The organism is Kitasatospora brasiliensis, from assembly GCF_032654805.1.
In the GTDB taxonomy this organism is placed as follows: Bacteria; Actinomycetota; Actinomycetes; order Streptomycetales; family Streptomycetaceae; genus Kitasatospora; species Kitasatospora brasiliensis.
Window position 1 is genome coordinate 1 of the sequence record NZ_JAUOOW010000005.1, and the last position, 114,688, is coordinate 114,688.

99 protein-coding genes and 5 tRNA genes (1 of these 104 cut by a window edge) are annotated in these 114,688 nt (G+C 72.2%); 22 read left to right on the top strand and 82 right to left on the bottom strand.

The features are described from left to right. Positions 1 to 116 precede the first annotated feature (116 nt). The 9 genes from QWJ13_RS19660 to QWJ13_RS19700 all read right to left on the bottom strand — a co-directional run bounded on the left by QWJ13_RS19660 (position 117) and on the right by QWJ13_RS19700 (position 10,486). A complete protein-coding gene (locus QWJ13_RS19660) occupies positions 117 to 1,640 on the bottom strand; it encodes a CoA-acylating methylmalonate-semialdehyde dehydrogenase (protein ID WP_316526035.1) in 1,524 nt (507 codons plus the stop codon). Between the two features lie 226 nt (positions 1,641 to 1,866). Continuing rightward, positions 1,867 to 2,658 (bottom strand): nucleotidyl transferase AbiEii/AbiGii toxin family protein, encoded by a 792-nt coding sequence (locus QWJ13_RS19665; protein ID WP_316526036.1) that lies wholly within the window; start codon positions 2,656 to 2,658, stop codon positions 1,867 to 1,869. A gap of 70 nt (positions 2,659 to 2,728) precedes the next feature. Continuing rightward, the gene (locus QWJ13_RS19670; protein WP_316526037.1) at positions 2,729 to 3,157 is read right to left on the bottom strand and encodes a bifunctional DNA primase/polymerase; all 429 of its coding nucleotides are present in this window, start codon (positions 3,155 to 3,157) and stop codon (positions 2,729 to 2,731) included. 125 nt (positions 3,158 to 3,282) lie between these two features. Beyond that, positions 3,283 to 4,677, bottom strand: a complete 1,395-nt coding sequence (locus tag QWJ13_RS19675) for an NAD(P)/FAD-dependent oxidoreductase (protein ID WP_316526038.1) — start codon at positions 4,675 to 4,677, stop codon at positions 3,283 to 3,285. Between the two features lie 63 nt (positions 4,678 to 4,740). Beyond that, positions 4,741 to 5,544 (bottom strand): ABC transporter permease, encoded by an 804-nt coding sequence (locus QWJ13_RS19680; RefSeq protein WP_316526040.1) that lies wholly within the window; start codon positions 5,542 to 5,544, stop codon positions 4,741 to 4,743. Further along, on the bottom strand, positions 5,544 to 6,488 hold the full coding sequence (locus QWJ13_RS19685; protein ID WP_316526042.1) for an ABC transporter permease: 945 nt from the start codon (positions 6,486 to 6,488) through the stop codon (positions 5,544 to 5,546). Before QWJ13_RS19685 ends, QWJ13_RS19680 begins: the two co-directional genes overlap by 1 nt. Next, positions 6,485 to 7,627, bottom strand: a complete 1,143-nt coding sequence (locus QWJ13_RS19690; RefSeq protein ID WP_316526043.1) for an ABC transporter ATP-binding protein — start codon at positions 7,625 to 7,627, stop codon at positions 6,485 to 6,487. The genes QWJ13_RS19685 and QWJ13_RS19690 overlap by 4 nt, the downstream gene beginning before the upstream one ends. A 41-nt stretch (positions 7,628 to 7,668) precedes the next feature. Further along, positions 7,669 to 8,919, bottom strand: coding sequence for a polyamine ABC transporter substrate-binding protein (locus QWJ13_RS19695; protein ID WP_316526044.1), 1,251 nt, complete (start codon positions 8,917 to 8,919; stop codon positions 7,669 to 7,671). A 55-nt stretch (positions 8,920 to 8,974) separates the two neighbouring features. Beyond that, the gene (locus tag QWJ13_RS19700; RefSeq protein ID WP_316526045.1) at positions 8,975 to 10,486 is read right to left on the bottom strand and encodes a gamma-aminobutyraldehyde dehydrogenase; all 1,512 of its coding nucleotides are present in this window, start codon (positions 10,484 to 10,486) and stop codon (positions 8,975 to 8,977) included. Positions 10,487 to 10,774: 288 nt separating this feature from the next. Between QWJ13_RS19700 and QWJ13_RS19705 the strand changes: the two genes are divergently transcribed. Then, on the top strand, positions 10,775 to 12,427 hold the full coding sequence (locus tag QWJ13_RS19705; protein WP_316526046.1) for a PucR family transcriptional regulator: 1,653 nt from the start codon (positions 10,775 to 10,777) through the stop codon (positions 12,425 to 12,427). Positions 12,428 to 12,433: 6 nt separating this feature from the next. Here QWJ13_RS19705 and QWJ13_RS19710 read toward each other — a convergent pair whose 3' ends face one another. The 3 genes from QWJ13_RS19710 to QWJ13_RS19720 all read right to left on the bottom strand — a co-directional run bounded on the left by QWJ13_RS19710 (position 12,434) and on the right by QWJ13_RS19720 (position 16,738). Next, on the bottom strand, positions 12,434 to 13,636 hold the full coding sequence (locus QWJ13_RS19710; protein ID WP_316526047.1) for a polyamine ABC transporter substrate-binding protein: 1,203 nt from the start codon (positions 13,634 to 13,636) through the stop codon (positions 12,434 to 12,436). A 66-nt stretch (positions 13,637 to 13,702) separates the two neighbouring features. Beyond that, positions 13,703 to 15,061 carry an aspartate aminotransferase family protein gene (locus QWJ13_RS19715; protein WP_316526048.1) on the bottom strand — a complete coding sequence of 453 codons (1,359 nt, stop codon included), beginning with the start codon at positions 15,059 to 15,061 and terminating at the stop codon, positions 13,703 to 13,705. A 183-nt stretch (positions 15,062 to 15,244) separates the two neighbouring features. Then, on the bottom strand, positions 15,245 to 16,738 hold the full coding sequence (locus QWJ13_RS19720) for a gamma-aminobutyraldehyde dehydrogenase (protein WP_316526049.1): 1,494 nt from the start codon (positions 16,736 to 16,738) through the stop codon (positions 15,245 to 15,247). Positions 16,739 to 16,991: 253 nt separating this feature from the next. Here QWJ13_RS19720 and QWJ13_RS19725 point away from each other — a divergent pair, with 253 nt between their 5' ends. The 4 genes from QWJ13_RS19725 to QWJ13_RS19740 all read left to right on the top strand — a co-directional run bounded on the left by QWJ13_RS19725 (position 16,992) and on the right by QWJ13_RS19740 (position 21,029). Then, entirely contained in the window at positions 16,992 to 17,465 is a 474-nt protein-coding gene (locus QWJ13_RS19725) for an Lrp/AsnC family transcriptional regulator (RefSeq protein WP_030243538.1), read from the top strand. Continuing rightward, positions 17,462 to 18,856, top strand: coding sequence for an aspartate aminotransferase family protein (locus QWJ13_RS19730; RefSeq protein ID WP_316526050.1), 1,395 nt, complete (start codon positions 17,462 to 17,464; stop codon positions 18,854 to 18,856). Before QWJ13_RS19725 ends, QWJ13_RS19730 begins: the two co-directional genes overlap by 4 nt. Positions 18,857 to 19,080: 224 nt before the next feature. After that, complete coding sequence (locus tag QWJ13_RS19735; RefSeq protein ID WP_316526051.1) at positions 19,081 to 19,836, top strand: ABC transporter ATP-binding protein; 756 nt, start codon at positions 19,081 to 19,083, stop codon at positions 19,834 to 19,836. Between the two features lie 44 nt (positions 19,837 to 19,880). After that, a complete protein-coding gene (locus tag QWJ13_RS19740) occupies positions 19,881 to 21,029 on the top strand; it encodes a hypothetical protein (RefSeq protein ID WP_316526053.1) in 1,149 nt (382 codons plus the stop codon). Positions 21,030 to 21,041: 12 nt separating this feature from the next. Here the strand turns inward: QWJ13_RS19740 and rlmN are convergent, their stop codons facing one another. The 8 genes from rlmN to rpsB form a co-directional block, all read right to left on the bottom strand. After that, positions 21,042 to 22,142: a dual-specificity RNA methyltransferase RlmN gene (rlmN, locus tag QWJ13_RS19745; RefSeq protein WP_316526055.1), complete on the bottom strand. Its 1,101-nt coding sequence runs from the start codon at positions 22,140 to 22,142 to the stop codon at positions 21,042 to 21,044. A gap of 96 nt (positions 22,143 to 22,238) precedes the next feature. Further along, positions 22,239 to 24,200, bottom strand: coding sequence for a DUF8189 domain-containing protein (locus tag QWJ13_RS19750; RefSeq protein WP_316526056.1), 1,962 nt, complete (start codon positions 24,198 to 24,200; stop codon positions 22,239 to 22,241). A 317-nt stretch (positions 24,201 to 24,517) separates the two neighbouring features. Continuing rightward, complete coding sequence (locus QWJ13_RS19755) at positions 24,518 to 26,485, bottom strand: stealth family protein (protein ID WP_316526057.1); 1,968 nt, start codon at positions 26,483 to 26,485, stop codon at positions 24,518 to 24,520. 373 nt (positions 26,486 to 26,858) lie between these two features. Further along, positions 26,859 to 28,004 (bottom strand): phosphatidate cytidylyltransferase, encoded by a 1,146-nt coding sequence (locus QWJ13_RS19760; protein WP_316526683.1) that lies wholly within the window; start codon positions 28,002 to 28,004, stop codon positions 26,859 to 26,861. A 281-nt stretch (positions 28,005 to 28,285) separates the two neighbouring features. Beyond that, entirely contained in the window at positions 28,286 to 28,843 is a 558-nt protein-coding gene (frr, locus tag QWJ13_RS19765; RefSeq protein WP_316526058.1) for a ribosome recycling factor, read from the bottom strand. Positions 28,844 to 28,959: 116 nt separating this feature from the next. Beyond that, a complete protein-coding gene (gene pyrH / locus QWJ13_RS19770) occupies positions 28,960 to 29,724 on the bottom strand; it encodes a UMP kinase (protein ID WP_316526060.1) in 765 nt (254 codons plus the stop codon). A 261-nt stretch (positions 29,725 to 29,985) separates the two neighbouring features. Then, the gene (tsf, locus tag QWJ13_RS19775) at positions 29,986 to 30,825 is read right to left on the bottom strand and encodes a translation elongation factor Ts (RefSeq protein ID WP_316526061.1); all 840 of its coding nucleotides are present in this window, start codon (positions 30,823 to 30,825) and stop codon (positions 29,986 to 29,988) included. A gap of 129 nt (positions 30,826 to 30,954) precedes the next feature. Beyond that, the gene (gene rpsB / locus QWJ13_RS19780) at positions 30,955 to 31,848 is read right to left on the bottom strand and encodes a 30S ribosomal protein S2 (RefSeq protein ID WP_316526062.1); all 894 of its coding nucleotides are present in this window, start codon (positions 31,846 to 31,848) and stop codon (positions 30,955 to 30,957) included. Between the two features lie 846 nt (positions 31,849 to 32,694). Here rpsB and QWJ13_RS19785 point away from each other — a divergent pair. Next, positions 32,695 to 33,111: a M23 family metallopeptidase gene (locus QWJ13_RS19785; protein WP_316526063.1), complete on the top strand. Its 417-nt coding sequence runs from the start codon at positions 32,695 to 32,697 to the stop codon at positions 33,109 to 33,111. Between the two features lie 37 nt (positions 33,112 to 33,148). Here QWJ13_RS19785 and QWJ13_RS19790 read toward each other — a convergent pair whose 3' ends face one another. From QWJ13_RS19790 to proS, 18 genes are all read right to left on the bottom strand, one after another. Continuing rightward, positions 33,149 to 33,733: a TetR/AcrR family transcriptional regulator gene (locus QWJ13_RS19790; RefSeq protein ID WP_316526684.1), complete on the bottom strand. Its 585-nt coding sequence runs from the start codon at positions 33,731 to 33,733 to the stop codon at positions 33,149 to 33,151. 191 nt (positions 33,734 to 33,924) lie between these two features. After that, positions 33,925 to 34,761: an RNA polymerase sigma factor WhiG gene (gene whiG, locus QWJ13_RS19795; RefSeq protein WP_316526064.1), complete on the bottom strand. Its 837-nt coding sequence runs from the start codon at positions 34,759 to 34,761 to the stop codon at positions 33,925 to 33,927. Between the two features lie 631 nt (positions 34,762 to 35,392). Further along, positions 35,393 to 36,589 (bottom strand): DNA-processing protein DprA, encoded by a 1,197-nt coding sequence (gene dprA / locus QWJ13_RS19800; RefSeq protein ID WP_316526066.1) that lies wholly within the window; start codon positions 36,587 to 36,589, stop codon positions 35,393 to 35,395. Continuing rightward, positions 36,586 to 38,301: a YifB family Mg chelatase-like AAA ATPase gene (locus QWJ13_RS19805; RefSeq protein WP_316526067.1), complete on the bottom strand. Its 1,716-nt coding sequence runs from the start codon at positions 38,299 to 38,301 to the stop codon at positions 36,586 to 36,588. Before QWJ13_RS19805 ends, dprA begins: the two co-directional genes overlap by 4 nt. A gap of 1 nt (position 38,302) precedes the next feature. Beyond that, positions 38,303 to 38,806, bottom strand: a complete 504-nt coding sequence (locus tag QWJ13_RS19810) for a YraN family protein (protein ID WP_316526068.1) — start codon at positions 38,804 to 38,806, stop codon at positions 38,303 to 38,305. A 168-nt stretch (positions 38,807 to 38,974) separates the two neighbouring features. Next, on the bottom strand, positions 38,975 to 39,301 hold the full coding sequence (locus QWJ13_RS19815; RefSeq protein ID WP_030056781.1) for a DUF2469 domain-containing protein: 327 nt from the start codon (positions 39,299 to 39,301) through the stop codon (positions 38,975 to 38,977). A gap of 55 nt (positions 39,302 to 39,356) precedes the next feature. Continuing rightward, positions 39,357 to 39,830 carry an NUDIX hydrolase gene (locus tag QWJ13_RS19820; RefSeq protein WP_316526070.1) on the bottom strand — a complete coding sequence of 158 codons (474 nt, stop codon included), beginning with the start codon at positions 39,828 to 39,830 and terminating at the stop codon, positions 39,357 to 39,359. A gap of 112 nt (positions 39,831 to 39,942) precedes the next feature. Continuing rightward, positions 39,943 to 40,695 (bottom strand): signal peptidase I, encoded by a 753-nt coding sequence (gene lepB / locus QWJ13_RS19825; RefSeq protein WP_316526071.1) that lies wholly within the window; start codon positions 40,693 to 40,695, stop codon positions 39,943 to 39,945. Between the two features lie 145 nt (positions 40,696 to 40,840). Next, positions 40,841 to 41,848, bottom strand: a complete 1,008-nt coding sequence (gene lepB, locus QWJ13_RS19830) for a signal peptidase I (protein ID WP_316526072.1) — start codon at positions 41,846 to 41,848, stop codon at positions 40,841 to 40,843. Positions 41,849 to 42,090: 242 nt separating this feature from the next. Further along, positions 42,091 to 43,092: a signal peptidase I gene (gene lepB, locus QWJ13_RS19835; RefSeq protein WP_316526073.1), complete on the bottom strand. Its 1,002-nt coding sequence runs from the start codon at positions 43,090 to 43,092 to the stop codon at positions 42,091 to 42,093. Then, positions 43,076 to 44,020, bottom strand: coding sequence for a signal peptidase I (gene lepB, locus QWJ13_RS19840; protein WP_316526075.1), 945 nt, complete (start codon positions 44,018 to 44,020; stop codon positions 43,076 to 43,078). The genes lepB (QWJ13_RS19835) and lepB (QWJ13_RS19840) overlap by 17 nt, the downstream gene beginning before the upstream one ends. A gap of 78 nt (positions 44,021 to 44,098) precedes the next feature. Beyond that, positions 44,099 to 44,449, bottom strand: a complete 351-nt coding sequence (rplS, locus tag QWJ13_RS19845) for a 50S ribosomal protein L19 (RefSeq protein ID WP_030243502.1) — start codon at positions 44,447 to 44,449, stop codon at positions 44,099 to 44,101. Between the two features lie 154 nt (positions 44,450 to 44,603). Further along, the gene (trmD, locus tag QWJ13_RS19850; protein ID WP_316526685.1) at positions 44,604 to 45,422 is read right to left on the bottom strand and encodes a tRNA (guanosine(37)-N1)-methyltransferase TrmD; all 819 of its coding nucleotides are present in this window, start codon (positions 45,420 to 45,422) and stop codon (positions 44,604 to 44,606) included. A 122-nt stretch (positions 45,423 to 45,544) separates the two neighbouring features. Continuing rightward, complete coding sequence (gene rimM, locus QWJ13_RS19855; RefSeq protein ID WP_316526076.1) at positions 45,545 to 46,117, bottom strand: ribosome maturation factor RimM; 573 nt, start codon at positions 46,115 to 46,117, stop codon at positions 45,545 to 45,547. A gap of 228 nt (positions 46,118 to 46,345) precedes the next feature. Then, a complete protein-coding gene (locus QWJ13_RS19860) occupies positions 46,346 to 46,585 on the bottom strand; it encodes an RNA-binding protein (RefSeq protein ID WP_030056773.1) in 240 nt (79 codons plus the stop codon). Between the two features lie 2 nt (positions 46,586 to 46,587). Continuing rightward, positions 46,588 to 47,016, bottom strand: coding sequence for a 30S ribosomal protein S16 (rpsP, locus tag QWJ13_RS19865; protein WP_188307073.1), 429 nt, complete (start codon positions 47,014 to 47,016; stop codon positions 46,588 to 46,590). A 304-nt stretch (positions 47,017 to 47,320) separates the two neighbouring features. After that, complete coding sequence (locus QWJ13_RS19870) at positions 47,321 to 47,899, bottom strand: hypothetical protein (protein WP_316526077.1); 579 nt, start codon at positions 47,897 to 47,899, stop codon at positions 47,321 to 47,323. A gap of 529 nt (positions 47,900 to 48,428) precedes the next feature. Further along, a complete protein-coding gene (proS, locus tag QWJ13_RS19875; protein ID WP_316526078.1) occupies positions 48,429 to 49,841 on the bottom strand; it encodes a proline--tRNA ligase in 1,413 nt (470 codons plus the stop codon). A 354-nt stretch (positions 49,842 to 50,195) separates the two neighbouring features. On the opposite strand from proS, the gene QWJ13_RS19880 reads away from it, so the two are divergent. Further along, positions 50,196 to 50,900 (top strand): class I SAM-dependent methyltransferase, encoded by a 705-nt coding sequence (locus tag QWJ13_RS19880; RefSeq protein WP_316526079.1) that lies wholly within the window; start codon positions 50,196 to 50,198, stop codon positions 50,898 to 50,900. Positions 50,901 to 51,004: 104 nt separating this feature from the next. Here the strand turns inward: QWJ13_RS19880 and ftsH are convergent, their stop codons facing one another. From ftsH to nsdA, 7 genes are all read right to left on the bottom strand, one after another. Beyond that, the gene (ftsH, locus tag QWJ13_RS19885; RefSeq protein ID WP_316526080.1) at positions 51,005 to 53,032 is read right to left on the bottom strand and encodes an ATP-dependent zinc metalloprotease FtsH; all 2,028 of its coding nucleotides are present in this window, start codon (positions 53,030 to 53,032) and stop codon (positions 51,005 to 51,007) included. A gap of 106 nt (positions 53,033 to 53,138) precedes the next feature. Further along, on the bottom strand, positions 53,139 to 53,663 hold the full coding sequence (locus tag QWJ13_RS19890; protein ID WP_316526081.1) for a GNAT family N-acetyltransferase: 525 nt from the start codon (positions 53,661 to 53,663) through the stop codon (positions 53,139 to 53,141). A gap of 122 nt (positions 53,664 to 53,785) precedes the next feature. Continuing rightward, positions 53,786 to 55,351, bottom strand: coding sequence for a signal recognition particle protein (gene ffh, locus QWJ13_RS19895; RefSeq protein ID WP_316526082.1), 1,566 nt, complete (start codon positions 55,349 to 55,351; stop codon positions 53,786 to 53,788). Positions 55,352 to 55,485: 134 nt separating this feature from the next. Next, positions 55,486 to 57,960: a [protein-PII] uridylyltransferase gene (locus tag QWJ13_RS19900; protein WP_316526083.1), complete on the bottom strand. Its 2,475-nt coding sequence runs from the start codon at positions 57,958 to 57,960 to the stop codon at positions 55,486 to 55,488. Positions 57,961 to 58,040: 80 nt separating this feature from the next. Continuing rightward, positions 58,041 to 58,379, bottom strand: coding sequence for a P-II family nitrogen regulator (locus QWJ13_RS19905; protein ID WP_316526085.1), 339 nt, complete (start codon positions 58,377 to 58,379; stop codon positions 58,041 to 58,043). After that, positions 58,376 to 59,809, bottom strand: coding sequence for an ammonium transporter (locus QWJ13_RS19910; RefSeq protein WP_316526086.1), 1,434 nt, complete (start codon positions 59,807 to 59,809; stop codon positions 58,376 to 58,378). The genes QWJ13_RS19905 and QWJ13_RS19910 overlap by 4 nt, the downstream gene beginning before the upstream one ends. Before the next feature lie 263 nt (positions 59,810 to 60,072). Continuing rightward, positions 60,073 to 61,527, bottom strand: coding sequence for a transcriptional repressor NsdA (gene nsdA, locus QWJ13_RS19915; RefSeq protein ID WP_316526087.1), 1,455 nt, complete (start codon positions 61,525 to 61,527; stop codon positions 60,073 to 60,075). Between the two features lie 637 nt (positions 61,528 to 62,164). Between nsdA and QWJ13_RS19920 the strand changes: the two genes are divergently transcribed. Further along, on the top strand, positions 62,165 to 62,860 hold the full coding sequence (locus QWJ13_RS19920) for a bifunctional DNA primase/polymerase (RefSeq protein ID WP_316526088.1): 696 nt from the start codon (positions 62,165 to 62,167) through the stop codon (positions 62,858 to 62,860). A gap of 67 nt (positions 62,861 to 62,927) precedes the next feature. On the opposite strand, the gene ftsY is transcribed toward QWJ13_RS19920, so the two are convergent. The 5 genes from ftsY to QWJ13_RS19945 form a co-directional block, all read right to left on the bottom strand. Beyond that, the gene (ftsY, locus tag QWJ13_RS19925) at positions 62,928 to 64,142 is read right to left on the bottom strand and encodes a signal recognition particle-docking protein FtsY (protein WP_316526090.1); all 1,215 of its coding nucleotides are present in this window, start codon (positions 64,140 to 64,142) and stop codon (positions 62,928 to 62,930) included. Between the two features lie 48 nt (positions 64,143 to 64,190). Then, the gene (smc, locus tag QWJ13_RS19930) at positions 64,191 to 67,781 is read right to left on the bottom strand and encodes a chromosome segregation protein SMC (protein ID WP_316526091.1); all 3,591 of its coding nucleotides are present in this window, start codon (positions 67,779 to 67,781) and stop codon (positions 64,191 to 64,193) included. Between the two features lie 155 nt (positions 67,782 to 67,936). Next, entirely contained in the window at positions 67,937 to 68,140 is a 204-nt protein-coding gene (locus QWJ13_RS19935; protein WP_316526092.1) for a hypothetical protein, read from the bottom strand. A gap of 411 nt (positions 68,141 to 68,551) precedes the next feature. Beyond that, positions 68,552 to 68,851, bottom strand: coding sequence for an acylphosphatase (locus tag QWJ13_RS19940; protein WP_316526093.1), 300 nt, complete (start codon positions 68,849 to 68,851; stop codon positions 68,552 to 68,554). A gap of 86 nt (positions 68,852 to 68,937) precedes the next feature. Continuing rightward, positions 68,938 to 70,284: a DUF4381 domain-containing protein gene (locus QWJ13_RS19945; protein ID WP_316526094.1), complete on the bottom strand. Its 1,347-nt coding sequence runs from the start codon at positions 70,282 to 70,284 to the stop codon at positions 68,938 to 68,940. Positions 70,285 to 70,615: 331 nt separating this feature from the next. Between QWJ13_RS19945 and QWJ13_RS19950 the strand changes: the two genes are divergently transcribed. After that, positions 70,616 to 71,536, top strand: coding sequence for a DMT family protein (locus QWJ13_RS19950; RefSeq protein ID WP_316526095.1), 921 nt, complete (start codon positions 70,616 to 70,618; stop codon positions 71,534 to 71,536). 6 nt (positions 71,537 to 71,542) lie between these two features. Here QWJ13_RS19950 and mutM read toward each other — a convergent pair whose 3' ends face one another. From mutM to QWJ13_RS20000, 10 genes are all read right to left on the bottom strand, one after another. Then, positions 71,543 to 72,421 (bottom strand): bifunctional DNA-formamidopyrimidine glycosylase/DNA-(apurinic or apyrimidinic site) lyase, encoded by an 879-nt coding sequence (gene mutM / locus QWJ13_RS19955; RefSeq protein ID WP_316526097.1) that lies wholly within the window; start codon positions 72,419 to 72,421, stop codon positions 71,543 to 71,545. A gap of 91 nt (positions 72,422 to 72,512) precedes the next feature. After that, entirely contained in the window at positions 72,513 to 73,301 is a 789-nt protein-coding gene (rnc, locus tag QWJ13_RS19960) for a ribonuclease III (protein WP_316526098.1), read from the bottom strand. A 20-nt stretch (positions 73,302 to 73,321) separates the two neighbouring features. Beyond that, a complete protein-coding gene (rpmF, locus tag QWJ13_RS19965) occupies positions 73,322 to 73,495 on the bottom strand; it encodes a 50S ribosomal protein L32 (protein WP_030056747.1) in 174 nt (57 codons plus the stop codon). 2 nt (positions 73,496 to 73,497) lie between these two features. After that, positions 73,498 to 74,142 (bottom strand): YceD family protein, encoded by a 645-nt coding sequence (locus QWJ13_RS19970; protein ID WP_316526100.1) that lies wholly within the window; start codon positions 74,140 to 74,142, stop codon positions 73,498 to 73,500. 163 nt (positions 74,143 to 74,305) lie between these two features. Beyond that, positions 74,306 to 75,532 carry a F0F1 ATP synthase subunit B gene (locus QWJ13_RS19975; RefSeq protein WP_316526101.1) on the bottom strand — a complete coding sequence of 409 codons (1,227 nt, stop codon included), beginning with the start codon at positions 75,530 to 75,532 and terminating at the stop codon, positions 74,306 to 74,308. A gap of 187 nt (positions 75,533 to 75,719) precedes the next feature. Next, the gene (gene coaD, locus QWJ13_RS19980; RefSeq protein WP_316526102.1) at positions 75,720 to 76,211 is read right to left on the bottom strand and encodes a pantetheine-phosphate adenylyltransferase; all 492 of its coding nucleotides are present in this window, start codon (positions 76,209 to 76,211) and stop codon (positions 75,720 to 75,722) included. 49 nt (positions 76,212 to 76,260) lie between these two features. Further along, positions 76,261 to 76,845, bottom strand: a complete 585-nt coding sequence (gene rsmD / locus QWJ13_RS19985; protein ID WP_316526103.1) for a 16S rRNA (guanine(966)-N(2))-methyltransferase RsmD — start codon at positions 76,843 to 76,845, stop codon at positions 76,261 to 76,263. Positions 76,846 to 77,053: 208 nt separating this feature from the next. Further along, positions 77,054 to 77,587, bottom strand: coding sequence for a hypothetical protein (locus tag QWJ13_RS19990; protein ID WP_316526104.1), 534 nt, complete (start codon positions 77,585 to 77,587; stop codon positions 77,054 to 77,056). A 105-nt stretch (positions 77,588 to 77,692) separates the two neighbouring features. Continuing rightward, a complete protein-coding gene (gene recG, locus QWJ13_RS19995) occupies positions 77,693 to 79,924 on the bottom strand; it encodes an ATP-dependent DNA helicase RecG (RefSeq protein ID WP_316526105.1) in 2,232 nt (743 codons plus the stop codon). 67 nt (positions 79,925 to 79,991) lie between these two features. Continuing rightward, the gene (locus tag QWJ13_RS20000; RefSeq protein ID WP_316526106.1) at positions 79,992 to 81,626 is read right to left on the bottom strand and encodes a DAK2 domain-containing protein; all 1,635 of its coding nucleotides are present in this window, start codon (positions 81,624 to 81,626) and stop codon (positions 79,992 to 79,994) included. Positions 81,627 to 81,909: 283 nt separating this feature from the next. On the opposite strand from QWJ13_RS20000, the gene rpmB reads away from it, so the two are divergent. Continuing rightward, entirely contained in the window at positions 81,910 to 82,095 is a 186-nt protein-coding gene (rpmB, locus tag QWJ13_RS20005) for a 50S ribosomal protein L28 (RefSeq protein WP_014138233.1), read from the top strand. Positions 82,096 to 82,250: 155 nt separating this feature from the next. Here rpmB and thiD read toward each other — a convergent pair whose 3' ends face one another. The 3 genes from thiD to QWJ13_RS20020 all read right to left on the bottom strand — a co-directional run bounded on the left by thiD (position 82,251) and on the right by QWJ13_RS20020 (position 85,204). Beyond that, complete coding sequence (gene thiD, locus QWJ13_RS20010; RefSeq protein ID WP_316526111.1) at positions 82,251 to 83,048, bottom strand: bifunctional hydroxymethylpyrimidine kinase/phosphomethylpyrimidine kinase; 798 nt, start codon at positions 83,046 to 83,048, stop codon at positions 82,251 to 82,253. Between the two features lie 23 nt (positions 83,049 to 83,071). Further along, positions 83,072 to 84,097, bottom strand: coding sequence for an ATP-dependent 6-phosphofructokinase (locus QWJ13_RS20015; protein WP_316526114.1), 1,026 nt, complete (start codon positions 84,095 to 84,097; stop codon positions 83,072 to 83,074). A gap of 141 nt (positions 84,098 to 84,238) precedes the next feature. Then, positions 84,239 to 85,204, bottom strand: coding sequence for a thiamine-phosphate kinase (locus QWJ13_RS20020; RefSeq protein ID WP_316526115.1), 966 nt, complete (start codon positions 85,202 to 85,204; stop codon positions 84,239 to 84,241). 211 nt (positions 85,205 to 85,415) lie between these two features. On the opposite strand from QWJ13_RS20020, the gene QWJ13_RS20025 reads away from it, so the two are divergent. Together QWJ13_RS20025 and QWJ13_RS20030 are read left to right on the top strand one after the other, a co-directional pair. Beyond that, the gene (locus tag QWJ13_RS20025) at positions 85,416 to 85,649 is read left to right on the top strand and encodes an Lrp/AsnC family transcriptional regulator (protein WP_316526116.1); all 234 of its coding nucleotides are present in this window, start codon (positions 85,416 to 85,418) and stop codon (positions 85,647 to 85,649) included. Between the two features lie 19 nt (positions 85,650 to 85,668). Next, a complete protein-coding gene (locus QWJ13_RS20030; protein WP_316526117.1) occupies positions 85,669 to 86,187 on the top strand; it encodes a DUF3515 domain-containing protein in 519 nt (172 codons plus the stop codon). 59 nt (positions 86,188 to 86,246) lie between these two features. Here QWJ13_RS20030 and QWJ13_RS20035 read toward each other — a convergent pair whose 3' ends face one another. The 3 genes from QWJ13_RS20035 to QWJ13_RS20045 form a co-directional block, all read right to left on the bottom strand. Next, positions 86,247 to 87,392 (bottom strand): D-alanine--D-alanine ligase family protein, encoded by a 1,146-nt coding sequence (locus QWJ13_RS20035; RefSeq protein WP_316526119.1) that lies wholly within the window; start codon positions 87,390 to 87,392, stop codon positions 86,247 to 86,249. Positions 87,393 to 87,454: 62 nt separating this feature from the next. Next, the gene (locus tag QWJ13_RS20040) at positions 87,455 to 88,456 is read right to left on the bottom strand and encodes an NAD(P)H-dependent glycerol-3-phosphate dehydrogenase (RefSeq protein ID WP_316526120.1); all 1,002 of its coding nucleotides are present in this window, start codon (positions 88,454 to 88,456) and stop codon (positions 87,455 to 87,457) included. Further along, positions 88,453 to 89,283, bottom strand: coding sequence for a lysophospholipid acyltransferase family protein (locus QWJ13_RS20045; protein WP_316526121.1), 831 nt, complete (start codon positions 89,281 to 89,283; stop codon positions 88,453 to 88,455). Before QWJ13_RS20045 ends, QWJ13_RS20040 begins: the two co-directional genes overlap by 4 nt. 228 nt (positions 89,284 to 89,511) lie before the next feature. Between QWJ13_RS20045 and cofC the strand changes: the two genes are divergently transcribed. Both cofC and QWJ13_RS20055 read left to right on the top strand, forming a co-directional pair. Then, complete coding sequence (gene cofC, locus QWJ13_RS20050) at positions 89,512 to 90,195, top strand: 2-phospho-L-lactate guanylyltransferase (RefSeq protein WP_316526122.1); 684 nt, start codon at positions 89,512 to 89,514, stop codon at positions 90,193 to 90,195. 56 nt (positions 90,196 to 90,251) lie between these two features. After that, positions 90,252 to 90,473, top strand: coding sequence for a hypothetical protein (locus tag QWJ13_RS20055; RefSeq protein WP_189923473.1), 222 nt, complete (start codon positions 90,252 to 90,254; stop codon positions 90,471 to 90,473). Positions 90,474 to 90,685: 212 nt separating this feature from the next. Here QWJ13_RS20055 and QWJ13_RS20060 read toward each other — a convergent pair whose 3' ends face one another. The 12 genes from QWJ13_RS20060 to QWJ13_RS20115 all read right to left on the bottom strand — a co-directional run bounded on the left by QWJ13_RS20060 (position 90,686) and on the right by QWJ13_RS20115 (position 98,038). Next, positions 90,686 to 91,447: an HU family DNA-binding protein gene (locus QWJ13_RS20060; protein ID WP_316526123.1), complete on the bottom strand. Its 762-nt coding sequence runs from the start codon at positions 91,445 to 91,447 to the stop codon at positions 90,686 to 90,688. 133 nt (positions 91,448 to 91,580) lie between these two features. Beyond that, a complete protein-coding gene (locus tag QWJ13_RS20065) occupies positions 91,581 to 91,928 on the bottom strand; it encodes an SCO5555 family protein (RefSeq protein ID WP_432277560.1) in 348 nt (115 codons plus the stop codon). A gap of 182 nt (positions 91,929 to 92,110) precedes the next feature. Further along, complete coding sequence (gene leuD, locus QWJ13_RS20070) at positions 92,111 to 92,707, bottom strand: 3-isopropylmalate dehydratase small subunit (RefSeq protein WP_316526124.1); 597 nt, start codon at positions 92,705 to 92,707, stop codon at positions 92,111 to 92,113. 3 nt (positions 92,708 to 92,710) lie between these two features. Then, positions 92,711 to 94,135: a 3-isopropylmalate dehydratase large subunit gene (leuC, locus tag QWJ13_RS20075; RefSeq protein ID WP_316526125.1), complete on the bottom strand. Its 1,425-nt coding sequence runs from the start codon at positions 94,133 to 94,135 to the stop codon at positions 92,711 to 92,713. Positions 94,136 to 94,437: 302 nt separating this feature from the next. After that, a tRNA-Gln gene (locus QWJ13_RS20080) sits at positions 94,438 to 94,512 on the bottom strand. Between the two features lie 49 nt (positions 94,513 to 94,561). Continuing rightward, a tRNA-Glu gene (locus tag QWJ13_RS20085) sits at positions 94,562 to 94,634 on the bottom strand. 46 nt (positions 94,635 to 94,680) lie between these two features. Beyond that, a tRNA-Glu gene (locus tag QWJ13_RS20090) sits at positions 94,681 to 94,753 on the bottom strand. 48 nt (positions 94,754 to 94,801) lie between these two features. Then, positions 94,802 to 94,874 (bottom strand) — tRNA-Glu (locus QWJ13_RS20095). A gap of 37 nt (positions 94,875 to 94,911) precedes the next feature. After that, a tRNA-Gln gene (locus QWJ13_RS20100) sits at positions 94,912 to 94,983 on the bottom strand. Positions 94,984 to 95,221: 238 nt separating this feature from the next. After that, the gene (gene gltX / locus QWJ13_RS20105) at positions 95,222 to 96,652 is read right to left on the bottom strand and encodes a glutamate--tRNA ligase (RefSeq protein ID WP_432277576.1); all 1,431 of its coding nucleotides are present in this window, start codon (positions 96,650 to 96,652) and stop codon (positions 95,222 to 95,224) included. 61 nt (positions 96,653 to 96,713) lie between these two features. Further along, a complete protein-coding gene (locus QWJ13_RS20110) occupies positions 96,714 to 97,514 on the bottom strand; it encodes a fumarylacetoacetate hydrolase family protein (RefSeq protein WP_316526127.1) in 801 nt (266 codons plus the stop codon). Positions 97,515 to 97,771: 257 nt separating this feature from the next. After that, a complete protein-coding gene (locus tag QWJ13_RS20115; RefSeq protein ID WP_316526128.1) occupies positions 97,772 to 98,038 on the bottom strand; it encodes a hypothetical protein in 267 nt (88 codons plus the stop codon). A 591-nt stretch (positions 98,039 to 98,629) separates the two neighbouring features. Between QWJ13_RS20115 and QWJ13_RS20120 the strand changes: the two genes are divergently transcribed. From QWJ13_RS20120 to QWJ13_RS20155, 8 genes are all read left to right on the top strand, one after another. Beyond that, a complete protein-coding gene (locus QWJ13_RS20120) occupies positions 98,630 to 102,433 on the top strand; it encodes a nitrate- and nitrite sensing domain-containing protein (protein ID WP_316526129.1) in 3,804 nt (1,267 codons plus the stop codon). A 10-nt stretch (positions 102,434 to 102,443) separates the two neighbouring features. Next, positions 102,444 to 102,857 (top strand): roadblock/LC7 domain-containing protein, encoded by a 414-nt coding sequence (locus tag QWJ13_RS20125; RefSeq protein WP_316526687.1) that lies wholly within the window; start codon positions 102,444 to 102,446, stop codon positions 102,855 to 102,857. 167 nt (positions 102,858 to 103,024) lie between these two features. Continuing rightward, complete coding sequence (locus QWJ13_RS20130; RefSeq protein ID WP_316526130.1) at positions 103,025 to 103,450, top strand: DUF742 domain-containing protein; 426 nt, start codon at positions 103,025 to 103,027, stop codon at positions 103,448 to 103,450. Further along, entirely contained in the window at positions 103,431 to 104,015 is a 585-nt protein-coding gene (locus tag QWJ13_RS20135) for a GTP-binding protein (protein ID WP_316526131.1), read from the top strand. Before QWJ13_RS20130 ends, QWJ13_RS20135 begins: the two co-directional genes overlap by 20 nt. Positions 104,016 to 104,469: 454 nt before the next feature. Then, the gene (locus QWJ13_RS20140) at positions 104,470 to 107,835 is read left to right on the top strand and encodes a sensor histidine kinase (protein WP_316526132.1); all 3,366 of its coding nucleotides are present in this window, start codon (positions 104,470 to 104,472) and stop codon (positions 107,833 to 107,835) included. A gap of 10 nt (positions 107,836 to 107,845) precedes the next feature. Beyond that, positions 107,846 to 108,259 (top strand): roadblock/LC7 domain-containing protein, encoded by a 414-nt coding sequence (locus tag QWJ13_RS20145; protein ID WP_097236138.1) that lies wholly within the window; start codon positions 107,846 to 107,848, stop codon positions 108,257 to 108,259. A 161-nt stretch (positions 108,260 to 108,420) separates the two neighbouring features. Further along, positions 108,421 to 109,050 (top strand): DUF742 domain-containing protein, encoded by a 630-nt coding sequence (locus QWJ13_RS20150; RefSeq protein ID WP_316526134.1) that lies wholly within the window; start codon positions 108,421 to 108,423, stop codon positions 109,048 to 109,050. Then, a complete protein-coding gene (locus tag QWJ13_RS20155) occupies positions 109,031 to 109,615 on the top strand; it encodes a GTP-binding protein (RefSeq protein ID WP_316526131.1) in 585 nt (194 codons plus the stop codon). The genes QWJ13_RS20150 and QWJ13_RS20155 overlap by 20 nt, the downstream gene beginning before the upstream one ends. An 86-nt stretch (positions 109,616 to 109,701) precedes the next feature. Here the strand turns inward: QWJ13_RS20155 and cimA are convergent, their stop codons facing one another. From cimA to QWJ13_RS20175, 4 genes are all read right to left on the bottom strand, one after another. Next, on the bottom strand, positions 109,702 to 111,306 hold the full coding sequence (gene cimA / locus QWJ13_RS20160) for a citramalate synthase (protein ID WP_316526136.1): 1,605 nt from the start codon (positions 111,304 to 111,306) through the stop codon (positions 109,702 to 109,704). A gap of 351 nt (positions 111,307 to 111,657) precedes the next feature. Then, positions 111,658 to 112,770 (bottom strand): branched-chain amino acid aminotransferase, encoded by a 1,113-nt coding sequence (locus QWJ13_RS20165; protein WP_316526137.1) that lies wholly within the window; start codon positions 112,768 to 112,770, stop codon positions 111,658 to 111,660. Positions 112,771 to 113,056: 286 nt separating this feature from the next. Next, a complete protein-coding gene (locus QWJ13_RS20170) occupies positions 113,057 to 114,094 on the bottom strand; it encodes a 3-isopropylmalate dehydrogenase (protein WP_316526138.1) in 1,038 nt (345 codons plus the stop codon). Between the two features lie 59 nt (positions 114,095 to 114,153). Further along, on the bottom strand, positions 114,154 to 114,688 hold the 3' portion of the coding sequence (locus QWJ13_RS20175; RefSeq protein WP_316526140.1) for a Uma2 family endonuclease. The gene runs 29 nt beyond the window's last position; the window shows 535 of its 564 coding nt (coding positions 30–564); the start codon falls outside the window, past its right edge — the gene reads right to left on this strand; the stop codon is at positions 114,154 to 114,156.

Consider the following 114,688-nt stretch of genomic DNA (forward strand, 5'->3'; position numbering starts at 1 on the left):
TCCCTGTCAGGTAGCTCGAAGAACTGTACGCGCTCAGGCCAGCGGATGCAAACGTCGGGCAAAGACGGCCGGCCGGACCCCTGGAGGAGGGGTCCGGCCGGTGGCGGCGTCGCTGCTCAGCTGTTGGTGGGGAAGCCCAGGTTGATGCCGCCGTGCGACGGGTCCAGCCAGCGCTGGGTCACCGCCTTGCCCCGGGTGAAGAACTGCACGCCGTCCGGGCCGTACGCGTGGGCGTCGCCGAACAGGGAGGCCTTCCAACCGCCGAAGGAGTAGTAGGCGACCGGGACCGGGATCGGCACGTTGATGCCGACCATGCCGACCTCCACCTCGAACTGGAAGCGCCGGGCCGCGCCGCCGTCATTGGTGAAGAGGGCGGTGCCGTTGCCGTACGGGTTGGCGTTGATCAGCGCCAGGCCCTCCTCGTAGGAGGCGACGCGCACGACCGAGAGGACCGGGCCGAAGATCTCGTCGTTGTAGACGGACATGCCGGGCTTCACGTGGTCGAACAGCGTCGGACCGAGCCAGAAGCCGTCGGAGGTCGGCGAGCCGTTCTTGTCCTCGGCGGTGACCGGGTGCTTGCGGCCGTCCACGGCGAGCTCGGCGCCGTCGGCGACACCGGACTCCACGTACGAGGTGACCTTGTCGCGGTGCTGGCCGGTGACCAGCGGGCCCATCTCCGAGTCGCCGTTGCAGCCGGGGCCGACCTTCAGGGTGGCGATCCGCTGCTTGATCTTCTCGACCAGCTCGTCGCCGATCGGGTCGACCGCGACCAGCACGGACACCGCCATGCAGCGCTCGCCGGCCGCGCCGAAGCCGGCGTTGACGGCGGCGTCGGCGGCGAGGTCGAGGTCGGCGTCCGGCAGGACCAGCATGTGGTTCTTGGCGCCGCCCAGGGCCTGCACGCGCTTGCCGTAGCGGGTGCCGGTCTCATAGACGTAGCGGGCGATCGGGGTGGAGCCGACGAAGCTGACGGACTTGATGTCCGGGTGCTCCAGCAGGCGGTCGACGGCCACCTTGTCGCCGTGGACGACGTTGAAGACGCCGTCCGGCAGGCCGGCCTCCTTCCACAGCTCGGCGAGGAAGTTGGCGGCGGACGGGTCCTTCTCCGAGGGCTTCAGCACCACGGTGTTTCCGGCCGCGATGGCGATCGCGAAGAACCACATCGGCACCATGGCCGGGAAGTTGAACGGCGAGATGACCGCGACCGGGCCGAGCGGCTGGCGGATCGAGTAGACGTCGACGCCGGTCGAGGCCTGCTCGGTGAAGCCGCCCTTGATCAGCTGCGGGATGCCGCAGGCGTACTCGACGACCTCCAGGCCGCGGGCGATCTCGCCCAGGGCGTCGGAGTGCACCTTTCCGTGCTCGGCCACGACGATCGAGGCCAGCTCGTCGCGGCGGGCGTTCAGCAGCTCGCGGAAGGCGAAGAGCACCGTCGTGCGCCTGGCGATCGAGGCGGTGCGCCACTCGGTGAAGGCCGAGGCGGCGGCGGCCACCGCCTGGTCGACCTCGGCGATCTCGGCGAAGTCGACCTGACCGGCGACCTGGCCGGTGGCGGGGTCGAAGACATCGCCGCGACGGGGGGCCGCACCGGCGGTGGCGACCGGCTTGCCGCCGATCCAGTGAATGATGTGCTTGCTCAAGGTCCGTCTGCCTCCGAAGTCCCGGGCGGCCCGCTGCCCACCGGTCCGGTCTGGCGCCGCCCTCGGCTGGGGCGGGCGACGGGACATCACGGGGCTACCGCGCTCGCTTCCAGTCTGGTGGCCGCTTCGGTCCTGCTCAACGAACAGGCTGACGGGGATCACGGATTCAGCCTTACAGGTCGTCCGGTCGCTAGTCCGAACGTGGGAACCCCGAAACGGGCCGGCCTCAGGACTCCTCGTCCTCCAAGTACGGGTCGTGCAGCCCGTCCGCCGCCTCCTGGGTCTCCAGCAGGTCCAGCCGCAGGTCCTGCGCCCACGCCAGCGCCCACCGCTTCAGCTCGTCCACCTCTCCCGCCGGAACACCCCGGGCGCGGAACCGCCCGTCCGCCGCTTCGGCCAGCGCCTCCAGCCGGTCGGCCAGCGCCGTGGGCTGGAAGTCCGGGTCCAGCTCCCCCGCCAGTGCGAGCAGTTCGCCCTCCCGGTAGCAGCGGGTGAGGGCGCGCACGTCGACCAGGTCGCGCGGCAGGCCCCGGTCCACCAGCAGCGCGGTGGTCAGCGCGGCCGCGTCCTCCAGGGCGACGGCCGGCAGCACCACCGACGGCTCCTCCGGCTCGGACTCCCCGAACGGCCCGGAAACGTCCGACGGCCCGAGGTCGAGCCGTACCGGCCGGTGGCCCAGCGGCTCCTTGCGCAGTTCGACCGAGTGCGACCGCCCACCCAGCGCCAGCCGCACGGTGAGCTGCTCCAGCCGTGGCGTGCCCGGCCGCTCGACGGCCCCGCCGCCCGCCGTCCGGTACGCCTCGCCCAGTGCGGCGGCCACCTCCGGCAGGTCGGCGCCCCCGGTGACCAGGGTGAGCCCGTCCTGCGGGCAGGCCGCCACCCCGTGGGCGCGCAGCGCGTGCCCGCCGGCCAGGGCGAGGCCGTACCGCTCGCAGACGGGTGCGGCGAGCGCGGCCAGGCGCAGCTGGGCGGGGCCCGGGCGGAGGGACACGTCGACAGCGTGCGGGGCGGTGGTCACGCCTCCAGTCTGACGCGACCGCCGGCTCCGCGCGCCCCTCCGCCCGGGCCCCGCCGAGCCTCCGGAAGGCTCACCGGCCGCCGAGCACCGCCGCCGCGTGCAGGGCGAGCTCCAGCGACGCCAGCTCGTTGAGCCGCCCGGAGCCGTCCGGCGGAACCAGCCAGCGCACGGCCCGGCCGCCGCGCTCGGGGTGTGGAACGACGATCCAGGTGCCCTCCCCCGCGCGGCGCACCCCGGTGCCGATCCAGCGGTCGGCGGCGCCGACGGGCACCAGGAAGCTGACGTACGCGCCCCCTGAGTCGGTGAGGACCGGGCCCCGGCTGCGCGGGTCCAGGGCGGCCAGGGCCGGGCGCCCGAGCCGTCCGGGGACGGCGAGGACGTCCCAGCGTCGGCCGGCGGGCAGCGGCATCAGGCCCAGCCCGGTGCGCTCCCACCGCTCCCGGAGGGCGTCCGGGTCGGGTGCCGCCTGCGTGAGCCAGTGCAGTCCGGTGTTCTCCATGTGGTGTCCCCGCTTCTCGCCGTTCGTCCTGTTCGGTGACGCTGTTCGGTGACGGCGGGAAGAGCGAGACCCGCCGTCACCGGGGAGAGGCGGACGGCGGGTCCCGATTACACGGTTGGGGGCATTCAGCTGTCGAAGCCCAGCCCCATCCGGTCGAGGGTGCGCAGCCAGAGGTTGCGGTGGCCGCCGTTGCGGTCGGCCCGCTCCAGTGACCGGGTGGTGAGTTCGATGCCGGCCCAGCGCACCGGCTCGGGCGGGAACGGCAGCGGCTTGCTGCGCACCATGTCCAGCGAGGTGCGCTCGGTGCGCTCCCCGGCCAGCAGGTCGAGCATCACCTCGGCGCCGAAGCGGGTCGCGCCGACGCCGAGCCCGGTGTAGCCGACGGCGTACGCGACCTTGCCCCGGTAGCCGGTGTCGAAGAAGGCGGAGAACCGGCTGCAGGTGTCGATCGCCCCGCCCCAGGCGTGGGTGAAGCGCAGCCCCTCCAGCTGCGGGAAGCAGCGGAAGAAGTGGCCCGCCAGGGTGCGGAAGGTCTCCGGCCGCTGGTCGTACTCGTGCCGGACGTGTCCGCCGAAGTGGTAGACCGCGTCGTAGCCGCCCCAGAGGATGCGGTTGTCGGCGGAGAGCCGGAAGTAGTGGAACTTGTTGGCGCTGTCGCCGAGGCCCTGCCGCCCGCGCCAGCCGATCGAGGCGAGCTGCTCGTCGCTGAGCGGCTCGGTCATCAGCGCGTAGTCGTACACCGGGACGATGTACGGGCGGACCCGCTTGAGCAGGGACGGGAACACATTGGTGCCGAGCGCGACCTTGCGGGCGAGGACCCGGCCGTACGGGGTGCGGGCGGCCATGCCGCTGCCGTGCTCCCGCAGGTCGGTGGCCCGGGTGTGCTCGTGGATCCGCACGCCCTGGCTCAGGCAGGCGTCCTTGAGGCCCCAGGCGAGCTTGGCGGGGTGGACCATCGCCACGCCCTCCTTGTCCCAGAGGCCGCCGAGGAAGGTCGGCGAGTTCACCTCGGCGCGCAGCTGGTCGGCGTCCAGGACGGTGATGTCGAAGCCGTAGCGGGCGACCGCCTCGGCGATCTCGTGGAGTTCCTCGACCTGGTGGGGCTGGGTGGCGACGTCGATCTCGCCGGTGCGCTCCCATTCGGCGTCGATGCCGTAGCGCTTGAGGGTGGCCTCGATGCCGTCGAGGTTGGCGGCACCGAGGCGTTCCAGCTGGGCGAGTTCGGACGGCCAGCGGTCCAGGCCGTTGCCGAAGCCGTGGGTGAGGCTGGCCGCGCAGAATCCGCCGTTGCGCCCGGACGCGGCCCACCCGACCTCGTTGCCCTCGACCAGCACGACGTCCAGCGAGGGGTCGCGCTCCTTGGCGATGAGGGCGGTCCACAGGCCGGAGTAGCCGCCGCCGACGACCAGCAGGTCGCAGGTGGTGTCGCCGACCAGGGCGGGCAGTGCCGCCGGCCGACCGGGATCCTCCAGCCAGAAGGGGGTGGGCCTGGCGTCACTGAGTGCGCGGGCGGAATCCATGCATTATCAGCCACTTTCCACGAATAGGTGATGGTTGTCCGTGCCACCGCTGCCGACCGTACGTCAGGCGGTGGCCTTCCGGCGGTTGCCCAGCCACTGGCCGGCGACGGTCAGGACGACCGCGGCGAGGAACATCGCGGTGCCGATGACGTTCACCTGCACCGGGATGCCGCGCTGCGAGGCGCCCCAGACGAACATCGGGAAGGTGACCGTGGTCGGGCCCGAGTTGAACTGGGTGATGATGAAGTCGTCGAAGGAGAGCGCGAAGCTGAGCAGCGCGCCCGCCGCGATGCCGGGCGCCGCCAGCGGCAGGGTGACCCTCAGGAAGGTCTGGGTGGGGGTCGCGTAGAGGTCCTGGGCGGCCTGTTCGAGCCGGGGGTCCATGCTCATCACGCGCGCCTTGACCGCCGTCACCACGAAGCTGAGGCAGAACATGATGTGCGCGATGAGGATGGTGGTGAAGCCGAACGGGATGCGCATGTTGAGGAAGAGCGTCCCGAGCGAGGCGGCCATGACCACCTCGGGCATCGCCATCGGCAGGAAGATCATCGCGCTGGTGGCGGAGCGGCCGCGGAAGCGGTGGCGGGCCAGGGCGAAGGCGACCATGGTGCCGAGCACGGTGGCGCCGATGGTGGCGAGCACCGCGATCCGGAGGCTGAGCGAGAGCGACTGGCACATGTCGGCCACGCCGCAGGGGTTGGTCCAGGCGTCGGTGGAGAACTCGTTCCACTCGTAGTTGAACTTGCCCACCGGCTTGTTGAACGAGAAGACGAGCACGACCAGGTTGGGCAGCACCAGGTAGGCGAGGGCCAGCAGGCCGGCCAGCACCACCAGGTGGGCGCGTATCCACGTGGTAATCCGGGACATCAGACCAGATCCTCCGTCCCGGCCTTGCGCATGTAGACCGTCACCATGCCCAGGATCAGGGCCATCAGGATGAAGCTCAGCGCGGCGGCCGTGGGGTAGTCGAGTACGTTCAGGAACTGCTTCTGGATGCCGTTGCCGACCATCTGCTCGCTCGGCGAGCCCAGCAGCTGGGCGTTGATGTAGTCGCCGGAGGCGGGGATGAAGGTCAGCAGGGTGCCCGCGACGACGCCCGGCAGCGAGATCGGGAAGGTGACCTTGCGGAAGGTGGTGAACGGCCGGGCGTAGAGGTCGCCGGCCGCCTCGTGCAGGCGGGGGTCGATCCGCTCCAGCGAGGTGTACAGCGGCAGGATCATGAACGGCAGGAAGTTGTAGGTGAGGCCGCAGACCACCGCGAGCGGCGTGGCCAGCACCCGGTCGCCGTCGGTGAGGCCGAGCAGGTTGGTGACGTCCAGGACGTGCAGCGCGTTCAGCGCGCCGACCACCGGGCCGCCGTCGGACAGGATGGTCTTCCAGGCCAGCGTGCGGATCAGGAAGCTGGTGAAGAACGGCGCGATGACCAGGATCAGGATGACGTTGCGCCAGCGCTTGCTCGCCTTGAAGGCGATCGTGTACGCCAGCGGGTAGCCGACGGCCAGGCAGAGCACGGTGGCGACGGCCGCGTAGGAGAACGAGCGCAGGAAGTGCCACTTGTACTCGACCAGGGCGTCCCAGTAGGTCGAGAAGTGCCAGGTGACCTTGAAGCCCTCTTCGAGCGAGCCGGTCTGGAGCGAGGTCGAGCCCTGGTAGAGCATCGGGACGGCGAAGAAGACGACCAGCCAGGCGATGCCGGGCAGCAGCAGCCAGTACGGGGTGAGCTTGCGCCTGGGCTTGCGCTCGGCCCCTTCCGAGGGGCTGCCGTCAGGGGGTAGGGCCTGGGCCGGCGCGGCCGGGGTGGTGGCGGTCATGCGGCCTCCTCCGCGGTGCCCGCGTCGATCGCCTGCGAGGCGTCCAGGGCGAAGGAGTGCGCCGGGTTCCAGTGCAGCCGGACGGCGGCGCCGGGGACGATCCGGGCGTCGCGCTCCATGTTCTGTTCGAAGACGCTGACTTCCTGGCCGCCGTCGGTGCGCACCACGTACTGGGTGGAGACCCCGATGAAGCTGGAGTCGACCACCGTGCCGGCCAGCTCGTTGCGGCCGTCGGCGACCGGCTCGGAGGCGTGGATGATGGTGATCTTCTCCGGGCGCACGCCCAGGTGGACGCGCTTGGCGTCGGTGGCGCAGCGTGCCTTGGGCACCGCGAGCCGGGCGCCGGCCGCGCTGAGCAGCAGGTCGCCGCCGTCGGTGCCGGTGACCTCGGCGGGCAGCAGGTTGGACTGGCCGAGGAAGTTGGCCACGAAGGTGGTGGCGGGGTTCTCGTACAGATCGGCGGGCGCGCCCAGTTGCTCGACCCGGCCGCCGTTCATCACCGCGATGGTGTCGGCCATGGTCATGGCCTCCTCCTGGTCGTGGGTGACGTGCACGAAGGTGATGCCGACCTCGGTCTGGATCCGCTTGAGCTCCAGCTGCATCTGGCGGCGGAGCTTGAGGTCGAGGGCGCCGAGCGGCTCGTCCAGGAGCAGCACCTGCGGGTGGTTGATCAGCGCGCGGGCGACCGCGACGCGCTGCTGCTGGCCGCCGGAGAGCTGGTGCGGCTTGCGCCGGGCGTACTGGCCGAGTTCGACCAGTTCCAGCATCTCGTCGACCTGCTTGCGGACGTCCTTCTTGCCTCGCCGGCGCAGGCCGAAGGCGACGTTCTCGAAGATGTCCAGGTGCGGGAAGAGCGCGTAGCTCTGGAAGACGGTGTTCACCGGCCGCTTGTACGGGGGCAGGGCGGTGACGTCCTGGCCGCCGATCAGGACGGTGCCGCTGGTGGGCTCCTCCAGGCCGGCGATCATGCGCAGGGTGGTGGTCTTGCCGCAGCCGGAGGCGCCGAGCAGGGCGAAGAACGAGCCCTGCGGGACGGTCAGGTCGAGCGGGTGGACGGCGGTGAAGGAGCCGTAGGTCTTGCCGATGCCGGTGAGCCGGACGTCGCCGCCGACGGCCGCTTCGCGCTGCTGGTCTGTCATGGGGTGGTGTCTTCCTGGGTTTCTCTGCCGGGAGTTGGGGGTCAGGCGCCGATGAGCTTGGAGAACTTCTGCTCGAAGTCGCTCTCCTCGGTCTCGGAGAGCGTGCGGAACACGTGCGCCTTGACCGCCATCTCGGGGGTGGGTACGACCAGCGGGTTGGCCGCGGTGTCCGGGGCGATGCCGACGAGCTCGTCCTTCATCCCGGTGACGGCGGAGACGAAGCCGATGCCCGCGACCAGCTGCGCCGCGATCTTCGGCTGATAGTAGAAGTCGATCAGCTTCTCCGCGTTCGACTTGTGCTGCGCCTTGGCCGGGACCAGCAGGTTGTCGGTCGAGGCGATGTAGCCCCGCTCCGGGATGACGAACTCGATGTCCGGGTTGTCGGCGCGCAGTTGGATCAGGTCACCGCCCCAGGCGACGCAGGCCGCGATGTCACCGGCCGAGAGCTCCTGGCCGTAGTCGTTGCCGGTGAAGCGGCGGATCTGCTTGCTGTCGACGGCCTTCTGGAGGCGGGCCACCGCGCCGTCGTAGTCGTCCGCGGTGAACTTCTCGGTGCTCTTGCCCTGGTCGAGCAGGACCATCCCGACGCTGTCGCGCATCTCGGAGAGGAAGGTCACCCGGCCCTTGAGGTCCGGGTCGTCCAGCAGTTGGGAGACGCTGGTGACCTCCTTCCCCTTGGTGGCCTTGCGGTTGTACGCGATGACGGTCTGGATGCCGGCCCACGGGTAGGTGTACAGCCGGCCCGGGTCCCAGTCGGGGGCCCGGAAGCGCGCCTCGATGTTGGTGATCGCGGTGGTGACGTTCGCCGGGTCGAGCTTCTGCGCCCAGCCGAGCCGGATCAGCCGGCCGGCCATCCAGTCGGTGAGCACCATCAGGTCGCGGCCGGTGTCCTGGCCGGAGGCGAGCTGCGGCTTGACCTTGCCGAAGAACTCGACGTTGTCGTTGACGTCCTCGTTGTACTTGACCTTGATGCCGGTGGCCTCGGTGAAGGCCTCCAGGGTGCCGTGCTTCTCCTTGTCCTTCTCGTCCGTGTCGATGTACAGCGGCCAGTTGGAGAAGTCCACCTCCTTCTGCGACTCCGAGAGGTCCGGGGCGGCGTTCGCGGTCGAGTCGCCGGTCGCCCTGGGGGCCGCCGGGATGCCGCAGGCGGCCAGGGTGCCCGCTCCGGCGGTCAGGGCGGCGGCGCGCAGCAGGGTGCGGCGGCCGAGTGCGGCCCGACCGTTGGTCAGGCTGCGTTCCCAGGCCCTGCGGACCGGTTCGGGCAGACCGTCGGTGAGCTCGTTGAACGCCATGGAACGGGCCTCCTGGAGGAGTCGGGGTGTGGGGGCACCCGCGTGGGCCGAGGGGTTATCTGTCTCCGAAGACGGTGCGGTGCCAGTCCTTGCGGGCCACCGCGGTGGTGTCGAACATGACGTGCTTGACCTGGGTGTACTCGTCCAGCGAGTACTGGGACATGTCCTTGCCGTAGCCGGACGCCTTGGAGCCGCCGTGCGGCATCTCGCTGATGATCGGGATGTGGTCGTTGACCCAGACGCAGCCGGCCGCGATCTCCCGGGTGGCGCGCAGCGAGCGGTGCACATTGCTCGTCCAGGCGGAGGCGGCCAGGCCGTACGGGGTGTCGTTGGCCAGCCGCAGGCCCTCGTCGTCGCCGTCGAAGGGCAGCACGACCAGCACGGGGCCGAAGATCTCGCCCTGCACGACCTCGCTGTCCTGGGCCGCGCCGGTGATCAGGGTGGGCCGGTAGTACGCGCCCCGGGTGAGGTCGGTGCCGTCGTGGCCCTTCTCGGGTGCCCGGCCGCCGGTGACCACGGTGGCGTACGAGCGGGCGCGCTCCACGAAGCCGGCCACCCGGTCCCGGTGGGTGTACGAGACCAGCGGGCCGAGGTCGGTGCGGGGGTCCAGCGGGTCGCCGATCCGGATCGCCGCGTACAGCTCGGCCACCCGGGCCACGAAGGCGTCGTACAGCGGGCGCTGGACGTACGCGCGGGTGGCGGCGGTGCAGTCCTGGCCGCCGTTGATCAGCGAGGCGGCGACCGCGCCGTGCACGGCGGCGTCCAGGTCGGCGTCGTCGAAGACCACGAACGGGGCCTTGCCGCCGAGTTCCAGGTGGGTGCGCTTGACGCTCGCGGTGGCGATCTCGGCGACCCGCTTGCCGACGGCGGTGGAGCCGGTGAAGGAGACCATCGCGACGTCCGGGTGCCCGACCAGGTGCTCGCCCGCGTCGCGTCCGGCGCCGGTGACCACGTTCACCACGCCGTCCGGGATGCCCGCGGCGGTGCAGGCCCGGGCGAACATCAGCGAGGTCAGCGGGGTCAGTTCGGCCGGTTTGAGGACGATGGTGTTGCCGGCGGCGATCGCCGGGAGGATCTTCCAGGCGGCCATCTGCAACGGGTAGTTCCACGGCGAGATCGAGCCGACCACGCCGACCGCCTCGCGCCGTACGTAGGAGGTGTGGTCGCCGGAGTACTCGCCGGCCGCCTTGCCCTCCAGGTTGCGGGCGGCGCCGGCGAAGAAGGCGGCGTTGTCGATGGTGCCGGGGACGTCGAACTCGGTGGCCAGCTTGACGGGCTTGCCGGTCTGCGCGGTCTCCACCCGGGCCAGGTCGCCCGCCGCCTCGCCCAGGACGGCGGCCAGCCGGGTGAGCGCCTCGGAGCGTGCGCCGGGGGTGGCCGAGGACCAGCCGGGCAGGGCGGCCTTCGCGGCGGCGACGGCGGCGTCCACGTCCTCGGCGGTGGCCAGCGCGACCTGCTCGACGACGCTGCCGTCGGCGGGGTTGACGACCTGGAAGGGTTCACCGCTCCCCCGGGTCTGGCGGCCCGCGATGTACTGCGCGCCCGGGCCGAAGTCGGTCAGGTCCATCTGGTTCCTCCAAGTGCCGTGGTTCGACCGCTTTCGACCGTCGCGGGTCAGGCGTCCGCGCCGGGGTCTGCGGTCCCGCTGACCTTGCCCGTTGCGGGGTTGGGGTGACAAGGGTCACTCCGGCAATCTCGACACGAAGGGCCTTACAGGGTGCAAGGGTGCGGGCAGGGCAACAGGTCGTCGCCGCGATGGATGATTTACCTGACACCCTGACTCCTGAACACCCCCTGAACGACCCGACCGTCCGGAGTCCCCTGCTCCGGTTCCCCCGGCCCCCGGAGGCCCGCGATGCTCCCCACCGTCGCCCGAATCCTCGATCTGGACGTGATGCGGCGCGGCCTGCCCCAGGTGGTGGCCGGCGCCGACCACCTGGAGCGGCCGGTCCGCTGGGTGCACGTCAGCGAGCTGCCCGACGTCGCCGGGATGCTCCGCGGCGGCGAACTGGTGCTGACCACGGGCATCGCACTGCCCGAGCACCGCGAGGGCCTGGCCCGCTACGTCCGCGAGCTGGACGAGGTCGGGGTGGCCGGCCTGGTCGTCGAGTTCGGGCGGCGCTACTTCGACTCGCTCCCCCGCGCCCTGGTCAACGCCGCCGAGCAGCGCGGGCTGCCGCTGATCACGCTCCGCCGGGAGCTGCGCTTCGTCGCCGTCACCGAGGCCGTGCACGCGCTGGTGGTCAACACCCAGCTGGAGCAGCTGCGCGCCTCCGAATCCGTCCACCAGGTCTTCAACGAGCTGGTGGTGGAGGGCGCCGAGGCGCCCGAGGTGATCCGCCAAGTGGCCCGGATGGCGGGTGCGCCGGTCGTCCTGGAGAACCTGGCCCACCAGGTACTCGCCCACAACACCGCCGGACGCCCGGAGGCCGAGGTCCTGGAGGACTGGGAGCGCCGCTCGCGCGGGGTCCGGCCGACCGGGCGCACCGGCCACGACCCGCGCAGCGGCTGGCTGGTCACCACCGTCGGCGCCCGCGGCCAGGACTGGGGCCGGCTGGTGCTGGTGCAGGAACCCGGCGCGCTGCCCGCGGGCGAGGCCCACCCCCACACCATGCTGCTGGAACGCGGCGCCTCCGCGCTGGCGCTCAACCGGCTGGTGGTGCGCGACCGGGAGAGCCTGGAGCGGCAGACCCACCGCACCCTGCTCTCCGGCATCCTCACTCACGCGCTGACCGTCTCCGAGGCCTCGCTGCGCGCCCAGGCCCTCGGCGTCCCACTGGAGGGCCGCCGGCTGGTCGGCGTGGTGCTGCGCCAGCGGCGCGGGCCGATCCCGGCCGCCCTGGAGGCGCAGGCCCGGCTGCGCGACTTCACCGAGCTGGCCGCCGGCGCGGTCCGGGCCTGCCGGCTGACCGCCCTGGTCGGCGCGCTGGACGACGAGGCCGTCGGCCTGCTGATCGCGCTCGGCACCCAGCAGGACGAGCACGCCTCGCTGGACGCCCTGTCGGCCGCGCTGCGCCGGATGTCGGCCGAGTCCGGCCGGGAGGGCACCGATCCGGCGGGCCCGGTGGTCGCGGTCGGCTCCTCGGTCGGCTCGGTGCGCGACGCCCGGCGCACCCTGCTGGAGGCCACCCAGGTCGCCGACGCCGCCCTGCACGACGCGCCCGGCGGCCGCAGCTCCTCCTACTACCGGCTGCCGGACGTCCGACTGCGCGGCCTGCTCCACCTGTTGCGCGACGATGCCCGGCTACAGACGTACGTGGAGCGGGAGTTGGGCCCGCTGCTGGCCCACGACGCGGAGCACAACGGCCAGTTGGTGCAGATGCTGCGGATCTACCTGGAACAGGGCCGGAACAAGTCGGCGGCCGCGGACGCCGCGCACCTGTCCCGGCCGTCCTTCTACGACCGGCTGCACAAGGTCGAGCGCATCCTCGGCGTCGACCTCGACCAGGTGGAGTCCTGCCTCTCGCTGCACGTGGCGCTGCTCGCCCTGGACGCGGTGCGCCGCTGACGGGGCTCACACCCCGGTGATGCGGCCCCAGATCTTGTGCAGTTCGGGCCGCTCGGCCGAGGTGACGTCGCGCATGGTGTGCAGCCGGGCGCGCATCTCGTCGGTCGGGAACACCAGCGGGTTCTCGGCGAGTTCGGCCTTCTCCTTCTCGCCGCTGGCCGCCAGCACCTCGCGGGCGGCCGGCACCGGGCAGATGTACTGGACGAACGCGGCGAGTTCGGCGGCCACCTCGGGCCGGTAGTAGTAGTCGATCAGGAGCTCGGCGTTGCGCTTGTGGCCGGCCCGGTTGGGGATCATCAGGCTCTCCGCCCACAGCTCGCCGCCCTCCTCGGGCACCACGAACTCGATGTCCGGGTTCTCGGCGGTGAGTTGGACGGCGTCGCCGGAGTAGGCCTGGCAGGCGAGCGCCGCACCGGAGGCGAGGTCGCTGGTGTAGTCGTTGCCGGTGAAGCGCCGGACGTGGCCGCTGTCCACCGACTTCTGCACCAGGTCCATCGCCTTGCGCGCGTCGTCGTCGGTGAACCCGGTGATGTCCGCGCCCTGGGAGAGCATCAGCAGCCCGAGCGCTTCGTCCAGCCCGGCGAACAGCGTGACCCGGCCCTTGAGGTCGGGCGCCCACAGGTCGGCGGTGGACTTGATCTCCCGGCCGAGCGCCTTGCGGTTGTAGGCGATGCCGGTGATCCCGGACTGCCACGGCACGCTGCGCTTGCGCCCGGGGTCGAAGGCCGGGTCGGCGAGCTGCGGGTCCAGGTTGGCCGTGACGTTGGGCAGGTTGTCCCGGTCCATGGCCTGCACCCAGCCCAGCGACACGTACCGGCCGGCCATCCAGTCGCTGATCACCATCAGGTCCCGGCCGGGGGCGGCGCCCTGGGTGAGCACCGGGCTGATCTTGCCGAAGAACTCGTCGTTGTCGTTGATGTCCTCGGTGTAGGTGACCGCGACCCCGCTCTCCGCGCTGAAGGCGTCCAGGGTCGGGCGCCCGCCGGCGTCATCGGTGTCGATGTACTGCGTCCAGTTGGAGAAGGCGAGCCGCTTGTCGCCCTCCGAGCGGTCCGGCGCCGAGCGGCGGTCCTCCGCCACGTACGCGGACGGGATGCCGCAGCCGGTCAGCGTGCCGGCACCGAGCAGCGCGGCCCCGCCGAGCACGGAACGTCGGCGCAGGGAACGCGAGTCGAGGGGACGGCGGGTCAGGGTGGTGCGGCTGGGCATGAGCGGCCTTCCGGAGCGTGGGACGGCCCCGGACACCGCGTGCCCGGGGCCGTCCTGGTGGGAACGTCAGACAGTGTGCGCGTCGGTGAGCGACAGCACCTCGTCCAGGACGGCGAGGCCGGCCTTGGCCTCCTCCTCGGTGACGGTGCACGGCGGGACGACGTGGAAGCGGTTCATGTTGACGAACGGCCAGAGCCCGCGCTGCTTGCAGGCGGCGGCCAGCTCGGCCATCGGCGCGTTGGCGGCGCCGGCCGCGTTGTAGGGCACCAGCGGCTCGCGGGTCTCCCGGTCCTTCACCAGGTCGAGCGCCCAGAACACGCCGAGGCCGCGGACCTCGCCGATCGACGGGTGCCGCTCGGCCAGCTCGCGCAGGCCGGGGCCGAGGACCGTCTCGCCGATGTGCTTGGCGTGCTCGACGATGCCCTCCTCCGCCATGGTGGCGATGGTCGCCACCGCGGAGGCGCAGGCCAGCGGGTGGCCGGAGTAGGTGAGCCCGCCGGGGAAGGCCCGCTCGGCGAAGGTGGCCGCGATCTCGGCGCTGATCGCCACGCCGCCCAGCGGCACGTAACCGGAGTTGACGCCCTTGGCGAAGGTGAGCAGGTCCGGGGTGACGCCCCAGTGGTCGGCGGCGAACCACTCGCCGGTGCGGCCGAAGCCGGCCATCACCTCGTCCAGGATGAACACGATCCCGTAGCGGTCGCAGATCTCCCGCACCCCGGCCAGGTAGCCGGGCGGCGGGACCAGGATGCCGGCGGTGCCGACCACCGTCTCCAGGATGATCGCCGCGACCGTGCCGGGCCCCTCGAACGCGATCACCTGCTCCAGGTGCTCCAGCGCGCGCTCGCACTCCTGCGCCTCGTTCTCGGCGTGGAAGTTGGTGCGGTACGGGTACGGCCCCCAGAAGTGCACCACGCCGGAGACACCGGTCTCGTTGGCCCAGCGCCGCGGGTCGCCGGTGAGGGCGATCGCGTTGGCGGTGGCGCCGTGGTACGAGCGGTAGGTGGACAGCACCTTCTGCCGGCCGGTGTGCAGCCGGGCCAGCCGGATGGCGTTCTCGTTGGCCTCGGCGCCGCCGTTGGTGAAGAAGATCTTGTCCAGGTCGCCGGGGGTGCGCTCGGCGATCAGCCGGGCGGCCTCGCTGCGCGACTCGACGGCGAAGCCGGGCGCGATGGTGCAGAGCTTCGCCGCCTGCTCCTGGATCGCGGCGACCACCTTCGGGTGCTGGTGCCCGATGTTGGTGTTCACCAGCTGCGAGGAGAAGTCGAGGTAGCGGTTGCCGTCGTAGTCCCAGAAGTACGAGCCCTCGGCGCCGGCCACCGCGAGGGGGTCGATCAGCGCCTGGGCGGACCACGAGTGGAAGACGTGCGCGCGGTCGGCGGCCTTGACCGCCTGGCCGGCGGCTGGGTCAGCGGTGGGGATGCTCATGCCGGTAAGGCTAGGGCGGCCCGCCCCCGATGGGCAGTTCCATCGTGTCAGCCGGTCCCTCGAACCGCCGACAGGGTGCAAAGACCGTGGGCCCGGGTCTTCTCGACCCGGGCCCACAGTCATTTCACATGATCGTCAACACATCAGATCGCGGTCATCCTGCGCTCGACGGCCATGACCCGCTCAGATCGCGGTCATGACGTGCTTCACGCGGGTGTAGTCCTCGAAGCCGTACGCCGACAGGTCCTTGCCGTAGCCGGACTTCTTGAAGCCACCGTGCGGCATCTCGGCGACCAGCGGGATGTGGGTGTTGATCCAGACGCAGCCGAAGTCCAGACGGCGCGACATCCGCATGGCGCGGGCGTGGTCCTTGGTCCACACCGAGGAGGCCAGCGCGAACTCGACGCCGTTGGCGTACGAGACGGCCTGGTCCTCGTCGGTGAACTTCTGCACGGTGATGACCGGGCCGAAGACCTCGTTCTGGATGATCTCGTCGTCCTGGTTCAGGCCGGAGACGACGGTCGGGGCGTAGAAGTAGCCCTGGTCGCCGACCCGGTGGCCACCGGCCTCGACCTTGGCGTGGGCGGGCAGCCGCTCGATGAAGCCGGAGACCTGCTTCAGCTGGTTGGCGTTGTTCAGCGGACCGTAGAGCACGTCCTCGTCGTCCACGCCGCCGGTCTTGGTCTCGGCCGCGGCCTTGGCCAGCGCCTCGACGAAGGCGTCGTGGATCGACTCGTGCACCAGCACGCGGGTGGCGGCGGTGCAGTCCTGGCCGGCGTTGAAGTAGCCCGCCATCGAGATGCCCTCGACGGCCTCGGCGATGTCGGCGTCCTCGAAGACCACGACCGGGGCCTTGCCGCCCAGCTCCAGGTGGACGCGCTTGACGTCCTTGGAGGCCGACTCGGCGACCGAGATGCCGGCGCGGACCGAGCCGGTGATGGAGGCCATCGCCGGGGTCTTGTGCTCGACCATCAGCTTGCCGGTCTCGCGGTCACCGCAAATGACGTTGAAGACGCCGGCCGGCAGCTCCATGTCCTTGAGGATGCCGCCGATGATCTCGGCCAGCAGCACGGTGGAGGCCGGGGTGGTGTCGGACGGCTTCAGCACGACGGCGTTGCCCGCGGCGATGGCCGGGGCGAACTTCCAGACGGCCATCATCATCGGGTAGTTCCACGGCGCGACCTGGGCGCAGACGCCGACCGGCTCGCGGCGGATGATCGAGGTCATCCCGTCCATGTACTCACCGGCGGCCTTGCCCTCCAGCAGGCGGGCGGCACCGGCGAAGAACCGGATCTGGTCCACCATCGGGCCGATCTCCTCGGAGAGGGTCATCGCGCGGGGCTTGCCGGTGTTGCGCACCTCGGCGTCGACGATCTCGTCGGCACGGGCCTCGACCGCGTCGGCGATCTTGAGCAGCAGCTTCTGCCGGGTGCTCGGGGTGGCGTCGCGCCAGATCGGGAACGCGGCGGCGGCGGAGGCCATGGCGGCGTCCACGTCAGCGGCACCCGACAGCGGCGACGTCGCGTAGACCTCGCCGGTGGTCGGGTCGACGATGTCGAGCGTGCGGCCGTCAGCCGCGTCGACGAACTCACCGTTGATGTAGTTGCGCAGCGTGCGAAGGTCGCTCACGGATCTCTCCTCGGTCTGGGCCTGCGGCGTTGCAGATTCCGGCGCCATGGTACGTCGGCCGATCCGGCGTACGAAGGGCTCCGAGTGGCCGGGCCGCAGGCGGCGCGGTCCACTGGTGGCGGTACGTGCGGCGACCCAGCCGGGGTTCACGCGCGTACCGGGCCAGGGTAGCCGCACGACTGCCGGTATCGACAGGTCGAGCGCGCTTGGACGATGAAATCCGCATATGATTTCCAAGATCACGACGAAATCAGCAGCTACCGAGCTTGCGAACGCAGGAACGATCAGGCACAGTGGCCGCGTGGCCAACCGCGACCGGAACGCCAGCGTTCCCCTCGACGCCGCCTCCAAGGCGATCATCGAGCAGCTCCAGGAGGACGGGCGCCGCCCGTACGCCGCCATCGGAAAGGCCGTCGGCCTGTCCGAGGCAGCCGTGCGGCAGCGCGTCCAGAAGCTGCTCGACCAGGGCGTGATGCAGATCGTCGCCGTCACGGACCCGCTCACCGTCGGCTTCACCCGCCAGGCGATGGTCGGAATCCGGGTCGAGGGCGACATCGAGCCCGTCGCCGACGCGTTGGCCGCCCTCGACGAGGTCGACTACGTCGTCTGCACCGCAGGCTCGTTCGACCTCCTGGCCGAACTGGTCTGCGAGGACGACGAGCACCTGCTCGAACTGATCAACAAGCGCATCCGCGCCCTTCCCGGCGTGCGGAGCACCGAGAGCTTCGTTTACCTGAAGCTCCGGAAACAGACCTACACCTGGGGCACCCGATGACAGCCGACCCGGCGCAGAAGGACCTTTCCAAGACCGCCTACGACCACCTGTGGATGCACTTCACCCGCATGTCGTCGTACGAGAACTCCCCCGTGCCGACGATCGTCAAGGGCGAGGGCACCTACGTCTGGGACGACAAGGGACGCAAGTACCTCGACGGCCTCGCCGGCCTGTTCGTCGTCCAGGCCGGCCACGGCCGTGAGGAGCTCGCCGAGGCCGCCGCCAAGCAGGCCAAGGAGCTCGCCTTCTTCCCGGTGTGGAGCTACGCCCACCCGAAGGCCGTCGAGCTGGCCGAGCGCCTGGCCAACTACGCCCCGGGCGACCTGAACAAGGTCTTCTTCTCCACCGGTGGCGGCGAGGCCGTCGAGACCGCCTGGAAGCTTGCCAAGCAGTACTTCAAGCTGACCGGCAAGCCGACCAAGTACAAGGTCATCTCGCGCGCCGTCGCCTACCACGGCACCCCCCAGGGCGCCCTGTCGATCACCGGCCTGCCGGGCCTGAAGGCCCCGTTCGAGCCGCTGGTGCCGGGCACCCACAAGGCCCCGAACACCAACATCTACCGCGCCCCGGCCTTCCTTGAGGGCCCGGACGGCACGGTCGACCCCGAGGCCTACGGCCGCTGGTGCGCCGACGAGATCGAGGTGGCCATCCTCAACGAGGGCGCCGAGACCGTCGCCGCCGTCTTCGTCGAGCCGGTGCAGAACGCCGGTGGCTGCTTCCCGCCGCCGCCCGGGTACTTCCAGCGCCTGCGCGAGATCTGCGACCGCCACGACGTGCTGCTGGTCTCGGACGAGGTCATCTGCGCCTTCGGCCGCCTGGGCACCATGTTCGGCGCCGACAAGTTCGGCTACCAGCCCGACATGATCACCTGCGCCAAGGGCATGACCTCGGGTTACTCCCCGATCGGCGCCACGATCATCTCGGACCGCCTCGCCGAGCCGTTCTACAAGGGTGACAACACCTTCCTGCACGGCTACACCTTCGGTGGCCACCCGGTCTCCTCCGCGGTGGCGCTGGCCAACCTCGACATCTTCGAGCGCGAGGGCCTGAACCAGCACGTGCTCGACAACGAGTCCGCGTTCCTGGGCACCCTGAACAAGCTGCGCGACCTGCCGATCGTCGGCGACGTCCGCGGCAACGGGTACTTCTACGGCATCGAGCTCGTGAAGGACAAGGTCACCAAGGAGTCGTTCAACGACGAAGAGGTCGAGCGCGTCCTCTACGGCTTCCTGTCGAAGGCCCTCTTCGACAACGGCCTGTACTGCCGCGCCGACGACCGTGGCGACCCGGTCATCCAGCTGGCCCCGCCGCTGATCTCCGACCAGTCGACCTTCGACGAGATCGAGCAGATCCTGCGGACCAGCCTGACCGACGCGTGGGCGAAGATCTGATCCCCTGAGCCTTCTTCCCCACCCTCCGCCGAAGGGCGGTCCCGCTCCCCGCGGGACCGCCCTTCGGCGTCTCCCGATCCGTTCAACATCACAGTCGTACGACCAAACATGCCTGAATGCGGGTGATTTGCCCGTGATGGACCAGTGTGCCGCAACCGCGACCGACCCCGGTCGTTCTAATCTGACGACTGTCATATCCCTGCGGCCACCCAGGATGGAACCTGATGTCAGCGGCACCGCCTGACAACGACGTGCTGTGGGCCCGAGGGATCGTCAAGTCCCATGAGGGGACCCCCGCCCTGCGCGGCATCTCGATCGGCGTCCGCGACGGCGAAGTGCTCGCCGTCACCGGCCCGCGCGGCTCCGGCAAGAGCACCCTGCTCGGCTGCCTCTCCGCGCAACTCCCGGTCGACGAGGGCGAGGTCTGGTTCAACAGCGCCCCCGTGCACACCCTCGCCCGGGCCGGACGCGAACGGCTGCGCCGCGACCGCTTCGGCTTCGTCGGCTCCGAGCCGCACCTGGTGCCCGAACTGACCGCCCGGGAGAACGTCGCCCTGCCGCTGCTGCTCGCCGGAGCCGGCAACAAGGCCGCCTACACCGCCGCCGACGAGTGGCTGGAGCGCCTCGACGTCGGCGACTGCGCCCGGCTGCGCCCCGAGCGGCTGGTCCAGAGCCGGCGCCAGCGGGTCGCCGTCGCCCGCGCCCTGGCCCCGCTGCCGCCCGTGGTCTTCGCCGACGACCCCACCGCACCGCTGCACCGCGAGGCCGCCGACCAGGTCATGCGGATACTGACCAGCGCGGCCCGCTCGCACCAGCTCACCCTCGTCCTGGCCACCCACGACCCCGAGCTCGTCCGGTTCGCGGACCGCGCCGTCGCCCTCGTCGACGGACGGCTCGCCACTCCCGTCGCCCCCGTCCCCCGCGGCACCACCGCCCCCGGGGTCGCCGGAGCGTCCGCCATCACGGCCACCCGCCGCTGACGGCGCCGAGCCGCTGACAGAGCCGCGCAGCTGAAAGAGTCGACGTGTTCTATCTCCGTCTGGCCCGGGGCTACCGGGTGCCCGACCTCGGCCGCTGGCTGCTCACCGCCCTGGCCGCCGCCGTGGTCGCCGGCTTCCTGCTGCGCTCCCTCGGCCGGGCGATGAGCGACCCGGCCGGCGGCGACCCGCTGGTCCGGCTGCTCTGGTGCCTGCCCCCGCTCGCCGCCGTCGCCTGGTTCGCCGCCGTCGCCGCCCGCTCGGTGCCCGCCCGGCGGCCCGAACGGATCGCCGGCCTCACCGCCGCCGGGGCCGGCTCCCTGCGGATCCGAACGCTCGTCGCGTGGGAGGTCGCGCTCGCCGCCACCCTCGGCAGCGTGCTCACCCTGCTGCTCTTCCTGGTGCTGCGCAACGACGTCGCCGGGCCCACCCTCGCCGCCGACCTCGGCCTGGGCGTACCGCTGCCGCCGGCCGCACCGGTCGCCCTGCTCGCCTTCGTCCCACTCACCGCCGGCACCGCCGCCGCCTGCGCGATGCCCGTCGGCGACGCCATGCCCGGCCGCCGGGTCCCCGCCCCGACCGGCTTCGGCGTCTGGCGGATCGCCCTGGCCACCGGACTGGGCGTGAGCGGCGCCGCCCTCGAACTCATCGCCCTGCGGCCCGGCGCCGCCGCCGACGGGCGCCCGATCCACCTGCCCGCCGGCCTCGGCAGCACCAGCACCGCCGCCCTCGGCGGCTGGGCCGCCAGCGCCCTCGGGCTCGCCCTGCTCACCGGCCCGCTGCTGGCCTGGGCCGGACGGCTGCTCGCGGTCGGCCGACCCACCCCGCTGCGACTGCTGGCCGGACGCGGCCTCACCGCCCAGGCCCGCCGGCTCGGCGCGCCGCTGGCCGTGCTCACCCTCGCCGTCGCGCTGGTGCTCACCACCATCCGCTACTGGATCGGCACACCCGACAGCGCCGACGCGCTGCCCGCGGTCGAGGCCTGCCTGGTGCTCGGCTGCGCCGTCGCCGCGGTGATCGCCCGGCTCGCCGAGGTCCGCACCGACCGCCGGGAGGTCACCGACGCGCTGCTGCGCCTCGGCACCTCACCCCGGCTGCTGTTCGGCGCGGTCGCGCTGCGCACCCTCGCGGTGGGCAGCACGCTGCTGCTGACCGGCGGGGCGACCGCCGCGCTGGCGGCCGCCGGACTCCGGTAGGCGGCGGGATGCTCAGCCCGCCGCGGCCAGCTGGCCGCAGGCGCCGTCGATCTCCTGGCCGCGGGTGTCACGGACGGTCGTCGGCACGCCGTGCGACTGGAGCCGGCGGACGAACTCGCGCTCGTCCTCCGGGCGGGAGGCCGTCCACTTGGAACCGGGCGTCGGGTTCAGCGGGATCAGGTTGACGTGCACCCGGCGGTTCTTGATCAGCCGGCCGAGCAGGTCGGCCCGCCAGGCCTGGTCGTTGATGTCCTTGATCAGCGCGTACTCGATGGAGACCCGGCGACCGGACTTCTCCGCGTAGTTCCAGGCCGCGTCCAGCACCTCGGCGACCTTCCAGCGGGTGTTCACCGGCACCAGCTCGTCGCGCAGCTCGTCGTCCGGAGCGTGCAGCGACAGCGCCAGGCGGCAGCTGAGGCCCTCGTCGGCGAAGCGGTGCATCGCCGGGACGAGGCCGACCGTGGAGACCGTGATGCCGCGCTGCGACAGGCCGAAGCCGTCCGGCGCCGGGTCGGTCAGCCGGCGGATCGCAGCCAGCACCCGGTTGTAGTTGGCCAGCGGCTCGCCCATGCCCATGAAGACCACGTTGGACAGCCGCGCCTCGCCACCGGCGACCTCGCCGCTCTTGAGCGCGCGCATCCCGGCGGCGATCTGCTCGACGATCTCGGCGGTGGAGAGGTTGCGGGTCAGCCCGGCCTGGCCGGTGGCGCAGAACGGGCAGTTCATGCCGCAGCCGGCCTGCGAGCTGATGCACATGGTGACCCGGTCCGGGTAGCGCATCAGCACCGACTCCACGAGCGTGCCGTCGAAGAGCTTCCAGAGCGTCTTGCGGGTGGCGTCGTCGTCGCAGGAGACGTGCCGGACCACCGACATCAGCTCGGGCAGCAGGCCCTCGGTGAGCTTCTCCCGGCTGGCGGCGGGGATGTCCGTCCAGCTCGCCGGGTCGTTCGACATCCGGCCGAAGTAGTGGTTGGAGAGCTGCTTGGCGCGGAACGGCTGCTCGCCCAGCTCGGCGACGGCCTCCTTGCGCTCGGCGGGGCTGAGGTCGGCGAGGTGTCGCGGGGGCTTGGCGCCGCGCGGCGCGACAAACGTGAGTTCTCCGGGCTTAGGCATGGTGGTTCAAGTGTCGCAGACGCCGGAAGTCCGCCCGCCCGGGCGAGCGGCGGGTGGGCGCCCGGCGCCCGCGGTCGGCCGTCAGGCCCGTCCGGTTCAGGGCTCCTCGGCGATGGTCCAGCCGCCGAACGAGCCGTCCGGCCGCTGTCGGCTCTGGCGCAGCCGACCGTCCGGGCCGAGCGCCACCAGGTCCGTCAGGCCGTCCCGGTCGACTCCGGCGGCCGGCGCCCCGACGATGAAGCCGTCCAGGTCGCTCCAGCCGCCGAACCGTCCGTCGACCCCCTGGCGGTTGACGCTGATGCCGCCGTCCCGATTGCGGACGGCCACCACCATCGGGCGCGCGGCGGCGGGGCCGGAGGCGGACACCACGGCCGGCTCGCCGCCGCCGCCGTGGTCGGGACCGCCGCCGACCGGCTCGACCTCCGGCGCCCAGCGGCCGCCCGGCTCGCTCTGGGCCAGGCGCATCGTGTACGAGCGGGTGCTCGACCCGGGCGGCAGGTCGCCCTCCGACAGCTGCCGGTAGAACAGCACCAGGCGGCCGTCGGCCGCGGCTCCCACGCCGACGTCGCCGACCGGGGCGATGGCCGGGAAGTCGGGGTCGGGCACCAGGGCGCCGCCCGGTGCCGACTGGGACCAGTGCAGGACGGTCGGGCGGATGTTCGCCGACGCGGCGACGGCGAACACCTCGATCCGGCCGTCCGCGTCGGCGACGGCCGAGGGCGCGTCCTGGACGTTCGCACCCCCGAGGTCGGCCCACTCCCCCCACGGCCCGTCCGGTCCGGTCTGCGCCCTGCCGCTGACGCCGCCGCGGCGGTTGCGGACGAACAGGTGCAGCCGGCCCTCGCCGTCGGCGGCCAGGACGGGTGCGCTCACCTGGAGCGCCGGGTTGTCGAGCTTGGACGCCCCCGGCGGGGCGACGGGGTCGGGGCTGCCCAGGGCGGACCAGGTCCACCCGCCGGCCGGGTCCTGGGCGCGGGAGACCAGCTCGCCGGTGTCGGAGCGCTGCCCGAACACCGCCAGAGCGCCGTCCCGGCGGCGGATCACCGTCACCCCGGCCGCCAGCGGACCGCCCGGGCCGCCGTGCGCGACCGGGCCGCGCCACACCTTGTCCGCGTCCTCGGCCCACTCCAGCAGCGATCCGCCCTCCACCGCGAAGGCGTGCAGCAGACCGGCCCGGTCCGCGGCCACCACCTGGGTGGACCGCGGGGAGCGCTGGTACTGCCGGGACAGCCACGACGCGTACGCGCTCCCGGTGAAGGCGGCCCCGGTGGGCAGCCGGGAGTCCCGCCCGGCGTACCGCCGGAAGACGGCCTGCTTGTCGGCGGTCTCCGCGGTGGAGAGCACGGCCGGCGAGGACCAGGTGTTGTAGGCCCGGTAGTGCTCGACCAGCGCCCGGCGTCCGCCCGCCGCGTAGGCGTCGGCGGCCGCGTCCGCGAACCACGCGGTGGAGATGTGGTCCGGGTGGTCGTGCTCCGCGTGGGAGGACCAGAGCGTCGGGTCCGGGGCCGGGTCCTGGAGCCTGATCAGGGTGGGTCCCTGGTCCGCGAGCAGGGCGCGCAGCATGCCGAGCAGCCGTCGGCCGTCATAGGTCTGCGGCCAGACGGTGCCGGGGCCGTCCATGTCCAGCGTCACGGTCCTGGCGGGCGCGGCGGTGTCCCTGGTGTCCCAGAGCCGGCGCAGGGCGTTCCCGCCGAGGTAGGCCGAGTCCGCGTATTCGGGGAGGTCGAGGAAGACGAGCCGCACCGACCGGTTCTTCTTGAAGGTGAAACGCTCGGCGACCGGGCCGTCCGGGGCCGGACGGTAGTCGTCCCGGTCCCAGCAGGCCGGGCCGGGGTCGTCGGCGCAGTCGCCGATGCCGGTGCCGGAGGTCTGACCGGCCATCCGGGCGTAGGCGAGCCGGGCGCCGTCCTGGCGGTGGGCCGCGTAGGCCGCCCCGGTTCCGGCGGCACCGCCGGTCACGTAGACGGTGGTCACCTTCAGACCGGCCCGGATGCTGTTGGACAGGTCGGGATTCATGAACAGCAGGTCGTCGTCCTGGTGGGCGACGACCTGGACCACGGCCGCCTGTCCGCCGGCCGCCCACTCGGACTGCGCCGGCGGGGGTTTCGGCCTGGCCCTCAGTATCGACAGGGGTTTGCCCCCCGTCACCAGTGCCGCAGGGCCCACCCACGTCTGCGACAACGTCAAGGCCAACGCCGCCACGGCGGTCGTCACCCGCCCCACCCTGCACCCGCCCCTTCGTCCACCCCGTTCACACCCTCCCCGGGGCGTTTTGAAGGATTATCACACCCAGTCAGGACGAGGCTGACACCGGCGGCCGGGGAAGACCCGTGGGCGGGGCGGGCGGATGGTGGGCGTCGGGCCGGGTGGGCCGCTCACTCCCCCTCGACGGCGGCTGCCGGGGCCGCGTCGGCCTCCGCGGCAGCCGCTGCCCGGGCCGCCGCTGCCGCCTCCGCCGCCTCGTCGGCCGCGATGGCCTCCGCGCTCTCGAAGGGCGACGGGACCGGGAAGTAGGCCCGCAGGAAACCGGCGACGGCCTCCTCCTGCTCCTCCGGGGACAGCTGGTCATGGGTGCCGTCGGCGAGGCAGAAGCAATCCGCCCAGCGCTCCTCCCGCAGCTCCGCGAGCCGGGCGAGGTCCTCGTTGCTGTCGGTGACGAAGTAGCCGTCGGAGAGCTGCCCCTCCACCGAGCGGGCGGTCGCGTGGGCGTAGTGGATGGCCAGGGTGACCGGCGCGAGGTCGGTGGCGGCCCGGAAGGCCGAACCGACCGTGCCGCGCAGCTCGTCCGCGAACTTCTCCGCGCTCTCCGCCAGCACGCTGCGCCGCAGCGGATGCGGGGTGTGCTTGAGGGTGCGGGGGTAGGTCTTGCCGACGGCGGCGGCCAGGGTTGCGCGGGTGTTCTTCAGCGCGGCGACGTACACCGAGTCGTCGGCCTCGGCGGGGCCGGGCGGGATGATCCGGCCGTCGGGGAAGTAGCGGGGCAGGCCGTTGCCGAGGAAGAAGTCCTCCGGCACGAGGGTGCGGCCGAGGAAGACGTCGTCGTTCACGTACAGGAAGTGCTCGGCGAGTCCGGGGACCATGTGCAGCCGGCTCTCGATCGCGTGGGAGTTGAACACCGGTCCGGCACCGGTGCCGGCGAACAGCTCGCGGTGCGACACGACGGTCAGGCCCGGGGCGTCGGTGTCCAGCCAGTGCGGCACCTGGTCGTCGGTGACCAGGTACACCTGGCGGATCCAGGGCGCGTGCGCGGCGAGCGCGCGCAGGCAGTACCGGAGCTCGTCGCGGTTGCGGAAGCGCTGGTCGGCGTCGCCCGCGATCCCGCTGGCGGCGACGCCGTCCTCGGCGGCGATCGGGGCCGCGGTGTGGGCGAGCCGCTCCCGGGCGGCGGCGCGGCGCTCCTGCCAGGCGGGGTCCGCGTCGTCGACCCAGGTGATCACGGCGTCGATCGGGAAGGTCACCTGGTCCGGCAGGTCGGTGGCGAAGACGTCGAGCAGCGGGTAGGGGCGTCCGTCGACGGTCTTGGTTGCGGTGGCCGCCAGCGAGGGCACCCACCAGCCGAACGGGGTCTCGTCGATCGAGGCGATCGCGCCCGGGGACGGGGCGGCGGAGTCCCAGAATTCGACGTCACAGCCGGTCTCGGGGCCGTACAGCAGGGTGCCGACCGCCGCGGGCCGGTAGATCCGCACGCCCTTGACCCGGTCGGCCGGCCAGGTCGGGCCGACCTGCTCCTCGGTCTCGTCCTGGCCCTCGTTCCCGTCCGGTGCCGCGCCCTCTTCCGGTGCGCCGTCCCCCTGCTCGTCGTCCGCGCCCTGCTCGTCGTCCGGGGTGCTCTCGGCGGCCTCCATCAGGGCGACGGCGGCGGGCAGCTGCTCGGCCAGGACGGTCCCGAGGGTGCGCCCGTGCTCCAGCAGGTCCGCGTACACCGCCTGCCCCGCGAACGTGGCGGACAGCGCCTCCAGCACCGCCGCCCGGTCGCCAGGGGCTATCGCCAGCCGGTGGCGCGGGTTCCGGTCGGGCACGATGCCGTGCGCGAGGCCGGCCGCGTCCAGTACCCCGGCCACCTCGGCCAGGTTGCCGTCCCGGCGCTGCCCCGGCAGCAGCTTCCGGTGCGGCTCCGCCAGGACGTCACCGCGCCGGACCACCCCGGTGAGGGCCGCGGCCAGCTCCTCCTCGCGGGCGGACCGCGCCAGGGTCAGCCGCTCGATCGGGGACGGCGGCTCCTCCACGACCTCCGGGGCCACCTGGACCTGACCGGACGTCCGTCCCCCGAAGGGCCGGCGACGGCGCGCCAATGCAGCGAGCGGGCGCATCGCGGTGGCGAGGCGGGCCGGACGGACGGGCACGGGGACTCCAAGTGGGGTGGGGGGAAACCGCGGAATGAGGGAAGGAAAGCGCGTTGTGTCCGAAAGTCCGATTCCACCGACTTTCTCTCGCCGCAGAGCCGCACCACCGCGGCACGAGTCCCATTGCACTGCCGGAGATCGTATGCGACCGCGGGAATATTGTGTTGAGTTCCAATAACGATCAGGCGTCCGTTTGGGCCGGTCCCGGAGCTTTTGCCAGTGACTTACCAGGCGATACCCTGCCCGTTCCCAGGTCGTGGGCTTATTCGACGCCTATTCATCCTGAATTGCGATACACCGCGGTCGAACTCGGGGGCCGGTACGCGAGAGGGCCCCGGACGCCAGGCGTCCGGGGCCCTCTCGCGCGTGCGGGTCAGCTGCCGACGAAGGCCGCCAGCAGCAGCCAGACCACCGGGGCGGTCGGCAGCAGCGAGTCCAGCCGGTCCATGATGCCGCCGTGGCCGGGCAGCAGCGTGCCCATGTCCTTGATCCCGAGGTCGCGCTTGATCATCGACTCGCCCAGGTCGCCCAGGGTCGCGGTGACCGCCGCGCAGCCGCCCAGGATCAGGCCCTGCCACCAGCTGCCGCCGTCGATGATCAGCTCCATCAGCAGCGCGCCCGCCAGCATCGACAGCCCGATGCCGCCGGCCAGGCCCTCACGGGTCTTGCCCGGACTGATCGTCGGGGCCAGCTTGGTCTTGCCGAACTTGTAGCCCACCGCGTACGCGCCGGTGTCGCTACAGATCGTCACGATCAGGAAGAGCACGATCCGCTGGGGGCCGTCGTCGGCCGCCAGCATCATCGCCACGAACGTGGCCAGGAACGGCACGTAGAAGGCGGTGAACACACCTGCCGTTATGTCCCGCAGGTAATCCTCCGGCGGCTGGGCCATCCGCCAGACCATCACCGCCAGACCGGTCAGCGCGAGCGAGGCGGCGGCCCACTGGATGCCGGACCAGTAGCCGGTGGCCACCATCGCGACACCGCCGACCACCAACGGGATCAGCGGCGCCTTGATCTGCTTGCGCTCGGCGAGCCGGCTGGTCAGCTCCCAGACGCCGACCGCGACCGCGGCCATCACGACGACCAGGAACAGCGCCTTCACCACGAACAGCGAAGCGACGATCACCGCGCCGAGGCCGACGCCCACGCCTATGGCGGCCTGGAGGTTTCGGCCACCGCGCTGCTTGCGCGGCTGCGGCTGCGGGGCGGGCTGGGCGGCCACGGGTGTCTCCTGCCCTGGGTGGGACGACGGCACGAAGTGGGGCTGCCCGGCCGCCAGGTGGTTCGCCGGCGGCGCGGGATGCACCGGTGCCCCCGGGTGCGGCGGGGTGCCGCGACCGGGGGCGGGGGTGGCGTCGTCGGATATCGCGCGCAGCACGACGGTCTCCGTCACGCCCGGCGGCGCCGTGTCGGGCTGCTCGTCCCGGAACAGCGGGCCGCTCAGCCGACCGGACTCCCTGGCCTGCCCCGCGTCCTGCGGCTGCCGGGCGCCGGGATCGGCCGGTACGGGAGGCATGACCTGAGTCTCCTCCGCGTCGCCGCCCCAGTACACCGGGGGCTGCTGGGGCTGATCCGAACGGAGGCCCGGCGTGCCCGGGGGCACGCCATGACCGCCCTGGTGCCCGGGGTAGCCCTGGTGCCCGGGGTGCCCCGGGTGGCCCTGGGCCGGCCGCTCGCCGTACCCCGGCACCGGATGGGCCGGGGTACGGGCCGCCTGCGGCTGCGGCGCCGGGCGGTAAGGCTGGAACTGCTGGTCGGACGGGCCCCAGTAGCCGGGGGCGTCAGGGGCGTCGTTCATCAGACCTCGAGCAGCTCGGCTTCCTTGTGCTTCAGCAGCTCGTCGACCTGGGCCACGTACTTGGCCGTGGTGTCGTCGAGCTCCTTCTCACCGCGGCGGCCGTCGTCCTCGCCGACCTCGCCGTCCTTGACCAGCTTGTCGATGGCGTCCTTGGCCTTGCGGCGCACCGAACGGATCGAGACCTTGGCGTCCTCGCCCTTGGTACGGGCGATCTTGATGAACTCCCGGCGGCGCTCCTCGGTGAGCTCGGGCAGCACCACGCGGATGATCGAGCCGTCGTTGGACGGGTTGACGCCCAGGTCGGAGTCGCGGATCGCCTGCTCGATGGCCTTCAGCGCGGTCTTGTCGAACGGCGAGACGACCGCCATCCGCGGCTCCGGCACCGAGAACGAGGCCAGCTGGTTGATCGGCGTGATGGCGCCGTAGTACTCGGCGACGATCTTGGCGAACATCGCCGGGTGGGCACGGCCGGTCCGGATGGCGGCCAGGTCGTCCTTGGCGACGCTGACGGCCTTCTCCATCTTCTCCTCGGCCTCGAGGAGGGTCTCTTCGATCACTGTGGTCTCCCTGTCCGGTTCATCTGCTGTTGTTCCGACCGGTCTCGGCGCGCTGGCCGGTCGCGGCACGGCGGCCGACCGCTGGGCCGGCGCCGTCCCGTACGGCTGGTTGCTGCTCAGGCCCGGACAGAATCCTGGCTGATGAGTGTGCCGATCTTCTCACTCTTCACCGCACGCGCGATATTGCCCTCCGCCAGCAGTTCGAAGACCAGCATCGGAAGGTTGTTGTCCTTGCACAGCGTGATCGCGGTGAGGTCGGCCACCTTGAGGTCGCGCGCGATGACCTCGGAGTACTCCAGCGCGTCGAACTTGACCGCGTCCGGGTTGGTCCGCGGGTCGGAGTCGTAAACGCCGTCCACACCGTTCTTGCCCATCAGCAGGACATCGGCGTGGATCTCCAGGGCGCGCTGCACGGCCGTGGTGTCGGTGGAGAAGTACGGCATGCCCATACCGGCGCCGAAGATCACCACACGGCCCTTCTCCAGGTGCCGGACGGCCCGCAGCGGCAGGTACGGCTCGGCGACCTGGCCCATGGTGATGGCGGTCTGGACCCGGGTCTCGATGCCCTCCTTGACCAGGAAGTCCTGGAGCGCGAGGCAGTTCATGACGGTGCCGAGCATGCCCATGTAGTCGGAACGGGCCCGGTCCATGCCGCGGACCTGGAGCTCGGCACCCCGGAAGAAGTTGCCGCCGCCGATGACCACCGCGACCTCGGTACCGGCGCGGACGACGGTGGCGATCTCCCGGGCGATCGCGTGCACGACGTCCGGGTCGACGCCGAGCCCGCCACCACCGGCGAAGGCTTCACCGGACAGCTTGAGCAGCACCCGGCGGCGCGAGCCGACCTCGGGGTCCTGCGCGGTCTCCTGCGTCTCCTGCATGGACTTCTCCTTTTTGCACCTACTGGTCACAGGCGCGGGTGTGCGGATGCCCCGCCTGCGCGTACACGCGAGGAGGCCACTGCCGCGGGAACCGGTTCGGTGTCCTGCACGGCAATGGCCTCCTCGTCGTTCATGGTGCCGACGCGAGCCCGCCCGTTGACGGTAGGCGCGGGGTGAGCCCGTTCGGCGTTCCTCCCGCCCGGGTCAGCGGGCGGGGGCGGTTCCCAGCCTAGAGGGGCCGGGAACCAGGTGGAACGTGGCTCAGGCGCCGACGCGGAAACGGGCGAAGCGCTTGAGGGCGACGCCGTTCTCCTCGAGGACCTTGGCGACGGTCTTCTTGTTGTCCTTCGCGAAGGCCTGCTCCAGGACGGAGTTCTCCTTCACGAAGCCGGTGACGCGACCCTCGACGATCTTCGGCAGGGCGGCCTCCGGCTTGCCCTCCTCGCGAGCGGTGGCCTCGGCGACGCGGCGCTCGTTCTCAAGCTCCTCGGCCGGGATCTCCTCGCGGGACAGGTACTTCGGCGCGAAGGCGGCGATGTGCTGCGCGACGTCCTTGGCGACCTCGGCGTTCTCCTTGTCCAGCTCGACCAGGACGCCGACGGCCGGCGGCAGGTCGGGGCTGGTCTTGTGCAGGTAGACCGCGACGAAGCCGTCACCGTCGAACTGGGCGAAGCGACGGAAGACGATCTTCTCGCCCAGGCTCGCGTTGGCCTCGTCCACGAACTGCTGGACGGTCTTGCCGGCCTCGATCTCGGAAGCCAGGGCGGCGTCCAGGTCGGCCGGGGCGGACTTGGCGACGTGAGCGGCGATCGCGTCGGCGACCTCGACGAACTTCTCGCCCTTGGCGACGAAGTCGGTCTCGCAGTTCAGCTCGACCAGAACGCCGGACTTCTTGTCCTCGGCGATCAGCGCGGCGACGGCGCCGTTGGAGGCGTCACGGCCCTCGCGCTTGGCAACGCCCTTCTGGCCCTTGATGCGGAGAAGCTCGACGGCCTTCTCGACGAGGCCCTCGGCCTCGTCCAGGGCCTTCTTGCAGTCCATCATGCCGGCGCCGGTGAGCTCACGGAGCTTCTTGACGTCCGCGGCGGTGAAGTTCGCCATGGTGTGAATCTCTTCTCGCGTCTCGCGTGTCTGCGTGGAGTGGCGCCGGGACCGATGGTTCGGTCCCGGCGCTGGAGAGAGGGGCACCTGCCGGCTTCGTACCGGCGGGTGCCCCTCACCCTTGGTACGTCAGGCCTGCTCGGCCGGAGCCTCGGTGGCCTCGGTGGCCTCGGCGGCGGGAGCCTCGGCGGCGGCGGGGGCCTCGGCGGCGGGAGCCTCGGCGGCGGCGGGGGCCTCCTCAGCCTTCTTCTCGCCCTCAAGGAGGTCCTTCTCCCAGGCGGCGAGCGGCTGGTCGGCACCCGGCTCGGCCTTGGCGTCGCCCTTGGCGACACCGGCGCGGGACTTCAGGCCCTCAGCCACGGCGTCGGCGATCACGCGGGTCAGCAGGGTGACGGAGCGGATGGCGTCGTCGTTGCCCGGGATCTTGTAGTCGACCTCGTCCGGGTCACAGTTGGTGTCGAGGATGGCGACGACCGGGATGTTGAGCTTCCGGGCCTCGCCGACCGCGATGTGCTCCTTCTTGGTGTCCACGATCCAGACAGCGCTGGGGACGCGCTGCATGTCGCGGATACCGCCGAGGGTCTTCTCCAGCTTGTCGTGCTCGCGCTGGAGGACCAGGAGCTCCTTCTTGGTGAGGCCGGAGCCGGCCACGTCCGAGAAGTCCAGCTCGCCGAGCTCCTTCAGGCGCTGGAGGCGCTTGTAGACGGTCGAGAAGTTGGTCAGCATGCCGCCGAGCCAGCGCTGGTTCACGTAGGGCATGCCCACGCGGGTGGCCTGCTCGGCGATGGCCTCCTGGGCCTGCTTCTTCGTGCCGACGAAGAGGACGCTGCCGCCGTGGGCAACGGTCTCCTTGATGAACTCGAAGGCCCGGTCGATGTAGTTCAGCGACTGGAGGAGGTCGATGATGTAGATGCCGTTGCGCTCGGTGATGATGAAGCGCTTCATCTTCGGGTTCCAGCGGCGGGTCTGGTGACCGAAGTGGACGCCGCTCTCCAGCAGCTCCCGCATCGTGACGACGGCCATGTGCCGTACTCCTTGGTGTTACGGCCCGGCAGCGGCACTGCGTCGCAGCGATCGCCCACAGCCGGGTCAGTCTCGGTTTGTCCGTGGCGGCCAGGTGACAGCCACGCCTGACGCCCCGAACGTGCCGAGCCGCTTGCGCCCGTTCGGCCAGGGGCCGGTCGGGCTCGGCGGACCGAGCGGCACTCGCACCTGGCGGGGCTGCGGAAGAACCGCGTCCGACCGCCGGTGGCGGGGCGTGCGAAGTCGACCCGGCGGACCGGGTCGCGTGTGAAGTGTACGGGAAGCGCCGAGGGGCGGGCGACTCCACGCGTGGCCGGGGGCCCGGCGAGGAGCCGGGAAGCGCCTGGGAATCGGCCTGGGCGGGCGGGTTCCGGCGGGGCTGGGCGACGGCCGGTTCGGGGTCGGGTGGCCGGGGTGCCAGTCGGGTGCGGGCTGGGGTACCGGTCGGGTGCGGGCTGGGGTACCGGTCGGGTGCGGGCTGGTCGGGTGCCTGCCCCGGGCCGTCGACGGTATGCCGCCTGTACACCGGATGGCGGCGCCCGTACACCCGTCAGGGGGATGGCGATCGGGTGTGCGGGCGGTTTGTCCACAGGAATCCGGATGTGGGTGGTGCGGGGGCGGCCGGACGGCGAACCTGCGGGCATGACTGGTCACGGGTGGTTCGGCAGGGTGGTCGGGGCGGTCCGGGGCGTGCGGTGGGCGCGCGCGGTGCTGTCCGTGGTGGTGGCAGTGGCGGCGGTGCTCGTGCCGTCGGGAGCATCAGGCGCCTCGGGCCCGGGTGTCGGGGGTTGGGCCAGGGGTGGGGGCGGGGACGGGGACGGGCGGGGTGGCGCGCGAGCCTGGCCGGTGGGCGGGCCCGGCGGGCTGCTGGGTCGCTTCGAACCTCCGGCGAAGCCCTGGGCGGCCGGGCACCGGGGCGTGGACCTCGCCGCCGCAGCCGGAACGGAGGTACGGGCGGCCGCGCCCGGGATGGTGGTGTTCTCCGGGCTGGTCGCGGGGCGGCCGGTGGTGACCGTCTCCCATCCGGGTTCGGGCTCTCCCCCGCTCCGGACCACCTACTTGCCCGTCACCGGCACCGTCCCGGTCGGCACCGCAGTGGCCGCCGGGCAGGTGATCGGGCAGCTCGCCCCGGACGGGCGGCACTGCGCCGGGCACGACTGCCTGCACTGGGGGCTACTGCGCGGACCCCGCTACCTGGACCCGCTGGCCCTGTTCGGCGCGGGCACCGCGCGGCTGCTGCCGCTGAACGGCGGAGGCGAGTAGGGGCGGATGGGCACCCCGCCGACGGACCGGGGCCGGCTCAGGCCCGGCCGAGCCCGTGGAGCACCAGCGCGACGGCGGCGTCGGCGATCTCCTCCGGACTTTCGGAGGCGCAACCGCCGCAGCCCCCGGTGGCGGCCTGCTCGGCCCGGCGGGTCGCCGCTTCGACGACACCCTGTACCAGCGCCGCGGCGAGCCGGGGCTGCTCGTGACCGAGGTCCTCCAGTGTCCGGCCGACCAGCCCGGCCAGCCTGCCGTGCGCCGCCCTGATCCGCTCGCGCGCGGCCTCGTCGAGCTCCAGCGCCGAGATCGCCACGACGGCGCGGTGCCGAGGGTCGGCAGCCAGCGCAAGCTGGCCTCTGACATAGGCCTCGATCCGCTCGACCGCGGTGTCGCAGCTCTCCATCCCTGCCTCGATCTCGGCCGCCCAGAGCGGGAGGTCCGCCTCGCAGAGCGCCTCGACCACGGCGGCCCGGGAGCGGAAGTACTCGTAGACCGAGGAACGCGCCAGCCCCGTGCGCGCCGCGAGCGCGGGGAAGGTCAAGGCCTCCATGCCACCCTCGGCGAGCAGGATGCGGGCAGCATCGAGGAGGGCTGCCCGCTGGAGCTGGCGATGCTCGGCCACCGTGGCCGCTCGGATCTTCGGCACCCTCCCACTGTACGGAGCCCTACCTGAGGCCGAAACGGCGCCGCGCATCGGGCGGGAGCCGCGGGCCCGACGGCGGGCTCCCGATGGTCGGTTTCCGGTCGAGGCTCTCGTTCTCGGGCTCCGTTCTCGGGCTCCGTTCTCGGCTGCTGGTCCCGGCTTCCGATGCCCTATCGAATGTCCGACAGCTTGGCACGCAGCTGGAGCACGGACTTGGTGTGGATCTGACTCACCCGACTCTCCGTCACCCCCAGCACCTGTCCGATCTCGGCGAGGGTGAGCCCCTCGTAGTAGTAGAGCGTCACCACCGTCTTCTCCCGCTCGGGGAGGGTGTTCACCGCCTGGGCCAGCAGCCGGCGCAGCTCGCGGTCCTCGGCCACCTCGACCGGGTCGTCCGCGCCGTGGTCCTCCAGGGTGTCCATCAGGCTCAGCCGGTCGCCGCCCTCCCCCACCGGGTGGAGCAGCTCGTCCAGCGCCACCACGTTGGCGAGCGACAGTTGGCTGAAGATGGCGTGCAGGTCCTCGATCGCGATGCCCATCTCGGCCGCGACCTCGGGCTCGTGCGGCGTCCGACGCAGCCGGGCCTCCAGCGTCGCGTACGTCCGCTCGACCGCCTTCGCCTTCTGTCGCACCGAGCGCGGGATCCAGTCCAGGGCGCGCAGCTCGTCGATGATCGCGCCGCGGATGCGGCTGATCGCGTAGGTCTCGAACTTGATGGCGCGGTCGACGTCGAACTTCTCGATCGCGTCGATCAGCCCGAAGACCCCCGAGGAGACGAAGTCCGCCTGTTCGACGTTGGAGGGCAGACCGACCCCGACCCGACCCGCCACGTACTTGACGAGTGGTGAGTAGTGCAGGATCAGCTGCTCCCGCAGCCGCTGGTCTCCGGTCTCCTTGTAGGAGCGCCAGAGCTCTTCCAGCGCGGTACGCCCCTGCGCTGCGGCCTCCCGGGCGTCCTCCTGCCCCTGGTCGCCACCCGCCGCCCGTTCCCGCCGGAGCGGGGACACCGACGGGCCGAACGCCGAGGAGCCGAACGACCGGGCGGCAGCGCCCAGAGCTGGAGCGGTGCCGCCCAGAGCCGGGGCGGTGGCGCTCAGAGTCGGGGCGCTTCCGGGCGGACGGGGCGCGCCGGCCACGCCCGCGCCGGGGGGCACTCCGGCTGGCGCGGCAGCGGGCGCCCCGACGGGCGCTCCGGCGCTGTCGGCCGAGTCAGCCCCCTGGGCCGCTTCGGCTCCCCGGGCCGCATCAGCGGGCTGGCCCGGCACCGCCGGCCGGCCGCCCTGGCGTGACAGGCCTCCCATCGTCCCCGCCGACTTGGCCGGGAAGTCGGGCGCGGGGCGCCGCTCGGTCCGCGGCACTCCCGAGGACCGAGTGCCACCGGTCACCCTGTGTCCGGGAATGTGTGTGGGCATGCGTGGGTCTGCGCCGTTCTGCCGAGTCATGTGCTGATAGGGAAGGCATGTGGAGCGTAGCGTGACCGACTCACTGCGAAGCGCTACCGCCACTCGGTCGTCCCCCGATCCGGTGGCGTTCGCGCACCGGATCCGAGCAACGAGTGGAAGAACCGGATCAGCAGGTCAATCGGACGGCTCCGATGTGCGTTCCCTCGGCGCGAAGGTGTTCTCCGTTCCGGCGCCCTCACCTCCTCCGCACCACGCGCCAGTGCGCGCCGTGCCGCTCCACGTAGCCGAGCGAGCCCAACTCGTAGAGCCGTTGCAGGACTTCGTCCGGTGGGAACCCGGACTGCCGGGCCAGTCGCTCGACCGGGGCGCCCTCGGCCGCGGCCGGCACGGCCTCCAGCACTCGGGCCAGCGCCGGCTCCAGCAGGTCGCGCGGGAGCACCGGGCCGCTGCGCTGCGGCGCCAGGTCGTCCCCGATCGCCCCGATCAGCTCGGTGATCTCGGCGGCGTCGGTGACCAGGGTGGCACCGCCGCTGCGGATCAGGGCGTGCACCCCGGCGGAGAGCTCCGAGGTCACCGGGCCCGCGACGCCCATGGTGTGGCGGTTGAGGTCCCTCGCCCGTCTGGCCGTGCTCAGGGCGCCGCTGCGCACCGCCGCCTCGACCACCACCGTTCCCCGGGTGAGCGCCGCGATGACCCGGTTGCGGAGTACGAACCGGAAGCGGTTCGGGTGCTCCCCGGGCGGGAGTTCACTGACCAGCAGGCCCTGGACGCCGATCCGCCGGATGAGTTCGGCGTTGCCCTTCGGGTAGGCCACGTCGACCCCGCAGGCGAGCACGGCGGCCGTCATCCCGCCGACCGCGAGTGCCCCGCGGTGCGCGGCCGCGTCGATCCCGTAGGCCGCGCCGGAGACCACCGTCCAGCCGCGTTCGGCGAGTTGGGCCGCCAGCTCCCCCGCGACATGGGCGCCGTAGGCGGTGCAGGCTCGGGAGCCCACCACCGCGACCGAGCGGAGCGCGAGCAGCCGCAGCGAGCCGGTGCCCGTCACCCAGAGCCCGATCGGCCGCCCGTCGCCCAGGTCGTCGAGTTGACTGGGCCATTCCGTGTCCCCCGGAATGATGAACCGTCCACCGGCGTCCCGTACCCGTTTCAGGTCCATCCACGGATCCAGCCCCGGGAGCCGCGCCTGGTATCCAGCGAGCCGGGTGGTGTCCAGCCCGGGATGGTCGGGCACCGTTCCGTCCCGGATCGCCTGGACCACGTCGACGGCAGGGAGTTGGCGCAGCCACCGACCGACCATCGCGTCCCCCGGTTCGCTGAGCCGACCGAGCAGCACCCGGGCGAGGCGCTCGGAATCGGGCTCGTGGTCGGTGCCGGTGACGGTCTCGGCTCTGCGCGCACCGGGGATCCGGGGTTGCTCCAGCGCCTGGTTCATGCCTCGTCCTCCTCGTTCTTCCGCTGCTCGTGACGCGCCCCGGGCTTCTTGGACCTGCCGCCGTCCGGACCGCCGCGCTGCGTCGGGATGCCGCCGAGCCGGCCGAAGACCCGCTCGGTCAGCGGGAGTCCCTGCTCCACCCCGGTGCGCAGGACGAGGGCGGTGCGCACGTCCCGCTGGTCCGGCCGGTCGTGCCCGCCGAGGTCGGCGACCGTCCAGGCGACCCGGAGCACCCGGTCCAGGCCCCGGGCGGTCAGCAGCCCGCGTTCCAGCTGCCGCGCGACGTCGTTGAGCGCTCCGGACGCGAGCGGCCAGCGGGTGCGCAGTTCGTGGCCCGGCACCTCCGCGTTGGTCCGCCACGGGGTGTCCTCAAGCCGGGCCGCCGCCCGCTCCCGCGCGGCCAGCACCCGGGCCGCGACGGTCTCGGTGGTCTCCGCCGTGGTGTCCCGCTCCATGAGTTCGACCCTGGTCACCGGGGCCACCTGGACCTGGAGGTCGACCCGGTCCAGCAGCGGCCCGGAGAGCCGCCCCTGGTAGCGGCTGACCATGGTGGGAGTGCACTCACAGCCTTCGCCCCGCCGCGAGTACCGGCCGCACGGACAGGGGTTGGCTGCCAGGCAGAGCAGGAAGCGGGCCGGGAGCCGCAACGATCCGGCCGAGCGGGCGATCACCACCTCGCCCGACTCCAGCGGCTGGCGCAGCGCGTCGAGCACCCGGACCGGGAACTCCGGCGCCTCGTCCAGGAAGAGCACGCCCCGGTGCGCCAGCGAGACCGCCCCCGGTCTCGGCAGTCCGCTGCCGCCGCCGACGATCGCCGGCATCGTCGTGGAGTGGTGCGGGGAACAGTAGGGCGCCGTGTCGATCAACGGGCGCCCGGCCGGGAGCAGGCCCGCCACCGAGTGGACGGCGGTGACCTCCAGCGCCTCCTTCTGGGTCAGCGGTGGGAGCAGCGAAGGCAGTCGCTCCGCCAGCATCGTCTTGCCGGCGCCCGGCGGGCCCTTCAAGTAGAGGTGGTGTCCTCCGGCGGCGGCGATCTCCAGGGCTCGCCGGGCCTCGTACTGGCCGGCGACGTCGGCCATGTCCAGCCGGGCGGCCTTGTCGTCGGGCAGGCCCCGCACGCCCGCGCTGGGCAGCATCAGACCGGCCATCAGCGGATCCGGCCGTCCGGCGATCGAGTCGGGCGGCTCCTCCGGTGCCGCCACCCCGGTCAGGTTGGCGACGAGCTGGCGCAGGCTTCGGACGCCGATCACCGTCACCCCGGGGACGAGCGAGGCCTCGGGCGCCGTCTGCTCCGCGACCACGACCCGTTCGTAGCCGGCGTCGGCGGCGGCCAGCACCGACGGCAGGATCCCTCTGACCGGCCGCACCCGACCGTCCAGCCCCAGCTCGCCGATGATCAGCAGGTCGGCGATCGTGGAGGGATCGAGCCGCTCGGCGGCGGCCAGCACGGCGCAGGCCACCGCGAGGTCGAAGCCGCTGCCGCTCTTGGGCACCGAGGCGGGACTGAGGCCGACCGTCAGCTTGCGCTGCGGCCAGGCCTCGCCGCTGTTCACGACCGCGGCGCGGACCCGGTCGCGGGCTTCGGTGAGCGCCTTGTCGGGCAGGCCGACCAGGGTGAACGCGGCCACCCCGGGCTCCAGATCGGCCTGGACCTCGACGATCACTCCGTCGACGCCGACCAGCGCGACGGAACAGGTGCGGGCGAAGGCCATCTCAGACCACCCCCCGCAGGTGGTCGACCAGGGCCGCACCCCGCGCCCGGTTGACCACCGCGATCAGGTCGATCCGCACCCCGCCCGGTGGGGCGGGCGGCCACTGCGGATCGCTGGGCCCCGGGTCGTAACCGGGGCCGGCCAACCGGGCGAAGTGGCCGGGCCAGCGCTCGGCCATCCATCGTTCGGCCAGGCGTTGCAGTCGGGCGGCCTTGGCCTGGTCGATGGCCTCGGTGGGCTGCTGGAAGCCCCGCTCGGAGCGGGTCTTCACCTCGCAGACCGCCACGGTGTCACCGTCGAGGGCGACGATGTCCAGCTCGCCCTCGACGCAGCGCCAGTTGCGGTCGAGGATGCGGAGCCCGGCCTCCGCGAGTCGGCGGGCGGCGACCCGCTCCCCGTAGCGGCCGAGCCCCGTCCTGGTGCTGCGGTCCGGGATCGCCCGCGAGGCCTCCCCGGCTGCGGCCGTGTCCGGTACGGCCTGGTCCTGCGCGATGGTGTGCTGCATGGTGACCACCTCCGCTGAGGAGGCTGCACCAAAGTGCGCGACGGGGCCCGAGAATTCCCTTTCCCTGTGGATAACTCGGGCCTGTGGATAACTTTTGTCACCCGCAGGGGTGAGAAGACCCGTTTCCGCCGAATTCGGCTGGACAACTCGGGCCGGAGTCGTTCAACGTCAGTTCCCGAAGCCGGACTCGTCCGAGGGCAGCTCCAGATCGCTCTTCGCGAGTTCTTCGATGTTCACGTCCTTGAAGGTCAGCACCCGGACCTTGCGGACGAACCGAGCCGGCCGGTACATGTCCCAGACCCACGCATCCGCCATCGATACCTCGAAGAACACCTCGCCCTGGACCGAGTGCACCTGCAACTCGTAGTCGTTGGTGAGGTAGAACCGTCGCTCGGTCTCGATCACGTACTTGAACAGGCCGACGACGTCCCGGTACTCCCGGTAGAGCTTGAGCTCCATCTCGGTCTCGTACTTCTCGAGATCTTCGGCACTCATCCAGGCGTCCCCTCAACTTGTCGCGTCCACCCATTGTGGACCACCGCACCCACGGTCAGAGCCGTACCGGAGCCACCGGCGGGCCCTCGGCCAGCAGTCGTTCCAAGAAGTCCGCCAGACCGACCGGATAGACCGTCTCGGTGGTCCCCCTCAGTTCCTCGACCGTCCACCACCGCGCCGCGAGCAACTGGGCGTGCTCGTCCGCGCCCATGCCCGAGTGGTCCAGCCCCGTCTCCGTGGTCCGGGCCAGGTGGAACCACTGTTCCTGCTCGTAGCGCTGTCCCCGAAAGGAGAACGACACCGTGCCGTACCCCACCAAGGGCCCCAGGTCCACGCCCCGCAGCCCGGTCTCCTCGGCGAGCTCCCGTTCCGCGGCCGCTCGTACGTCCTCGCCCGCCTCCAAGCCGCCCCCGGGCGTGAACCACCACGTCGTTCCCGGGACGGCCGGGTCGGATCCGAGGAAGAGGAGGATGCGGTCCAGCCCGTCCAGCAGCAGGATCCGCGCCGCCTTGCGACGCTGTGCTGTCATGGCGGCGCTCCACACTCCTTCCGTTCGCATCGGTGGCGCTACCGATCCTGCCACCCGGCGCGGCCGTCCGGGGCGATGTTCGGCAGAGCGGCCCTCCGGGCGACGCTCCCGCTCAGGAGCTGCGCCCCCGGAGCCGGCGGGCCAGCCCCGCCACCCCGCCCACCGCCGAGGTCACGATGATCAGCACCGCGCCCGCAACGCTGGCGTAGGCGGCCGGCCCCAGCGGACCTGGCTGCGAGGCTTTGGGGCCCGCGAAGCCGTCGAAGTCGGTGACCCGGTCGAGCAGGCCCATCCTGCCGAAGGGCAGCACGGTGGCCTCAACCCTGGCCTCGACGGCGTCGGCCGGGACGGTCCCGCCGTCGACCTCCAAGTGGGTGCGGGAGTCGAGCGAGCCCACCCGGTTGTCGCCGAGCAGGAAGAGCCGCCCCTGTGGCACCGTCACGCTGAACGAGTCGCCCTGGCGGCCCTGCGTCGCGAGGTAGGGCTCGTTCACCGGCTGTCCGTTGACCGTCAGCCGGTGCTCGTCCCCGGTGGTGGCGACGGTGTCCCCGCCGACCGCGACCACCCGCTTGACCATGAGCTCGCCGCCCCAGGCCTGGTCCCGGAAGACCACCACGTCACCCCGCCCGATGTCACCGCCGCCGGCCTTGCGGGCGAGCACGGTGTCCCCGGCGCGCAGCGTCGGGTGCATCGAAGCGGTCGGGATGCTGTACGGCCGGTAGTCGACCGCGATGAGGGCGAAGCCGCCGATCATCAGCACCAGTCCGAGTGCCAGCGCGACGCCTTGGAGCACCGCGGCGGGCCGACGGTCGCCACGGGCGGGCGCGGCCTGCTGGTCAGCCGTCTGCTCCACGACACTGCTCATCGACACCGTCCACCTCTGGCCGACCGGAGAACACCACTGGCACGCCGGGGGCACGGGCGGAAAAGCCGACGGGCCGTGGCACGTCCGAGCAGATTACTCGTCGGTACCACGGCCCGCGCAAGAGCCGGAGACAACCCGGTGGAACTCAGGACTCCTGGCGGCGCTCCGCCCGACCCCGCACCCGGCGCACCAGCGGAAGAAGGGCGACAGCCCCCACCGCACCCGCCGCGGGGGGCGCCAGTGGCGCGGCCGCCGCCAGGCCCTTCTGGTCGAAGGTGTCCGGCACCGGCAGCGTCGACCAGTGGTTGACCGGCCAGGCGACCACGAAGGCGCGCCCGATCACGTTGTCCACCGGAACGGTGCCGCCGCCCGGCTGGTCCATGTGGAAACGGGAGTCCAGCGAGTTGGCCCGGTGGTCGCCCATCACCCAGATCCGGTCCTTGGGCACCTTGACCGGTCCGAAGGGATGGTCTCCGCAGGGGGTGTTGCCCTGGTAGATGTACGGCTCGTTGAGCACGACACCGTTGACCTTGACCGGCCCCTCGCCCTCGCACTCGACGGTGTCCCCGCCGACCGCGATGACCCGCTTGATCAGGTCCTTCTCGTTGGCGGAGGGCATCAGGCCGACGAAGCTCAGCACGTCCTGCACACCGCGGACGAAGGAGTTGCTGCTCTGCTGGGTCGGCTCGTCGTTCAGCCAGCCGCCCGGATCGTGGAACACCACGACCTCGCCGCGCTCGGGCTCGGCCCCGAACCACGGGGTCAGCTTGTCCACCAGGACCCGGTCGCCGACCTGCAACGTGTTCTGCATCGATTCCGACGGAATGGAGAACGCCTGGACGAAGAAGGTCTTGATCACCAGCGCGAGGACCAGCGCGATGCCGACCAGGATCGGCAGTTCCTTCCAGAACGAGCGCTGCTTGCGCGGCTTGTGCGAAGCCTCCGACTCCGATCCGTCCGCGGGCTCGGGTTCCGCGTGCGAGAAGTTCGGGGGGTCCTCCGAGCCGGCGCCGCCCTGTCCGTCGGCGGCATGGGCCGCCGCGTCCTCAGCCGAGGCCGAGGAGGCCGCGGACTCGGCGGACCGGTCCGCCCGACGGCCTGAGCCCTCGGGCTCTCCGGCGCCTGAGCGGGCGCCGATCACCAAATCCCCCACAACGTCTCCTCCCTGCTGTGCGGACGCCCGCGCGCCCGCGCTCAGAGTGCCGCACAGCGGGCACCACGCTCGCCAGGACCATGAACGCCTCAGGGCTGCCCACCGCGGGCTCTCCTGACACCACCACAGCCTCGGCTCGCGACCGGAACCACTCCCGGCCGCACCTGCACTTCTCTATCACTCCAAGGCATCCGGCTCGCGGTCCCACACGCGAGGTCCGGCCGGTCGGCGGTCCGCGCGGCTCACTCCGGAGGCTGCCCCGGCCGACGAACGACGAGCGGAAGGATGCCCAACACACCCATAACGAGCGGAGGTTCCGCAGGAACCGGCCCAACGAGCGCCGGTTCCAACCAAGTTCCGCCGGCCTGCGGAGTCCGGGCGAGAGAGGAGAGTGAACTCGGCGCATCGAGTTGATGGAAGCGGTCCAGCGGCCAGGCGATCACGAACGCCCGGCCGACCACGTCGCTCACCGGAATCGTCCCCTGTCCCGGATTGCCCATGTGGAAGCGGGAGTCGGCGGAGACGTCCCGGTGGTCGCCCATGACCCACAACCGCCCCTGCGGCACCTGCACTTTGAAGGTCTGGCGGGACGGCGGGTTGCCGGGCGAGAGGTACGGCTCGTCCATCGGATGGCCGTTGACGCTGAGGCGCCCCTGCGCGTCGCAGCACTCGACGCTGTCCCCGCCGACGCCGATCACCCGCTTGATGAGGTCCTGCTCGTTGTCGGAGGGCAGCAGTCCGACGAAGGTCAGCACCTGCTTGGCCGCACCCGGCACCGGGCCGTCGTGGGACGGCTTGCGATCGCGCTCCAACCAGCCGCCCGGGTCCTTGAACACCACCACGTCGCCGCGCTGCGGCTCACTGCCGAACCAGGGGGTCAGCTTGTCCACCAGTACCCGGTCCCCGATCCGGATGGTCTGCTCCATCGAACCCGAGGGGATCACGAACACCTGGATCAGGAAGGTCTTCATCACCAGCGCCACCAACAGGGCCACCAGGATGATCAGCGGCACCTCGCGCACCAGCGAGCGTTTGCGCCGCCGGACCGCCCTGCGGGCACTGCGCCGGCGCTCGGCCCGGCCGCGCCCCGTCCGCCCGGAAACGCCCCCACCCGCTCCGCCGCCTCCTTCCGTCCGGGTGCCGACCGCGCCGTCTTCCTCCGTGCTCCCGACGACCCCGCCTCCGACGCCCACGCCCTCGACGGCAGGAGGGTCGGCGAGCCGCCCCCTACCTCTGCTCCCCATGACCGCCCGTCCCCGCAGTCGCGGCGAAGGCCGCGGGCCGGTCCAGGCTGGTCCAGCGCGAGAACGGGTAGACCAACCAGTCCGCCCGACCGATCACCCTGCCCTCGGGCACGAAGCCGCCACCGGGTTCGCCGAGGTGGTCGCGGGAGTCCCGGGAGGCGCCGCGGTGGTCGCCCATCACCCAGAGCTTGCCAACCGGCACGACGACGTCGAAGGCCACGCTCGATGGGTCGTCGCCCGGCGACAGGTAGGCGGTCTCGTCGATCGGCACACCGTTGACGGTGATCGGTGCGCCCGGGCCGGTGCTGGTCACCCGGTCCCCGCCGACGCCGATCACGCGCTTGACGTAGATGGTGTTCCCGGCCGGTGCCAGCCCGAGGTCCTGGGCGAACGAATGCAGGCCGTCCCAGAAGTCGGCCGGCTTCATCGGCTTCTGGAAGAAGGAGCCCGTCCCGTCGAAGACCACGACGTCGCCCCGCTGGGGGTGACCACCGAAGGCGTAGGCGAGCTGGTTGGCGACCAACCGGTCGCCCGGACGCAGTGTGTCCTCCATCGACCCGGAGGGCACCGAGAACGGACGCGCGACGAAGGCGTTCACCAGCAGCAGGGCAGCCAGGCAGATCCCGACCAAGAGCAGCAGGTCCCACGAACGGGAGCGCTCGGGCTCCTCGTCCTGGCCGTCCGGGCCGCCCTCGCCGCCCTCGCCGTCCCCGCCGCCCTCGCCGTCCCCGCCGTCCCCGCCGTCCCCGCCGCCATCATCGGAGCGGTCAGCCTGCTCCGGCCCCTCCGCCCCTTCCGACCCCTCGGGACCCCTGGGCCCCTCGGGCACCCCGACGCCCCCGGAAACGACCGCGGACCGCGTCGGCGAGTCCGCACCGGTGGGTGCGGGACTGCCGTCGCGGTCCGCGGGTGGTTCGTGCGTGCTCATCGGGGGGTGAGCTTACCTTGCGGCCGTTCGGCCCCCTCAGAGCGTTCCGATCCCCCGGCGAGGCCGGGGGCCGGTGGATCAGCGGTCGCGCTTCTCCTTGATCTTCGCGGCCTTGCCGCGGAGGTCACGCAGGTAGTACAGCTTGGCGCGGCGAACCGCACCGCGGGTCACGACCTCGATCTTCTCGACGACCGGGGTGTGCACCGGGAAGGTACGCTCCACGCCGACGTTGAAGCTGACCTTGCGAACGGTGAAGGTCTCGCCGACACCGGCGCCGTGGCGACGGATGACGACGCCCTGGAAGACCTGGACACGGGAGCGGTTGCCCTCGATGACCCGGACGTGGACCTTCAGGGTGTCACCGGCGCGGAAGGCCGGGATGTCGGTGCGCAGCGAGGCCGCGTCGACAGCAGCGAGCTTGTTGCTCATGTTGCTCTCCATCGCAGGCGCCACGGGCCGCCCACGGAAAATCGTCACAATGGGGTTTGCTGCGGGCCGCATCGGCTGACGACGATCCCCCCGTGGCGGGGGCGCCGGTCCACGTGCCCCCTACGGAAGGGAGCCAGCGACAGACAACAGCCGCCTATTCTTCCACATCACCGGCTTCGGGCCGAAATCGGCCGAGCCGTTCGTCCCAGGCCAGACCGAGGATGCTCAGCGCCTCGCGCTCCTTCTTGTCGAAGGCGCCGTACTGCCAGCGCTCGACCAGGTCGGGCCGGTTCGCCAGGGTCCGGGCGAAGGCCTGCTCGCGCCGCCAGCGGGCGATCTTGCCGTGGTTGCCACTGAGCAGCACGTCCGGCACCGTCCGGCCACGCCACTCGGCGGGCTTGGTGTAGACCGGGCCCTCCAGCAGGTCGGCCATCGCGCCCGGCGCGAAGGAGTCGTCGCGGTGGGACTCGGCGTTGCCGAGCACCCCGGGCAGCAGCCGGGCGATCGCCTCGACCATCACCAGTACCGCGACCTCGCCGCCGGCCAGCACGTAGTCGCCGATCGAGGCCTCGACCACCGGCATGCGGGTGGCCGCCTCCTCGATCACCCGGCGGTCGATGCCCTCGTACCGCGCGGGGGTGAAGGCCAGCCAGGGGCGCCCGGCCAGCTCCTGGGCGAGCTCCTGGGTGAACGGGCGCCCGCTCGGGGTCGGCACGACCAGCGTGGGCACCTGCCCCTCCGGTCCGGCGGCGACCACCGCGTCCAGCGCCTCGCCCCACGGCTCGGGCTTCATCACCATGCCGGGGCCGCCGCCGTACGGGCTGTCGTCCACCGTGCGGTGCACGTCGTGGGTCCAGGAGCGGAGGTCGTGGACGTGCACGTCCAGCTGGCCGCGGGCTCGGGCCTTGCCGACCAGCGAGACGTCCAGCGGCTCCAGGTACTCGGGGAAGATCGTGACGACGTCGATCCGCATGCCGCTCTGCACGCCACTCGACGCGACGCCGCTCGCCCCGGCACCACTCGACGCGACGCCGCTCGCCCCGGCGCCGTCAACCGCCTCGACGCTCTCCACCATCTCGGCGCTCTCCCCGCCGGTCACTCCGACTCCTCCGAACCCGCGGCGGGCTCGGCCGAGGAGGTCCCCGCGACCTCGGCCTGCTCCAGGTCGATCAGCCCGGCCGGCGGGGTGATCACGGCGCGCTGGTTCTCCAGGTCGATGGTCGGCACGATCTGGCTGACGAAGGGCACCAACACCTCCGTCCCGTCGGCCTTCTTGACCGTGAGCAGGTCCTGGTACGGCAGGTGGACGACCTCGGTCAGCTCGCCGACCAGGGTGCCGTCCAGCAGCACCACGTCCAGGCCGATCAGCTGGTGGTCGTAGTACTCCTCCGGATCCTCCGGGCTCTCCTCCGGGTCGACCTCGGAGATGAGCAGGGTGCCGCGGAGGGCCTCGGCCGCGTTGCGGTCCTTGACGCCGGCGAAGCGCAGCAGCAGTCGGCCGCTGTGCACCCGCCCGGACTCGACGGTCAGCGGTCCGGCCGATGCGGGGTCGGTGAGGACGACGGCACCCGGGCCGAGCCGGAGTTCCGGCTCATCGGTGCGGACCTCGACACTGACGTCCCCCCTGATGCCGTGGGCACGGCCGATCCTGCCGACGACGAGCTGCACGGTGATCGTTCTCCTGGAGTTCCTGAGCCGAAACGAAAAGCAACGGACTACGAAGCAGTACGAAGCGGTGCGCCACGCAGCGACGGGCTGCGAAGCAACCGACTACGAAGCAATGGTGCGACGAAGCCATGATGCGAGGGAAATGCGAACGGAAACGCGAAAGGCCGACCGGGACGACATGCGTCCCGGTCGGCCTCACAAGCCCTGACGGCTGAACGAGCAGCAGCGTCAGCGAATGTTGTCCACGTCGACCAGGTCGACCCGGACGTTGCGACCGCCGAGGGCGCCGACCACGGTGCGCAGTGCGCGCGCCGTACGGCCACCCCGGCCGATCACCTTGCCGAGGTCATCGGGGTGCACTCGCACCTCGATGGTGTTACCCCGACGCAGGTTGCGCGAGCGCACCTGCACCTCGTCGGGGTGCTCGACGATGCCCTTCACCAGGTGGTCGAGGGCGTCCTCGATCACGATCAGGCCTCGGCGGCGGCGTCGGCCTCGGCCTCGGCCTTGTCCGACTTCTTGGCCTTCGGGGTGATGGCGACACCGGTGGTGGCGTCCTCGAAGCCGGCGACGGCCTTCGCGAACAGGTGCGAGAAGTCCTCGACCTTCGGCTCGGCGACCTTCAGCGGCTCCGGAGCCGGCAGGCCCTTGAACTTCTGCCAGTCGCCGGTCAGCTTCAGGATGGCGAGCACCGGCTCGGTCGGCTGGGCGCCGACGGACAGCCAGTACTGGGCGCGGTCGCCGTCGACCTCGATCTTCGAGGGGTTGTAGGTCGGCTGGTAGATGCCGATCTCCTCGATCGCGCGACCGTCACGCTTGGTGCGGGCGTCGGCGACGACGATGCGGTAGTGCGGGGAGCGAATCTTGCCGAGACGCTTGAGCTTGATCTTGACTGCCACGGGAGTGGATTCTCCTGGTGTTGACGTGGGTGAGCGGGCTCGCCATCGCGTGGGGTTGCGGGGCGGACCGTTCAAGGGACACGCCAGCCGTAGGAGAGAGGGGTCCTGCTCGGCTGCCGAGTACTCAGCTGTCCATTCTGCCACACCGGCGAGAACCGCCTGCACGCGGGACCGGGCACCCGGTCAGAGCTCGACCGGGAGCCCCCGCTCCCGGTCCAACCCGAAAACATCACCGCTGTCCTGCTGTACCGCTCACTCCGGCCGGACCGCTGCCCGCACAGCAGCCCGCCGGGACGACGACCACCTACGCGATCTTGAACGGCTGCTGGCACGCGCCACAGACGATGGACGCCTGCGCGAGCACCGACGGAACGACCCGGACGTTGCGACCGCAGCCGCAGACCGCCTTGACCCGCACGCCGCCCCCGGAGGAGCCGTGCCGGGCCGCCGGGCCGCGGAAGGCGCGCGTCGAGCCTTCACCGGCCACCGCCTCCTGGTGCGCCCCGAGGGCACGGTCCAGGCGTTCGATGGTGTCGGCGTACCGCTCCTGGGTCTCCTTGAGCATGGTCACCTGAGAGAAGCCGCTGCTGGCGTGCGGCTCGATCGGGTGCGCCAGGCCCAGCTCGGAAGCGAGCATCAGGAAGCGTCGGTTGTGGTAGCGGCCGGCCCGCGAGGTGTCCCGGATGTCCCGGGCCGCGGCCAGACCGTGGGCGGCCTCGTGGAGGAGGCGCTCGAAACCGAGTCGCGTCCCGCAGGCCGAGGAGGATTCCCCGATCAGGGCCTCGGGCGAAGCGAGGTCGGGGAGATCCTGGTGGTGGGCCTGGATGTCGCTCCAGGCGGCGGCCAGTTCGGCCGCGAGAACGAGGGGCTGTGTCGTGCTCACGCTAGACCAACGATGGAGTGCGAGCCGATGTTCCGCATGTTCCCGTTCCCGGGGAATTCACAGCGAACTCCCAGGAATGCGCAGCCGCGCGCGAATTGCGCGTTCCGGATCTGACGCAAGACCAACCCCCTGCCGGTTTCGGCCCGTCGCGACGTCGGCGGGCCTGGTGAAATTCCGTCCGGGGAGCGGGCTGTCGCCACCCAGGACGTACGGCCCGTGGGGCCTGCCGGATTGACAGGGCCACGGGCCGTACACCGTACCGCTATTCCGTTAATACCGGGAGTTGACCGGCCAGTAGGGATGTCCGCCGCCGAGACGGCCTCCGGAAGAGTTACCGGATTCTTACCCATCCGCATTCCGGGCAAATGTCTCCGGCCTCAACGGAGCCTGCCATTACCGGGCACCACGGAAGTCCGACGGACCCCCGCGGACGCCCGACGGACACCCCCGGAAGTCCGGCGGACACCCGCGGACGCCCGAGGAACGCCCATCGGGCCCCCACCGGGCCCCGCCAGGCCCCGGACGAAGGTCAGTACGCCCGGGCGACGATCGCGATGTTGCCGTCCTGGTCGTCCGACTCCGGCACCGAACCGTCGGCCGCGACGATGCAGCGCACCGTGACGCCCTGCTCGGCCAGCTTGGCCTCGCCCTCCGCGCCCAGGTCGGCCCAGGAGATCCGGCCCCAGCCGGTCGCGGCGGCCTCGATGGCCTCGTCGATGGTCTTGACGTCCACCGTGCGGGACTCGCGGCGCTCGCGGGACTGGCGCAGCAGCAGCGCCTGGTCCTCCTCCAGGACGCCCGGGAGCAGCGCGGCCAGGGCGTCGATGGAGACCGGCTCCTTGCCGCCCGGGATGCGGCGGGCCAGCATCGCGGTGCCGTTCTCCAGGTCGCGCGGGCCGACCTCGATGCGCAGCGGAACGCCCTTGAGCTCCCAGTCGACGGCGCGGCGGCCGAACGGGGTGTCGGTGCGGTCGTCGACCACGACCCGGATGCCGACGGCCTCCAGCGCGGCGCCGATCTCACGGACCTTGGCGATGACGGCGTCGTCGCCCTTGATCGCGAGCACGACGGCCTGGACGGCGGCCAGACGCGGGGGCACCCGCAGGCCGTTGTCGTCGCCGTGGGACATGATCAGGCCGCCGACCATGCGGGTCGAGACGCCCCAGGAGGTCTGCCAGACGTGCTCGCGCTCGGCACCCTGGAGCTGGTAGGTGGTGTTGAACGCCTTGGCGAAGTTCTGGCCCAGCTCGTGGCTGGTGCCCATCTGGAGCGCCTTGCCGTCACCCATCATGCCTTCGAGGGTGAGGGTGTTGATGGCGCCGGCGAAGCGCTCCTTGGCGGTCTTGCGGCCGAGCACGACGTCGATGCCGAGCACGTTGGTCATGAAGTCGCCGTAGACCTGGGTGTGGATCATCGACGCGTACGCGCGGGCGTCCTCGTAGGTGGCGTGGGCGGTGTGGCCCTCCTGCCAGAGGAACTCGGTGGTGCGCAGGAAGACGCGCGGGCGCAGCTCCCAACGGACCACGTTGGCCCACTGGTTGATCAGCAGGGGCAGGTCGCGGTGGCTCTGCACCCACTTCGAGAAGTACTCGTTGATGATCGTCTCGGAGGTCGGCCGGACGACGACCGGCTCCTCCAGCTGCTTGCCGCCACCGTGGGTGACCACCGCGAGCTCGGGGGCGAAGCCCTCGACGTGCTCGGCCTCCTTGGTGAGGTAGGACTGCGGGATGAACATCGGGAAGTAGGCGTTCTGCGCGCCGGCCTTCTTGATCCGCGCGTCCATCTCCTGCTGCATCCGCTCCCACAGGCCGTAGCCGTACGGTCGGATGACCATGGTGCCGCGCACCGGACCGTTGTCGGCCAGCTCGGCCTTGTTGATGAGGTCCTGGTACCAGCGCGGGAAGTCTTCCGCCTGAGGGGTGAGAACGGGTGCCTTAGCCATGGGGCGAATGGTACGGGGCACGGGCCCCCGGTTTCGAATCGGTATCACCGGGTGGGGGCGCACCACCGCGACACGGGCGCACCACCCTGCACCCCTCTGGACGCCGGGCCCGACCCGCTGTTCGCTGGTGTGGGGCGGGACTTTGGGGGAGCCGTAGCAGCACACCGAAGGACCGGATGGGAGGCCGCGATGGCTTCAGCTCGGACGACCGGCACGACCGCAGGCCTGACAGGCGCAGGGCCGACGACCGCACGCCTGACGGGCGCGGGGCCGACGGGCGCGCGCCCGCACCACCCGCAGCCCGGGGCCGCCCGGTCCGCGCGGGCGCGTGACTGGGCGGAGATCCAGGAACGCATGCTGGTGCCGCTCTACGAGGCGGTCTACGACCGGCTGGAGGTCGGCCCGGCGAGCAGTGTGCTGGGCCTGGGCTGCCGGTCCGGACTGGCGCTGCTGCTCGCGGCCGCCCGGGGCGCCCAGGTCGCCGGGCAGGAGCCCCGGGACGAGCTGCGCGAGCTGGCGCACGGCCGTCGGCTGCGGGTGTGCGCCGGGGCCCGGACGGCCGCCGCCGTCCCCCGGCCGGCCCATTCCCTGGTGACGGTTTTCGAGCAGTTGCCGGGCGCCGCCGACGCCCTCCCGATGGTCGCCGAGGCCGCCCGGCTCACCCTCCCGGGCGGGCAGGTGGTGCTGGCCGCCTGGGGCCCGCCGGAGCGCTGCGAGAGCGCCCCGGTGCTGGACGTGGCCCGACGGAGGGCTGGCCGGACCACCGCGTGGGACCCGTTCGAGCTGAGCGCGCCCGGCGCGCTGGAGGACCTGCTCGCCCCGGCCGGACTGCGCCCGGCCGGCAGCGGCCGGGTGAGCTGCCCGTTCGCCTACCCGGATCTCGACAGCGCGGTGCGCGGTCTGCTCTCCACCGGCCTGTTCGAACCGGCCGAGGAGTTCTCCGGCGCCTCGCTGGTGGCCAAGGAGCTGGAGGAGGCGCTCCAGCCGCACCTGCGGGCGGACGGCTCGGTGCGGATGGAGAACCTGTTCCGCTACCTGGTCGCCGAGCGCCCACGCTGAGCACCCGCACCGAGCATCTGCACCGAGCACCCGCACCGAGCGAAGCGACAGGGCACAAAACCGGGGGCGCCCGCCGTCATGGCGAGCGCCCCCGGCACCCTGCTTCACGCCCGGTCGATCGACTTCCCGCCGTCCTCCCCGGAACCCGAGGCGTCCCCGTCCGAGGCGTCCCCGTCCGAGGCGTCCCCGTCCGCGGAGTGCTCGTCCGCGGAGTGCTCGTCCGAAGAACCGTCCCGAGGCACCCCCGCCGCCCGGTACGCCGCCGCCTCGTCCAGCGTCTCCGCCTCCAGCAGCGCCGCCGCCAGCGCGTCCAGCCGGTGCCGCTGCTCGGTCAGGATCCGCACCGCGTCGCCGTAGCACTCGGCCACGATCCGCCGGGCCTCCTCGTCCACCGCGTCCAGCGTGGTCGGCGCGGCGGAGAGCCCGTACGCGCCCTGCGGGTCGGAGGGCACCGCGGTGAGCCGGCCGACCCGCTCGCTCATCCCCCAGCGCCCGGCCATCCCGCGGGCGATGTTGGTGACCTGCTCCAGATCGCTCTCCGCGCCGGTGGTGATCACCCCGTAGACCACCTGCTCGGCCGCCATTCCGCCGAGCGCGCCGATGATCCGGCCGCGCAGGTAGGGCTCGGTGTACGAGTAGCGGTCGTTCTCCGGGGTGGAGAGGGTGACGCCCAGCGCCCGGCCGCGCGGCACGATGGTGATCTTGCGGACCGGGTCCGCGCCGGGCTGGAGCATGCCCAGCAGCGCGTGCCCGCTCTCGTGGTACGCCGTCCGCTCGCGCTCCTCCTGCGGCATCACCAGCGGCCGTACGGCGCCGAGCTGGACCTTCTCCAGGGCGTCCGAGAGGTCCCGCTCGTTGACCGCGTCCTGCTGGCGCTTGACGGCCAGCAGCGCGGCCTCGTTGACCAGGTTGGCGAGTTCGGCGCCGGTCATCCCGGGCGTGACCTTGGCCAGCTGGTTGAGGTCGGCGTCGCCGGCCAGCGGGACGCTGCGGCTGTGGATGCGCAGGATCGCGGCGCGGCCCTCCCGGTCGGGCGGGCTGACGGTGATCCGCCGGTCGAAGCGGCCGGGGCGCAGCAGCGCCGGGTCGAGCACGTCCGCCCGGTTGGTCGCGGCGATCACGATGACGCCCTCGGAGCCGGTGAAGCCGTCCATCTCGGTGAGGATCTGATTGAGGGTCTGCTCGCGCTCGTCGTGCCCGCCCATGCCGCCGCCCGCGCCGCGCTGGCGTCCGATGGTGTCGATCTCGTCGATGAAGATGATCGCCGGGGCGACCTTGCGGGCCTCCGCGAACAGTTCGCGGACCCGGCTGGCGCCGACGCCGACGATCATCTCGATGAACTCGGAGGCGGAGGCGGAGAAGAACGGCACGTCCGCCTCGCCGGCCACGGCTCGGGCCAGCAGGGTCTTGCCGGTGCCGGGCGGGCCGCTCAGCAGCACCCCGCGCGGCATCTTGGCCCCGAGCTTGCGGTACCGCTCGGGGTTCTTCAAGTAGTCGACCACCTCGGTGAGTTCGGCCTCGACCTCGTCGATGCCGGCCACGTCGGCGAAGGTGGTGCGCTTGCCTTGCTCGGCGGTGACCGGCTTGGGCGGGGCCTTGCGGCCGAGCGGCCCGCCGCCGAGTCCGCCGGCCATCCGGCGGGCGAGCATCACCCAGATGAAGACCAGCAGCAGCATCGGGGCGAGCGAGAGCAGCAGGTTGGTGAGGAAGCTGCGCTGCTGGACCGGCGAGGTGGCGGTGACCTCGACGCCCTGCTGCTGGAGGGTGCTCCACAGGTTGTCGCCCGCGAAGGACGGCCGCTGGGTGTCGAATTCGGTGTAGTCGCCCTTGCCGCCGTCGGGCTTGGGCTGGGCGGTCTTGAGGGTGCCCTCGATCGCGTCGCCCTTGGCGTAGATCTTGGTGATGTTGCCCTTGTTCAGCTGGTGGTTGAACTCGGTGTACGAGATCGTGGTGGCACCGGCGGGGCCGAAGAAGGACAGCAGCAGGTCCGAGATCAGGAACACCACGAGGGCGGTGAGGGCGAGGCCCACCCACCCGCCGGGCATCCGGCGCTTGGGTGGTGGCGGGGGCGGAGCGCCCTCCGAGCGCCATGGCTGGTCGGGAGTCTGACGCGGCGGCACGGGTTCGGTCACCCATCGGACAATACGGACAGGCGCTCGGACGAGCCAATCGCAACGCCGCTCCCGAGCCCCCGTACGGCCGCGCCGACCCCTCTCACCAGCGGCTATCCACCGGTGGCTACACCGCCGCGTCCGGCCACTCCTCGGCGGTCAGCGCGAACCGCTCGTGGTCGCGCCACTCCCCCTGGAGGAACAGCATCCGCGGGGAGAAGCCCTCGTGCCGGAAGCCGAGCCGCTTGGCCATCGCGATCGAGCGCTCGTTGTCGGGCTGGACGTTGATCTCCAGCCGGTGCAGCCCCAGCCCGTCGGCCGACTGCGGGGCGAAGCAGCGGTCCAGGATCAGCCGCATGCCCTCGGTCATCCGCCCGGTGCCGTTGAACGGGAGGTACGAGTCGTAGCCCAGCGAGGCGTTGCAGAACCGGCCCATCACGATGTTGGCGACGTTCACCTTGCCGACCATGCCGCCGGTCTCCCGGTCGATGATCAGGAAGGTGTGCAGGCCCGAGCCCTGGCGCTTCAGCAGGTCTGCCAGTCCGTCCGGCTCGACCGGGTTCCACTGTCCGATGTGGTCGGCGGACCGCCGGACCGCCTCGGCGTACGCGGCCGTGTCCCCGGCTTCCGGGGTCCTGATCATCACTCGCATGCCCCCATCATCGGACACGCGATCGGCCCGCCGCCCGGAAACACCGAACGACGGGCCGATCAAAATCGATCAAGGCCGATCGGGATCAATCAGAGATCGACCACCACGAACCTGCTCAAGGACTACAGCATGTCCTTGAACTCCTTGGGCAGCTCGAAGTCGGCCGGGCCCTTGCCCGCACCGAGGCCGAACGCGCCGCCGTCCGCCGGGCCCTGGCCGGCGCCCGGGCCGAGCGCGCGGCGCTCGGCGGCCGCGGCCTCCTCCTGCGCGCGCTTCAGCGGGTTGCCGCTCTTGCGCTTGCCCTTGGCCTGCGGGGCCTTCTTGCCGGACTTCTTCGCGCCGCCGCCCATGCCCGGGATCCCCGGCATGCCGGGCATGCCCTTGCCGGAGGCCATCGCGGACATCATCTTGCGGGCGTCGAAGAACCGCTCCACCAGGTTCTTCACCTCGCCGACCTGGACGCCCGAGCCCTTGGCGATGCGGGCCCGGCGGGAGCCGTTGATCAGCTCCGGCTCGGCACGCTCGGCCGGGGTCATCGACTTGATGATCGCGCCGACCCGGTTGACGTCCTTGTCGTCGATGTTGTTGATCTGCTCCCGGATCTGGCCCATGCCGGGCAGCATGCCGAGCAGCTTGGAGATCGAGCCCATCTTCTGGACCTGCTCCAGCTGGGACAGGAAGTCGTCCAGGGTGAACTGCTTCGGGCCGCCGCGCAGCTTGGCGGCGATCTTCTCCGCCTCGGCCTGCGAGAAGGTCTGCTCGGCCTTCTCGATCAGCGAGAGGACGTCACCCATGCCGAGGATGCGCGAGGCCATCCGGTCCGGGTGGAAGGCGTCGAAGTCGTCGACCTTCTCGCCGTTGGAGGCGAACATGATCTGGCGGCCGGTGACGTGCGCGACCGACAGGGCGGCACCACCGCGGGCGTCGCCGTCGAGCTTGGACAGCACCACACCGGTGAAGTCGACGCCGTCGAGGAAGGCCTGCGCGGTGGTGACCGCGTCCTGGCCGATCATCGCGTCGACGACGAACAGGACCTCGTCCGGGTTCACCGCGGCGCGGATGTCGGCGGCCTGCTGCATCAGCTCGGCGTCGATGCCCAGGCGGCCGGCGGTGTCGACGACGACGACGTCGTACTGCTTCTGCTTGGCGTACTCGATCGAGTCCTTGGCCACCTGCACCGGGTCGCCGACGCCGTTGCCCGGCTGCGGACCGTAGAAGGCCACGCCGGCGCGCTCGGCGACCACCTGGAGCTGGTTCACCGCGTTGGGGCGCTGGAGGTCGCAGGCGACCAGCAGCGGGGTGTGCTTCTGCGTCTTCAGCCAGTGGCCGAGCTTGCCCGCGAGGGTGGTCTTACCGGCACCCTGGAGACCGGCGAGCATGATCACCGTCGGGCCGTTCTTGGCGAACCGCACCCGGCGGGTCTCGCCACCGAGGATCGCGATGAGCTCCTCGTTGACGATCTTGATGATCTGCTGTGCCGGGTTCAGCGCGCCGGAGACCTCGACGCCGAGCGCCCGCTCCTTGACCTGCTTGATGAAGGCCCGGACGACCGGCAGCGCGACGTCCGCCTCCAGCAGCGCGATGCGGATCTCGCGGGCCGTGGCGTCGATGTCCGCCTCGCTCAGGCGGCCCTTGCCCCGAAGGTTCTTGAACGTCGCTGCGAGGCGATCGGAAAGGGTGTCGAACACGTCGTCGCGGGTCCTCTACGGCATCGGTATCGGTACGGTCGTCGCTCCCCAGGGTATCCGGCCGCCCCGGGTACGGTCTCCACCCCGGTCGGAACCCCGCTCTTCCCCCGTACGACAGACCGCCGGACCACCCCTCAGCCCAGCGCCGCCCGGACCGCCGCCGCCACCTCCGCCGACCGCCCGGCGGTCAGCGGACGGCCCGCCGCGTCCGTCAGGTAGAACGAGTCGACCGCCTCCGCGCCCAGCGTGGAGACGTGCGCGGTGCGCACCCGGACGCCCGCCCCGTCCAGCGCCCGACCGATCCGGTGCAGCAGCCCGGGGGCGTCGTGCGCGCGGACCTCCAGCACGGTCGCGCTCGCCGAGGCCGCCGCGGGCGCCACCGCGACCAGCGGCGGCGGGGTGGGGATGCCCCTGCGGCGCGGGGCGGCGGCGTCCCGCTCGGCGAGGCGGCGGGTGACGTCCAGCGAACCGTCCAGCGCCCGGCGCAGGTCGGCCCGCAGCCGGGCCGCCTCCGGCAGCTCGCCGTACTCGGCCGCCACCCGCCAGGACAGCAGCAGCACCGGACCGGCCCCGACCGGGTCCAGCTCGCGCAGGCCGGCCGAGCGGACGGCCAGCCGGTGCAGCGCGAGCACCCCGGCGGCGGTGCCGAGCAGCCCGGGACGGTCCGGGACCGCCAGGTCCAGCTCGACACCCATCGGCCCGACACCCATCGGCCCGACGCCCATGAGCCCGCCGCTGAGCCCGCCGCCCGGCGCCGCCCCCTCGGCCCGGGCCCGCAGCGACAGCGCCGGCTGCCCCGTCCGGGCCGCCTCGGCCGCGAGCCGCTCCTGCTCGGCGGTCGGCGCCGTCTCCACCGGCGGGGCGCCGTCCCCGGCCAGCCGGTCGGCCACCCGGGCCACCAGGCCGTCCACCAGCGAGGCCCGCCAGCCGCTCCACGCGGCCGGGCCGGTGGCCAGCGCGTCCGCCTCGGTGAGCGCGTGCAGCAACTCCAGCTCCGACAGCGTGCCGACCGCCTTGGTGATCGCTTCGACGGTGGCCGGGTCGTCCGGGTCGCGCCGGGTCGCGGTGTCCATCAGGGCCAGGTGGTGGCGGACCAGCACCGCCAGCGTCTGGGTGTCCTCGGGGCCGAAGCCCATCCGCGGGCCGAGGTCGCGGACGATCACCTCGCCGACCGCGCTGTGGTCCCCCGGCCAGCCCTTGCCGATGTCGTGCAGCAGCGCGGCGACCAGCAGCAGGTCCGGCCGCGCCACCCGGCGGGTCATCGCGGCGGCCCGTACCGCGGTCTCCACCAGGTGCCGGTCCACCGTCCAGCGGTGCACCGCGTTGCGCTGCGGACGGCAGCGCACCCGCTCCCAGTCCGGCAGCAGCCGGCGGACCAGCCCCTGCGTCTCCAGCGCCTCCCACACCGGGACGGCCGGCTCCCCCGCGCCCAGCAGGGTGACCAGCTGCTCGCGCGCCTCGTCCGGCCAGGGCACCGGCAGCGGGCGGCACTCGGCGGCCAGTCGGCGCACCGTCGCGTCCGAGAGGGTCAGCCCGTTCTGCGCGGCGGCGGCCGCGGCGCGCAGCGGCAGCACCGGGTCGGCGGCCGGGCGGGCGCCACGGGCGAGCACCGCCTCGCCGTCCTGCTCGACCACGCCCTCGGCGAGCGGACGCCGCTCGACGGCCCCCCGGCCGCCGCCCGAACCCCGGCCGCCGACCGGGAACGGGACGCCCGGCCCGCGCGCCCGCCGGCCCCGGCGGTTGCGGGCGGCGAGCACCTGGTCCACCGCCCGCCAGGTGACGTCGCCCGCGTACGCGATGGTGCGGGCGGCCTCGTAGACCCGGCGCAGCAGGATGTCGGCGTCCAGCACCCCGAGCCGCTCGGCGACCTGGTCCTGGTCCTGGAGGCCGAGCCGGTCGGTGGCCCGGCCGGTGACCAGGTGCAGGGCGTCCCGCACGTCGGCGAGCCACCGCGCGGCGGCGTCCAGGCCGTCCCTGGGCGCGTCGGCCAGCCAGGTCGCGGCGATCGCGTCCAGCACCACGACGTCGCGCAGGCCACCGCGGGCCTCCTTGAGGTCGGGCTCCAGCAGGGAGGACAGCTCGCCCTGCTGTTCGGCCCGCGCGCGGCCCAGCTCGCGCAGCTCGGGCAGGCGCGCGGGGGCGTTCGCCCGCCAGTCGGCGAGCACCGCGGCGCGCAGCGCCTGGGTGAGCGCCTGGTCCCCGGCGAGGTGGCGGGCGTCCAGCAGGCCGAGCTGGGCCTTGAGGTCGGCGGCGGCCACCGAGCGGGCCTCGGCGACGGTGCGCACCGCGTGGTCGAGCCTGGCGCCCGCGTCCCAGACCGGGTACCAGATCCGCTCGGGCAGCTCCCGGGCGATCGGGCCGTCGTGCAGCAGCAGGACATCCAGGTCGCTGCGCGGGGACAGCTCGCCGCGCCCGTAGCCGCCGACGGCGACCAGCGCGACGCCCGACGGCGGGGCGCCGGACGCGGTGAGCAGCCCGGCCAGCCAGCCGTCGGTGAGCCGGGCGAGCGCCTGTCGGCGCGGGCGGCCGACCGGCCCGGGGCCGGCCAGCAGGGCGGCGCGGGCGGCGGCGTGACCGGCAGTGGCGAAAGGGTCGGTCTCGGCGGCCATGCGCGGGGGTCCCGTCCGTCGTGCTGGTGAAATCTGGTACCGATGAGCCGTTCGGCTGAACGCGGGGGTCGGCAGCGGCCCTACAGGGCGTCCGGGCCGCGCTCCCCCGTCCGCACCCGTACGGCGGTGTCGACCGGGACGCTCCAGACCTTGCCGTCGCCGATCTTCCCGGTCCGGGCGGCCTTCACCAGGACGTCGATCAGGTCCTCGGCGTCCTCGTCCTCGACCAGGACCTCGATCCGGACCTTCGGCACCAGGTCCACGGTGTACTCGGCCCCCCGGTACACCTCGGTGTGGCCGCGCTGGCGGCCGTAGCCGCTGGCCTCGGTGACGGTCAGGCCCTGGACCCCGAAGGCCTGGAGGGCGGCCTTCACCTCGTCCAGTCGGTACGGCTTGATCACGGCGGTGATGAGCTTCATCGGGCGTCGACCTCGGTCTTCTTCTCGGCGGGCTCCGCGAGCGCGGGCGCCGCGGCGGGCTCGGCGGCAACGGGCTCCGCGACGGCGGGTTCCGCGACGGCGGGCTTCCCGGCGACGGACTTCCCGACGGGCCCCGCGGCAGCGACGGCCAGGCCCGGCAGGGCCCTGGCCAGGCCCGCCCCCACGGCGCTGAAATCGTAGGCGGACTCGGCGTGTTCGGCCCGGTCGATGCCGGCCGTCTCGACCTCCCCGCTGACCCGGAAGCCGATCAGCCGGTCGACCGCCTTGGCCAGCAGCCAGGACAGCGCGAAGGAGTACGCCGCGACCACCGCCACGCCCATCGCCTGCTTGCCCAGCTGTCCGATCCCGCCCCCGTAGAACAGGCCCTTGACGCTCTGGCCGACCCCGCCGGTGGCGAACAGGCCCACCAGCAGCGAGCCGACCGCCCCGCCGACCGCGTGCACGCCCACCACGTCGAGCGAGTCGTCGAAGCCCCAGCGGTACTTGAGCGAGACGGCGGCGCAGCAGACCGCGCCCGCGACCAGCCCGATCGCCACCGCGCCGAGCGGGCTGACCGAGCCGCAGGCCGGGGTGATCGCGACCAGTCCGGCCACCGCGCCGGAGGCGGCGCCCAGCGTGGTGAACGCGCCGTGCCGCCACCGCTCGTAGAGCAGCCAGCCGACCAGCGCCGCGCCGGTGGCGACCTGGGTGTTGACCGCCGCCATCGCGGCGACCCCGTTGGCGGCCAGCGCCGAGCCCGCGTTGAAGCCGAACCAGCCGAACCAGAGCAGCCCGGAGCCGAGCATCACCAGCGGCAGGCTGTGCGGGCGCATCGGGTCCTTCTTGAAGCCGATCCGCTTGCCCAGCACCAGGCAGAGCGCCAGGCCGGCGACGCCCGCGTTGATGTGCACGGCCGTCCCGCCGGCGAAGTCGATCACGCCGTTGCGGTCGCCCAGCCAGCCGCCGTGGCCGCCGTCGAAGAAGAACACCCAGTGCGCGACCGGGAAGTAGACGACCGTCACCCAGAGCGCGATGAACAGGCCCCAGGCGGTGAACCTGGCCCGGTCCGCGACGGCGCCGCTGATCAGCGCCGGGGTGATCACGGCGAACATCAGTTGGAAGAGCGCGAAGGCGGTGACCGGGATGGTGCCGGTCAGCTGGTCGAGGCCGAGGCCGCGCATCCCGAGGTGATCCAGGTTGCCGATCAGCCCGGCGAAGGAGTCGGTCCCGAAACTGAGCGAGTAGCCGTAGAGGACCCAGAGGACGCTGACCACGCCGAGCGAGAGGAAGCTCATCGCCAGCATGTTCAGCGTGCTCTTGGCCCTGACCATGCCCCCGTAGAAGAAGGCCAGCCCCGGGGTCATCAGCATGACCAGGGCCGCACTGATGAGTACGAAGGCGGTGTCGCCCGCGCTGAAGCCCTCCGGCATCGGCGTCTCCTCTGCGTCCGGGCCGATCCGCACCCGAGGGCCCGTCCCGTGCTGCCACCGGGGGTGTCGGCTTTGAGCAGCAGCGTGCCGGAGGCTGGTTTCGGCCGGTGTGGCCGGTTGTTTCACCGCCGTGACGCATGCGACGCCGGGGTTACGGCCGCGTGAACCACCACCCGGCCAGGGATCAGGGGCCGGACATGCCACCGACCGTGGCGGCGGCGGCCGTCACGGTCGGTGGAGTCTCGGATTCTTCGGCGGGCCCGTCAGACCACCGAGACGTACTCGGGGATCTCCTCGACCACCCGCTCCTGGAGCCGGCTCACCTCGTGCACGCCCTTGAACCGGACCGCCGCGGCCTCCGTGGTCTTGCGCACCCGGGAGTTCAGCCGCTCGGAGCGCACCTTGGCGGCGATGTCCACCGCCTTCTCGGCCATCCGAGCGGCCTCCTCGGCCTCCTTCTGGAGCACGTGCACGCTGGCCATGCCGATCAGGTTGAAGGCGTACGAGCGCACGTGGTCGGCGTCCTCCCGGAACAGGTCGACCGCGCGCTCCATCACCGGCGCGGACATCGAGGCGTAGAGCCCGGCGTTGTCCGAGTGGTACGCGAGGTCGCGGTAGGAGTGCGCGTTCTCGGCGTTCAGCTCGGCCGGCGAGAAGAACTTCAGCCAGTCCGGGTCGACGTCGCCCTCCCGGATGTCGGTGAAGGTGTCCTCGGACAGCCGGATCGCCCGGGCGCAGCGGTTGACCTCGCCGATGGTGGCGTAGGCGCGCGCCTCCATCGCGTACAGCAGCGACTGCTGGCGCGGGGTGGCGGCGTCCCGGCTGCCGTACTGGGCCAGGTGGATCAGCTCCAGCGCGTCCTCGCCCCGGTTGAGGTGGATCATCTGGCGGCTCATGTCGGTGAGGATCAGCGCGCCGAACGGGCGGTCGCCGGCCTCCTTGGCCGCGTGCAGGGCGAGCACGTAGTACTTCTGCGCGCTCGGGTGCATCCCGACGTCGTACGACATCCACCCGGCGAGGTGGGCGAGTTCGGCGGTGAGCCGGAACAGCCGCTTGGTGGTGGCCTCGTTGTACGTCTCCTGGAGCAGGTCGGTGACCTCGTGGAGCTGGCCGACGACGGCCTTGCGGCGCAGCCCGCCGCCGTTCTGCGCGTCCCACTGCCGGAACATGACCGTGGTCTGCTCCAGCAGTTCGAGCTCGGGCTCGGAGAGCCGGCCGGTGAACGCCTCGCCGCCGTTGGCCGCGGTGAGGATCGGGGTGGGGACGCCGCTCGGGCCGGGGGCGAGCCAGCGCTGCATCGGCTCGATCAGCGCGGCGCCCGCGGTCAGCGCCAGCGAGGTGCCGAGGAAGCCCCGGCGGTTGAGCATGAGGTCGCTGCGGGAGTAGTCGCTGATCAGCTGGACGGTCTGCTGGCCGCTCCACGGCAGGTCGACGCCGCCGCCCACGGTCGAGACCGGGATCGCGGCGCGCAGGCCGAGGTCCTCGATCGAGACCACCGAGCCGAACCGCTCGGAGAAGAGCTCCGACATGATCTTGGGGATCGGCTCGCGGGGCTGCTCGCCGTCGAGCCAGCGGCGCACCCGGGAGGTGTCGGTGGACACGTGGTGGGCGCCGATCTGCCGGGCCCGGCGGTTGACCTGGCGGGCCAACTCGCCCTTGGACCAGCCACTGCGGACGAACCACGTGGTCAGCTTCTCGTTCGGCTGCTTCTCTGCCATGGGTACGTCCCCATCCCGCCCGGCCCCTCGCGGGGCCCCCGATCGTGACCGCCCGACGGTTGCGGGCTCTTGCCAGACGTGCCGTGCCTGAGGTGTCGCCGTGCCGCGGCATCGTCGCGCCGCGGCACCCCTCGCACTGGTGCGCCATCGTTGCGGACGATCCGTCAGATTCCCAACTCCCGTTCCCCGACAGCCCGGAACGGACTCCTCGACGACATCCGCGTGCTGAACGTAATGCCCCGCACGGGGGCCACGGGAGCGGCCCTGACGAAACGCCACCTTTCGCCACCCCCAGGAGTGAACCGCAGCCCGGGGGCACACGCTTCACTTAGGGGGTCCCGACGGCGCGGCAGGCGTGGCCCGCCAAGCCCTCCGAAACTTCCCGGAGGGCCCAGCGGACACCGCAATCCACCGCAGCCCCAGGCGAGTTCACCGTCCACTCCGGACGGCGACAGCCCCACACACACGACGATCCGGCATCGGCGCCGCCCCCACAAGGCGGCGCCCGAGGCGCACTGGCGGAACAGGCGCACACCACGCGCCGCACGCCGCTACCGCACTACGCACCACACAGCTGACAATCGACACACAGTCACCGTCCCGTAACCACCGGCAACGAGAACCTGTTGGGGGAGGCATGGAGAACCTGTTCGGCGAACTACGACTGGGGCACCTGCGGCTGGCACCGCTGGGCACGCGCCGCCGCACCAAGGTCACCGCGTCCCAGGCCGCCGCGGAGTACACCGGCCGCTGGGGCTGGGCGGTCGTCACCGGCGACCCGGCCGCCGGCACCCCGGCCGCCACCGGCGCCACCGCCCCGACCCGCTGTCCCTGCGGCTCCACCCTGTGCGCCGCGCCCGGCCTGCACCCGATGCCCGGCGACGGGGGCCGGGCCCGCACCACCCGCACCGGCGGCGCGGTGCTGTTCCCCACCGGGCGCGCCTTCGACGTCCTGGACGTCCCCGAGCAGGCCGGCCTCCAGGCGCTGGTCCGGCTGGAGCGGATGGGCACCCAGGTGGGCCCGGTGCTCGCCGCCCCCACCGGCCGGCTCCAGTTCCTGGTCGCCGCCGGCACCGCCCGGCGCCTGCCCGACCTGCTGTACCGGATGGGCTGGGACGACGCCGCGCTCGACCTGACCTGCCACGGCGAGGGCAGCTACGTCGCCGCCCCGCCCACCGTCCTCGGCGGCCTCGGCCCGGTCCGCTGGCTGCGCCGCCCCACCCGGGACAACGCGGGCTGCCCGCCCGAGGCCCGGCTGCTGCTCGGCACCCTCGCCTACGCCTGCCACCGCGGCCGCGAGCGCACCGCCGAGCCGGCCTGGATGGCCTCCTGACCCGGCCGCCCCGGCATGCGAAAGGGCCCGCTCCCCGGAGGGAGCGGGCCCTGGTTCACGGGGAGCCTCAGTCCCCGATCAGCGCGTCCACGAACGCCCCGGGCTCGAACGGAGCCAGGTCGTCCGCGCCCTCGCCCAGGCCGATCAGCTTGACCGGCACGCCCAGCTCGCGCTGGACCGCGACCACGATGCCGCCCTTGGCGGTGCCGTCCAGCTTGGTCAGCACGATGCCGGTGATGTCGACCACCTCGGCGAACACCCGGGCCTGGATCAGGCCGTTCTGACCGGTGGTGGCGTCCAGCACCAGCAGCACCTCGTCCACCGGGCCGTGCTTCTCGACGACCCGCTTGACCTTGCCCAGCTCGTCCATCAGGCCGGTCTTGGTGTGCAGTCGGCCGGCGGTGTCGACGAGCACGGTGTCCGCGCCCTCGGCGATGCCCTCCTTGACCGCGTCGAACGCGATCGAGGCCGGGTCCCCGCCCTCCGGGCCGCGCACGGTGCGCGCCCCGACCCGCTCGCCCCAGGTCTGGAGCTGGTCCGCGGCGGCGGCCCGGAAGGTGTCGGCGGCGCCGAGCACCACCTTGCGGCCGTCGGCGACCAGGACACGGGCCAGCTTGCCGGTGGTGGTGGTCTTGCCGACGCCGTTGACGCCGACGACCAGGACCACGGCCGGGCCCTCCTCGTGCTTGGTGGAGCGGACACCGCGGTCGGAGTCCTTGCCGATCAGCTCGACCAGCTCCTCGCGCAGCAGCGCGCGCAGCTCGTCGGGGGTGCGGGTGCCGAGCACCTTCACCCGGGTGCGCAGCCGCTCGACCAGCTCCTGGGTGGGGGCGACGCCGACGTCGGCGGTGAGCAGGGTCTCCTCGATCTCCTCCCAGGTGTCCTCGTCCAGGTGCTCCCGGGAGAGCAGCGAGAGCAGGCCCTTGCCGAGCGAGTTCTGCGAGCGGGACAGCCGCGAGCGCAGCCGGACCAGCCGGCCGGCCGTGGGCTCGGGGACCTCGATGGCGGGAGCGGTCTCGGCGGCCTCGGGGGCCTCGACGACCTCGGGGGCCTCCGCCTCGGCCGGGAGTTCCACCTCCTCGACGGTGCGGCGGGGCGCCTCCGTCGGCGGCGCGGCCTCCTCCCCGACCTGGGGCTCCTGCGGGGTGGGCTTCGGCGCCGTGATGACCGGCGCCTGCGACTTCGGGGGCAGCTGCTGGCGTCGTCTGCCGGAAACGACGAGGCCGGCGATCGCGGCGATGGCGACCACGGCGATGACTACGGCAAGGATCACGTATTCCATAACGCCCCCCAGTATCCGCGACCGGAGCCCCGATGAACCGCAGCCGCCCTACACCGACGCGGTGCGCTTCGCCCGCGGCCGCCGCTCCCGGTGCTCTTCGCGCAGCCGCTGGCTGATCACCTGGGAGATGCCGTCCCCCTTCATGGTCACGCCGTACAGCGCGTCCGCCGACTCCATGGTGAGCTTCTGGTGGGTGATCACGATCAGCTGGGAGCTCTCCCGCAGCTCCTCCATGATCCCGATCAGCCGGCGCAGGTTGGTCTCGTCGAGCGCCGCCTCCACCTCGTCCATCACGTAGAACGGGCTGGGCCGCGCCTTGAAGATCGCCACCAGCAGCGCCACCGCGGTCAGCGAGCGCTCGCCGCCGGACAGCAGCGACAGCCGCTTGACCTTCTTGCCCGGCGGCCGGGCCTCCACCTCCACCCCGGTGGCGAGCATGTCGTCCGGGTCGGTCAGCACCAGCCGGCCCTCCCCGCCCGGGAAGAGCCGGGCGAAGACACCCTCGAACTGGGCGGCGGTGTCGTGGTACGCCGAGGTGAACAGCTGCTCCACCCGCTGGTCCACGTCCCGGACGATGTCCAGCAGGTCACGCCGGCTGCGCTTGAGGTCGTCCAGCTGTTCGCCGAGGAACGCGTGGCGTTCCTCCAGCGCGGCGAACTCCTCCAGCGCCAGCGGGTTGACCTTGCCGAGCTGCTGGTACGCCTTCTCCGCCACCCGCAGCCGCTTCTCCTGCTCGGCCCGGACGTACGGGTACGGCTCCCCGGGCTCCCCGCCCTCCTCCGGCAGGGGCGGCGGGACGAGCTGGTCCGGCCCGTACGAGGCGAGCAGGGCGCCGCCGTCGATGCCGAACTCCTCCAGTGCCCTGGCCTCCAGCTGCTCGATCCGCAGCCGTTTCTCGGCCCGCAGCACCTCGTCCCGGTGCCCGGCGTCGACCAGCTTGTCCAGCTCCTCCTTGAGGCCGCGGCCGTGGTCGCGGTGCTCGCGCAGCTCCTGCTCGCGCTCGGCGCGCTCCTGTTCGACGGTCGCCCGCTCGGTGTCCGCGCGGGCCAGTGACACCTCCAGGCAGGCCAGCAGCTGCCGGGCGCCCGCCGCGACGGCGTTCGCCACCGAGGCGTCGTGCTCGGCGCGCAGGCGGCGCTCGGCGGCGCGGGCGCGTGCCTCACGCTCGGCGCGGGCGGCCCGGTCCAGTTGGTCGGCCCGGCCGGTCAGCGCGCGCACCCGCTCCTCGTGGGTGCGCACCGCGAGCCGGGCCTCCAGTTCGCCCTGCCGGGCGGCGCTCGCGGCCTCGGCCAGCCGCTGCTGCTCGGCGGTGTCCGGCTCGTCCTCCCCGTCCTCGGCCGAGCGCTCGGCGGCGGCGAGCCGCTGCGCCAGCTCCTCGGCGGTGTCCAGCAGCCCGGTCAGCCCCTGCTCGGCCCGGTCGACGGCGGCCGACAGCCGTTCGGCCTCCCCGGCGGCGGCGCGGGCCTGCCCGCCGAGCCGGCCGAGCGCCCCGGCGACCTGGGCCCGCTCCTTCTCCGCCTGCCGTCGCCGCTCGGTCAGTTGCTCCAGCTCGGCGGCCGACTCCCGGCGCCGCTCGGTGAGTTCGGCCAGCAGCTCGGCCGACTCGGCGCAGCGGGCGGCGAGTTCGCCGATCGCCCGGGCCGCCTCGTCCACCGCCGCCTGGGTCTCCAGCAGGCTCGGCGCGCCGCCGGAGCCGCCCTGGGCGAAGCCGGCGCCGAGCCGGTCCCCGTCGGCGGTGACGGCGCTCACCGCGGGCAGCGCGGCGACCAGCCGCAGTCCCTGGTCCAGGTCCGTGACCACCGCCACCCCGGCCAGCAACTGCCGGACGGCACCGAGCAACTCGGCCGGGCCGTCGACCAGTTCGGCTGCCCAGCGGGCACCGTCCGGCAACTCCCCCGCCGGGTGGGGCACTTCGTCGACACCGGCGATCAGCAGTGCGGCCCGGCCGGCGTCCTCGGCGCTCAGCAGCCGCAGCGCTTCGACGGCGGCGGACGGCGAGTCGACGGCCACCGCGTCGGCCGCCGCACCGAGCGCCGCAGCGATGGGCACCTCGTACCCCGCCTCGATCCGCAGCAGCGCGGCCGCCGGGCCGAGCAGTCCGCCCAGCCGTTCCCCCGCGTCCAGCAGCGCGCCGGTGCCGTCCTTGCGGCGCAGCCCGAGGGAGAGCGCCTCGTGCCGGGCGGTCAGCCCGGCCCGCTCGCGCTCGGCCGCCCCGGCCCCCTCCCGGGCAGCCGCCAACTCCCTTTCGATGATCGACAGTTGTTCACGCGCCCGCTGATACCCGGCCTCCGCCTGGTCGTCGTCCCCGGCCACCTCGTCCACCTGCCGCTGGAGTTCGTCCAGCTCGCCCCGCGCGGCCTCGGCGCGCAGTAGCGCCTCGTCCCTGGCCTCGGCGAGCCGGCCGAGCTCGGCCTGCCCCGCGGCGGCCTTGGACCGGGCGGCGGCGGCCTGCCCCTGCAACCGGGCCAACCCCTCCCGGCGGTCGGCGATGGCCCGGGCGGCGTCGCGCAGCCGGCGCTCCTCGGCGGCCAGCTCCCGCTCCAGTCCACTCCTGCGTTCGACTGCCTCGGCCAGCGCGTACCGGGCCTCCTCCAGCGCCTCGGTCAGCGCGGCCTCCTCCTCGCGGACCCGCTCGGCCTCCCGTTCCAGCTCCTCCGGGTCGCGGCCGCGCCGCTCCTCCCCCTGCGCTCCGGCGGCGGCGTGCCGGGCGCGGGCCTCGGCCAGTCCGATGGTGCCGCGGGTGCGCTCGGCGAGGGCGGAGAGCCGGTACCAGGTCTGCCGGGCGCTCTCCAGGCTCGGCCCGAGCTGCTGGACCTGCGCCTCCAGGACGCGCTCGCGCCGCACCGCGCGGGCCAGTTCCTGCTCGACGGTGGTGCGGCGCAGCCGCAGCGCCAGCTCGTCCGCGACCTCGGCCTCGACGGCCCGGCGCAGCGCGCCCAGGTCGTCGGCGAGCAGCCGCAGCCGGGCGTCCCGCAGGTCGGCCTGGATGCCGGCGGCCCGGCGGGCGATCCGGGCCTGTCGGCCGAGCGGTCCGAGCTGGCGGCGCAGTTCGGCCACCAGGTCCTGGACCCGGTTGAGGTTGGCCTGCATCGCGTCCAGCTTCCGCAGCGCCCGCTCCTTGCGCTTGCGGTGCTTGAGGACGCCGGCCGCCTCCTCGATGAAGGCGCGCCGGCCCATCGGGTCGGCGTGCAGGATGGAGTCCAGCTGGCCCTGCCCGACGATGACGTGCATCTCGCGGCCGATGCCGGAGTCGGAGAGCAGTTCCTGGATGTCCAGCAGCCGGCAGGTCTCGCCGTTGAGGGCGTACTCGCTGCCGCCGTTGCGGAACATGGTCCGGGTGATCGTCACCTCGGAGTAGTCGATCGGCAGGGCGCCGTCACCGTTGTCGATGGTGAGGCTGACCTCGGCGCGGCCGAGCGGGGCGCGCCCGCTGGTCCCGGCGAAGATGACGTCCTCCATCTTGCCGCCGCGCAGCGACTTGGCCCCCTGCTCGCCCATCACCCAGGACAGCGCGTCGACCACGTTCGACTTGCCGGAGCCGTTCGGGCCGACCACGCAGGTGATGCCGGGCTCGAAGCGCAGGGTGGTGCTGGAGGCGAAGGACTTGAATCCGCGCAGCGTCAGACTCTTCAGGTGCACGCGGCCGGTCTCCTCGTTCGCTCACGACAGGGACCGACTGTATCCGGAGTACGACACGACGAAGGGACGCCACATTCGGGCGTCCCTTGCAAGCTGCGTCCCTTTCGGGGCGGCTCAGTGCACAGCGGCGTCGATCTGCGAGGACCGGGCGGGACTCAGGTGAGAGCCGGCTCCCGCCGATCCAGATCGATACTGTCGAGCAGCGAGTGCTCGTCAGCGACAGCCGTGAGAGCGTCGTTCTCCGCCTGCATCCGAAGGAGCTCGGCTTCAAGGTCCTGGACGCGCTGCTGGAGCCGTCGCATCTCGGAGAGCATTCGCGGGTCGGGGCCGCCGACGTACCCGAGAAGCGCCTTTGCCATGATGAATGGTCCTCCACGCTGAGTGACCGAACCGGAACGGTACAGGTCTAGGGGGAAGGGGGACGCACGCGCGGCGCGCCACCCGAAGTGCTGGCTGGGCACTACGGCACAACCACCGTGAGCTGGGCTCACGAGGGCATGCGCCTACCGGGAAAACGCGGTCGTGTGCGCGGGCTTCCAGCGTCTCACCAAAGACGGAAAGGGTCAACACGATCACCGCACGCTACCGCGCCCCTGTCACCTGCCCGGCGGTGTCGTCGCGCCTGAGGGGCCTCGGGAGGGGTCCACGACGTGCTCGTGGATCATCGTTCGATGCGGAGTCAACCACGAGTCTGCCCGGATGGCAACCTCGTGACACCGCCAGTTCCCGATCTTTTCCCCGGAGCCCGCGGCGGGGCGCTCCGGCCCGGCTCAGCGGATCTCGAAGGTCTCGTAACCAGGGCCGACGGCCGTCCAGATCTCGGTGACACCGCTGACGTTCCCCGGGGTGCCCGGTCCGCGCAGCCGTGCCAGCAGCTCCTCGCAGTCCGCCGCGAGCCCCTCGGCCACCACCTGCACCCGGCCGTCGCCGAGGTTGCCGGCGTAGCCGGTCAGGCCGATCTCCAGCGCCCGCGCCCTGGTCCACCAGCGGAACCCGACCTGCTGGACCTTCCCCCGGACCCAGGCGGTCACCCGGACCGGTTCCTCACTGTGGGCGTCGCGACCGTGCATGCCCCGACCCTAACCCGCGCGAACGGGTGCGGCCCCGCCGGAGAACCGACGGGGCCGCGGGAGTGGAGGGTGCGCGGGTGGGCGGGTTACCAGTCCCCGCCGCCGAAGTCGCCGCCGCCACCGAAGTCCCCACCGCCGCCGAAGTCGCCGCCACCGAAGTCGGCCGCGTTGAAGTCGGCGCCGGTGAAGTCGCCGCCCTCGTGCTGGTCCTGGTAGCCGCCACCGCCCATCATCGGCGCGGCCGCGTAGGCCGGGGTGCTCATCATCGAGCCGAGCATGGTGCCGACCAGCAGGCCCGGCAGCAGACCGCCGCCGCCGAAGCCGCTGTAGTACCCGCCCGCGTACGGGGCGTAGGCCGGGCCGGCGTTCCAGTACGGCTGCGGGCCCTGCTCGGTGTCGACGGTGCGGATCGCCGGGTCGAGGCCGGCCGCGATCCGGTCCGCGTCGGCCTGGCAGACCGGCACCGCGCGGGCGGAGCCGCCGGCCGGGGCCCAGTCCACGTCCTTGACGGACGGGCCGTGGCGCGGGTCCATGAAGCACGGGGGACGGCGCTCGGGCAGCGGCCGCTTCTCCCGCCGGGCGGCCAGGGTGGCCAGCAAGAAGCGGCCGTCCTCGATCGCCTCGGTGACCTGCTTGACGTCCTCGGGCCGCTTGGCCTCGTCCATCAGGCGCTTGGACTTCTCGTACGAGTCCAGGGCCTGGCTGTAGTCGGTGCGCTGGACGTCGTCGGCGTCCGCGGCGGCCGGGTTGAAGTCGAGCCGCTCCAGCTCGACGCCGAAGGCGGTGATGTCCTCGTCCACCACCCGGCGCAGCTGCTCCAGCTCGGCGCGGGCCTGCGCCTCCTTGCGCTGCTTGGCACGGCGGAACAGGAAGAAGACGCCGGCGCCGGCCAGGGCCAGCAGCACGACCGGGATGACCACCCAGGCGATCGAGGTGCTGTGGTTGACCCCGGTGCCCTTGGTCTGCGGGGCGGCCTGGTCGACGAAGGCGTTCAGGGTGGCGTCGATGTCGCCGCTGTTCGAACGCGAGACCGCGCCGGCGATGCGCTGCGGCTGGCCGGCGCCCATCGCGCCGCGGTCGCCGCCGGCGTCGAGCCCGCCGTCGTGCCAGACCGCGTAGACCCCGTCGATGCCCACCAGGGTGCGGAGGTCCTGGAGGGTGGACTTCCCGAAGGCCTTGTCGGGGATGACCGCGACGAAGATCGGCTTGTCGGCCTTGTCGATCTTCTTGCTCAGCGCGTCCGCCTGGGACTGGCTGAAGCGGCTGGTCATGGCCGGGGCGACGTAGACCTGGCCCTTCTTCAGGGTGGCGGCGGCGTCGCTCAGCCCGCCCGCGGCCGAGGCCGTCGGCGCCAGCAGGAGCAGCAGCCCGAGCAGCGCCGCCACCAGGGCAAGCGGCCCGGCGCCCCGGGAACGTCGTGCAAGGGTTCTCATGCCCCCGACGCTACCGTGATCGGCCCCGGAGCACGCCATACCCTTCGCATACTGGTACTGACAAGAGTCCCCGCCGTCCGCCGGGGTGGCTCCCCTCCTCGGGGATGATGTTTCCCCGAGCTTCCCCCGAGGCGGGCCCGGCACGGGAACCCCGCGAGGCCCCCGGACGTACGTCCCGGCGGGCCCGGCCCGGCATCGGAGCACTGCGGGGGGCGTGCCGACCGTACCGCGCGAGCGGGCATAGTGGTCCCGGACCACCGGTCCCATTGCCTTTTCTTTACCCAGCCCGTTACTCGGCCTGTTCTGGCCCAACCCCTGATCGGAGCGCTCGGTGATCATCGGCCTCGTCACCGCCGTGGCGGCATCCGCCTGCTACGGCACCGGCTCGGTCCTCCAGGCCGTCGGATCCCGCCGCTCGGCCCGGGAGGAGGCCGCCAAGGGCGCCACCACCTCGACCACCGAGCACGGCGGCCCGAGCCTGTCCTCGACCGCGAAGGCCGCCGTCACCTGGGAGTTCATCCTCGGCACCGTGCTCGACCTGATCGGGTTCGGGCTCGGCGCGCTGGCCGCGCGGCTGCTGCCGCTGTTCCTCTCCCAGACCATCATCAGCGCCAACCTGGTGATCACCGCGGTGCTCAGCATCAAGCTGCTCGGCATCCGGCTCAAGCAGCTGGAGTGGGCCTCGATCGGCGTGCTCTGCTCGGCGCTGGTGCTGCTGGCCGTCTCGGCCGGGCCGGAGGGCGGCCACCACGCGGCCATGTCCTTCCACTGGGCGCTGCTGATCATCACCACCGTGCTGCTGGTGGCCGGCAGCCTGCTGGTGCGGCGGATGGGCGCCAACGGCGCCATCGTCGCCGGTCTGCTCTCCGGTCTCGGCTTCGGCGCCCTGGGCGTCGGGGTGCGCATCCTCAACGGCATCGAGCCGTTCGCGCTCGGCTCGCTGCTCTCCGACCCGGCGCTGTACGCGGTCCTGGTGGGCGGCCTCGGCGGGATGTACATCCACACCGTGGCGCTCCAGATCGGCTCGGTGAACGGCGCGACGGCCGCGCTGGTGGTCGGCGAGACGGTGCTGCCCGGCGCGGTCGGCGTGCTCTGGCTCGGCGACTCCTCCAAGGCCGGCCTGGGCTGGCTCGGCGTGGTCGGCTTCCTGCTCGCGGTGGTCTCCGCGGTCGGGGTCGCCTACTTCGGCCAGGACACCCACGGCACGCCCGGGGACACCGCCGCGGAAGAGCCCCAGCTCACCCGGAAGTAGCGGGGTCTAGCCCTCGCTGCGGGTGCGCGGGACGCGCTGGCAGCGGGGGCAGAAGTAGCTGGAGCGGTTCATCCAGGCCGCCCGCCGGATCGGGGTGCCGCAGCGGCGGCAGGGCTCCTGCTCGCGGCCGTAGGCGTCGAGGTCCCGGGAGAAGTAGCCGCTCTCGCCGTTCACGTTGACGTAGAGGCTGTCGAAGCTGGTGCCGCCGACGGCGAGCGCCGCCGTCATCACGTCCCGGGCGTTGGCCAGCAGCAGGAGGGCCTGCGGGCGGGTGAGCGTCGCGGTCGGGCGGTCGTAGTGGAGCTTGGAGCGCCACAGCGCCTCGTCGGCGTAGATGTTGCCGACGCCGCTGATCAGGCTCTGGTCGAGCAGGGCGCGCTTGACGGTGGTCCGCTTGGCCCGCAGCGCGGCCACGAAGGCGGTGTCGTCGAAGCGCGGGTCGAGCGGGTCGCGGGCGATGTGCGCGATGGAGACCGGGGTGCCCTCCGGGTCCCCGTCCTCGGCCTCCTCGACCGCCAGGCCGCCGAAGGTCCGCTGGTCCACGAAGCGCAGTTCGCGCCCGCCGTCGGCGAAGCGCAGCCGGACCCGCAGGTGCGTCTCGTCGGGGACGGAGGGGTCCTGGACGAGGAGCTGGCCGCTCATCCCGAGGTGGCCGATCAGCGAGAAGCCCGCGCCGGTGCCGGTCAGCGGCACCCACAGGTACTTGCCGCGCCGCTGGGCGCTGCCGAGGGTGGTGCCGGTCAGCCGGGCCGAGAAGTCCGCCGCGCCGGCCGGTTGGCGCCGCACCGCGCGCGGGTGCAGCACCTGGACGTCGGCGACGGTCCGCCCGGCCACCCAGCCGGCCAGACCACGGCGGACGACCTCGACCTCGGGAAGTTCGGGCACGGGAACACGCCTCCTGGACGGATCGGCACTCGGTACGGATCGGCAGGAGTGAAGGCTACTGCGCGGTGGGCCCGGCGTGCCGGGCCACCGCTCAGGCCCCGGCGGGAAGCCGGTCGGCGTACTTCTCCTTGATCGCGCGCCAGGCGCTCTCGGCGGCCTTCTGCTCGGCTTCCTTCTTGGAGCGGCCGATGCCGCTGCCGAAGTCCTCGCCGGCCACTCGGGCCGCCGCGGTGAAGGTCTTCTCGTGGTCCGGACCGGACTCCATGACCACGTACTCGGGCACGCCGATGCCCACCGAGGCGGTGAGCTCCTGGAGGCTGGTCTTCCAGTCCAGGCCCGCGCCCAGCTGAGAGGATTCCTCGATCAGCGGGTCGAACAGCCGGTGGACGAACTCGGTGGCCGCGTCCAGTCCCTGGTCCAGGTAGATGGCGCCGATCACGGCCTCGACGGTGTCCGCGAGGATCGATGACTTGTCGCGGCCGCCGGTGCCCTCCTCGCCCTTGCCGAGCCGGATGAACGCGCCGAGCTCCAGGCCACGGCCGACGTCCGCGAGCGCGCGGGAGTTGACCACCGCGGCGCGCAGTTTGGCGAGCGTGCCCTCCGGGACGTCCGGGTGGACGCGGTAGAGGGTGTCGGTCACCACAAGACCCAGCACCGAGTCGCCGAGGAACTCAAGGCGCTCGTTGGTGGGCAGCCCCCCGTTCTCGTACGCGTACGAGCGGTGGGTCAGGGCACGTACCAGAAGGGCGCGCTCAAGTGTGTACCCGAGGCGCCCTTCCAGGACGTCGTATTCGGTCGAAGCCGGCCCACCGGCCTTGCCACCGCCCGAAGAACCCTTCGGGGCGGCGGACGCCTTGCGGGTGGAGTTACCGTCCGACATCGATCCGTGCACCCCGCCGATCAGACCGAGAGGACCTGGCGACGGTTGTACGTGCCGCAGCTCGGGCACGCGATGTGGCCGAGCTTCGGCTCGTGGCAGCGGTCGCACGCCACGAGGGCCGGAACGACAGCCTTCCAGTTGGACCGACGGTGGCGCGTGTTGCTGCGCGACATCTTCCGCTTCGGAACAGCCACGGCTACTTCTCCTGGTTCTCGGCGAGACCCTCACGGGTGTCGCTGGTCTTGATCCCGTCACCCTCGTCGCCGGGGGCGGCGGAGAGTCCCTGCAGAGCCGCCCACCGGGGGTCGGCGGCGTCGTGGTGGTGCGTCGGGTCGTCGCTCAGGCGCGCTCCGCACTCGGAGCACAGGCCCAGGCAGTCTTCCTGACACACCGGCTGCAGCGGCAGTGCGAGCACCACCGCGTCACGCAGCACCGGCTGGAGGTCGAAGAAGTCGCCCTCCAGACGGTAAGTCTCTTCTTCCGAGTCCTCGTCGAGGTCCTCGGTCCCGGCCGTCGCGGCGCGATGGCGCTCGTCCGACTCCGGGTAGTAGTACAGCTCCTGGAAGTCGACGTCGATGTCGAACTCGACGGGCTCCAGGCACCGGACGCACTCGCCCTCGACCTGGGCCTCGGCGGTGCCGGTGACCAGCACGCCCTCGACCACGGACTCCAGGCGGAGCTCCAGCTCGATCGGGCTCTTCTCCGGAACCGCGATCACGTCGATGATCCCGAGGCCCTCGGGGGCCTCCAGGGTCCGGCTCACCTTGCGCATCGAGCCGGGGCGACGGCCGAGCTCGTGCGTGTCAAACACGAGGGGGTCGCGGTGGTCGAGGCGGTTCACAGTGTCCTGACTTCCATAGGAATCAACGAGGAGTCCCCATACGAGTCGGCGTTGCGAGAGGGCAAGCCGACGGCCGGGCATGGGGAGGCCGGAGTGGTCAGACTACCGGAGTCTCCCGTCAGGCCCAACTTCGGTCCCGTCAGGAGACTCCAGCCCCGTCCGCTCAGCGGCCGCCGAGCTCCCGCAACCTGGTCATGTCGATCATGCTGGTGTCGAAGAAGCTGGTCTCGTCCAGGCCCTGGCCCTGGCCCTGCGGCTGCCCCTGCTGCTGGCCCTGCTGCTGGTGCGGCACGGTCGGCGGCGCCGCGGGCGGCTGCGGGTAGGTGTAGCCGTCGTACGACTGCGCCGGGTAGCCCGGCTGCTGCTGGGCATAGCCTCCACCAGCCTCCGGCCGGGGGTGCCCCCATTCGTCCGCCTGCTGGGGCGGGTAGCCGGGCTGCTGCGGGTAGCCGCCCTGCTGCTGGCCCCACTGGGTGTTGTACGGGTCGCCCTGGCCGGCCGGGTCGAAGCCGCCGCCGTACACCTCGGCGTACTGCCCGCCCGGCTGCTGGGCGGCCGGGTACTGGTCGACGCCGGAGCCCTGCCAGGCGGCCGCGGCCGGGGCCTGCTCCGGCCAGGTCTGCTGCTGCGGGACGTCCTCGCGGTACCAGGCGATGTCGGCGCCGTCCGCGTCCTCCGCGAAGCCCGCGGCCACCGCCTCGGCCCGCTCCTTGGCCTGCTGCGCCTCGTCGGCGGCGGCCAGGTAGGCGCCCAGCTCGTCGATCGGCTTCTTGCCGAGCAGCTTGTCCCGGCCCTTGCCGACCGCGTCCAGGGTGGCGCTGAGCACGTTCTCCAGCGTGGCGAGCTTCACATCGACGTACTCGTCGACCTCGGGGCTCGGGCTGATCCGCTGCGGGCGGAACTCCTCGCCGTCGCTCTCGCCGCCGGCCTCGCTCTCGAAGACGCTGGAGTCGCCGCGCAGCTTGGTACGGCCGCGGCCGACCGCGCCGAGCGTCTTGGTCAGCACGACCTCGAAGTTGGCGAGCTTGCTGTCCACGTAGTCGTCGGCCTCGACCCGCTTGGCCTCGACCTCGGCGCGCGCCTCGGCGAGGATCCGGTCGGCCTGGGCCCGGGCCTGGCGGACCACCTCGGTGTCCGAGATCAGCGAGCCGCGCTCGGCGTGCGCGCCCTGGATGATCAGGTCGGCCTCGGCCTGGGCTCCCGCCACCACCTGCTCGTGATCGGCCATCACCGACTGGGCCTGGGCGAGTTCGGCGGGCAGGGCCGACTTGAGGTCATTGAGCAGGCCGATCAGCTCGGCCCGGTTCACCACGCAGGAGGCCGACATCGGCATCGAGCGGGCGTTCTCGACCGCCGCCACGATCTCGTCGACCTTGTTCTGCACGTCCACGGGGCTTCGTCTTTCCGTGTGCCGCCGACGCTCCGGCGGAGGCAGGCCCGACGCGGTGGACCTCACCGCAGGGCAGGAGTACAGACTGTACGGCCACTGCCCTGCGGGTTCCCAACGCCCGAGCCCGACCGGCTTGCCGCCGGCGGGACGATCCATGACGAACCGGCAGAATCGGACAGATCCTGGGCTACTGCGCGGCCTTGCGCTCCGCGATCCGCTCGACCAGTCGGCCGTGCACCGTCTCCGGCAGCAGGTGCGAGACGTCGCCGCCGTACGAGGCGACCTCCTTGACCAGCGTCGAGGACAGGAAGCTGTACGTCGGCGAGGTCGGCACGAACAGCGTCTCCACCCCGCTCAGGCCATGGTTCATCTGGGCCATCTGGAGCTCGTAGTCGAAGTCGCTGACCGCGCGCAGGCCCTTGATGATCGCGGGGATGCCGCGCTCCCGGCAGAAGTCCACCAGCAGGCCGTGGTGCGATTCGACCACCACGTTCCCGAAGTGGGCGGTGACCTCCTCGATCAGGCCGATCCGCTCCTCGACGGTGAACATGCCCTGCTTGTTCCGGTTGATCAGGACCGCGACGTGCACCATGTCGTACAGCTTCGAGGCCCGCTCGATGATGTCGAGGTGGCCGTTGGTGATCGGGTCGAACGAACCGGGACAGACGGCTCGGCGCATGGTGTGTGTGCTCCCTCGTGGGGTGACGGCTGCTGCGGACCGCGGCCCGCTACTCCTGCTCGCCGGCCGCGGCGGCGGCGCGACCGTACCAGAGCGTGCCCTCGCCGTAGCGGCGGGAGCGCAGCTCCTCGAAGCCCTCGGGCCAGCCGAACGCGCCGCCACGGGTGCTGCGCTCCACGGTGACCAGCGCGTCCTCCGTGAGCCAGCCCCCGGCCTGGAGTGTGATCAGCATCTCCCGGACCTCGTCGTCCGTCACCACGTACGGCGGGTCGAGGAAGACCAGGTCGTACGGGCTCTGCGGGGGCGGTCCGGCGATCACCTTCTCCGCCTTGGCGGCCCGCACCTCGGCGCCCGGCAGCCCGATCGTCCGGACGTTCTCCCGGATCACCCGGGCGGCCTGGGCGTCCGCCTCGACCAGCAGGACGTGCTCGGCCCCGCGCGACAGCGCCTCCAGGCCGACCGCGCCCGATCCGCCGAACAGGTCCAGCATCCGGGCCCCGCGCACGGTGCCGTGCAGCGCCTCCAAGGTGGAGAACATCGCCTCACGGGCCTTGTCGGAGGTCGGGCGGGTGCCCCGGCCGGGCGGTACGGCCAGTCGGCGGCCGCCGGCCGCCCCGGCGATCACGCGGGTCATGGTGGTGGGAGGTCCTTTCGTCGCTGCCCGACCACGCTATCCCGCCCCGAGCCGAAGGGGCGCGCCGGTGCCGAAAGGGAGAAGCGAGGGAGCGAGGCACGAGCGAGGGAGCGCCGACCGTCGGCGCCGGGTCAGGAGCGCCCCGGAGGCGAGCGGGCGAGTCACAGGGCGTGGCCCAGCACCGGGCCACGCCCTCGCGGTTCGCTGCTCAGCTCGCCTCGGAACCCGCTCCCTGGCCCGGGACGGCCGCGCCGAGCAGGGCCGGCGAGGCGTAGCGGGACCAGGACAGGCAGCCGTCGGGCGGGCAGAACTCGGGGCGGCGCGGGTCGTGCCCGAGCTCGCGCAGCTTGGTCCGGACGGAGTCGGGCGTGCGGCCGAAGCGGGCGGCGATCCGGGCGATGGTCTCGCCCTCGTGGAAGCGCCGGACCAGCTCCTCCTCGTGCTGCGGCACCCAGGGGGCGCCGTGGCCGGGGTACAGCTCGCGCAGCACGTCGCGGTCGGGGATGGGCTCGGAGACGTCGGCGACGATCGCCAGCGCCCGCAGCGCGCGGTTGAGCGCGATCCGCAGCGAGGCGACGTCCTCGACCGGCAGGCGGAGCTTGCCCGAGGCGAGCGGCGCGGCGGCCGCCCCGTCGCGCCAGCCGGTCAGGGTGAGGGTGACCTCGCGGTCGTCGTCGCTGGCGAGTTCGATCCGGAAGACCTTGTCGCCCAGCGGGAGCTCGTTGAGATGACGGAATGCCATGGCTTGACCCCCAAGTGTCGTGCCAGGTACGCACCTTGGGGGTGCGCCCTGAACACCTTCATTCTCTCGCGGGGGTCTGACAATTCCCGGGCCCGGCGGCGGCGCTCAGCCCTTCTCCATGTAGGCCGCGCGGTCCTCGTCGAGCAGGCTCTCCAGCTCGGTGCGCAGCTCCGGGTGGGCGGCCAGGTCCGGGTCCTCGGCGACCAGCCGGGTGGCCTCGGTGCGGGCGGTGAGGATGACCTCCTCGTCCTCCAGCACCGAGAGCACCTTGAGTGAGGACTTCACCCCGGACTGCGCCTGGCCCAGCACGTCGCCCTCGCGGCGCTGTTCGAGGTCGATCCGGGACAGCTCGAAGCCGTCCAGGGTGCCGGCCACCGCGTCCAGCCGGGCCCGGGCGGGGCTGGCCGCGGGCATGTCGCTGACCAGCAGGCACAGGCCCGGTGCGCTGCCGCGGCCGACCCGGCCGCGCAGCTGGTGGAGCTGGGAGACGCCGAAGCGGTCGGCGTCCATGATGACCATCGCGGTGGAGTTGGGGACGTTGACGCCGACCTCGATCACGGTCGTGGCGACCAGCACGTCCACCTCGCCGGCCGCGAACCGGCGCATCACCTCGTCCTTGGCCTCCGGCGCGAGCCGGCCGTGCAGGATCTCCACCCGCAGGCCGCTCAGCGGGCCCTTCACCAGCTTCTCGGCTGTCTCCACCACCGAGAGGGGGGGCCGCCGTTCGTCGCTCTCGGCGCCGGCGTCCGGGGTGGTGAGGTCCTCGAAGTCCTCCTCGGCCGCCTTGCGCTTCTTCTTGGCGGCCTTCGGGTCGGCGGCCGGCTCCTCGTCCCCGATCCGCGGGCAGACCACGTACGCCTGGTGGCCCTTGGCGACCTCCTCGCGGACCCGCTCCCAGGCCCGGGTGAGGAAGTTGGGCTTCTCCAGCGCCGGGACGACATGGGTGGAGATCGGCGAGCGGCCGGCCGGCAGCTGGTCCAGGACGGAGGTCTCCAGGTCCCCGAAGACGGTCATCGCGACGGTGCGCGGGATCGGGGTGGCGGTCATCACCAGCAGGTGCGGCGGCTGCTCGCCCTTGGCGCGCAGCGCGTCCCGCTGCTCGACGCCGAAGCGGTGCTGCTCGTCCACCACGACCAGGCCGAGGTCCTGGAACTGCACCTTGTCCTCGATCAGCGCGTGGGTGCCGATGGCGATCCCGGCGTCCCCGCAGGCCATGTCGAGCAGCGCCTGGCGGCGGGCGGCGACGCCCATCGAGCCGGTCAGCAGGACGACCCGGGTGCCGAGGTCGGAGCCGCCGAGCATGCCGCCCTCGGCCAAGTCCCCCATCATCTCGACGATCGAGCGGTGGTGCTGCTGGGCGAGCACCTCGGTGGGCGCCAGCAGGACGGCCTGGCCGCCCGCGTCGACCACGGCGAGCATGGCGCGCAGCGCGACCAGCGTCTTGCCGGAGCCGACCTCGCCCTGGAGCAGGCGGTGCATCGGGTGCTCGGTGGCGAGGTCGGCGGCGATCTCGGCGGACACCTTCTGCTGGCCCTCGGTGAGGGTGAACGGCAGCCGGTCGTCGAAGGCGTCCAGCAGGCCGCCCTCGCGGGCCTTGCGCGGCTTGGCGGGCAGCGCGGAGTCGGCGGCCCGGCGCTGGGCCAGGGCGACCTGGAGCACGAAGGCCTCGTCCCAGCGCAGCCGGCTCTGGGCGCGCTCGCGGTCGGCCTGGCTGCGCGGGCGGTGGATCAGCTCCAGGGCCTCGGGCAGCGGGATCAGGTCGTGCCGCTCGCGCAGTTCGGCGGGCAGCGGTTCGCCGACGTCGCCGAGGTGCTTGGTGAGCGCGGTCTCGATGCAGATCGACAGCTTCCAGCTGGGCATCTGCGCGCTGGCGCCGTACACCGGGATGAGCCGGCCGGCGAACTGCCGGGCCGCGTCGGACCCGGCGTCCTCGTCGAGCAGCTGGTAGTCCGGCGAGACCAGCTGGCGGGTGCGGTTGAAGACCCCGACCTTGCCGGCGAACAGGCCCTGGGCGCCGGCCCGGAGCTCCTTCTGCCGCCAACCCTGGTTGAAGAAGACCAGCGAGAGCCGGCTGCGGCCGTCGGTGACGACGACCTCCAGCCGGTCGCCCTTGCGGCCGCGGAACGGGATCAGGGTGACCTTCTCGATCCGGGCCAGCACGGTGACGTGCTCGTCGATCTCCAGCTCGTCCAGGCTGGTGAGCTGGCCGCGTTCGACGTAGCGGCGCGGGTAGTGGTGCAGCAGGTCCCCGACCGTGCGCAGCTTGAGGCTGTCGGCGAGCACCTTCGCGGTGCGGTCGCCGACGAGCTTGGTCAGTGGTTCATCGAGAGCGCCCATCAGGCCCCTGTTTACACCAAGGCACCGACATGAGGAGGCTGCTACTCGCCCGCTCGCCTCCGGGGGGCTACTCCACCCCGATGAGCAGCGGCGCCGGTTCCTGGCCGCCGTGGAAGACCACCGCGTCCACCTCGGGCCGCCGGTGCCGGACGTGGGCGACCAGCCGTTCGGCGAGTGCCGCGTCGGTGCCGCCGCCGAGGATCAGGGTGACGAGTTCGCCGCCGGCGCCGAGCATCCGGTCCAGCACGCTCTCGCCGACCTCGGTCAGCCCGGCGCCGATCACCGCGACGTCGCCGTCGATCAGCCCGAGCACGTCCCCGGCCTGGCAGACCCCGGCCATCGTCCAGGACTCCCCCTCGGCGACGGCCAGTTCGGCGTACCGGGTGGCCCCGGCGGCGGAGGTCATGGCGACCACGTCCTCGTCGAAGCGGCGGCCGCCCTCGTGCACCGCGAGCGCCGCCAGCCCCTGTACCGGGGAGCGGGTGGGCAGGACGGCGATCCGTATCCCCTCCTCGCGCAGCTGGTCGGCGGCGGCACCGGCGGCGGCGCGCAGCTCGGGGTCGTTGAGCAGCAGGACGACCTCGCGGGCGGCCGAGCGGCGCACCGCGGCGGCGAGTTCGGCGCTGGCCGGCGGGCGGTCCGGGTCGGCGTGCAGGACGACGGCGCCGGCCTGCTCGCAGAGTTCGGCCAGGCCGTCGCCGGAGACCACCGAGAGCACCGCGCGGGCCCGTTCCTCGCGCTCGCCGCGTTCGGCGACGGCGGTGCCGGCCCGGGCGGCGGCCTCGGCGAAGTGGGTGATCCGGATCTGGTGCGGGCGCCCGGCCTCGACCCCGGCCTCCACGGCGGCGCCCGCGTCGTCCACGTGGACGTGCACGTTCCACAGGCCGTCGCCGCCGCCGATCACCAGCGAGTCGCCGAGGGCGCCGAGCCGGACGCGCAGCGCGGGCAGCGCCTCGTCGGGGGCGTCCAGCAGGTAGATGACCTCGAAGGCGGGGTGGCCGGGGCCGGCCGGCCTCAGGTGGATCTCGCAGCTCTCGGCGGCCCGGACGTCCCCGCGCAGCGCGACCGGCCCCATCGGCTGCTGTCCGGCGACGGCGTCGGCGAGCGCGCCGAGGACGGCCACCAGGCCGCGCCCGCCGGCGTCCACCACTCCGTTCTCGGCGAGTACGGCGAGCTGCTCGGGGGTGTGCCGCAGCGCGTCCCTGGCGGCCCGGTAGGCGGTGTCGGCGACCTGGGCGAGCCCGTCCCCGGCCCGGACGGCCTCCCGGGCGGCGACCCGGGCGACGGTCAGCAGGGTGCCCTCGACGGGTTCCGCGACGGCCTGGTAGGCGGAGTCGGCGGCCCGTTGCAGGGCGGCCCGCAGCTGTTCGGCGCCGCCGCCCTCGGCGAGCGTCTCGGCGGTGCCGCGCAGCCACTGGGCGAGGATCACCCCGGAGTTGCCGCGGGCGCCGACCAGCGCGCCGCGGGCCATCGCCCGGACGGTGTCGGCCAGCCCGGGGGCCGGGTCGACGGCGGGGTCGGCGAAGCGGCTCTCCACCTCGGCGGCGGCGGACTCGACGGTCAGGTAGAGGTTGGTGCCGGTGTCGCCGTCCGGGACGGGATAGACGTTGAGCGCGTCGATCTCCTCGCGGGCCTGGCCGAGCGCGCGCAGGGCGAGCTGGCACCAGGTGCGCACGGCCGGGGCGTCGAGCGTGTGCAGCACCAGGTCTCCTCCGGATGGGACGCCGATGTGACCCGAAGGTGAACGGCGAGGGGTGATACCCGGCAGATTATCGGGGGCCGGGGAGGGTCGGCCGGACCGGCGACCGGAGCGATCACTCAGCCGGTCATGGTAGTTTCGTGGGACGGAAGCAAGCGTTGTATGCTCTTCCGGTTGCCTGGAACCGTCCAGGCTCACCCCCTTGTCCGGTCTGGTTCACGCGAGTGTTCTGGTGGCTGAGTGGGGTTTTCGAAAGTATCTGATCTGAAGTCTTGGAGTGACTCCTGTGGCTGCCAACTGCGACGTCTGCGGCAAGGGGCCGGGCTTCGGCAACAGCATCTCCCACTCTCACCGCCGTACCCCCCGTCGTTGGAACCCCAACATTCAGACGGTGCGCGCTGTGATTGGGCGGACGCCGAAGCGGCTCAACGTCTGCACCTCGTGCATCAAGGCCGGTAAGGTCTCGCGCTGACGCGCAGACCGGCATGCCGGTCCTCCAGTGAGCCGGTTCCATCCTCGGATGGGCCGGCTTCGCTGTTTTCGTGGCCGGCCGTGCCGTTTTCCGGACTCACCAGTGGTGGGCGGGTTCCCCGAGGGGGCCCGCCCACCACTGTTTTCCGGGGTGTGTCAGCGCCAGCGCCAGGCGTGGTCGACCGGCCCGATCCCGGCGCCCAGGGCGAAGCCCCCGGCGATCGCGCCGGTGATGTACTCCTTGGCCGAGGCCACCGCCGAGGGCAGCGGTTCACCCTTGGCCAGGCCGGCCGCGATGGCGCTGGCCAGGGTGCAGCCGGTGCCGTGGGTGTGCCGGTTGTCGTAGCGCGGTGCCCGGAACCAGTGCACCTCGTCCGGTCCGCCGTACAGCAGGTCGGCGGCCTCGCCGGGCAGGTGGCCGCCCTTGACCAGCGCCCAGCGCGGCCCGAGGTCGACCAGCGCCTTGGCGGCGTCCAGCATCTGTGACTCGTCCTCGACGGTCAGCCCGGTGAGCTGGGTCACCTCGTGGAGGTTGGGGGTGGCCAGGGTGGCGACCGGCAGCAGCTTCTCCCGGACGGTGGCGACGGCCTCGGCGACCAGCAGCGCGTCCCCGTGCTTGGAGACGCCGACCGGGTCGACCACCACCGGGGCGTCCACCCCGGCGAGCAGCTCGGAGACGGTCTCGACCAGTTCGACCGAGGCGAGCATGCCGGTCTTCACGGCCTGCACCCCGATGTCGTCCACCACGCTGCGGAACTGCGCCCGGACGGCTTCGGCGGGCAGTTCCCAGTAGCCCTGGACGCCGAGCGAGTTCTGCGCGGTGACGGCGGTGATCACGCTCATGCCGTGCACGCCGAGGGCGAGCATCGCCTTGAGGTCGGCCTGGATGCCGGCGCCGCCGCCGGAGTCGGAGCCGGCGACGGTGAGCACGCGGGGAGGTGCGGTGGAGGACATGCCCCCAACCTACCGGCGCCGGTTCACAGCACCGCCTCGGACTCCGTCCAGCGGTTCTCGGGCACCGTCTTCAGCCGGGTCACCGCGTCGCCGATCGGCAGCAGTTCGATGCGGGTGCGGCGCAGCGCGGTGAAGTGGCCGAACGCCCCCTGGTGGACGGCCTCCACCGCGTGCCAGCCGAACCGGGTGGCGAGCACCCGGTCGTAGGCGGTCGGGGTGCCACCGCGCTGGACGTGGCCGAGGATGACCGGGCGGGCCTCCTTGCCGAGCAGGTTCTCCAGCTCGTGGGCGAGCCGGTTGCCGATCCCGCCGAAGGTCCGGTGGCCGTACTGGTCGACCTCGCCGTGGTCGAAGCGCATGGTGCCGGGCACCGGGGCGGCGCCCTCGGCGACGGCGATGATGGCGAACTTCTTGCCGCGCGCGAAGCGGTCCTCGATTATCCGGGCCACCGCCTCGATCTCGAAGGGCTTCTCCGGGATGAGGATGCCGTGGGCGCCGCCGGCCATGCCCGCGGTGAGGGTGATCCAGCCGGTGTGCCGGCCCATCAACTCGACCACCAGGACGCGCTGGTGGGACTCGGCGGTGGTCTTCAGCCGGTCGATCGCCTCGGTGGCGACGTGCACCGCGGTGTCGAAGCCGAAGGTCATGTCGGTGGCGTCGATGTCGTTGTCGATGGTCTTCGGCACCCCGACCACGGGCAGTCCGGCGTCGCTGAACAGTTTGGCGGCGGTCAGTGTGCCCTCGCCGCCGATCGCGATCAGCGCGTCGATGCCGATCTCCCGGGCGAGGGTCTTGGCGTTCTCCACCGCCCAGGCGATCCGGTCGCGGCGCACCCGGGCCGAGCCGAGGATGGTGCCGCCGAGGGTGAGCAGGCCGGTCACGTCGTCGTGCGAGACCGTCCGGGTGCGGCCCTCGATCAGGCCGAGGAAGCCGTCCTGGATGCCGACGATTTCGTCGCCGTGGACGTCGGTGCCCCGGTGGACCACCGAGCGGATCACCGCGTTGAGGCCGGGGCAGTCGCCGCCGCTGGTCAGGACACCGATGCGCATGTGTGGTGTGCTCCCACTCGCCGTGGTCGGGACCGCCCGCGCCGGACGGGCGGGCGGGCGGGGATGCGGCAAGCGTACGCAAAACGCACCCGCGAAGCCCGTCCCCGCCCGCCCGGAGCGTCATGTGCCGCGCGGCGCGGGCTACTCGGCGAAGTGGTCCCAGCCGCCGACCCGGTCCCAGGGCGCGCCGTCCACCGTGACCCGGCCGCTGCGGCTGCCCGTCGGGCGGCCGGTCACCTCGCCCACCACCCGCCAGCGGGCCGGGAGTTGGACCCCGCGCGGGAAGGTGGCCACGATCGCGTGGTCCTCGCCGCCGGCCAGCACCCAGACCAGCGGGTCCACCCCGACCGCCTGGCCGATGTCGGCCATCTGCGCCGGGACGTCGAAGTCGGCGGCCTTCAGGTCGATGTCCACCGCGCTGGCCCGCGCCACGTGGCCGAGGTCGGCGACCAGTCCGTCGCTCACGTCGATCATCGAGGTCGCGCCCAACTCGGCCGCCGCGGGGCCCGCGTGGTATGGCGGCTCGGGCCGGCGGTGCGCCTCGACGAAGGCGCGCGGGGAGCGGAAGCCGCGCTGGAGGACGGTCAGTCCGGCGGCCGACCAGCCGAGCCAGCCGGTCACCGCGACCACGTCGCCGACCTGCGCTCCGGCGCGGGTCACCGCCGCGCGCCCCTGGAGGTCCCCGAGCGCCGTGATGGCCAGCGTGACGGTGTCCCCGCGCACCACGTCGCCGCCGACCACCGTCGCCCCGGCGACCTGGCACTCGTCGCGCAGCCCGTCCATCAGCTCGGTGGCCCAGGTGGTCGGCAGGTCGGCGGGGGCGACCAGGCCGAGCAGGATCGCCGTCGGCACCGCCCCCATCGCGGCCACGTCGGCGAGGTTCTGGGCGGCGGCCTTGCGGCCCACGTCGTAGGCGGTGGACCAGTCCCGGCGGAAGTGCCGGTTCTCGATCAGGACGTCGGTGGTCGCCACCACCCGGCCGTCCGGAGCCCGTACCACCGCGGCGTCGTCCCCCGGGCCGAGGTCGACCGCATCGGTGAGCGGTACCCGGGCGGTCAGCTCCCTGATGAGGCCGAACTCGCCGAGCTCGCCCACGGTCCCCTGCATCTGCCGTCCTCTCGCGTTTCCATCCGATTCGGTCCCCGTCGCGCTCCCCCGCGCGCAGCGTACGCCCTTCGGGGGGCTCGGGGTCTCCCCCGCCCGGCCCGCCGCACGGTAGCGTGGTGATCAGACTGCCGTTTGAGCCCATGTCCCACCCCGACGCCTGACCGGGCGATCACGGCGGCGATCCCCCCAAACCGGCTGCCGGGAGGTCCCCGTGGTACAGGCCTACATCCTGATCCAGACCGAGGTCGGAAAGGCCACCTCCGTGGCCCGGACCATCGCCGAGATCCCCGGTGTGCTCACCGCCGAGGACGTCACCGGCCCCTACGACGTGATCGTCAAGGCCGAGGCCGAGACGGTCGACGAGCTGGGCCGCATGGTGGTGGCCCGGGTCCAGAAGGTGGAGGGCATCACCCGCACCCTCACCTGTCCCGTCGTCCACCTGTAGGCCCCGTTACCATCGGCGGGTGGCCAGAGAACTACGCGTCCCCAAGGCACTGACCGCCCTGCCGGCCCCGGTTCGCTGGCTGGCCCTGCCGGTCGCCCTGACCTGCGCGATCGTGGTGCTGGTCGGCAGCTGGGGCCCGGCCGAGCCGGAGGTCGAGGCGCCGCGGCCCGGCGGCAAGGCGGCCGCCTACTGCCGGTCGCTGGTCGCCGCGCTGCCCGCCGAACTGCTCGGGCACGCCCGCAAGGACCCGTCGCCCGCCTCGCCGTACGTGGCCGCCTGGGGCTCTTCGCCCCGGACGGTGCTGCGGTGCGGCATCGACCGGCCCGAGGAACTGGACGGCGAGCACGCCAAGGACCTCTCGCCGACGGTCGACGACCTCACCTGGTGGTCGCAGAAGCTGGACGACGGAAGCTACCGCTTCGTCGCCACCATGCGCGCCGCCTACGTCGAGGTGCTCTCGCCGCCCGGCGTCTACGGCAGTCCACTGGACCCGGCCGCCGCGCTCACCCCGCTGGTGAAGGCCAACGTCCCCGGCTGAGCGGGACGTACGGAGGGCGGGTCGGGAAGCCCCGGCCCGCCCTCCGCGCGCACGAACCGCTAGCGCAGCCCGGTGGAGCGCCGCAGCGCCGCCGCCAGCAGCCGGTCGATCAGCTCCGGGTACGGGACCCCGCTGGCCTCCCACATCTTCGGGTAGGCCGAGATGGGGGTGAAGCCGGGCATGGTGTTGATCTCGTTGATCATCCAGGTGCCGTCCTCCAGCAGGAAGAAGTCCACCCGGGCCAGGCCCTCGCAGCCGAGCGCCTCGAAGGCCTCGACCGCCTGGCGCCGGATCTCGGCGAGCTCCCCGTCGGTGAGCTTCGCCGGGATCTGCACGTCCGAGGAGTCGATGTACTTGGCCTCGAAGTCGTAGAAGTCGTAGCCGTCGCCGACCAGCACCTCGCCGGCCACGCTGGCCCGCGGACCGTCCTCGAACTCCAGCACGCCGCACTCGATCTCGCGGCCGGTCACGCCCGCCTCGATGATCAGCTTGGGGTCGTGCCGACGGGCCTCCTCGATCGCGGCGTCGAGGTCGGCCAGGTCCTTGACCTTGGTGATGCCGATGCTGGAGCCGGCCCGGCAGGGCTTCACGAACAGCGGCAGGCCCAGCTCGGCGGCCCGCTCGCGCACCGCCGCGCGGCCCGCCTCGGACTGCCACTCGCGCGGCCGCACGATGGTGTAGCGGCCGACCTCCAGGCCGTGCGAGGCCAGGATCCGCTTGGCGAACTCCTTGTCCATGCCGGCCGCGCTGGCCAGCACGCCGTTGCCGACGTACGGGACACCGGAGAGCTCCAGCAGCCCCTGGAGGGTGCCGTCCTCACCCCACGGGCCGTGCAGCAGCGGGAACACCACGTCGACCTCGCCGAGCGCCTTGGGGGCGCTGCCCGGCGCGCTCAGCACCACCTCGCGGCTGTCCGGGGAGGTGGGCAGCGCGACCTGGCCCTCGACGCCCTCGGCGACGTGCGCCACGTCCGGCAGCTTGCCGTCGGTGATGGCCATCCGGGCCGGCTCGTCGCTGGTCAGCGCCCAGCGGCCCTCGTGCGTGATGCCGATCGGCAGCACGTCGTACTTGTCGCGGTCGATCGACCTGAGCACACTGCCCGCGGTGGTGACCGAGATGGCGTGCTCGGAGCTGCGCCCGCCGAAGACCAGCGCGACGCGCGGCTTCCGGTCGGGCCGGTTCGGGGAGGACTGTTCGATGCTCATATCGGGTTTGAGACTACCGTGCGAGGCCCCGCCGCTCGGAAAGCGGCGCCGCCGCGGAACCGTCAGCGCCGCTCCGGCTTCGCCGAACGCGACATCAGCGCCTGCATCGCCTCCTGGGTCGGCCGCCCGTTGTGCACCACGTCCACCACGGCCGCGACGATCGGCATGTCGACCCCGTTGCGCCGGGCCAGGTCCAGCACCGACTCACAGGACTTGACGCCCTCGGCGGTCTGCCGGGTGGCCGCGATGGTCTCGGCGAGCGACATGCCCCGGCCCAGGTTCATGCCGAAGGTGTTGTTGCGCGACAGCGGCGAGGAGCAGGTGGCCACCAGGTCGCCCATCCCGGCGAGTCCGGCGAAGGTGTGCGGGTCCGCGCCCAGCACCTCGCCGAGCCGGGTGGTCTCGGCCAGCCCGCGGGTGATCAGCGTCGCCTTGGTGTTGTCGCCGAGCCCCATGCCGGCCGCCATGCCGACCGCCAGGCCGATCACGTTCTTGACCGCGCCGCCGAGTTCGCAGCCCACCACGTCGGTGTTGGTGTACGGCCGGAAGTACGGCGTGTGGCAGGCCGCCTGGAGCCGCTTGGCGACCGCCTCGTCGGTGCAGGCGACCACACTGGCCGCCGGCTGCCGATTGGCGATCTCCTTGGCCAGGTTGGGCCCGCTGACCACCGCGACGCGCTCCGGGCCGACGCCGGTGACCTCGTCGATCACCTCGCTCATCCGCTTGGCGGTGCCGAGTTCGATGCCCTTCATCAGGCTCACCAGCACGGTCTGCGGCTCGATCAGCGGCGTCCACGCGGCCAGGTTGTCGCGCAGCGTCTGCGAGGGCACCACCAGTACCGCGAAGTCCGCGCCGGCCAGCGCCTCGGCGGCGTCGGTGGTGGCCCGCACGGTGTCGGGCAGCCGGACGCCCGGCAGGTAGTCCGGGTTCTCGTGCGTGGAGTTGACGGCGTCCACCAGCTCCTGGCGGCGGGCCCACAGCACGACGTCACAGCCGGCGTCGGCGAGCACCATCGCGAACGCGGTGCCCCAGGAGCCGGTTCCCATCACGGCGCAACGGGTCACTGTCCGGTCTCCTCATCGTCCTTGCCGCGCTCGCCCTTGGCACGCCGGCGCTCGGCCGACGCCGCCGCGGCACGCTCCCGGGCGGCCTTGCGCATGTCGTAGCGCTCGGCCGGCGGCTGCTCGCCGCGCACCTCGGCCAGCACCGCGGTGATCGCGTTCATGATGTCGTCGGTCGCGTCGGCCAGCACCTGGGCGGTGATCTCCTGCCCCTGGTACTTGCTCAGGTCCACCGGCGGCCCGGCCGCGACGGTCACCTTGTGGCGCGGGAACAGGTTGAACTTGCCCTTCCCGTAACCGGTCCGGCCGTACGGCGGGATGATCTCGTGGGCGCCCCAGTGCGCGACCGGGATGACCGGCGCACCGGTCATCAGCGCGACCCGGGCGACCCCGCTCTTGCCGGTCATCGGCCACAGGTCGGGGTCCCGGGTGAGCGTTCCCTCCGGGTAGAACTGCACGCACTGCCCGCTGTTGACCGCGTCGATCGCGGCCTGGAACGCCCGCGCGGCATCGGTCGACTCGCGGAACACCGGAATCTGACCGGTCTTGCGCAGCATGAATCCGATGAAGGGAATCGAGAACAGCGAGGACTTCGCCAGAATGCGTGGCGGACGACCACTGTTGTACTGCCAGTGCCCGTAGATCACCGGATCGATGATCGAATTGTGGTTCACCGCGGCGATGAAGCCCTCATTCTTCGGAAGGTGCTCCCAGCCCCGCCAGTCGGGCTTCACCAGAGCGGTCGTCACCGGTTTCACCAGCACGGCCGCGAAGCGGTACCAGATGCCGTAGTCGGCGTTGCCGAACTTGGCGTACGAGCGGCGGGCCACCCCAGCTCCTTCTCATCCGATGCGGCACGCAGCGCCGCGGTCCTGGCGTCCCGGTGCCGCGCACCGTTTCCGCCGGTGCCCGGGCCACGGGCGCGGAACAGTGTCGCCCGCCCGCTCACCGGCTGTCGAGCGACCGCGCCAACCCACCCGGCGGGCGTGATCAAACGCACGTCCGTACAGCTCGGACGGCCTGGCGAGGGCTCCGGGACCAGCGCCACAATGACGCCGATGACCCAGGACACCGTACGCCCCAGCCGCCCCGTCGCGCCCGCCGCACCCGAGGCCGGCTGGTCGCTGGTGCTTCCGCTCAAGCCGCTCGCCCTGGCCAAGAGCAGACTGGCCCCGTACGCCGGGGAACACCGGCCCGACCTGGCACTGTCCTTCGCGCTGGACACCGTCACCGCCGCCCTGGCCACCCCGGGCGTCGACCGGGTCCTGGTGGTCACCCGCGACGCCGCGGCCGGTGCCCGACTGGCCTCGCTCGGCGCGCTGGTGGTCGGCGACGAACCCGGCGGCGGCCTCAACCGGGCACTGTCGCACGGCACCTCGGCCGCCCTGGCGCTGGCCCCGCACGCCCCGCTGGCGGCGCTCTCGGCGGACCTCCCGGCACTGCGCCCGGCCGAACTCGCCCTGGTCCTGGGGGCCGTCCCACCGGACGGCCGCGCCTTCCTCCCCGACTCCCCCGGCCTCGGCACCACGCTGCTCGCCTGCACCCCGGGCCGTCCGCTCTCCCCCGCCTTCGGGGAGGGCTCGCGGGCCCGGCACGCGGCCGGTGGAGCGCTCGAACTGCGCCTCGCGGGCGTGGAGTCGGTGCGCCGGGACGTGGACACCGGCACGGACCTCGACGAGGCCGCGGCACTCGGTCTCGGCCCGTACACCCGTGCGCTGTTCGCTCGACTGAGCCCCCTCTGAACCGCTCCCGAGAGCTGGCCCCCGAGCCCGGACCGCCCGCTCGCTATGCTGCTCGCATGCAGGCCACCGCGTTCACCTTCGACCCCGCCACCCGGGCCGGCTCCGTGCTGCTCGACGACGGGACCCCGGTGCCGTTCGACGCGGCCGCCTTCGACGCCGGCGGCCTGCGGCTGCTGCGCCCCGGCCAGCGGGTGCGGATCCGCACCGAGGGCGCCGGCGAGGCCCGCCGGGTGGTCTTCGTGACGCTCCAGACCTTCCCCGACCCCGCCGAGGGCTGACGGTCACCGGCCCCGTCGCGGGCCGGGAATCCCATCGTGGGCTGACGACCCCGCCCCCGTCCGGAATGCGCCCGCACCGGCGCGCGCCGAATTTTCCTGACCAAGCGCCCGGAAATCGAAAGAGCCGCGGCGCCCGGTCTCCGTGAATTCACGGAAGGGGTGCCGCGGCTCTGCGCCGAAGGCCGTCCGAGGACGGGACGGTCGCGCGGGACTTACTTGGCAGAGGTCTTGCGCGCGGTGGTCTTGCGGGTGGCGGTCTTCTTCGCCGGCGCCGTCTTCTTGGCCGTGGCGGTCGCCTTCTTGGCGGTGGCCGTGGTCTTCTTGGCGGCAGCGGTGGTGGTCGCCTTCTTCGCCGCGGCGGTCTTCTTGGTCGCGGCGGCCTTGGTCGCGGTCGCCGTGGTCTTCTTCGCGGCGGTGGTCTTCGCGGCCGTGGTCTTCGCGACCGTGCTCTTCGCGGCGGTCTTCTTGGCGGTCGCCGTGGTCTTCTTGGCGGCAGCCGTGGTCGCGGCCTTCTTGGCGGCGGCGGTGGTCGCCGTCTTCTTGGCAGCGGTCTTCTTGGTGGCCGGGGCGGCGGCGGCAGCGGCGGCGCGCTTGGTGGCGGCACGCTTGGCGGCCGGGGTGGCGGCAACGCCGCTCTTGCCCGGGGTGAGGGAGCCCTTGGGGGCCTTCTTCACCGAGGGGCCTTCCTTCGGCAGCTTCTTGCTGCCGCTGACCAGGTCCTTGAAGCCCTGGCCCGGACGGAAGCGGGGGACCGAGGTCTTCTTGACCTTGACCCGCTCGCCGGTCTGCGGGTTGCGGGCGAAGCGCGCGGAGCGCTCCACCTTCTCGAAGGTGCCGAACCCGGTGACCGAAACCCGGTCGCCGGCCACAACGGCACGGACCATGGTGTCGAGCACTGCGTCGACGGCCTCTGCGGCAGCCTTGCGACCGCCCAGCTGCTCGGCCACCGCTTCGACAAGCTGAGCCTTGTTCACGTCTTCCCCTTCGGAAACGAGCGCCGGATGATTCCATCCGTTCTTTTCGCACGTTAGGTATGTATCTGCGGACTTTCAATTACCAAACGCGCGAATCACCCTAGTGTCGCAATGGATTTGCGCGTCGGCGACCTCAGTCGAGCGGCGGGGGCCCCTCGTCGAGGTCATGGACAAAGCGACTCAACCGCCTTGCCGCCTCCGGAAGATCGCGCTTGGCGGTCTCGGTGACGATGAGGAGTTGACGGGTGAGAGCGGTCTTTGCATCGGCAGACACGTTCAGCGCATGCACGCGGGCGTGAGCTTGCTTCAACCGCTCGGCCACAAGCGCGTAGAGCGCTTCGACTTCCGGGTCGTCCGGCACCTCAGCGGGTGCCGAGGCGACGTCCGGCCGGTCGTCAATTCGGCGTTCGGATGGCCGGCCCATGGAGTCCTCAGCTGCGGGTTCGCCGCCCGCGTACGGAGGTTCATGGTGCCGGTGCATGTACTGATTGTGCCATCTACCCGCAGTTGTACTTGCGCGGGCCCCTCTTCGGCAAAGCCAAATGGGCAATCCGGGGCGGGCCACGGCGCTAACTCGTGCTCCGCAACGACGGATGGCCCGGCCCCCCCGAGGGGGGCGCGGGCCAACCGGTGGATCGCCAGAATGCTTGTTCTGAAGGGAACTCAGACCGCAGGCAGAGTACGGGGCTTGAAGGCCGGGCGGGTCGCTTCGAAGGCCGCGATGTCGGCCTCGTTCTGGAGCGTGATGCTGATGTCGTCCAGTCCGTTGAGCAGCCGCCACCGGACGTTGTCGTCCAGTTCGAAGGCCGCCGTGACGCCTTCGGCCCGCACTTCGCGCGCCTCCAGGTCGACGGTGATCTCGGCCGAAGGGTCACTCTCGGTGAGCACCCAGAGCTGTTCCACGGTCTCCTGCGGCAGGACGACCGTCAGCAGGCCGTTCTTCAGCGAGTTGCCGCGGAAGATGTCGGCGAAGCGGGACGAGATGACCGCGTGGAAGCCGTAGTTCTGGAGCGCCCAGACGGCGTGCTCGCGGGAGGAGCCGGTGCCGAACTCGGGGCCGGCCACCAGGACCGTGGCGCCCTGGCGCTCCGGCCGGTTGAGGACGAAGGACTCGTCCTTGCGCCAGGCCTCGAACAGCCCGCCCTCGAAACCGGATCGGGTGACCTTCTTCAGCCAGTGGGCCGGGATGATCTGGTCGGTGTCCACGTTGCTGCGGCGCAGCGGGACGGCCCGGCCGGTGTGGGTGGTGAACTTCTCCATGGCTCAGGCCTCCACGGCAGCGACGTCGGCGGTCAGGTCGGAGGGGGACGCGAGGCGGCCCAGCACGGCGGTCGCGGCGGCGACCTGCGGGGAGACCAGGTGGGTACGGCCGCCCTTGCCCTGCCGGCCCTCGAAGTTGCGGTTCGAGGTGGAGGCGCAGCGCTCCCCCGGGGCGAGCTGGTCGGGGTTCATGCCCAGGCACATCGAGCAGCCCGCGTGGCGCCATTCGGCACCGGCCGCGGTGAACACCTTGTCCAGGCCCTCCTCGACGGCCTGGAGGGCGACCCGGACGGACCCGGGAACGACCAGCATCCGTACGCCGTCGGCGATCCGGCGTCCTTCCACGACGGCCGCGGCGGCCCGCAGGTCCTCGATCCGGCCGTTGGTGCAGGAGCCGACGAAGACGGCGTCGACCTTGACCTGGCGCAGCGGGGTGCCGGCCTCCAGGCCCATGTACGTCAGGGCGTTCTCGGCGGCCAGGCGCTCCTGCGGGTCGGCGAAGGAGGCCGGGTCCGGCACGTCGGAGCCCAGCGGGGCGCCCTGGCCCGGGTTGGTGCCCCAGGTGACGAACGGGGTCAGCTCGCTCGCGTCGATCAGGATCTCGTGGTCGAAGACCGCGTCCTCGTCGGTGCCCAGGGTCTTCCAGTACGCGACGGCGGCGTCCCAGTCCTCGCCCTGCGGGGCGTGCGGGCGGCCCTTCAGGTACTCGAAGGTGGTCTCGTCGGGGGCGATCATGCCGGCCCGGGCGCCGGCCTCGATCGACATGTTGCAGACGGTCATCCGGGCCTCCATCGACAGGCTCCGGATCGCCGAACCGCGGTACTCCAGGACGTATCCCTGGCCGCCGCCGGTGCCGATCTTCGCGATGACGGCCAGGATCAGGTCCTTGGCGGTGACGCCCTCGGGCAGTTCGCCCTCGACGGTGATCGCCATGGTCCGGAACGGCGCCAGCGGCAGGGTCTGGGTGGCCAGCACGTGCTCGACCTGGCTGGTGCCGATGCCGAACGCCAATGCCCCGAAGGCGCCGTGGGTGGAGGTGTGGGAGTCGCCGCAGACCACGGTCATGCCGGGCTGGGTCAGACCGAGCTGCGGGCCGACGACGTGCACGACGCCCTGCTCGACATCACCGAGCGAGTGGATCCGGACGCCGAACTCGGCCGCGTTCTTGCGCAGGGTCTCCAGCTGGATCTTGGAGACCGGGTCGGCGATCGGCTTGTCGATGTCCAGGGTCGGGGTGTTGTGGTCCTCGGTGGCGATCGTCAGATCGGTGCGGCGGACCGGGCGGCCGGCCAGGCGCAGCCCGTCGAAGGCCTGCGGGCTGGTGACCTCGTGGAGCAGGTGCAGGTCGATGAAGAGGAGGTCGGGTTCGCCCTCCGCGCGCCGCACGACGTGGTCGTCCCAGACCTTCTCTGCGAGTGTCCGTCCCATCGGATTCCCTCCAGCCGGCCGCGTTGCCGGCCTTCTCGTGTCGTCGAGATCAAAACGTCTGCGCCGCCCTGTGCACCCGGGCCGCTCCGTCCAGGGTGGCGCTTTTCGCTGGAGATTGAACTGGCGTCTCACGGACTGAGACCGGAGTCTTAGCGCCTGGACAGCGTTCGGGCGGCCTCCGGGCGGCCTTCGGGCGGCCTCCGGAGACGCCGAAGGGCCCCGCTCGATACTGAGCGGGGCCCTTCGAAGGCCTTTCCCGGGAATGCAAAAAGACCCCGGAGAACCGGGGTCTTTCCAATTTCTGGCTGGGGTACCAGGACTCGAACCTAGACTAAATGAACCAGAATCACTCGTGCTGCCAATTACACCATACCCCAACACAAAGCAAGGGCCGATGGGCGAGCCCACCGGCTTCCTGCTCTGAAGTACCCCCGACCGGATTCGAACCGGCGCTACTGCCGTGAGAGGGCAGCGTGCTAGGCCGCTACACAACGGGGGCTTCCTGGTGATCTCTTCCGAGATCGGTCGATTCCTCGCGGAATCAGTACCCCCGACCGGATTCGAACCGGCGCTACTGCCGTGAGAGGGCAGCGTGCTAGGCCGCTACACAACGGGGGCTTTCCAGGTGATCCCTTGCGGGACCGATTTGATCTCTTTCGAGATCAGTACCCCCGACCGGATTCGAACCGGCGCTACTGCCGTGAGAGGGCAGCGTGCTAGGCCGCTACACAACGGGGGCTTGATCTTCATTTGTGTTGCCGTACTTGCGTACTGCGCTGGGGTACCAGGACTCGAACCTAGACTAAATGAACCAGAATCACTCGTGCTGCCAATTACACCATACCCCACCAGAGTTGAACCCCCGGGGGGGCCTTCTCAGGCGTTGCGCCTCTCGGTCGGTCCCTTCCGAGGGGCTTTCGTTCCCTCGTCCGTTCCCTCCCGGGCGGCGCAGAAAGAACATTACCCGACGTCGGCCCTGGCACCAAAATCGATAACCCGGGGCGGCCTGCGGGCGGCCTGCGGATGACCTCCGGACACGCCGCGGGCCCGGCCGAAGCCGGGCCCGCAGCCTGCTCAGAAGCCCGCTCAGGCGGCCGGGAGGGCGTCCAGGGCGGCCCGCAGCCTGCGCAGCACCTCAGGGCGCCCCAGGAGCTCCATGGACTCGAACAGCGGCGGGGAGACCCGCCGGCCCGTGACGGCCACCCGCAGTGGCGTGAAGGCGAACTTGGGCTTGATGCCCAGCCCGTCCACGAGCGCCTCGCGCAGCGCGGCCTGGATCGGCTCCGGGGTGAAGTCCCCGAGCTCCTCCAGCGCCTTGATGCTGGCCTCCAGCACCGGGCGGGCGTCGGCGGTCAGCACCTTGGCCGCGTCGTCCGGGTCGAGGGCGAACTTCTCCGGCGCCACGAACAGGAAGCCGGCCATGTTCACGATCTCGCCCAGCACGACCATCCGCTCCTGGGTGAGCGGCGCCACCTTGGCGAGCAGGTCCAGCTGCTCGGCGGTGGGCTCGGCCGGCAGCAGCTCGGCGCCCTGGAGGAACGGCACCAGGCGGCGGACGAAGTCCTCCGGGGCCAGCCGGCGGACGTGCTCGGCGTTGATCGCCTCGCACTTCTTCAGGTCGAAGCGGGCCGGGTTGGCGTTCACCTTGGCGACGTCGAAGGCGGCGACCATCTCGTCCATGTCGAACAGGTCGCGGTCCTCGGCCAGCGACCAGCCCAGCAGGGACAGGTAGTTGAGCAGGCCCTCGCGGATGAAGCCGCGCTCGCGGTACAGGTTGAGCGAGGACTGCGGGTCGCGCTTGGAGAGCTTCTTGTTGCCCTCGCCCATGACGTACGGCAGGTGGGCGAAGCGCGGGGTGCTGCCGTCGCCGACGCCGATCTCGGCGAGCGCCGCGTACAGCGCGATCTGCCGCGGGGTGGAGGACAGCAGGTCCTCGCCGCGCAGCACGTGGGTGATGCCCATCAGGGCGTCGTCCACCGGGTTGACCAGGGTGTACAGCGGGGCGCCGTTGGCCCGGACGATGCCGTAGTCGGGCACGTTCTCCGGCTCGAAGGTGAGCGTGCCGCGCACCATGTCGTCGAAGCTGATGGTGCGGTCGGGCATCCGGAAGCGCAGGATCGGCTCGCGCTTCTCCAGCTTGTAGACGGCCACCTGCTCGTCCGTCAGGTCACGGCAGTGACCGTCGTAGCCGGACGGCTTGCCGGCCGCGCGGGCGGCCTCGCGGCGGGCGTCCAGCTCCTCGGTGGAGCAGTAGCAGTGGTAGGCGTGGCCGGCCTCGTGCAGGCGGCGGGCGACATCGGCGTAGATGTCCATCCGCTGCGACTGGCGGTACGGCGCGTGCGGGCCGCCGACCTCCGGGCCCTCGTCCCAGTCCAGGCCGAGCCAGCTCATGGCGTCGAGCAGCTGGTTGTACGACTCCTCGGAGTCGCGGGCGGAGTCGGTGTCCTCGATCCGGAAGACCAGCTTGCCGCCGGTGTGGCGGGCGTAGGCCCAGTTGAAGAGGGCCGTGCGGACCATCCCCACGTGGGGGTTGCCGGTCGGGGACGGACAGAAGCGAACCCGGACGGCCGGGTCAGTGTTAGCCACGCTTGATCACCTTGTTGGTGAGAGTGCCGATGCCTTCGATGGAGACGGCGACCTCGTCGCCGACGTTGAGGGGGCCCACCCCTGCGGGTGTGCCGGTGAGGATGACGTCGCCGGGGAGCAGCGTCATGGCCTCGGAGATGTGGACGACCAGCTCGGCGACCGAGCGGATCATCAGGGAGGTGCGGCCGGTCTGGCGGAGCTCGCCGTTGACCGTGCAGGTGATCGCGAGGTCGGCCGGGTCGACGTCGGTCTCGATCCAGGGGCCCAGCGGGCAGGCCGTGTCGAAGCCCTTGGCCCGGGCCCACTGGCCCTCGCGCTGCTGGACGTCCCGGGCGGTGACGTCGTTGGCGCAGGTGTAGCCGAGGATCACCTCGGGCACCCGGTCCAGCGGCACCTCACGGCACATCCGGCCGATCACCACGGCCAGTTCGGCCTCGTGGTGGACCTCCGAGGAGAACGGCGGGTAGGCGATGCTCTCGGTCGGACCGATCACCGAGGTGGACGGCTTGAAGAAGGTGAGCGGGACGTCCGGGACGTCGTGGCCCAGCTCCGCCGCGTGCGCCGCGTAGTTGCGGCCGACCGCCACGATCTTGTTCGGGAGCATCGGGCTGAGCAGCCGGACGTCCTGGAAGCGGTAGCTCTCACCGGTGGGCTGGGGCTGGCCGAACGGGTGGCCGGCCAGCGCGTGGACGACCAGCGAGTCGGGCTGGGAAGGGTCGCCCTCCACCACGCCGAAGGAGACGCTGCCGGCGGCAGGGCTCCCTTCCCGGACGGAAAACCTGGCAATGCGCACGGCTGGGCTACCCCTCGCTTCGTCGGCCGCCCGGGGCGCGCCCGGGCGCTGGTGGGCGCCCCGCCCGCAGTGGGCGCGGCCCCGTCAATCGGCTCCAGGCTATCGCGCGGGGCCCCGGCTGACCGCTTTGGCCCTGTTCAGGAAGCGGGCCCGCCCCGGAGGCGAGCGGGCGGGCGAGTCCCGGAGGCGAGCGGGCGAATGACGAAGGGGCCCCCGTCACTCGGTGACGGGGGCCCCTTCGTGGAGAAGCTGCGGGATCAGTCCTGGACGACGACGACCGGGGCGACCATCAGCTGGGTGCGGCGCGGGTTGGCGGTGACGGACGGCAGCTCGGTGCCGTAGGTCACCAGGTCCTCGGGCTTGCGGGCGCCCGGGATCTTGCTGAAGTCCTCGACCGAGGCCAGCGTCGTCCGGCGCGGGTTCGCCGTCGGGCGGCTGGACAGCGTGGACTGGGTGGCCTTCTTCGCCTGGGACATCGAGAGCACCTCGTGGTCGCGGCCGGGCTGATCGCGGGGGATCGGCACCGGCCTGATGGATTTCCGATTGATTCGGAAGGGTTCTGGGCAGGCTGATCGGGGCCGTGCTCCGGAGACAGCCCAGGTTACGAGATCTCATTCCATAGAGACCGTGACCGAAGCTACACATTAGTCTGTGATTTTGCTCACAAAATGCCAAGCAAAACGTAAATATCTGACATATCGCCGCACCGAGATTTCCCGACATTCGGCAGATAAGGTGCATTCCGGAAGGTCTGTGACTCTTCCCGGCGGCCGGTTCACTTGGCATGTATCCGGCGAGTGTCCGAAAAAGGCGGTATTCCGGTACGGTTCCCACACGGTCAGTGAGAACACACAAGCGTTCGGTAGCGTCCGCGACATGGTCCCTACGGCCCTTGTTGGGATTCCCCGGCTGTGCTGGAATGCGACGGACCGTGGGTAGGGAGTGGTCCACCCCGGTGCCCGCTCTCCCGGACCGGCCGGGGTGCGGATGGAAACTCGACACCGTCCAGGCCGTGGCGACGCGGCGGGACGCCCGGTCCAGAGGTTGCGACGCCAGTGCAGGGACGTTTCAAAAGGGGTAGCGGCGCCGCGGGTGACCCGGAGTCGCGCGAGCCTGTGGCAGCCCCCCGACAGGCGGCGAGCCCCGGCGGCCCGGCCGAGCCGGTGACACCCGAGGCCTTCGGCCCCCCGGAGGAGGACGGCCAGGAGCGGAAGTCCACCCGGGACAAGCTCCGTACGTCCCTGACCCGGCGCCGCGCCACCGGTCTGAACCGGCTCGCGATGCGCAACTGGCGCATCCGTACCCGTCTGATCGCGCTGCTCGCCCTCCCCGTCCTGGTCTCGCTGGTCCTCGGTGGCCTGCGCATCCAGACCTCGATGGAGAACTCGCAGCAACTCGCCCAGATGGCCAACCTCTCCGACCTGGCCAAGAAGGCGACCAACCTCGCGGACGCCCTCCAGACCGAGCGCGACATCAGCGCCGGCCCGATCACCCGCAACCCGACCGCGCCGCTGGACGACGACATCGTCGCGGCCCGCAAGTCCACCGACGACCTGAGCCGCACCTTCACGACGTCCTCCGACAAGTTCGAGAACCTCGAACTCTCCGGCGGCAAGGCCCTGTTGCTCCAGATCCGCAAGGACCTGAACTCGATCGCGGACACCCGCAGCGCGCCGTACCAGAACAACCAGAACATCCAGTCGACGATCACCGCCTACGACGTGATCATCCGAGACCTGCTGTCCATCACCCAGGACATCGCGCTCGCGTCGAACAACAAGGACCTGGTCGTCTCCACCCGCGCGCTCCAGCAGTTCTCGCTGGCGAAGAACGCGACCTCGCAGCAGCGGGCCCTGATCGCCGCCGCGCTCGCCAACCCGAAGTCCCCGGACCTCAGCCCGTCCGACGAGTCCTTCGGCATCCGCCTGCGCACCTCGTACGACAACGCGGTCGCGAGCTTCAACAACATCTACACCGCGCACGACCTGGACAACCTGCGCAGCCAGCTGAGCTACAACTCGGTGGTCGCCGACGCCGACCGCTACGCGGGCACGATCCTCACCCAGAACGGCATCCGCCAGACCGACGTGGTCACGTACCAGGACTGGTACGAGAAGGCCACGGCCAAGATCAGCGCCGAGCGCCGCATCGAGACCAAGCTGATCGAGAACCTGGACGGCAAGGCCCAGGACCTCCAGTCCCAGGCCGACGCGGACGCCCTGATCATCGGTATCGCGATCGCCCTGGTGCTGCTCGTCGCCCTCGGTGGCGCCGGTCTGATCGCCCGGTCGATGGTGCGCTCGCTGACCCGCCTCCAGGCCGCGGCCGAGGACGTCGCCGAGCGCCGCCTGCCCGAGCTGGTCAAGACCCTCTCCGAGGCCGACCCGCACGACGTCGACACCACCGTGGAGCCGGTCGCCGTCGACTCCACCGACGAGATCGGCCACGTGGCCCACGCGTTCGACATGGTGCACAGCGAGGCCGTCCGCCTCGCCGCCGAGCAGGCCCTCCTGCGAGGCAACATCAACGCGATGTTCACCAACCTCTCGCGCCGCAGCCAGGGCCTCATCCAGCGCCAGCTGTCGCTCATCTCCGAGCTGGAGAGCCGCGAGGCGGACCCGGACCAGCTGGCCAACCTCTTCAAGCTGGACCACCTCGCGACCCGCATGCGCCGCAACGGCGAAAACCTCCTCGTCCTCGCCGGTGAGGACCCGGGCCGCCGCTGGACCCGCCCCGTCCCGCTGGTCGACGTGCTCCGCGCCGCCGCCTCCGAGGTGGAGCAGTACGAGCGCATCGAGCTCGCCGCCGTCCCGTCGGCCGAGGTCGCCGGCCGCGTCGTCAACGACCTCGTCCACCTGCTCGCCGAGCTGCTGGAGAACGCCACCTCGTTCTCCAGCCCGCAGACCCGCGTCCGGGTCACCGGCCACGCGCTGCCGGACGGCCGCGTCCTGGTCGAGATCCACGACACCGGCATCGGTCTGAGCCCCGACGACCTCGCCGAGATCAACGAGCGCCTGGCCAACCCGCCGACGGTGGACGTCTCGGTCTCCCGCCGCATGGGCCTCTTCGTGGTCGGCCGCCTGTCCCTGCGTCACGGCATCCGCATCCAGCTGCGTCCCAGCGACTCCGGCGGCACCACCGCGCTGGTCATGCTCCCGGTGGACGTCACCAACTCCGGCGACCGCCGCGGCCCCGGCCGTGGCGGAGCCGCCCAGGGCAAGCAGCAGCGCCCGGCCGCGCCGACGCCGCGCCAGCAGCGCCAGGTGCCGCCCGGCCGCCAGGGCGGTCAGGCCGCGCTCGGCCAGGGTGGCCCGGGCGGTCCCGGCGGTGCCCAGCAGGGCGGCCGTCCGCAGCTCGGCCAGGGCGGTCCGGGTGCTCCGGCTCCGGCAGCCCCGATGGCGCCTGCGGCTCCGACCGGCCCGACCGGTCCCGGCCGGCAGGGCGGCCCGGGTGCGCCCGGCGGCGGCCTGCCGACCCGCCAGGTCGGCCAGTCGCTGCGCGAGAACCCCGTCCCGCCGGGCGGCGGCCAGCCGGGTCAGGGCCGCAAGCCCGCCCAGCCGCAGCAGCAGGCCCCGCAGGCCCCGCAGCAGCAGGGTCAGCAGGCCCCGCAGCAGCAGGTCCCCCAGCAGGGCGGTCTGCCGCAGCGGGCCCCCGGCCGCCAGGGCCCGCCGCAGGGCGGCCCGAACGGCCTGCCCCGCCGCGACCGCCAGCAGCAGCCCGGCCAGCCCCAGAACGGCCAGCCCCAGAACGGCCAGCCGCAGCAGGGCCAGCCGCAGGGTCAGCAGCCGCAGGGCCGGCCCCAGCAGGGTCAGCAGCAGCCCGGTCAGCCGCTGCCCGGCCGGGAGCGGCCGCGCCCCGGCGCCGAGTTCGACGGCGGTCCGGCGGGCCGGACCGGCGAGCAGCCGCAGCACGGCCGCCCCGGCGGTCCCGGTGCGCCGCAGCAGGGTGCCCGCCCGGGCACCCGTCCGCAGGACGGCCTGCCGCAGCGCCGTCCGGCCCCGCAGGGCCCCGGCGCCCCCGGTGGCCCGGCCGCCCAGGGCCCGCGCGGTCCGCAGCGCCCCGGCCCGGACGCGCCGCGGCGCGACCGCCAGCCGCAGCTGCCGCCGCAGGCCCCGCAGCAGCAGCCCCAGCCGCTGCCGTCGGCCGAGCCGACGCCGGTGGAGAGCACCCAGCAGTTCGCCCGTCCGCGCTTCGAGGCCAGCCAGATCGACCCGCGTGACCCGCTGGGCCTCGGCCTGGTCGAGCCGGTGCTGCCGAACGTGCCGAACCCGCCGCGTCCGGAGCCGGTGCGCCAGGAGCAGGCCCCGCAGCAGCCCCAGCCGCTGCCGCACCAGGAGCCGATGGCGCTGCCGACCGGTTCCTCCGAGGCCGCCGGTCAGCAGTCCGCCGACCAGCAGTCCTGGTTCCCGCAGGGCGAGGACCAGCAGGCCCGGTCGCGCTCGTACCAGCCGCGCCGCCCCGGCACCTCCTCGCCGGAGTTCCGGCAGGCCCCGGAGCCCCAGGCTCCCCAGCAGCAGGGCCAGCCGCAGCAGCCGCAGGGCCAGCAGCCGCAGCCGGGTGGTGACGACGCCCCGTGGCGTCCGTCCGCGAACGACGAGCGCTGGCGCCGCGCGGAGCAGATCCGCGAGCCCTCGACCAGCGGCGTCACCATGTCGGGCCTGCCCCGGCGGACCCCGCAGGCCAACCTGGTCTCCGGCACCGCCGAGGCCTCGCCGCTGACCGGTCCGCAGGTCTCCCGGGCTCCCGAGGAGGTCCGCGGCCGGCTGACCAACCTGCGCCGCGGCATCCAGCAGGGCCGCCGCGCCGGGGCCGAGCAGGCCGCCGGCCAGCCGGGCTTCCAGCATGGTGCCCAGCAGGGCGGATTCGATAGTTTCGGTGGCCGGAGCGACGGCAACGGCGCAGAGCACCAGGAGCGTTGAGTTGAACCAGATGAGCCAGGCCGCACAGAACCTGAACTGGCTGATCACCAATTTCGTGGACAACACCCCAGGGGTGTCCCACACCGTGGTGGTCTCCGCGGACGGTCTCCTGCTGTGCATGTCCGAGGGCTTCCCGCGCGACCGTGCCGACCAGCTCGCCGCCGTCGCCTCCGGCCTCACCTCGCTGACCAACGGCGCGAGCCGGATCTTCGAGGGCGGCGAGGTCAACCAGACGGTGGTCGAGATGGAGCGGGGCTTCCTGTTCCTGATGGCCATCAGCGACGGCTCCTCGCTGGCCGTCCTGGCCTCGCCGGACTCCGACATCGGCCTCGTCGGCTACGAGATGGCCCTGCTGGTGGACCGCGCCGGCGCCGTCCTCACCCCGGCACTGCGCGCGGAACTCCAGGGCAGTCTCCTGCACTGACCGGAGCGCCCGTACGGACCGCCCCCTTCGTCCCACCTGCCTCGCCGGGTCCGACCCGACCGGACCCGGCACGACCCTCTCAGCTACCCTCAGGCAGCTGATCCAGCCTCAGCTGGCATCGTCCCAGCTGGAACCGGCTGCTCAAGGCGGCAGCACTAGGAGGACCCATGACCCCGCCCTCGACACCCGCCGGCCCGTACGGCCACGGGTACGGCAGCGGCTACGGCGGGCAGCAGTCCGACGGCTACGAGCAGCAGCCGCTGGTCCGCCCGTACGCGATGACCGGCGGCCGGACCCGTCCGCGCTACCAGCTCGCCATCGAGGCGCTGATCTCCACCACCGGCTCGGCCGACCGGGCCGGCGGGCTGCTGCCCGAGCACGCCCGGATCGTCAGCCTCTGCCGTGAGGTCAAGTCCATCGCGGAGATCTCCGCACTGGCCGGCGTCCCGCTCGGTGTCGCCCGCATCCTCGTCGCCGACCTTGCCGAGGCCGGTCTCGTCGCCATCCACCAGCCCGCCGCCGCGGGCGAGTCGGGCGGAACGCCCGATGTCACGCTGCTCGAAAGGGTCCTCAGTGGACTTCGCAAGCTCTAACGCGGCCGCCCCCGCTCGCGCCACCACCTCCGCGAAGATCGTCGTCGCGGGCGGCTTCGGCGTCGGCAAGACCACGCTCGTCGGCGCCGTCTCCGAGATCAACCCCCTGCGCACCGAAGCCGTCATGACCTCGGCCTCCGCCGGCATCGACGACCTCAGCCACGTCTCCGGCAAGACCACCACCACCGTCGCCATGGACTTCGGCCGCATCACCCTCGACGAAGACCTCATCCTCTACCTCTTCGGCACCCCCGGACAGGACCGCTTCTGGTTCATGTGGGACGACCTCGTCCGCGGAGCCATCGGCGCCATCGTCCTCGTCGACACCCGCCGCCTCGCCGACTGCTTCCCCGCCCTCGACTACTTCGAGAACAGCGGACTGCCCTTCGTCGTCGCCCTCAACGGCTTCGACGGACACCAGCCCCACTCCCCCGACGAGGTCCGCGAAGCCCTCCAACTCGGCACCGACACCCCCGTCGTCACTCTCGACGCCCGCCGCCGGGACAGCGCCAAGAGCGCCCTCATCACCCTCGTCGAACACGCCCTCCTCGCCCGACTGCGCTGAGTCGAGGGGGCCGCGCCGACCGTCGGCACCGGGCCCGGAGCGGCCCGGAGGCGAGCGCGCGAGTCACAGCACCCCCTGACGGCCCGTTCTGCCACGGGCCGTCGGGGCGGTGGTGCCGACCGTCCGGTTGTCCTCCGGGGGCTTCGCGCAAGCCCCGTCCATAAGCGGCGGATAACAGTTCGGTAGGCATTTTGTGATCAACAATGACTCAGCGTGGCGAACCGGCGTCACTCAGCGCAAGGTGACCACTGTTTTGTTCCGTCATGTCGGTGTATGTCCGGATTGTTCCGACGCGGGTGCCGGACGGCGGCTGTTTGTCCCCCATCCCTGCACGTGCTGAAATTCCAGCTGACCCTGGATCTCTCCTGCCCCGGCGCGACCGGCGGCGGGTCAGGGCCCCGGGGTAGCGCTGGATTGATCCATGGCCGGCAGTCGGCCGAGAGGTAGTTGTCGAGTGAGGCGTAAGCAGCAACCCGCCCCGCAGCGGCGCTCCGAGCCCCGCCAGAGCGAGCCGCGCGGGCCCCAGGGGGAGCCCGGATTCTCCGCGTTCGCTCCCACCGAGGAGCGCGCCCAGACCGCCGCCTCGGCCCCCGAGCCCGCGGCCGCCCCCAAGGCGCCCCGCGCCACCGGCTCGTCCGGCGACGGCGGCAGCGGCGGCAGCGGCGGCTCCACCCGGTACGACTTCCTCCGCCCGCGCAACTGGCGCGTGCCGGCCCGTCTGATCGCGATCCTCCTGATCCCCGTGACCATCAGTCTGGTCTTCGGCGGTCTGCGAGTGAACACCTCGGTCGACGGCTACATCAAGGCTTCCCGCGCCGAGAAGACCGCGGAGCTGGCCAAGGCGGCGACCGAACTCGGCGAGGCCCTGGAGAACGAGCGCGACAAGACGCTCATACCGCTGCTCACCAAGCAGGACCCGAACAACGAGATCAACAAGCGCCGCGGCATCACCGACGCGGCGCTGAAGGCGTACAACGCCGCCTACGCGGCCTCGGACAAGTCCGGTGAGCTCCCCCGCCGCAACTCGGCCTTCCAGACCCTGGTGGCCGACCTGCCGCACCTGCGGGCCTACGCGTACAACTCCCAGCAGTTCATCAGCGCCACCGCCAACGCCTACTCGGTGATGATCGACCCGCTGCTGGCCTTCGACAACTCGGTCGGCATGGGCTCCGCCGCCGCCACCAGCAAGGGCCGCGCGATCTACGCGATCTCGCTGGCCAAGGCCGCCGCCTCGACTCAGCGCGCGCTGATGCTCAACCTGCTGGTCGGCATCTCGCAGAACGCCACCACGCGCTACGAGAACCAGGACGTCATCCAGCAGATCCTGATCGCCGGGAAGCTGGAACAGGTCTCGATCAACGAGTTCCACACCGCCGCCGACCCCGAGGACGGCGCCAAGTACGCCGCCGCGCAGCTGTCCGTCGACGGCGCCCAGGACCGTTCGGCGTACAAGATGCCCAACGGCATGGCGCCCACCATGCAGAGCCTGCTCCAGATCGGTGCCAGCTACAGCGCCGCCGCCGCGGAGGGCCAGCAGAAGGGCAAGGCCGCCGCCGACGCCGCGTTCGCCGACGCGAAGGCCGCCGGCCTCACCCCGGAGAACTGGAACCAGGCCGCCGACAACCACATCCAGGCGCTGCGGGCCACCGAAGTCGCGCTGCTGGACGACGTCCTCAACGACTCCCGCGCCCTCAAGGACAACGCGCTCTACGACGCCATCCTCAACACGGTCATCGTCGTCGCGGCACTGATCCTGGCCGGTCTGCTCACCGGCTACGTGGCCCGCTCGATGATCCTCGGCATGCGCACCCTGCGCAGCGCCGCCCTGGAGATCGCCGACCACCGCCTGCCGGACCTGGTCGAGAAGCTCTCCAAGACCGACCCCGACCGGGTCGACACCTCGACGGCCCCGATCCCGCTGCACGGCAAGGACGAGATCGGCGAGGTCGCCCGGGCGTTCGACCAGGTCCACCAGCAGGCCGTGGCGCTCGCCGCCGAGCAGGCCCTGCTGCGAGGCAACGTCAACGCGATCTTCACCAACCTGTCGCGCCGCAGCCAGAGCCTGATCCAGCGCCAGCTGGCGCTGATCACCGACCTGGAGAACAACGAGGCCGACCCGGACCAGCTGGAGAACCTCTTCAAGCTGGACCACCTCGCGACCCGTATGCGCCGCAACGGTGAGAACCTGCTCGTCCTCGCGGGCGAGGAGGCCGGCCGCCGCTGGGCCACCCCGGTCCCGCTGGTCGACGTGCTCCGCGCCGCCGCCTCCGAGGTGGAGCAGTACGAGCGCGTCGAGCTCTCCGGCATCCCGGAGGTCGACGTCGTCGGCGCCGCCGTGACCGACCTCGTCCACCTGCTCGCCGAGCTGCTGGAGAACGCCACCTCGTTCTCCAGCCCGCAGACCCGGGTGCTGGTCAACGCGACCCGTCTGCCGGACGGCCGCGTCCTGGTCGAGATCCACGACAAGGGCATCGGCCTCACCGCCGAGGACTTCGCGGAGATCAACGAGAAGCTGGCCGAGCCGCCCACGGTGGACGCCACCATCTCCCGCCGCATGGGCCTGTTCGTGGTCGGCCGGCTCTCCCAGCGGCACGACGTCCGCGTCCAGCTCCGCCCGTCCGGCGAGTCGGCCGGCACCACCTCGCTGGTCATGCTCCCGGCGTTCGTCACCCAGTCGGGCGCGGCGCCGGAGCCCGACGAGCAGTTCACCGTCTCCCGGATCTTCGCCGACCAGGAGCCGACCGCCCAGTGGGCGCCCGACGAGCAGGCTCCCCGCAGCGCGGCCGAGCTCGGCTTCGACGACCACCTCACCGGCGCCGGCAACGCCGGCTCCAGCGGGTTCAGCCCCGCCCTGGAGGCCGTCCAGCGCTCGCAGCGCCTCGACCAGGTCCGCCGCGCGGCCCTGGAGAGCGCCCCGCAGGCGCCGATCATGGACGCCGAGGTCGAGGAGGACTACCAGCAGGGCTACGACCAGTACGCCCCGCAGGGCTACCAGCAGCCGGCCCCGGCCGACGAGCAGTACGGCTACGACCAGGGCGGCTACCAGCAGGACGGGTACGCCCAGGACGGCTACGCCGACCAGTACCCGCAGCAGGGCTACCAGCAGCAGGACTACGCCGACGAGCAGTACGGCTACGACCAGGACGGGTACGCCCAGGACGGCTACCGGCAGGACGGCTACGCCGACCAGTACGGCCGCCCGGCCGAGGAGTCCCCGGCCGGCCACCCGTACGCCCCGGAGCCGCCCGCGCTGCCCGCCGCCGAGCAGCCCCCCGCCACCCTGCCGTCCGGGCTGCCGCAGCGCCGCCCCGGCGAGCAGCTGGCGGGCGGCGGCGCCGCTCCGGCCGGTGCCAACGCCTCCGGCGAGACCCCGAACTGGTTCGCCGGCGCCAAGGACACCTCGGTGCCCGCGCCCGAGCAGCGCGGCCACGACGTGTCCTCGCTCGGCGGGTACGGCCCGACCGGCCCGACCGCCAGCTCCCCCTGGCAGTCGCCCAACGACGGCGACTGGCAGCGGGCCGAGCAGCTGCGCGAGCCCTCCTCCGCCGGCACCACCGGGGCCGGTCTGCCGCGGCGCGTGCCCAAGCAGAACCTGGTGCCCGGCAACGCCAAGTCCACCCCGCAGGACGGGCCGCAGGTCTCCCGCAGCCCGGAGGAGGTCCGTGGCCGCCTGACCAACCTGCGCCGCGGTGTGGAGCAGGGCCGCAGTGCCGGTAACACCGGAAGCTTCCGGATCGACCCCGATCAGGCAGACCAGTCCGGCAACGGACAGAACCGGAGCACCGATCTCTTCGGTGGCTCGAACCACCAGGAGCGTTGAGTTGACTCAGATGAGCCAGGCCGCACAGAACCTGAACTGGCTGATCACCAATTTCGTGGACAACACCCCCGGGGTGTCCCACACCGTGGTGGTCTCCGCGGACGGCCTCCTGCTGTGCATGTCCGAGGGCTTCCCCCGGGACCGTGCCGACCAGCTCGCCGCCGTCGCCTCCGGCCTCACCTCCCTCACCTCCGGCGCGAGCCGGATCTTCGAGGGCGGCGAGGTCAACCAGACCGTGGTCGAGATGGAGCGGGGCTTCCTGTTCCTGATGGCCATCAGCGACGGCTCCGCGCTGGCCGTCCTGGCCTCGCCGGACTCCGACATCGGCCTCGTCGGCTACGAGATGGCCCTGCTGGTGGACCGCGCCGGCGCCGTCCTCACCCCCGCGCTGCGCGCGGAACTCCAGGGCAGTCTCCTGCACTGACGGTTCGTCGGATACCGTCCAGGTATTCGAAGTACCTCCGCGTTCTTCCCGGGCCCGCTTCGGCGGGCTCGGGTTCGGACGTTGTACGGCCTTCGCACCACCGGCTCCGGACCTGCGCCGAAGCTCGAACCGCACCGCCGCACCCTGTGAGGAGAGGAACCGTGACACCGCCCGACGACCGCAGCGGCCAGTACGGTCTTCCGTACCCTGGCACAGGCCATGACGCCTTCGGAGCACCCGGCGTCGGCCACGGTCAGCAGTACGGCCGGCACCAGTACGGGCAGCAGCCCCAGCACCCGTACCCCCGGACCGAAGAGCAGTACGGCCAGTACGACCAGTTCGCCCGGCAGCCCTCGTACGGCTCCCCGCACTCGGCGCCCGAGCCGGCCCCCGGCTACCAGCCGGCCCAGGAGCCCGGCCACGTCGAGGAGTTCGAGGACGAGCACGACTCCGGCCCGCTGATCCGCCCGTTCGCGATGACCGGCGGCCGGACCCGGCCGCGCTACGAACTCGCGTTGGAGGCCCTGGTCTCCGCCAACGTCGATCCGCAGCGCCTGGCGACCCTGCTCCCCGAGCACCAGCGGATCTGCACGCTGTGCACGGAGGTCAAGTCCGTGGCGGAGGTGTCGGCGCTGCTCTCCCTCCCGCTGGGAGTGGCCCGCATCCTCGTGGCCGACCTGGCCGAGGCCGGCCTCGTCGCCATCCACCAGCCCGCTTCCGGCGGCGAATCCGGAAACCAGCCCGACGTCACGCTGCTCGAAAGGGTCCTCAGTGGACTTCGCAAGCTCTAACGCGGCCGCCCCCGCTCGCGCCACCACCTCCGCGAAGATCGTCGTCGCGGGCGGCTTCGGCGTCGGCAAGACCACGCTCGTCGGCGCCGTCTCCGAGATCAACCCCCTGCGCACCGAAGCCGTCATGACCTCGGCCTCCGCCGGCATCGACGACCTCAGCCACGTCTCCGGCAAGACCACCACCACCGTCGCCATGGACTTCGGCCGCATCACCCTCGACGAAGACCTCATCCTCTACCTCTTCGGCACCCCCGGACAGGACCGCTTCTGGTTCATGTGGGACGACCTCGTCCGCGGAGCCATCGGCGCCATCGTCCTCGTCGACACCCGCCGCCTCGCCGACTGCTTCCCCGCCCTCGACTACTTCGAGAACAGCGGACTGCCCTTCGTCGTCGCCCTCAACGGCTTCGACGGACACCAGCCCCACTCCCCCGACGAGGTCCGCGAAGCCCTCCAACTCGGCACCGACACCCCCGTCGTCACTCTCGACGCCCGCCGCCGGGACAGCGCCAAGAGCGCCCTCATCACCCTCGTCGAACACGCCCTCCTCGCCCGACTGCGGTGAACGGGCGCGCCCTGCCGCACGCGAACAGCAGTGGCCCGCGGGACTTCTGACGAAGTCCCGCGGGCCACCGGCGTTTCGGGCCCCGACTACTCGGTGGGCTCCAGCCCGGCCCGGACCAGGCCGTAGGTGTACGCGTCCTCCAGTGCCAGCCAGGACGCGGCGACCACGTTGTCGGCCACGCCCACCGTCGACCAGGTGCCGGTGCCGTCGGTGGACTCGATCAGCACCCGGGTCTTGGAGCCGGTGCCGTGCTGACCCTCCAGGATGCGGACCTTGTAGTCCACCAGCTCGATGCCCGCCAGCGGCGGGTAGATGCCCTCCAGGGCCGTGCGCAGCGCCTGGTCCAGCGCGTTGACCGGGCCGTTGCCCTCGCCGGTGGCGATCCGGCGCTCGCCCTTGGCCCACAGCTTGACGGTGGCCTCGTTGCCGGTGAAGCCCTTCGGCCCCTGCTCGCTGATGGTCCGCCAGGACTCCAGGGTGTAGAAGCGGTCCCGGCTGCCGCGCACCTCGTCGCGGAGCAGCAGCTCGAAGGAGGCGTCGGCGGACTCGTAGGTGTAGCCGAGGTTCTCCTGCTCCTTCACCTTGGCGACCACCCGGCCGGCCAGGTCCCGGTCGCTGGAGAGGTCGTAGCCGAGCTCCTTGCCCTTGAGCTCGACGGAGGCCCGGCCGGCCATGTCGGAGACCAGCATCCGCATGGTGTTGCCGACCCGCTCGGGGTCGATGTGCTGGTACAGGTCCGGGTCGACCTTGATCGCGGAGGCGTGCAGGCCGGCCTTGTGGGCGAAGGCCGAGAAGCCGACGTACGGCTGGTGGGTGGAGGGGCTCAGGTTGACCAGCTCGGCGATGGCGTGCGAGATCCGGGTCATCTCGGCCAGCCGGCCCTCGGGCAGCACCCGGCGGTCGTACTTGATCTCCATCGCGCCGACCACCGGGAACAGGTTGGCGTTGCCGACCCGCTCGCCGTAGCCGTTGGCGGTGCACTGCACGTGGGTCGCGCCGGCGTCCACCGCGGCCAGGGTGTTGGCCACCGCGCAGCCGGTGTCGTCCTGGGCGTGGATGCCGAGTCGGGCGCCGGTGCGGGCGAGCACGTCGGCGACGATCTCCCGCACGCCGCCCGGCAGCATCCCACCGTTGGTGTCGCAGAGCACCACCACGTCGGCGCCGGCCTCGTGCGCGGCGCGGACCACCGACACGGCGTACTCGGGGTTGGCCTTGTAGCCGTCGAAGAAGTGCTCGCAGTCGATGAACACCCGCCGGCCCTGGGAGCGCAGGAACGCGACGCTGTCCCGGACCATCTCCAGGTTCTCGTCCAGGGTGGTGCGCAGCGCCAGCTCCACGTGCCGGTCGTGCGACTTGGCCACCAGGGTGATCACCGGCGCGCCGGAGGCGACCAGCGCGGCCAGCTGCGGGTCCTCCGCCGCCTTGCCGCCGGCCCGGCGGGTGGCGCCGAAGGCGACCAGCTGGGCGTGCCGCAGCTCCAGCTCGGCGGCGGCGCGGGCGAAGAACTCGGTGTCCCGTGGGTTGGCCCCGGGCCAGCCGCCCTCGATGAAGCCGACCCCGAAATCGTCCAGGTGCCGGGCGATGGCCAGCTTGTCCGCCACCGTCAGGTTGATGCCCTCGCGCTGCGCTCCGTCACGCAGCGTGGTGTCGAACACGTGGAAACTGTCATCGGTACGGGTGACCTCGGTCATGACCCCTGGTTCTCCGTTTCGGGGAGGTTGGTACTGCTCTGCCGGATTCTGTCCCGGCTCCACTGTCCATGATCCCGCGCGCGGTCCCGGTGTCCCCGGGCCCCTTGTGGGGGCCCTCGGCCGGTCCGGGAGAAACAAAAAGACCCCTCGCGGGTGCGAGAGGTCTGCGCGCGGGTCTGGACGCTCGTGGTCGCTCCGCATCGGGTCCTGCGGAAGCGGTCACTGCGGACCGGCGCGCCTGCTGCTAATAATCAGCGAAAGCGAGGACACGCTCGCAGTCTGGCACAGCCTCTCGCCATCCGGCCTGCCCGTCTCGCGATGCGGGACGGGCGGGCCGGGCGGGCCGTCGACTCAGACGATCTTGTGCAGCCAGCCGTGGGTGTCCGCGCTCTGGCCGCCCTGGACGGCCAGCAGCGCCTTGCGCAGCTCCATGGTGACCGGGCCGGGCTCGCCGGTGCCGACGGTCCAGTCGGCGGCGGCGGACTTCACCGAGCCGACCGGGGTGATGACGGCGGCGGTGCCGCAGGCGAAGACCTCGGTGAGGGTGCCGTCGGCGTTGGCCTGCTGCCACTCGTCGGTGGAGATCCGGCGCTCCTCGACGGCGTAGCCGAGGTCGCTCGCGAGCTGGAGCAGCGAGTCACGGGTGATGCCGGGCAGCAGGGCGCCGGACAGCTCCGGGGTGACGATCTTCGCGTCCTTGCCCTCGCCGAAGACGAAGTACAGATTCATGCCGCCCATCTCCTCGACCCACCGGTGCTCGGCGGCGTCGAGCCAGACCACCTGGTCGCAGCCCTTCTCGGCGGCCTGGGCCTGGGCGATCAGCGAGGCGGCGTAGTTGCCCGCGCACTTGGCGGCGCCGGTGCCGCCGGGCGCGGCCCGGACGTACTCCTTGGACAGCCAGACCGAGACCGGCTTGATGCCGCCCTGGAAGTAGGCGCCGGCCGGCGAGGCGATGATCATGAAGATGTACGAGTTGGCCGGGCGGACACCCAGGCCGACCTCGGTGGCGAACATGAACGGGCGCAGGTAGAGGCTCTGCTCCGGCTCGTTCGGGACCCACTCCTGCTCCTGGCGGACCAGCAGTTCGACGGCCTCGACGAAGGTCTCCACCGGCAGCTCCGGCATCGCCAGGCGGCGGGCCGAGGCCTGGAAGCGGGCGGCGTTGGCCTCCGGGCGGAAGGTGGCGATGGAGCCGTCGGCCTGGCGGTAGGCCTTCAGGCCCTCGAAGATCGCCTGGCCGTAGTGCAGGGTCATGTTCGCCGGGTCGATCTCCAGCGGCGCGTACGGCGCCAGCTGGGCGTCGTGCCAGCCCACGCCCTCGGTCCAACGGATGGTGACCATGTGGTCGGTGAAGACCCGGCCGAAGCCGGGGTTGACCAGCCGCGCCTCGCGCTCCGCTGCCGGCAGCGGGTTGGCGGAGGGCTTGAGGTCGAACGTGATGGGCGCCTGGGTGGCCGTACTCATGGCTGTTTCCTTCACCGTGTGGTTGGTCCGGGCCGCCACCGCTGAAGATACGTTTCGGCACAAATCACCGGAACGGACGCACAACGGCACGGCCCACTGTCGATACTCGCATCCAGAGGGCCGTGCCGAACAGTCGCCCGCCCTCATTCAAGGGCCGCGAGCTGCGGTTATGCGCGGATCCGGCCCTGTCGGCCGGAACCCGATGTTCTCGGATCCGGCCCGTCAGCCGGAACCCGTCTTTCGGATCCGGCCCGTCAGCCGGAACCCGTCTTTCGGATCCGGCCCGTCAGCCGGATACTCGGCCGGCGAGCGCGTCGCCGACCTCGGAGGTGCCGCGGGTGCCCGAGCGCTCGGCCAGGTCCGCCGCGACGGCGGCCTCGACCCTGGCGGCCTCGGCGGCGAAGCCGAGGTGCTCCAGCAGCATCGCGACCGACAGCACGGTGGCGGTCGGGTCGGCCTTGCCCTGGCCGGCGATGTCCGGCGCCGAGCCGTGCACCGGCTCGAACATGGACGGGAACTCGCCGCTCGGGTTGATGTTGCCGCTCGCGGCCAGGCCGATCCCACCGGTGACGGCGGCGGCCAGGTCGGTCAGGATGTCGCCGAACAGGTTGTCGGTGACGATGACGTCGAAGCGCTCCGGCTGGGTGACGAAGAAGATCGTCGCCGCGTCCACGTGCAGGTAGTCGGTGGTGACCTCGGGGAACTCCTTGCCGACCTCGGCGAAGATCCGCGTCCACAGGTGCCCGGCGTGCACCAGCACGTTGTTCTTGTGCACCAGGGTGAGCTTCTTGCGCGGCCGCGCCTGCGCCCGGCGGTAGGCGTCGCGGACCACGCGCTCGATGCCGTACGCGGTGTTCAGGCTGACCTCGGTGGCCACCTCCTGCGGCGTCCCGGTGCGCAGCGTGCCGCCGTTGCCGACGTACGGGCCCTCGGTGCCCTCGCGGACGACCACGAAGTCGATCTCCGGCTGACCGGCGAGCGGGGACCGCACCCCGGGGAAGAGCCGGCCCGGACGCAGGTTGATGTGGTGGTCGAAGGCGAACCGCAGCTTGAGCAGCAGCCCCCGCTCCAGCACGCCCGACGGCACGCTCGGGTCGCCGATGGCGCCCAGCAGGATCGCGTCGTGCGACTTCAGCTCCGCCAGCACGTCGTCCGGCAGCGTCTCCCCGGTCCGGTGGTAGCGCCGGGCCCCGAGGTCGTACTCGGTGGTCTCCAGCTTCACGTCGGCGGGAAGCGCGGCACCCAGGACCTTGAGGCCTTCGGCCACGACTTCCTGGCCGATGCCGTCGCCGGGAACAACTGCGAGACGAATGGTGCGAGACATGCTCGGACCCTACTCCGCCGTCCCAGGTACTGACACCTTGCGTCCACCATCCGGACGGGTCACGTCAGATCGATCTCCACCGGGAACGGCTGATCGACCTTCAACTGCTTGTGGTGGATCCCGGTCGGAAAGTACCTGCTGGAGGCGGGGTCGAGCTCGAACGTGTAAACGACCGGACGCCCCTCGTCGCATTCGACACGCCAGAAGTAACGGATACCAGCCGCAGCGTACTTGCGCGGTTTGACCTCACGATCGCGCTCGCGCGATTCCTCCGAGACGACTTCGACAGCGAGCAGCACGTGCTCGGCAGAAAACGTCGTCTGGAGATAACCCGTATCCGATGCCTCGTGGACCACGAGGATGTCGGGCTCCGGTCGATTCCGGCGGTCCAGTGTCACCGCCATCTCCGGCCACACCTCCCAGCCCTCCGGAACCGCCTTCTCAAGACCTCGATCCAGCAGGCGCTTCACCCTCACATGAAACTTCGTCTGCGGACTCACGAAGATCAAGCTCCCGTCGATCAGCTCGGTGTGCGGCGGGAGATCAGGCAGCCGGTCCAGGTCTTCGGCGGTGTACCCGCCAACGGGCGGGCGA

Bases quoted from the DNA above. Each gene is read 5' to 3' on its own strand.
- QWJ13_RS19670 (WP_316526037.1), bottom strand. From the start codon at position 3,157: ATGGAGAACACCGGACTGCACTGGCTCACGCAGGCGGCACCCGACCCG.
- QWJ13_RS19675 (WP_316526038.1), bottom strand. From the start codon at position 4,677: ATGGATTCCGCCCGCGCACTCAGTGACGCCAGGCCCACCCCCTTCTGG.
- QWJ13_RS19680 (WP_316526040.1), bottom strand. From the start codon at position 5,544: ATGTCCCGGATTACCACGTGGATACGCGCCCACCTGGTGGTGCTGGCC.
- QWJ13_RS19685 (WP_316526042.1), bottom strand. From the start codon at position 6,488: ATGACCGCCACCACCCCGGCCGCGCCGGCCCAGGCCCTACCCCCTGAC.
- QWJ13_RS19690 (WP_316526043.1), bottom strand. From the start codon at position 7,627: ATGACAGACCAGCAGCGCGAAGCGGCCGTCGGCGGCGACGTCCGGCTC.
- QWJ13_RS19695 (WP_316526044.1), bottom strand. From the start codon at position 8,919: ATGGCGTTCAACGAGCTCACCGACGGTCTGCCCGAACCGGTCCGCAGG.
- QWJ13_RS19700 (WP_316526045.1), bottom strand. From the start codon at position 10,486: ATGGACCTGACCGACTTCGGCCCGGGCGCGCAGTACATCGCGGGCCGC.
- QWJ13_RS19705 (WP_316526046.1), top strand. From the start codon at position 10,775: ATGCTCCCCACCGTCGCCCGAATCCTCGATCTGGACGTGATGCGGCGC.
- QWJ13_RS19710 (WP_316526047.1), bottom strand. From the start codon at position 13,636: ATGCCCAGCCGCACCACCCTGACCCGCCGTCCCCTCGACTCGCGTTCC.
- QWJ13_RS19715 (WP_316526048.1), bottom strand. From the start codon at position 15,061: ATGAGCATCCCCACCGCTGACCCAGCCGCCGGCCAGGCGGTCAAGGCC.
- QWJ13_RS19720 (WP_316526049.1), bottom strand. From the start codon at position 16,738: ATGGCGCCGGAATCTGCAACGCCGCAGGCCCAGACCGAGGAGAGATCC.
- QWJ13_RS19730 (WP_316526050.1), top strand. From the start codon at position 17,462: ATGACAGCCGACCCGGCGCAGAAGGACCTTTCCAAGACCGCCTACGAC.
- QWJ13_RS19735 (WP_316526051.1), top strand. From the start codon at position 19,081: ATGTCAGCGGCACCGCCTGACAACGACGTGCTGTGGGCCCGAGGGATC.
- rlmN (WP_316526055.1), bottom strand. From the start codon at position 22,142: ATGCCTAAGCCCGGAGAACTCACGTTTGTCGCGCCGCGCGGCGCCAAG.
- QWJ13_RS19760 (WP_316526683.1), bottom strand. From the start codon at position 28,004: ATGCCTCCCGTACCGGCCGATCCCGGCGCCCGGCAGCCGCAGGACGCG.
- pyrH (WP_316526060.1), bottom strand. From the start codon at position 29,724: ATGCAGGAGACGCAGGAGACCGCGCAGGACCCCGAGGTCGGCTCGCGC.
- tsf (WP_316526061.1), bottom strand. From the start codon at position 30,825: ATGGCGAACTTCACCGCCGCGGACGTCAAGAAGCTCCGTGAGCTCACC.
- rpsB (WP_316526062.1), bottom strand. From the start codon at position 31,848: ATGGCCGTCGTCACGATGCGGGAGCTGCTGGAGAGCGGCGTCCACTTC.
- dprA (WP_316526066.1), bottom strand. From the start codon at position 36,589: ATGAACCAGGCGCTGGAGCAACCCCGGATCCCCGGTGCGCGCAGAGCC.
- QWJ13_RS19805 (WP_316526067.1), bottom strand. From the start codon at position 38,301: ATGGCCTTCGCCCGCACCTGTTCCGTCGCGCTGGTCGGCGTCGACGGA.
- QWJ13_RS19810 (WP_316526068.1), bottom strand. From the start codon at position 38,806: ATGCAGCACACCATCGCGCAGGACCAGGCCGTACCGGACACGGCCGCA.
- QWJ13_RS19815 (WP_030056781.1), bottom strand. From the start codon at position 39,301: ATGAGTGCCGAAGATCTCGAGAAGTACGAGACCGAGATGGAGCTCAAG.
- QWJ13_RS19820 (WP_316526070.1), bottom strand. From the start codon at position 39,830: ATGACAGCACAGCGTCGCAAGGCGGCGCGGATCCTGCTGCTGGACGGG.
- lepB (WP_316526071.1), bottom strand. From the start codon at position 40,695: ATGAGCAGTGTCGTGGAGCAGACGGCTGACCAGCAGGCCGCGCCCGCC.
- lepB (WP_316526073.1), bottom strand. From the start codon at position 43,092: ATGGGGAGCAGAGGTAGGGGGCGGCTCGCCGACCCTCCTGCCGTCGAG.
- lepB (WP_316526075.1), bottom strand. From the start codon at position 44,020: ATGAGCACGCACGAACCACCCGCGGACCGCGACGGCAGTCCCGCACCC.
- rplS (WP_030243502.1), bottom strand. From the start codon at position 44,449: ATGAGCAACAAGCTCGCTGCTGTCGACGCGGCCTCGCTGCGCACCGAC.
- trmD (WP_316526685.1), bottom strand. From the start codon at position 45,422: ATGCGGATCGACGTCGTCACGATCTTCCCCGAGTACCTGGAGCCGCTG.
- proS (WP_316526078.1), bottom strand. From the start codon at position 49,841: ATGGCTAAGGCACCCGTTCTCACCCCTCAGGCGGAAGACTTCCCGCGC.
- QWJ13_RS19880 (WP_316526079.1), top strand. From the start codon at position 50,196: ATGCTGGTGCCGCTCTACGAGGCGGTCTACGACCGGCTGGAGGTCGGC.
- QWJ13_RS19890 (WP_316526081.1), bottom strand. From the start codon at position 53,663: ATGCGAGTGATGATCAGGACCCCGGAAGCCGGGGACACGGCCGCGTAC.
- QWJ13_RS19900 (WP_316526083.1), bottom strand. From the start codon at position 57,960: ATGGCCGCCGAGACCGACCCTTTCGCCACTGCCGGTCACGCCGCCGCC.
- QWJ13_RS19905 (WP_316526085.1), bottom strand. From the start codon at position 58,379: ATGAAGCTCATCACCGCCGTGATCAAGCCGTACCGACTGGACGAGGTG.
- QWJ13_RS19910 (WP_316526086.1), bottom strand. From the start codon at position 59,809: ATGCCGGAGGGCTTCAGCGCGGGCGACACCGCCTTCGTACTCATCAGT.
- nsdA (WP_316526087.1), bottom strand. From the start codon at position 61,527: ATGGCAGAGAAGCAGCCGAACGAGAAGCTGACCACGTGGTTCGTCCGC.
- QWJ13_RS19920 (WP_316526088.1), top strand. From the start codon at position 62,165: ATGGAGAACCTGTTCGGCGAACTACGACTGGGGCACCTGCGGCTGGCA.
- ftsY (WP_316526090.1), bottom strand. From the start codon at position 64,142: ATGGAATACGTGATCCTTGCCGTAGTCATCGCCGTGGTCGCCATCGCC.
- QWJ13_RS19935 (WP_316526092.1), bottom strand. From the start codon at position 68,140: ATGGCAAAGGCGCTTCTCGGGTACGTCGGCGGCCCCGACCCGCGAATG.
- QWJ13_RS19940 (WP_316526093.1), bottom strand. From the start codon at position 68,851: ATGCACGGTCGCGACGCCCACAGTGAGGAACCGGTCCGGGTGACCGCC.
- QWJ13_RS19945 (WP_316526094.1), bottom strand. From the start codon at position 70,284: ATGAGAACCCTTGCACGACGTTCCCGGGGCGCCGGGCCGCTTGCCCTG.
- rnc (WP_316526098.1), bottom strand. From the start codon at position 73,301: ATGTCGGACGGTAACTCCACCCGCAAGGCGTCCGCCGCCCCGAAGGGT.
- coaD (WP_316526102.1), bottom strand. From the start codon at position 76,211: ATGCGCCGAGCCGTCTGTCCCGGTTCGTTCGACCCGATCACCAACGGC.
- rsmD (WP_316526103.1), bottom strand. From the start codon at position 76,845: ATGACCCGCGTGATCGCCGGGGCGGCCGGCGGCCGCCGACTGGCCGTA.
- QWJ13_RS19990 (WP_316526104.1), bottom strand. From the start codon at position 77,587: ATGGCATTCCGTCATCTCAACGAGCTCCCGCTGGGCGACAAGGTCTTC.
- recG (WP_316526105.1), bottom strand. From the start codon at position 79,924: ATGGGCGCTCTCGATGAACCACTGACCAAGCTCGTCGGCGACCGCACC.
- thiD (WP_316526111.1), bottom strand. From the start codon at position 83,048: ATGTCCTCCACCGCACCTCCCCGCGTGCTCACCGTCGCCGGCTCCGAC.
- QWJ13_RS20015 (WP_316526114.1), bottom strand. From the start codon at position 84,097: ATGCGCATCGGTGTCCTGACCAGCGGCGGCGACTGCCCCGGCCTCAAC.
- QWJ13_RS20020 (WP_316526115.1), bottom strand. From the start codon at position 85,204: ATGCAGGGGACCGTGGGCGAGCTCGGCGAGTTCGGCCTCATCAGGGAG.
- QWJ13_RS20035 (WP_316526119.1), bottom strand. From the start codon at position 87,392: ATGAGCATCGAACAGTCCTCCCCGAACCGGCCCGACCGGAAGCCGCGC.
- cofC (WP_316526122.1), top strand. From the start codon at position 89,512: ATGACCCAGGACACCGTACGCCCCAGCCGCCCCGTCGCGCCCGCCGCA.
- QWJ13_RS20055 (WP_189923473.1), top strand. From the start codon at position 90,252: ATGCAGGCCACCGCGTTCACCTTCGACCCCGCCACCCGGGCCGGCTCC.
- QWJ13_RS20065 (WP_432277560.1), bottom strand. From the start codon at position 91,928: ATGCACCGGCACCATGAACCTCCGTACGCGGGCGGCGAACCCGCAGCT.
- leuD (WP_316526124.1), bottom strand. From the start codon at position 92,707: ATGGAGAAGTTCACCACCCACACCGGCCGGGCCGTCCCGCTGCGCCGC.
- leuC (WP_316526125.1), bottom strand. From the start codon at position 94,135: ATGGGACGGACACTCGCAGAGAAGGTCTGGGACGACCACGTCGTGCGG.
- gltX (WP_432277576.1), bottom strand. From the start codon at position 96,652: ATGGTCCGCACGGCCCTCTTCAACTGGGCCTACGCCCGCCACACCGGC.
- QWJ13_RS20125 (WP_316526687.1), top strand. From the start codon at position 102,444: ATGAGCCAGGCCGCACAGAACCTGAACTGGCTGATCACCAATTTCGTG.
- QWJ13_RS20130 (WP_316526130.1), top strand. From the start codon at position 103,025: ATGACCCCGCCCTCGACACCCGCCGGCCCGTACGGCCACGGGTACGGC.
- QWJ13_RS20145 (WP_097236138.1), top strand. From the start codon at position 107,846: ATGAGCCAGGCCGCACAGAACCTGAACTGGCTGATCACCAATTTCGTG.
- cimA (WP_316526136.1), bottom strand. From the start codon at position 111,306: ATGACCGAGGTCACCCGTACCGATGACAGTTTCCACGTGTTCGACACC.
- QWJ13_RS20165 (WP_316526137.1), bottom strand. From the start codon at position 112,770: ATGAGTACGGCCACCCAGGCGCCCATCACGTTCGACCTCAAGCCCTCC.
- QWJ13_RS20170 (WP_316526138.1), bottom strand. From the start codon at position 114,094: ATGTCTCGCACCATTCGTCTCGCAGTTGTTCCCGGCGACGGCATCGGC.